At 60.4% G+C, this 97,222-nt stretch carries 90 protein-coding genes and 1 pseudogene; 40 read left to right on the plus strand and 51 right to left on the minus strand.

Annotation, left to right across the window (positions count from 1 at the left end; translation table 11 throughout):
• A partial coding sequence (locus tag PMI03_RS09625; protein ID WP_007692402.1) for an LLM class flavin-dependent oxidoreductase occupies positions 1–460 on the plus strand: 460 nt, incomplete at its 5' end.
• Between the two features lie 50 nt (positions 461–510).
• Positions 511–1,263 carry a type I methionyl aminopeptidase gene (gene map, locus PMI03_RS09630; protein WP_007692404.1) on the plus strand — a complete coding sequence of 251 codons (753 nt, stop codon included), beginning with the start codon at positions 511–513 and terminating at the stop codon, positions 1,261–1,263.
• Between the two features lie 64 nt (positions 1,264–1,327).
• Here the strand turns inward: map and PMI03_RS09635 are convergent, their stop codons facing one another.
• The gene (locus PMI03_RS09635) at positions 1,328–1,897 is read right to left on the minus strand and encodes a PadR family transcriptional regulator (protein WP_039973754.1); all 570 of its coding nucleotides are present in this window, start codon (positions 1,895–1,897) and stop codon (positions 1,328–1,330) included.
• 415 nt (positions 1,898–2,312) lie between these two features.
• Here PMI03_RS09635 and sbmA point away from each other — a divergent pair, with 415 nt between their 5' ends.
• Complete coding sequence (gene sbmA, locus PMI03_RS09640) at positions 2,313–3,578, plus strand: peptide antibiotic transporter SbmA (protein ID WP_012652007.1); 1,266 nt, start codon at positions 2,313–2,315, stop codon at positions 3,576–3,578.
• Positions 3,579–3,770: 192 nt separating this feature from the next.
• Here sbmA and PMI03_RS09645 read toward each other — a convergent pair whose 3' ends face one another.
• Entirely contained in the window at positions 3,771–4,751 is a 981-nt protein-coding gene (locus PMI03_RS09645; protein WP_039973755.1) for a polysaccharide deacetylase, read from the minus strand.
• A 178-nt stretch (positions 4,752–4,929) separates the two neighbouring features.
• Between PMI03_RS09645 and PMI03_RS09650 the strand changes: the two genes are divergently transcribed.
• From PMI03_RS09650 to der, 3 genes are all read left to right on the plus strand, one after another.
• On the plus strand, positions 4,930–5,511 hold the full coding sequence (locus tag PMI03_RS09650) for an NnrU family protein (protein ID WP_007692409.1): 582 nt from the start codon (positions 4,930–4,932) through the stop codon (positions 5,509–5,511).
• Between the two features lie 214 nt (positions 5,512–5,725).
• On the plus strand, positions 5,726–6,409 hold the full coding sequence (locus PMI03_RS09655; RefSeq protein WP_007692410.1) for a tetratricopeptide repeat protein: 684 nt from the start codon (positions 5,726–5,728) through the stop codon (positions 6,407–6,409).
• A 15-nt stretch (positions 6,410–6,424) separates the two neighbouring features.
• The gene (der, locus tag PMI03_RS09660; protein WP_007692411.1) at positions 6,425–7,852 is read left to right on the plus strand and encodes a ribosome biogenesis GTPase Der; all 1,428 of its coding nucleotides are present in this window, start codon (positions 6,425–6,427) and stop codon (positions 7,850–7,852) included.
• A gap of 12 nt (positions 7,853–7,864) precedes the next feature.
• Here the strand turns inward: der and PMI03_RS09665 are convergent, their stop codons facing one another.
• The 8 genes from PMI03_RS09665 to PMI03_RS09700 form a co-directional block, all read right to left on the minus strand.
• Positions 7,865–8,305: a MarR family winged helix-turn-helix transcriptional regulator gene (locus PMI03_RS09665; RefSeq protein WP_007692412.1), complete on the minus strand. Its 441-nt coding sequence runs from the start codon at positions 8,303–8,305 to the stop codon at positions 7,865–7,867.
• Positions 8,306–8,566: 261 nt separating this feature from the next.
• Complete coding sequence (locus PMI03_RS09670; protein WP_007692413.1) at positions 8,567–9,673, minus strand: glycosyltransferase family 1 protein; 1,107 nt, start codon at positions 9,671–9,673, stop codon at positions 8,567–8,569.
• Positions 9,674–9,795: 122 nt separating this feature from the next.
• Positions 9,796–10,713, minus strand: a complete 918-nt coding sequence (locus PMI03_RS09675) for a sugar kinase (RefSeq protein ID WP_007692414.1) — start codon at positions 10,711–10,713, stop codon at positions 9,796–9,798.
• 94 nt (positions 10,714–10,807) lie between these two features.
• Positions 10,808–11,794, minus strand: coding sequence for an ABC transporter ATP-binding protein (locus PMI03_RS09680; RefSeq protein WP_007692415.1), 987 nt, complete (start codon positions 11,792–11,794; stop codon positions 10,808–10,810).
• Complete coding sequence (locus PMI03_RS09685) at positions 11,787–12,782, minus strand: ABC transporter ATP-binding protein (protein ID WP_007692416.1); 996 nt, start codon at positions 12,780–12,782, stop codon at positions 11,787–11,789. The genes PMI03_RS09680 and PMI03_RS09685 overlap by 8 nt, the downstream gene beginning before the upstream one ends.
• Before the next feature lies 1 nt (position 12,783).
• Positions 12,784–13,701 carry an ABC transporter permease gene (locus tag PMI03_RS09690; protein WP_007692417.1) on the minus strand — a complete coding sequence of 306 codons (918 nt, stop codon included), beginning with the start codon at positions 13,699–13,701 and terminating at the stop codon, positions 12,784–12,786.
• The gene (locus tag PMI03_RS09695; RefSeq protein WP_007692419.1) at positions 13,698–14,621 is read right to left on the minus strand and encodes an ABC transporter permease subunit; all 924 of its coding nucleotides are present in this window, start codon (positions 14,619–14,621) and stop codon (positions 13,698–13,700) included. The genes PMI03_RS09690 and PMI03_RS09695 overlap by 4 nt, the downstream gene beginning before the upstream one ends.
• Before the next feature lie 48 nt (positions 14,622–14,669).
• On the minus strand, positions 14,670–16,250 hold the full coding sequence (locus PMI03_RS09700; RefSeq protein WP_007692421.1) for a peptide ABC transporter substrate-binding protein: 1,581 nt from the start codon (positions 16,248–16,250) through the stop codon (positions 14,670–14,672).
• A gap of 298 nt (positions 16,251–16,548) precedes the next feature.
• Between PMI03_RS09700 and PMI03_RS09705 the strand changes: the two genes are divergently transcribed.
• Positions 16,549–18,195: an alpha-glucosidase family protein gene (locus tag PMI03_RS09705; RefSeq protein WP_007692424.1), complete on the plus strand. Its 1,647-nt coding sequence runs from the start codon at positions 16,549–16,551 to the stop codon at positions 18,193–18,195.
• Here PMI03_RS09705 and ade read toward each other — a convergent pair whose 3' ends face one another.
• From ade to PMI03_RS09740, 7 genes and pseudogenes are all read right to left on the minus strand, one after another.
• Positions 18,196–19,893: an adenine deaminase gene (gene ade / locus PMI03_RS09710; RefSeq protein ID WP_039973757.1), complete on the minus strand. Its 1,698-nt coding sequence runs from the start codon at positions 19,891–19,893 to the stop codon at positions 18,196–18,198.
• A 95-nt stretch (positions 19,894–19,988) separates the two neighbouring features.
• Positions 19,989–21,317, minus strand: coding sequence for an aspartate aminotransferase family protein (locus PMI03_RS09715; RefSeq protein WP_007692426.1), 1,329 nt, complete (start codon positions 21,315–21,317; stop codon positions 19,989–19,991).
• A 434-nt stretch (positions 21,318–21,751) separates the two neighbouring features.
• Complete coding sequence (locus PMI03_RS09720; RefSeq protein WP_007692427.1) at positions 21,752–22,069, minus strand: helix-turn-helix transcriptional regulator; 318 nt, start codon at positions 22,067–22,069, stop codon at positions 21,752–21,754.
• Between the two features lie 114 nt (positions 22,070–22,183).
• Positions 22,184–22,932: pseudogene (locus PMI03_RS09725) on the minus strand (HugZ family protein).
• A gap of 40 nt (positions 22,933–22,972) precedes the next feature.
• Positions 22,973–24,022: a choline ABC transporter ATP-binding protein gene (gene choV / locus PMI03_RS09730; RefSeq protein WP_007692429.1), complete on the minus strand. Its 1,050-nt coding sequence runs from the start codon at positions 24,020–24,022 to the stop codon at positions 22,973–22,975.
• Positions 24,019–24,864: a choline ABC transporter permease subunit gene (gene choW, locus PMI03_RS09735; RefSeq protein WP_007692430.1), complete on the minus strand. Its 846-nt coding sequence runs from the start codon at positions 24,862–24,864 to the stop codon at positions 24,019–24,021. The genes choV and choW overlap by 4 nt, the downstream gene beginning before the upstream one ends.
• Positions 24,865–25,044: 180 nt before the next feature.
• Positions 25,045–26,001, minus strand: coding sequence for a choline ABC transporter substrate-binding protein (locus tag PMI03_RS09740; protein ID WP_007692431.1), 957 nt, complete (start codon positions 25,999–26,001; stop codon positions 25,045–25,047).
• Between the two features lie 235 nt (positions 26,002–26,236).
• Here PMI03_RS09740 and PMI03_RS09745 point away from each other — a divergent pair, with 235 nt between their 5' ends.
• The 5 genes from PMI03_RS09745 (at position 26,237) to PMI03_RS09765 (ending at position 30,175) form a co-directional block, all read left to right on the plus strand.
• Entirely contained in the window at positions 26,237–26,818 is a 582-nt protein-coding gene (locus tag PMI03_RS09745) for a thymidine kinase (RefSeq protein WP_007692432.1), read from the plus strand.
• Between the two features lie 94 nt (positions 26,819–26,912).
• On the plus strand, positions 26,913–27,299 hold the full coding sequence (locus PMI03_RS09750) for a cytochrome c family protein (protein WP_007692433.1): 387 nt from the start codon (positions 26,913–26,915) through the stop codon (positions 27,297–27,299).
• An 87-nt stretch (positions 27,300–27,386) separates the two neighbouring features.
• A complete protein-coding gene (locus PMI03_RS09755) occupies positions 27,387–27,776 on the plus strand; it encodes a VOC family protein (RefSeq protein WP_007692434.1) in 390 nt (129 codons plus the stop codon).
• 86 nt (positions 27,777–27,862) lie between these two features.
• A complete protein-coding gene (locus PMI03_RS09760) occupies positions 27,863–28,909 on the plus strand; it encodes a hypothetical protein (protein ID WP_007692437.1) in 1,047 nt (348 codons plus the stop codon).
• A gap of 126 nt (positions 28,910–29,035) precedes the next feature.
• Positions 29,036–30,175, plus strand: coding sequence for a DUF2333 family protein (locus PMI03_RS09765; protein WP_007692439.1), 1,140 nt, complete (start codon positions 29,036–29,038; stop codon positions 30,173–30,175).
• Positions 30,176–30,279: 104 nt separating this feature from the next.
• On the opposite strand, the gene PMI03_RS09770 is transcribed toward PMI03_RS09765, so the two are convergent.
• Both PMI03_RS09770 and PMI03_RS31605 read right to left on the minus strand, forming a co-directional pair.
• Positions 30,280–31,011 (minus strand): LuxR C-terminal-related transcriptional regulator, encoded by a 732-nt coding sequence (locus PMI03_RS09770; RefSeq protein ID WP_007692441.1) that lies wholly within the window; start codon positions 31,009–31,011, stop codon positions 30,280–30,282.
• A 34-nt stretch (positions 31,012–31,045) separates the two neighbouring features.
• Positions 31,046–31,450 (minus strand): hypothetical protein, encoded by a 405-nt coding sequence (locus tag PMI03_RS31605; protein ID WP_174052109.1) that lies wholly within the window; start codon positions 31,448–31,450, stop codon positions 31,046–31,048.
• 188 nt (positions 31,451–31,638) lie between these two features.
• Between PMI03_RS31605 and PMI03_RS09775 the strand changes: the two genes are divergently transcribed.
• On the plus strand, positions 31,639–32,523 hold the full coding sequence (locus PMI03_RS09775) for a hypothetical protein (protein ID WP_244515857.1): 885 nt from the start codon (positions 31,639–31,641) through the stop codon (positions 32,521–32,523).
• A gap of 15 nt (positions 32,524–32,538) precedes the next feature.
• On the opposite strand, the gene PMI03_RS09780 is transcribed toward PMI03_RS09775, so the two are convergent.
• Positions 32,539–33,051, minus strand: coding sequence for a TIGR00645 family protein (locus tag PMI03_RS09780; RefSeq protein ID WP_007692446.1), 513 nt, complete (start codon positions 33,049–33,051; stop codon positions 32,539–32,541).
• A 168-nt stretch (positions 33,052–33,219) separates the two neighbouring features.
• Here PMI03_RS09780 and PMI03_RS09785 point away from each other — a divergent pair, with 168 nt between their 5' ends.
• The gene (locus PMI03_RS09785) at positions 33,220–34,899 is read left to right on the plus strand and encodes a formate--tetrahydrofolate ligase (protein WP_007692448.1); all 1,680 of its coding nucleotides are present in this window, start codon (positions 33,220–33,222) and stop codon (positions 34,897–34,899) included.
• A gap of 44 nt (positions 34,900–34,943) precedes the next feature.
• Here PMI03_RS09785 and PMI03_RS09790 read toward each other — a convergent pair whose 3' ends face one another.
• On the minus strand, positions 34,944–35,723 hold the full coding sequence (locus tag PMI03_RS09790) for an extensin family protein (protein ID WP_007692450.1): 780 nt from the start codon (positions 35,721–35,723) through the stop codon (positions 34,944–34,946).
• A gap of 298 nt (positions 35,724–36,021) precedes the next feature.
• Between PMI03_RS09790 and PMI03_RS09795 the strand changes: the two genes are divergently transcribed.
• The 4 genes from PMI03_RS09795 to PMI03_RS09810 all read left to right on the plus strand — a co-directional run bounded on the left by PMI03_RS09795 (position 36,022) and on the right by PMI03_RS09810 (position 43,503).
• A complete protein-coding gene (locus PMI03_RS09795; RefSeq protein WP_007692452.1) occupies positions 36,022–38,244 on the plus strand; it encodes a TonB-dependent hemoglobin/transferrin/lactoferrin family receptor in 2,223 nt (740 codons plus the stop codon).
• A gap of 412 nt (positions 38,245–38,656) precedes the next feature.
• A complete protein-coding gene (locus PMI03_RS09800) occupies positions 38,657–40,180 on the plus strand; it encodes an ABC-F family ATP-binding cassette domain-containing protein (RefSeq protein WP_007692454.1) in 1,524 nt (507 codons plus the stop codon).
• 255 nt (positions 40,181–40,435) lie between these two features.
• Positions 40,436–42,625 carry an anthranilate synthase gene (locus PMI03_RS09805; protein WP_007692455.1) on the plus strand — a complete coding sequence of 730 codons (2,190 nt, stop codon included), beginning with the start codon at positions 40,436–40,438 and terminating at the stop codon, positions 42,623–42,625.
• A gap of 242 nt (positions 42,626–42,867) precedes the next feature.
• Positions 42,868–43,503, plus strand: a complete 636-nt coding sequence (locus tag PMI03_RS09810) for a glyoxalase superfamily protein (protein WP_007692456.1) — start codon at positions 42,868–42,870, stop codon at positions 43,501–43,503.
• 40 nt (positions 43,504–43,543) lie between these two features.
• Here the strand turns inward: PMI03_RS09810 and bluB are convergent, their stop codons facing one another.
• On the minus strand, positions 43,544–44,290 hold the full coding sequence (gene bluB, locus PMI03_RS09815) for a 5,6-dimethylbenzimidazole synthase (protein WP_007692457.1): 747 nt from the start codon (positions 44,288–44,290) through the stop codon (positions 43,544–43,546).
• Between the two features lie 323 nt (positions 44,291–44,613).
• Between bluB and emfA the strand changes: the two genes are divergently transcribed.
• Together emfA and queF are read left to right on the plus strand one after the other, a co-directional pair.
• On the plus strand, positions 44,614–45,528 hold the full coding sequence (gene emfA, locus PMI03_RS09820; RefSeq protein WP_007692458.1) for a CDF family cation efflux transporter EmfA: 915 nt from the start codon (positions 44,614–44,616) through the stop codon (positions 45,526–45,528).
• Position 45,529: 1 nt separating this feature from the next.
• Complete coding sequence (gene queF, locus PMI03_RS09825) at positions 45,530–45,994, plus strand: preQ(1) synthase (RefSeq protein ID WP_007692459.1); 465 nt, start codon at positions 45,530–45,532, stop codon at positions 45,992–45,994.
• A 65-nt stretch (positions 45,995–46,059) separates the two neighbouring features.
• On the opposite strand, the gene PMI03_RS09830 is transcribed toward queF, so the two are convergent.
• On the minus strand, positions 46,060–46,848 hold the full coding sequence (locus tag PMI03_RS09830) for a DUF2076 domain-containing protein (RefSeq protein WP_007692460.1): 789 nt from the start codon (positions 46,846–46,848) through the stop codon (positions 46,060–46,062).
• A gap of 234 nt (positions 46,849–47,082) precedes the next feature.
• Between PMI03_RS09830 and PMI03_RS09835 the strand changes: the two genes are divergently transcribed.
• From PMI03_RS09835 to leuA, 5 genes are all read left to right on the plus strand, one after another.
• Positions 47,083–47,670, plus strand: a complete 588-nt coding sequence (locus PMI03_RS09835) for an ATP-dependent Clp protease proteolytic subunit (protein ID WP_007692466.1) — start codon at positions 47,083–47,085, stop codon at positions 47,668–47,670.
• A 171-nt stretch (positions 47,671–47,841) separates the two neighbouring features.
• Positions 47,842–48,798, plus strand: a complete 957-nt coding sequence (locus tag PMI03_RS09840; RefSeq protein WP_007692467.1) for an MYG1 family protein — start codon at positions 47,842–47,844, stop codon at positions 48,796–48,798.
• Between the two features lie 157 nt (positions 48,799–48,955).
• Positions 48,956–49,438, plus strand: coding sequence for a transcription elongation factor GreA (gene greA, locus PMI03_RS09845; RefSeq protein ID WP_007692468.1), 483 nt, complete (start codon positions 48,956–48,958; stop codon positions 49,436–49,438).
• Between the two features lie 137 nt (positions 49,439–49,575).
• Entirely contained in the window at positions 49,576–50,760 is a 1,185-nt protein-coding gene (locus PMI03_RS09850; RefSeq protein WP_085997444.1) for a benzoate/H(+) symporter BenE family transporter, read from the plus strand.
• Positions 50,761–51,089: 329 nt separating this feature from the next.
• Positions 51,090–52,802: a 2-isopropylmalate synthase gene (gene leuA, locus PMI03_RS09855; protein WP_007692474.1), complete on the plus strand. Its 1,713-nt coding sequence runs from the start codon at positions 51,090–51,092 to the stop codon at positions 52,800–52,802.
• Between the two features lie 69 nt (positions 52,803–52,871).
• Here leuA and PMI03_RS09860 read toward each other — a convergent pair whose 3' ends face one another.
• Positions 52,872–54,719 carry an ABC transporter ATP-binding protein gene (locus PMI03_RS09860; RefSeq protein ID WP_007692475.1) on the minus strand — a complete coding sequence of 616 codons (1,848 nt, stop codon included), beginning with the start codon at positions 54,717–54,719 and terminating at the stop codon, positions 52,872–52,874.
• Between the two features lie 364 nt (positions 54,720–55,083).
• Here PMI03_RS09860 and PMI03_RS09865 point away from each other — a divergent pair, with 364 nt between their 5' ends.
• Positions 55,084–55,488, plus strand: coding sequence for a hypothetical protein (locus tag PMI03_RS09865; protein ID WP_007692476.1), 405 nt, complete (start codon positions 55,084–55,086; stop codon positions 55,486–55,488).
• A gap of 59 nt (positions 55,489–55,547) precedes the next feature.
• On the opposite strand, the gene PMI03_RS09870 is transcribed toward PMI03_RS09865, so the two are convergent.
• The 5 genes from PMI03_RS09870 to PMI03_RS09890 form a co-directional block, all read right to left on the minus strand.
• Positions 55,548–55,745 carry a hypothetical protein gene (locus PMI03_RS09870; RefSeq protein ID WP_007692482.1) on the minus strand — a complete coding sequence of 66 codons (198 nt, stop codon included), beginning with the start codon at positions 55,743–55,745 and terminating at the stop codon, positions 55,548–55,550.
• 114 nt (positions 55,746–55,859) lie between these two features.
• Complete coding sequence (locus PMI03_RS09875; protein ID WP_007692483.1) at positions 55,860–56,678, minus strand: anti-sigma factor; 819 nt, start codon at positions 56,676–56,678, stop codon at positions 55,860–55,862.
• Between the two features lie 20 nt (positions 56,679–56,698).
• A complete protein-coding gene (locus tag PMI03_RS09880; protein WP_007692485.1) occupies positions 56,699–57,214 on the minus strand; it encodes an RNA polymerase sigma factor in 516 nt (171 codons plus the stop codon).
• A gap of 213 nt (positions 57,215–57,427) precedes the next feature.
• Positions 57,428–57,961, minus strand: coding sequence for a tetratricopeptide repeat protein (locus PMI03_RS09885; RefSeq protein WP_374189890.1), 534 nt, complete (start codon positions 57,959–57,961; stop codon positions 57,428–57,430).
• Positions 57,962–58,089: 128 nt separating this feature from the next.
• A complete protein-coding gene (locus PMI03_RS09890; RefSeq protein ID WP_007692493.1) occupies positions 58,090–59,007 on the minus strand; it encodes a metallophosphoesterase in 918 nt (305 codons plus the stop codon).
• Between the two features lie 68 nt (positions 59,008–59,075).
• Here PMI03_RS09890 and PMI03_RS09895 point away from each other — a divergent pair, with 68 nt between their 5' ends.
• The gene (locus PMI03_RS09895) at positions 59,076–59,567 is read left to right on the plus strand and encodes an NUDIX domain-containing protein (RefSeq protein ID WP_007692495.1); all 492 of its coding nucleotides are present in this window, start codon (positions 59,076–59,078) and stop codon (positions 59,565–59,567) included.
• Between the two features lie 321 nt (positions 59,568–59,888).
• Here the strand turns inward: PMI03_RS09895 and PMI03_RS09900 are convergent, their stop codons facing one another.
• A complete protein-coding gene (locus tag PMI03_RS09900; RefSeq protein ID WP_039973748.1) occupies positions 59,889–60,878 on the minus strand; it encodes a glutathione S-transferase family protein in 990 nt (329 codons plus the stop codon).
• A 306-nt stretch (positions 60,879–61,184) separates the two neighbouring features.
• Between PMI03_RS09900 and PMI03_RS09905 the strand changes: the two genes are divergently transcribed.
• Positions 61,185–61,754, plus strand: coding sequence for a GNAT family N-acetyltransferase (locus PMI03_RS09905; RefSeq protein WP_007692500.1), 570 nt, complete (start codon positions 61,185–61,187; stop codon positions 61,752–61,754).
• A 142-nt stretch (positions 61,755–61,896) separates the two neighbouring features.
• Positions 61,897–63,888, plus strand: a complete 1,992-nt coding sequence (locus tag PMI03_RS09910) for a PhoX family phosphatase (RefSeq protein ID WP_007692501.1) — start codon at positions 61,897–61,899, stop codon at positions 63,886–63,888.
• Positions 63,889–63,923: 35 nt separating this feature from the next.
• Here PMI03_RS09910 and PMI03_RS09915 read toward each other — a convergent pair whose 3' ends face one another.
• The 5 genes from PMI03_RS09915 to PMI03_RS09935 are packed head-to-tail and all read right to left on the minus strand — an operon-like array spanning position 63,924 to position 71,213.
• Positions 63,924–64,349 (minus strand): GNAT family N-acetyltransferase, encoded by a 426-nt coding sequence (locus PMI03_RS09915; protein WP_007692502.1) that lies wholly within the window; start codon positions 64,347–64,349, stop codon positions 63,924–63,926.
• Positions 64,350–64,354: 5 nt separating this feature from the next.
• Entirely contained in the window at positions 64,355–66,427 is a 2,073-nt protein-coding gene (locus tag PMI03_RS09920) for a hypothetical protein (RefSeq protein ID WP_007692504.1), read from the minus strand.
• A 1-nt stretch (position 66,428) separates the two neighbouring features.
• On the minus strand, positions 66,429–69,254 hold the full coding sequence (locus PMI03_RS09925; protein ID WP_007692506.1) for a DUF4159 domain-containing protein: 2,826 nt from the start codon (positions 69,252–69,254) through the stop codon (positions 66,429–66,431).
• Positions 69,251–70,171, minus strand: coding sequence for a DUF58 domain-containing protein (locus PMI03_RS09930; protein WP_007692508.1), 921 nt, complete (start codon positions 70,169–70,171; stop codon positions 69,251–69,253). The genes PMI03_RS09925 and PMI03_RS09930 overlap by 4 nt, the downstream gene beginning before the upstream one ends.
• A gap of 28 nt (positions 70,172–70,199) precedes the next feature.
• The gene (locus PMI03_RS09935; protein ID WP_007692510.1) at positions 70,200–71,213 is read right to left on the minus strand and encodes a MoxR family ATPase; all 1,014 of its coding nucleotides are present in this window, start codon (positions 71,211–71,213) and stop codon (positions 70,200–70,202) included.
• A gap of 168 nt (positions 71,214–71,381) precedes the next feature.
• Here PMI03_RS09935 and PMI03_RS09940 point away from each other — a divergent pair, with 168 nt between their 5' ends.
• From PMI03_RS09940 to PMI03_RS09950, 3 genes are read left to right on the plus strand one after another with little or no spacing between them, the layout of a single operon-like run.
• A complete protein-coding gene (locus PMI03_RS09940; RefSeq protein WP_007692511.1) occupies positions 71,382–72,005 on the plus strand; it encodes a DUF1285 domain-containing protein in 624 nt (207 codons plus the stop codon).
• On the plus strand, positions 72,002–72,637 hold the full coding sequence (locus PMI03_RS09945) for a CoA pyrophosphatase (RefSeq protein WP_007692513.1): 636 nt from the start codon (positions 72,002–72,004) through the stop codon (positions 72,635–72,637). The genes PMI03_RS09940 and PMI03_RS09945 overlap by 4 nt, the downstream gene beginning before the upstream one ends.
• Positions 72,634–73,890, plus strand: a complete 1,257-nt coding sequence (locus PMI03_RS09950) for a CCA tRNA nucleotidyltransferase (protein ID WP_007692515.1) — start codon at positions 72,634–72,636, stop codon at positions 73,888–73,890. Before PMI03_RS09945 ends, PMI03_RS09950 begins: the two co-directional genes overlap by 4 nt.
• A gap of 16 nt (positions 73,891–73,906) precedes the next feature.
• Here PMI03_RS09950 and PMI03_RS09955 read toward each other — a convergent pair whose 3' ends face one another.
• The 3 genes from PMI03_RS09955 to hemF all read right to left on the minus strand — a co-directional run bounded on the left by PMI03_RS09955 (position 73,907) and on the right by hemF (position 75,507).
• Positions 73,907–74,092, minus strand: coding sequence for a DUF1059 domain-containing protein (locus tag PMI03_RS09955; protein ID WP_007692516.1), 186 nt, complete (start codon positions 74,090–74,092; stop codon positions 73,907–73,909).
• A 134-nt stretch (positions 74,093–74,226) separates the two neighbouring features.
• On the minus strand, positions 74,227–74,505 hold the full coding sequence (locus PMI03_RS09960) for a hypothetical protein (RefSeq protein WP_007692518.1): 279 nt from the start codon (positions 74,503–74,505) through the stop codon (positions 74,227–74,229).
• Between the two features lie 90 nt (positions 74,506–74,595).
• Positions 74,596–75,507 carry an oxygen-dependent coproporphyrinogen oxidase gene (gene hemF / locus PMI03_RS09965; protein ID WP_007692520.1) on the minus strand — a complete coding sequence of 304 codons (912 nt, stop codon included), beginning with the start codon at positions 75,505–75,507 and terminating at the stop codon, positions 74,596–74,598.
• 158 nt (positions 75,508–75,665) lie between these two features.
• Here hemF and PMI03_RS09970 point away from each other — a divergent pair, with 158 nt between their 5' ends.
• Positions 75,666–75,926 (plus strand): hypothetical protein, encoded by a 261-nt coding sequence (locus PMI03_RS09970; protein WP_012651949.1) that lies wholly within the window; start codon positions 75,666–75,668, stop codon positions 75,924–75,926.
• 28 nt (positions 75,927–75,954) lie between these two features.
• On the opposite strand, the gene PMI03_RS09975 is transcribed toward PMI03_RS09970, so the two are convergent.
• From PMI03_RS09975 to PMI03_RS09985, 3 genes are all read right to left on the minus strand, one after another.
• Positions 75,955–77,598 carry a Na/Pi cotransporter family protein gene (locus tag PMI03_RS09975; protein ID WP_039973753.1) on the minus strand — a complete coding sequence of 548 codons (1,644 nt, stop codon included), beginning with the start codon at positions 77,596–77,598 and terminating at the stop codon, positions 75,955–75,957.
• A 212-nt stretch (positions 77,599–77,810) separates the two neighbouring features.
• Complete coding sequence (locus tag PMI03_RS09980) at positions 77,811–78,941, minus strand: hypothetical protein (RefSeq protein ID WP_007692531.1); 1,131 nt, start codon at positions 78,939–78,941, stop codon at positions 77,811–77,813.
• Between the two features lie 82 nt (positions 78,942–79,023).
• The gene (locus tag PMI03_RS09985; protein ID WP_007692534.1) at positions 79,024–79,485 is read right to left on the minus strand and encodes a tRNA (cytidine(34)-2'-O)-methyltransferase; all 462 of its coding nucleotides are present in this window, start codon (positions 79,483–79,485) and stop codon (positions 79,024–79,026) included.
• 401 nt (positions 79,486–79,886) lie between these two features.
• Between PMI03_RS09985 and PMI03_RS09990 the strand changes: the two genes are divergently transcribed.
• Together PMI03_RS09990 and PMI03_RS09995 are read left to right on the plus strand one after the other, a co-directional pair.
• Positions 79,887–81,740: an ABC transporter ATP-binding protein gene (locus PMI03_RS09990; RefSeq protein WP_007692536.1), complete on the plus strand. Its 1,854-nt coding sequence runs from the start codon at positions 79,887–79,889 to the stop codon at positions 81,738–81,740.
• A 187-nt stretch (positions 81,741–81,927) separates the two neighbouring features.
• On the plus strand, positions 81,928–83,790 hold the full coding sequence (locus PMI03_RS09995) for an ABC transporter ATP-binding protein (protein WP_007692537.1): 1,863 nt from the start codon (positions 81,928–81,930) through the stop codon (positions 83,788–83,790).
• Between the two features lie 56 nt (positions 83,791–83,846).
• On the opposite strand, the gene PMI03_RS10000 is transcribed toward PMI03_RS09995, so the two are convergent.
• Positions 83,847–84,779: an endonuclease/exonuclease/phosphatase family protein gene (locus PMI03_RS10000; protein ID WP_007692542.1), complete on the minus strand. Its 933-nt coding sequence runs from the start codon at positions 84,777–84,779 to the stop codon at positions 83,847–83,849.
• Positions 84,780–85,250: 471 nt separating this feature from the next.
• On the opposite strand from PMI03_RS10000, the gene petA reads away from it, so the two are divergent.
• The 4 genes from petA (at position 85,251) to PMI03_RS10020 (ending at position 88,663) form a co-directional block, all read left to right on the plus strand.
• Positions 85,251–85,829: a ubiquinol-cytochrome c reductase iron-sulfur subunit gene (petA, locus tag PMI03_RS10005; RefSeq protein WP_007692544.1), complete on the plus strand. Its 579-nt coding sequence runs from the start codon at positions 85,251–85,253 to the stop codon at positions 85,827–85,829.
• Positions 85,830–85,843: 14 nt separating this feature from the next.
• Positions 85,844–87,118, plus strand: a complete 1,275-nt coding sequence (locus PMI03_RS10010) for a cytochrome b N-terminal domain-containing protein (protein ID WP_007692546.1) — start codon at positions 85,844–85,846, stop codon at positions 87,116–87,118.
• Between the two features lie 15 nt (positions 87,119–87,133).
• Positions 87,134–88,000 carry a cytochrome c1 gene (locus PMI03_RS10015; RefSeq protein WP_007692555.1) on the plus strand — a complete coding sequence of 289 codons (867 nt, stop codon included), beginning with the start codon at positions 87,134–87,136 and terminating at the stop codon, positions 87,998–88,000.
• A 120-nt stretch (positions 88,001–88,120) separates the two neighbouring features.
• Entirely contained in the window at positions 88,121–88,663 is a 543-nt protein-coding gene (locus PMI03_RS10020) for an adenine phosphoribosyltransferase (RefSeq protein ID WP_007692558.1), read from the plus strand.
• 33 nt (positions 88,664–88,696) lie between these two features.
• Here the strand turns inward: PMI03_RS10020 and PMI03_RS10025 are convergent, their stop codons facing one another.
• The 5 genes from PMI03_RS10025 to PMI03_RS10045 form a co-directional block, all read right to left on the minus strand.
• Entirely contained in the window at positions 88,697–89,164 is a 468-nt protein-coding gene (locus tag PMI03_RS10025; RefSeq protein ID WP_007692559.1) for a MaoC family dehydratase, read from the minus strand.
• Positions 89,161–89,625, minus strand: coding sequence for a MaoC family dehydratase (locus tag PMI03_RS10030; protein ID WP_007692561.1), 465 nt, complete (start codon positions 89,623–89,625; stop codon positions 89,161–89,163). Before PMI03_RS10030 ends, PMI03_RS10025 begins: the two co-directional genes overlap by 4 nt.
• Before the next feature lie 210 nt (positions 89,626–89,835).
• Entirely contained in the window at positions 89,836–90,939 is a 1,104-nt protein-coding gene (ychF, locus tag PMI03_RS10035; protein WP_007692563.1) for a redox-regulated ATPase YchF, read from the minus strand.
• Between the two features lie 157 nt (positions 90,940–91,096).
• On the minus strand, positions 91,097–91,714 hold the full coding sequence (gene prfH, locus PMI03_RS10040; RefSeq protein WP_007692565.1) for a peptide chain release factor H: 618 nt from the start codon (positions 91,712–91,714) through the stop codon (positions 91,097–91,099).
• Positions 91,707–92,924 carry an RNA ligase RtcB family protein gene (locus PMI03_RS10045; RefSeq protein ID WP_007692567.1) on the minus strand — a complete coding sequence of 406 codons (1,218 nt, stop codon included), beginning with the start codon at positions 92,922–92,924 and terminating at the stop codon, positions 91,707–91,709. Before PMI03_RS10045 ends, prfH begins: the two co-directional genes overlap by 8 nt.
• Positions 92,925–93,266: 342 nt before the next feature.
• On the opposite strand from PMI03_RS10045, the gene clpS reads away from it, so the two are divergent.
• Positions 93,267–93,578 (plus strand): ATP-dependent Clp protease adapter ClpS, encoded by a 312-nt coding sequence (gene clpS, locus PMI03_RS10050; RefSeq protein WP_007692569.1) that lies wholly within the window; start codon positions 93,267–93,269, stop codon positions 93,576–93,578.
• A 21-nt stretch (positions 93,579–93,599) separates the two neighbouring features.
• Here the strand turns inward: clpS and PMI03_RS10055 are convergent, their stop codons facing one another.
• The 4 genes from PMI03_RS10055 to PMI03_RS10070 all read right to left on the minus strand — a co-directional run.
• Positions 93,600–94,076, minus strand: a complete 477-nt coding sequence (locus PMI03_RS10055; protein ID WP_007692571.1) for a GNAT family N-acetyltransferase — start codon at positions 94,074–94,076, stop codon at positions 93,600–93,602.
• Between the two features lies 1 nt (position 94,077).
• Positions 94,078–94,794, minus strand: coding sequence for an aminoacyl-tRNA hydrolase (gene pth, locus PMI03_RS10060; RefSeq protein ID WP_007692573.1), 717 nt, complete (start codon positions 94,792–94,794; stop codon positions 94,078–94,080).
• Between the two features lie 75 nt (positions 94,795–94,869).
• Entirely contained in the window at positions 94,870–95,601 is a 732-nt protein-coding gene (locus PMI03_RS10065; protein ID WP_007692576.1) for an ABC transporter substrate-binding protein, read from the minus strand.
• A 14-nt stretch (positions 95,602–95,615) separates the two neighbouring features.
• On the minus strand, positions 95,616–97,222 hold a 1,607-nt coding region (locus PMI03_RS10070), incomplete at its 5' end, for a bifunctional diguanylate cyclase/phosphodiesterase (RefSeq protein WP_007692578.1).

A 97,222-nucleotide genomic window follows, 5' to 3' on the forward strand; every position in this document is an offset into this window, starting at 1 on the left:
CGGCGGGGAGCCGCGCCGATTTGCGCCGCTGGTCGATCTTTACCACGAGGCTGCCCGCCGTGCCGATCAGGATCAGGCTAAGCTGAAGACCAGCATTAACGTCCACGGTTTTGTCGCCGATACGACCGAGGCCGCCGCCGATCAGTTCTATGGCCCGCAGGCCGAGGTGATGAACCGCATTGGCCGAGAGCGTGGCTGGGGACCGACGAGCCGGACGCAGTTCGATCAGTCGCGCGGGCCGAACGGCGCTCTCTTCGTCGGTGATCCCGAAACCGTGGCCGAGAAGATCGTCGCGCATCACAAGCTGTTCAAGAATGACCGCTTCCTGCTGCAAATGGCGATCGGCTCGATGCCGCATGATCAGATCATGCGCGGCATCGAGCTCTACGGCACGAAAGTCGCGCCGCTTGTCAGAAAGGCGTTGACTGAACAGGGCGGAGAGGCGAAAGCGATTGCTTGAGCCTTCGCGTCGGGAGTTTGCGGCGCGCGCGAGCCAGCCGGAAGCCGTGAATGATCATCTCGAACGACGACGAACTGACCAAGCTGAAAGAGATCGGCCGCATCTGCGCCAATGCGCTGCAGGCGATGGCGGCGGCGCTGGAGCCGGGCATCACCACGCTGGAGCTTGACGCCATCGGCCGCAAGGTGCTGGAAGACGCCGGCGCGCGTTCCGCGCCGGAGCTTGTCTATCGGTTTCCGGGCGCCACCTGCATCAGCGTCAATGAGGAAGTGGCGCACGGCATTCCCGGCCCGCGAGTGATCCAGGCCGGTGATCTCGTCAATCTCGACGTTTCCGCCGAGAAGGATGGTTTCTTTTCCGACACCGGCTCGTCCTTCGCCGTGCCGCCGGTCAAGCCGAAGATCGAACGTCTTTGCCGCGATGGCAAGCGGGCGCTCTGGGTCGGTCTGAATCAGGTGCGCAGCGGTGCGCCTTTCTCCAAGATCGGCCACGCCGTCGGTGCTTTCGCACAGAAGAACCGCTATACGCTGGTTGCCAATCTCGCCAGCCACGGCATTGGCCGTTCGCTGCATGAGGAGCCGGCCGAGGTATCCACCTGGGCCGACCCCGACGAGACCCGGATCATGCAGGACGGCCTGGTGTTCACCGTCGAGCCATTTTTGTCGCTCGGCGCCACCTGGGCGGAAGGCGGAGACGATGCATGGACGCTTTATGGCGATCCGCGCGCGCCGACGGTTCAGTTCGAACACACCGTCGTTGCCACCCGCAATGGTCCGATGATCCTGACGTTGGCTGATAGCTGAGCGGCCGGAGTGTTTCAGCGCTCCAGCCTCTCGTGTTCGACGTGATGCCAGGAATTGTTCTGGCTCAGTCTTCCGTCTTCGTCTCGCCGCGGATGATATCGGCGGCGGCCCGCTCGAGGATCGCTGCGATGCGTGCGCCCTCAGTCTTGCTCCAAGGGTGTTTTGAGCGCAGCGCTGCGTGCAGAAGGTGGCGAGCGCGGTGAACGTCGCCGGCCTCGCGGCCGAACGGGCCGTCACGACCTTCATCGCCGTTGTTCTCGCCGTCAAACGCGCGTTTGACATGCGCCATTCTCTCGCCGATAGCGCCCAGCTTGGCGAGCGTCGCTTCGACCAGCTCGCGGTTCTCTTCGACCCGCTTCTGGCCGCTTTCGGTGATGCGGTAGAGTTTCTTCGTGCCGCTTGCCTCGACTTCGGCCAGGCCGGTTTCTTCGAGATAGGTGAGGGCAGGGTAGATGACGCCCGGGCTCGGCACATAGAAGCCGCCGGAGCGCTCTTCCAGGGTCTTGATCAGTTCATAGCCATGGCGCGGCTGTTCGGAAAGCAAAGCGAGGATGATGAGCTGCAGATCGGCGGCGTCGAACTTCCGGCCGGTGCGAAACCCGCCGCCGAACATGCCGCCCTTGAAGCCTCTCATGAACTCTCTCCCATGCCTGCCGCGGGAATCGCGGCGTTCGCCATGTCGTAGGATATATGCCTCGACGGTGTCAAAGCTATCGCCGAACATATGATCTCTAAAGCCTTTCATAGTGTGTCTCCTGTTGGGGTGATGTGATTTTGTATCGTTAGTCATGTCGTACGATATATATCGTAAGATATCTCCTTGCAAGAGGACGGCAATTTTTTTGCAGAGTGAGGTGGGTGAGGCGTGTAGCGGAGCGGGAGAGCTGCCTATGGCTGGCTGAACAATTGCGTCACGATCACGGGATAAGCGATTACATTTGCGTAAGAATTCGGCGAGGTCGGTTGCCGCTTCTTGCGAACTGCCTTAGGTTCGCCGTTAACAAACGTCATTGCGGTTCGAAACCCCAATAAAGAAAGCTGCGCTTCTCGTGTTTCACTCTTTCTTCCCTCAGCCGAAATTGTTCTTCACGTCCATGTTGGTGTGGACCGTCATTTGTCTTGCTGTCTGGTATTCGTTTGGAGCGGACCTTGCGACGACCTACGGCATCGTTCCGCTACCGGAAGGTACAGAGCCTTATGACCTGACGTTCTTCCTGGTGGCCAGCAATGTCTGGTTCTACAGCTACTTCTTGCTTTGCGTCCTGTTGTTCTGTGCGGCGTGGCATATATTGGCGAAAGATCACCCGTGGAAGAACTGGTCGATCTGGGGTTCGGCGCTGATCGTTCTCGTCACGTATTTTTTGGTTCAGGCGGCGGTCGTTCTGAACAATTGGCGTCTTCCATTCGGAAATACCCTGCAAAATGCGCTTTCCAAACAAGGGAATGTTACTGCGTGGGATTTCTATAGTCTGTTCATCCTATTTGCAGAGCTCGCATTTCTCAGAATGTTTCTTCTGGTGATGACGGACTTCTTTACCAGCCATTACATATTCCGCTGGCGCACAGCGATGAACAATTTCTATATGTCGAAATGGGAAAAGCTGCGGCATATCGAGGGTGCGGCTCAGCGTGTTCAGGAAGACACGATGCGGTTTTCGACCATCCTCGAAGGGTTGGGCAGCAGCTTGATCAATTCGGTGATGACGCTAATCGTCTTCCTTCCCATTCTCTTCCAGCTTTCAAGCTACGTGACGGAGTTGCCGATCGTCGGTCAGATTGCGCATACACTGTTCTGGTTGTCGCTTTTTTGGTCTGTCTTCGGAACGCTTCTGCTCGCTATTGTCGGCATCAAGCTGCCAGGGCTCAACTTCCGTAATCAGCGCGTCGAGGCGGCCTATCGTAAGGAGCTGGTTTACGGCGAAGATCATGCGGACCGCGCTCAGCCAGCGACGGTCAAGGAACTGTTTGCCAATGTGCGGCGGAACTATTTCCGGATGTATTTTCACTATCTTTATTTCAATATCGCCCGCTATTTTTACATACAGGCCGACGGCATCTTCCTGACCATCATGCTTGTTCCTACGATCGTGGCGGGCAAGATCACTTACGGTATCTATCAGCAGATCCTGACTGCCTTTGGACAGGTGAGCGATTCCTTCCAGTACCTCGTTAGTTCCTGGACGACGATCATCGAGCTCCTGTCGATTCACAAGCGTCTCAAATCCTTCGAGGCGGCGATCGATGATGAGCCATTGCCGTCGATCGATCAGCGCTATTTGGAGCGTGAAGCGGGCGTCATTCACACGGATGGCTGACGAAACAAGGCCCCGGAAACGGGGTCTTTGTCATATGAGACGCAACGTCATGTCGGTCACGACCTCGTCTAGCCGTCGGTAAGTGAAATAAACTCCGCGTTTGCCGCACCACCAGCCCTTCGCTTTGGCTCAGGGCGTTCGTCGCTGCAACGACCCACCGGGTCGATTGCTCCAGCTTCGCTGGATCGCTCCTCACCCCTGCTGCGGTTTGCCGCGTGCCGCAATCATCGGGATCGCCTCGGAATAGCTGACGCAGGCGACGCCGTCTCTGTGGCAGACGTCGCTGACGAAGCGGTCGAGGGCGCGCCAATAGGCGCCGTCGTTCATTTCGACGAAGTGGAAGCCGAGCTGCAGCGGGATGCGGTCGCCGTTGTACTGCTTGTTGAAGGCAGCTTCGAAGGCGGCGAAGGTGCGGTCTTCATAGGTCTTGGAATTGGCCTTATCCTCGACGCCCTTGGAATGGCGGACATAGAGGTTGTAGTCCATGCCGATCACCAGACGGTTTTCGGGACCTTCGGGGATCAGTGGCAGGCCGAAGCGATAGAGGCCGTCGACCACCTGCGGCATCGCCGGACCCTTGGTGACGAGGCTTGCGTCATATTGAAAGCCCATCGCCTTTTCCGCCGGCACCAGCCCGTCGCTGGTGGAGAGATAGGGCGCGCGAAAACCCTTGACATCATGGGTGGCGAAATCTTCCCAGCCTTGCGGCTCCTTGTCCGCCAGCCCGACATTCTTCCAGGCGTCGCGCAGCGCCACGCGGGCGCTCATGAAATCTTGTTTCCAATCGGCGGCGCTCCATGTCTTGCCGTCGAAATGGCCGCAGGCATGGCTGGAAATATCGTGGCCTTCCACATGCGCGCCCCAGATGTTGGCGATGCGGGTCCGCACGTCGTCCTCGCTCTTGGCGAAGCCGACATTGGATTTGCCGGCCCGCTGTCCCGGCGCCTGATAGGCCTTGGCCTGGGCGCGGTTCATCAGGAAGGTGCAGGAGAGAAAGTAAGTGAAATGCGCGCCGTTGCGCGAGGCGATCTCGCGGCTCTTCGTCCACAGTGCGTTGTCGTGCGCGCCGTCGAAGGAAATCATCACCAATTGCCTAGGCTTCTCATCGGCCTGTGCCGCAACGGGAAGCGCCAGGGAAAGGGCGAGGGACGCAAAGGAGACAAAACGAAACATGGGCACCGCGATTATCTGAACGAGCATGCTTTCATCCGAAAGCCGCTACATACGTTTGGGGATCATGCCCCGGTTCCGTCGCTTCCTCTGCCGGAAATGCGGCAAAGCTACGGTGGCGCTGGTAATTTTCGCCATAATCGATACTGATGTCGTTACAACGGCACAACAGGATTTCCTCATGTCATTGCTTATTCTCGGCATCGTTCTTTTCCTCGGTCTCCACCTGATCCGCGTCGTCGCGCCGGAATTCCGCCGCTCGACGATCTCCAGCGTCGGCGAGTCCGGCTGGAAGATCGGTTATTCGATTGCCAGCGTGCTCACGCTGATTCTCCTGATCTATGGTTTCGGGCAGGCGCGCGATATGACCCCGATCTGGTCGCCACCATTCTGGATGAGCCACATCACGATCCTGCTGATGCTGTTCGCAATGATCTGTCTTGTCGCCTCGCTGTTGCCGGCGGGGCATATCGCGGTCAGGACAAAGCATCCGATGGTGCTGTCGGTGAAGATCTGGGCTCTCGCACATCTGCTGTCCAACGGCGACGGCGCCGCCATGCTGCTGTTTGCCGCCTTCCTCGCCTGGGGTGTCATTCTCAGGATTTCGCTGAAGAAGCGCGAGCGCGCCGGCGAAATTGTGCTGCGCCCGTTCGTGTCGGCCAAATACGATCTCTATGCGGTCGTCATCGGTGTCGTCGCCTGGGGATTGATCATTTGGAAGCTTCACGCGTGGATTATCGGGGTTTCGCCGCTCGTTATGTGACGATTTCTGCCATTCCCCCTTACAACAGCCGCAAAATGGGGTAGAAGGCGCCAGTAGAGCGGATGATTTTAGGTCGAATAGACCTAAAATCTGAATCCGCTCTAGCATCATGAGAGTAGAGCATGATGTCGTCCGAAAACCGCACACACTTTTCGGCATCATGCTCTAACCCATAAGCTCTTTTGGAATAATTTGGCCTGGGCCGGAGACGAGAATGGCATTCAATGACGACAGCTTCATCCGCGAGGTGAACGAGGAACTGCGTTCGGACCAATTGCGGTTCGTATGGCGCCGTTTTGGCCGGGTTATCATCGGCGCTGCCGTGCTTATCGTTGTCGGCACCGCCGCTTATAGCGGCTACCGTTACTGGTCTGGTCAGCAGGCAGGCAACAGCGGCGATCAGTTCATTTCCGCACTGACTCTGGCCGATCAGAACAAGACGGACGAGGCGCTGGTAGCCCTTGCCGCCATCGAGAAGGATGGCAGCGGTTCCTATCCGCTGTTGGCGCGCATGCGCGCCGCCACGCTGCAGGCACAGAAGGGCGATACTGCCGGCGCCATTGCCGCTTTCTCGGCGATCGGCAAGGAAACGGGTCTTCCGACCGTAATCCGCGATGCAGCTCGCCTGCGCGCCGCCTATCTGCTGGTCGATACCGGCACCTATGATCAGGTTGCGGCCGAGGCGCAGGAACTGGCGGTGCCCGCCAATACGTTCCGGCACTCGGCACGCGACGTATTGGGCCTTGCCGCTTACAAGGCAGGCGATTTCGCCAAGGCGCGGCAGTGGTTCCAGGCGATCGTCGACGATCCTCAGAGCCCGCGCAATGTCGGCAATCGCGCCCAAATGCTGCTTGACCTCATCACCGCATCCGGCAAGGCTCCGGCTGCAAACGGCTGAAGGGTAAATCATTAAATGAGTTTCACGGTTGCGATCGTCGGTCGCCCGAATGTCGGCAAGTCCACCCTTTTCAACCGTCTGGTTGGCAAGAAGCTGGCGCTCGTCGATGATACGCCGGGCGTCACGCGGGACCGTCGTCCCGGCGAGGCCAAGCTGATCGATCTCCGCTTCCGCATCGTCGATACCGCCGGTCTCGAAGAAGCGGACGAAGAGACGCTCGAAGGCCGCATGCGCGCCCAGACCGAGCTGGCGATCGATGAGGCCGACCTGACGCTGTTCGTCGTCGATGCCAAGATGGGCTTGACGCATGTCGACAAGACGCTGGCGGAAATGCTGCGCAAGCGCGGCCGTCCCGTCGTGCTGGTTGCCAACAAATCCGAAGCGCGTGGCTCCGACAGCGGCTTCTACGATGCCTATACGCTCGGTCTCGGCGATCCTTGCCCGATCTCGGCCGAACATGGCCAGGGGATGATGGATCTGCGCGACGCGATCGTCGAGGCGATTGGTCACGACCAGGCCTTCCCGCCCAGGGATGACGAAGCGGAGACGAATGTCAGCATTCCGCGTTCCGCCGTCGGCGAAGACGGCGAGGAGATCGACGAAGAACCGGCTTACGACGAGACCCGGCCGTTGCGCGTTGCCATCGTTGGCCGCCCGAATGCCGGCAAGTCGACGCTGATCAATCGCTTTCTCGGCGAAGACCGGCTGCTGACCGGCCCGGAAGCCGGCATCACGCGCGATTCCATTTCGGTCGACTGGACCTGGCGTGGCCGTACCGTCAAGATGTTCGATACCGCCGGTATGCGCCGTAAGGCCAGGGTAACCGAGAAGCTGGAAAAGCTCTCCGTCGCCGATACGCTGCGCGCCATCCGTTTTGCCGAGACCGTGGTCATCATTTTCGATGCTACCATTCCCTTCGAGAAGCAGGATCTGCAGATCGTCGATCTGGTTATCCGCGAAGGTCGCGCCGCCGTGATCGCCTTCAACAAGTGGGACATGATCGAGGATCGCCAGGCCGTGCTTGCGGACCTTCGCGAAAAGACCGATCGGCTGCTGCCGCAGGCGCGCGGCATCCGCGCCGTGCCGATCGCCGGCCAGACGGGTGACGGCTTGGATCGGCTGATGCAGGCGATCGTCGACACCGACAAGGTCTGGAACAAGCGTATCGCCACCGCCAAGCTCAATCGCTGGCTGGAAACGCAGCAGGTTCAGCATCCGCCACCGGCCGTATCGGGACGGCGCATCAAGCTGAAATACATGACACAGGTAAAGGCGCGTCCGCCGGCCTTCATGATTTCCTGCACGCGTTCGGATTCGCTGCCGGAATCCTACGTGCGCTACCTCATCAACGGGCTGCGAGCGGATTTCGCCATGCCGGGCGTGCCGATCCGCATCCATTTTCGCACGTCGGAAAATCCCTACGAGACGAAGAAGAAGCGGTGACGGCCTGAAGGATCAGGCCGCGCCCTTGTTCAGTGCTTCGCGCAGCGTGACGATTTCCGCTTTCAACCGCTTCAGCTCGGCTGCCGTTGTGTTTGATGCATCAAGGATGCAGGCGGGGATGCCGGCTGCTTTCTTTTTCAGGCCTACGCCCTCGCTCGTCAGGCGGATCAGTACCTGCCGCTCGTCTTCCTTGCTGCGGGTACGCTGGATGAAGCCTGCGACTTCCAGACGCTTCAGTAGCGGCGTCAGCGTGCTTGATTCAAGAAACAGCTTCTCGCCGATGCCGCCGACCGTTTGGCCATCCTCTTCCCACAGCGTCACCATGACGAGATATTGCGGGTAGGTGAGGTTCAGCTCGTCAAGCATCGGTTTGTACAGCCGGTTCATCGCATGGTTCGCCGAATAGAGGGCGAAGCATATGAAGTTATCCAATTTCAATAGGTCGTCGGTCATCTCTAACACTCCGTCGGGAGCCTATTTAAGTCGTGCGATAAACAATCGTAATCATAAAAATGCATGACTGCCATGCATGGTTCCCGATTTCCTGAAAAATGGTTGTTGAATTTCGCGAGCGCCGTTTGCCGGGCACGCGGGAGTTGGTCGTGACGCGGACCGCGTCCCCTCGTCGTCTACCGATCGAGGACAATATCGAGCTGATAGGCGTCTTGCACGGCGCGCAACAATGGCCGGCGATCGACGGTGAATAGCAGGAACCTAGTGTTTGCGAACCAACACCCGGCCACGATGGTTGGCAACGCGGACGTTGCCAATGAATTGTGTCGTGGCGGCTTCCCAGGAATAGTTGAGCGCCAGCGCGCGAGCGGCCTCGCGGGAGGAGGAGAGTGCGGCGCGGCAAGCTTCTCCCAGATCATCATTGACGACGCCGGCTGTTTCGTCGCCGGCAAGAATGTCGGCGGGGCCGGTGACGGGATAGGCGGCGACGGGAACGCCGCTTGCCAGCGCTTCGAGGATGGCATTGCCGAATGTGTCGGTCTTCGACGGGAAGACGAAGACGTCGGCCTGCGAATAGGCGTGTGCGAGGGCCTCGCCGAACTTCGAGCCGAGGAAATGCACCTTCGGATAGAGCTTCTGCAGTTCGGCGCGCGCCGGGCCGTCGCCGACGACGACCTTTGAGCCCGGCAAGTCGAGGTCGAGGAAAGCCGGCAGGTTTTTTTCCAGCGCGACGCGACCGACGGTCATGAAAATCGGGCGGGGCAGGCCGAAGGGATTTTCCTCCAGCGGCTGCGGACGAAACAGCGTCGAGTCGATACCACGGCTCCAGGGCAGCAGATTAGAGATACCCTTCTGCTTGAGCTCGTAGGCAAGGCTCGGTGTGGCGACCATGCAGCCGAAGCCGGCATTGTGGAACCATTTGACGAAGGCATAGAGCCAATTTTGCGGGATCGGCAGCCGGGCGGCGACATATTCGGGGAAGCGGGTGTGGTAGCTGGTCGAAAACGGCATGCCGTTCTTCAGGCACCAACGCCTGGCCGTCAGTCCGAGCGGGCCTTCCGTGGCGATATGCACATAGGTCGGTTGAGCCGCTTCGATCCGGGTTGCGACCTTGCGGTAGCTTGCGATCGACAGGCGGATTTCCGGATAGGTCGGGCAGGGAATGTTGCGGAAGCCTTCCGGCGTGATCATGGTTACATCAACCCCGATGCGCGCCAGTTCGCGGTTGGTGTTTTCGATCGATCGCACAACGCCGTTCACCTGCGGATGCCAGGCATCGCTGACGATGAGCAAGCGCTCGGGCACTGCGACCGGGGTCGCAGCCTGATCCCATATCTCGTGATCGATGTCCGACAAACGTTGCAACATGTCCAAAACGTTCCATCCGCACCGCACCTCATGGTGCCGGTACAACCAAATGCGGTGCAACAAAGGTGATTCCCGCGCCTGTTCTATTGTGCGGGTTGTCCATGATGGAAATATTACAGCGCTCAGCCGGCCAGCTGGAGCTTCTCCGGGGGTACCAGGGCGCCATGTTCCTGGATGACTTTCGCGGCGATCTCGGCGGCGAAACGGGCGGCGGCGACGGGATCGTCATGCTCCAGATAATGGGCAAGGAAACCGCCGTTGAAGCTATCGCCGGCGCTGGTGGTATCGACGACCTTGGCGACTTTCACGGCCGGAACCAGAGTCTCGCCGGCGTCGGTGCCGATGGTCGCACCTTCGGGGCCGTTCTTGACGACAACCATATTGGCGCCGTGCTGGCGATAGCGGCGGATGGTGCCGGCAATCGAGTCGTCGCCGAAATGTGCAGCCTCGTCGTCGAAGCTCGGCATGACCAGCGTCGAGGCGCGGGCGCCTTCGCCGATCAGGGTGTGCATGGCGTCGAGGCTCGACCAGAGGCGCGGACGAATATTGGGGTCGAAGGCCACCAGCTTGCCGATGGCCTTGGCGCGGCGAAGTTCGGCGAGCAGCGTTTCGGCATCCTCATGCGAGAGGATCGCCAGGGTGATGCCGGAAAAATAGAGGACGTCGGACGCTTCGATCGCGGTGCGCAACTGGTCGCCATCGGCGGCGAGCTGGCGGGCGGCGGAGCTGTCGCGCCAATAGCTGAAGGAGCGTTCGCCGTCCTTCAGATTGATCATGTAGAGGCCGGGTGTCTTGCCGCGAAGGCGGCGGATATTGGCCGTGCCGATGCCGTGTGCAGTCATGAAAGCGAGCATCTCGTCGGACATGGTGTCATCGCCGAGTGCGGTGAAATAATCGATCGCCCAATCTTGCGGCAGGCAGGCGCGGGCATACCAGGCGGTGTTGAAGGTATCGCCGGCAAAGCCCTTGCGCAGGTGACCGTCCTTGGCCTGCGACAGCTCCACCATGCATTCGCCGATCGATAGAAAACGCCCGCCCAAGACTTGCCTCCCGCAGTTTGCCTGCTTGCTGCATACCCGCATGGGACCGCTTGGGCAAGGTGGACGGCGGGCTCCGCCGTCCACTTTTGCTGCCTTAGGGCAAGTCCATATGATAGCACGCCGCAGTCTGGCCGGGGCGGACCTGCTCGGTTGGCGGCGCCTTCGTCCGACAGATATCCGTCGCCTTCCAGCAGCGCGGCGAGAAGACGCAGCCGGGCGGCGGATAGAGCGGCGAGGGCGGATCGCCCTGCAGGCGGATGCGCTCGCGACCGCGCGCCAGTTTCGGATCGGGGATCGGTGCCGCCGAGAACAGCGCCTGCGTATAGGGATGTGCCGGATGGTCGAAGACGGTAGCGGCGCTGCCTGCTTCCACGACCTTGCCGAGGTAGAGCACCAGCACGTCGTCCGAGATCAGACGCACGACGGAGAGGTCGTGGCTGATGAAGATCAGCGTCAGGCCGAACTCCTTGCGCAGCTTGCGCAGAAGCGTGATCACCTGGCCCTGGATCGAGACGTCGAGCGCGGAGACCGGCTCGTCGCAGACGATCAGTTTCGGCCGTGTGATGACGGCGCGGGCGATGCCGATGCGCTGTGCCTGTCCGCCGGAGAATTCGTGCGGATAGCGATTGATCATCTCCGGCACCAGGCCGACCGCCGCCATGATCTCGCGCACGCGGTCCTGCCGCTGTGCTCTCGTGAGCTTCGGCTCGAATACGGTGAGTGGTTCGGCGATGATGTCGCCGACGGTCATGCGCGGGTCGAGTGAGGCGATCGGATCCTGAAAGATGATCTGCATGTCGCGGCGGGCGGCGCGCATTTCCTCTTCGGACAGATCCAGGAGGTTGCCGCCCTGCCACATGATCCGGCCCTTCTGCGCCTTGATCAGCCGCAGGATCGAGCGGCCGAGTGTGGACTTGCCGCAACCGGATTCGCCGACGATGCCGAGCGTGCGCCCGGTCTTCAGCTCGAAACTGACATCGTTGACCGCCGTCAGGATCAAGGGCGGCTTGAAGAAGGATTTCGAGGGAAGCTCAAATTCGGTGGTCAGGTGCTCGACCTTCAGAAGCGTTTGCTCAGCCATGGACGAGGCTCCGTTCCTGATTAGCCGAAAGGGGATGGAAACAGGCGGCGCAACGCTGTGATGCCAGCTGATTGAGCGGTGGCGCCGCGTCAAGACAGTCGTCCTGTACATGGGCGCAGCGCGGCGAGAAGGAACAGCCGCGCGGCAGGTGCATCAGGTTCGGCGGACGGCCGGGAATGACGGCGAGATCGTCGACGTCCTGATCCGGCCGTGGGATCGAGGCGTGCAGCGCTGCGGTATAGGGATGAGCCGGGTTTTCGTAGAGCTCCTCGACGGGTGCTTCCTCGACGATGCGGCCGGCATACATGACGGCGACACGATCGGCGAGGCCGGCGACGACGCCGAGATCGTGGGTGATCATCACCAGCGCTGTGTTCATCTCCGCCGTCAGCTCGTTGAAGAGATCGAGGATCTGGGCCTGGATGGTGACGTCGAGCGCGGTGGTCGGCTCGTCGGCGATCAAGAGCTTCGGCTTGGTCAGCAGTGCCATGGCGATGACGATGCGCTGCCGCATGCCGCCGGAGAGCTCGTGCGGATAGAGGTTGAAGCGCCGGGAGGGGTCGGGAATGCCGACACGCTTCAACATGTCCAGTGCGGCCGTCGAGGCAGCGCGTGCGGACAGTCCGCCATGGACCTCGAGCTGTTCGGTCAGCTGTCGCGAGATGCGCAGCGACGGATTGAGGGCTGTCATCGGGTCCTGGAAGACCATCGCCACATCCTTGCCGCGCACATGATCGAGTTCGCGCGGCTTCAGTTTTAGGATGTCCTTGCCGTCCAGCAGTGCCTGGCCGCTGGTACGGCCGTTCTTGGCGAGCAGGCCCATCAGGCCGAGGAAGGTCTGGCTCTTGCCGGAACCGGACTCGCCGACGATGGCAATGCGTTCGCCACGGCCGATCTTCAGGTTCATTTTTGAGACGGCGGCAACTTCACCCTCCGGCGTGCGGAAGGTGATGGAGTAGTCTTTGAGTTCGAGAAGTGTTTCTGTCATGTCAGCGATCCTTCGGATCGAAAGCGTCGCGCAGGCCGTCGCCGATGAAGAGCAGGCTCATCAGCAGGGCAACGAGGAAGCCGGCGGGGAAGAACAGGAGCCAGGGCGTGGTCTCCATGCCGGCCGACCCCTCGGCGATCAGCGTGCCGAGCGAAGTCAGCGGTTCCTGCACGCCAAAGCCGAGATAGGACAGGAAACTCTCCGTGGCGATGATCTCGGGGATGGTGAGCGTTGCATAGATGACAACCGGTCCGACGAGGTTCGGAACGATATGCTTGAGGATGATCTTGAACGGCCGCTGGCCGGAAGCCCGCGCCGCCTCGATGAATTCCCGCTGCTTGATGGACAGCGTTTGGCCACGCACGATGCGCGCCATGGTCAGCCATTCAAGCGCACCGATCGCCGCGAACAGCAGGTAGACGTTGCGGCCGAAGATCACCATCAGCAGGATGACGAAGAGGACGTAGGGCAGCGCGTACATGATATCGACGAAGCGCATCATGATGGCGTCGACACGGCCACCGAAATAGCCCGACACGGCGCCGTAAAGCACGCCGATGACGACCGAGACCAGGGTGGCGACGAGCGCGACGGTCAGTGAAACGCGTGTGCCGTAGAGCGTGCGCGCTAGAAGATCACGACCGTTGCCATCTGTGCCGAAATAGTGGCCGGCGGCGAAGTCCGGCGCGCCTCGGAAGGAGTTCCAATCCGGATCTTCATAGTTGAAGGGAAGCAAGCTCGGGCCGACGATGGCGATGAGGACCAAAACTGCCAGCACAATGAGCGAGAGTGCGGCTGCCTTGTTGCGCAGCAGGCGGCGCATCGCGTCGCCCGAGAGAGAACGTCCTTTCGGTGCGAGCCCCTCGGCTGCAAGCAACTCCGCTTCCAGTAGTTCTCGTTTGGCGGAATTGAGGATCATCGCATTCTCACTTTCGGGTCGAGCCAGGCGTAGGCGATGTCGACGATGAGGTTGAGGACCACGATCAGAACCATGTAGAAAATGACCGTGCCGAGGACCATGCCGTAATCGCGATTGAGCGCCGCACCGACGAAGTAGCGGCCGATGCCGGGAAGGCCGAAGATGCTTTCCACCACCAGTGAACCGGTGAGCAGATAGCTTGCCGCCGGCCCGAGATAGGAAACGACGGGCATCATCGCCGGCTTCAGTGCGTGACGCATCACTGTCAGCCGCGGGCCGATGCCCTTGGCCTTGGCTGTGCGGATGAAGTTCTGGCCCATTACCTCGATCATCGAGCCGCGCATCAGGCGTGAGATGCGCGCCGCGTGCGGCAGGGTCAGAACGATGATGGGCAGGACCAGGAACCGGATCGAGCCGTCGCCCCAGCCGCCGACCGGCAGCCAGCCAAGCGTGTTGCCGAAGATAAGCTGGAGGATCGGGGCAATCAGGAAGCTCGGCATGACGAGGCCGAGAAGCAGCCCTCCGCCCAGCCAGTAATCGGCGCTGCGGTTCTGATACAGCGCCCCAAGACAGCCGACGAAAACGCCGATGACCGTGGCGAGCACGAAGGCCGCGCCGCCGATGGTCAGCGTGTAGGGGAAGCCGGACATGATCTGCTGGGTGACGGTGAAATCCTGGTTGGCGAAGGAGGGGCCAAGATCGCCCTTCAGCACATCGCCGACATAGATCAGATATTGCTCGACCAGCGGCTTATCGAGATTGTAGTGGGCCGCGAGGTTGGCTTTGACTTCCGGCGGCAATGGCCGTTCGCCATCGAAAGGGCCGCCAGGAGCGAGGCGCAAAATGAAAAAACACACTGTCACGGCAATCCACAAGACGGGGATTGTCGACAGCAGACGACGGAGAGCGTAACGGAACATGGGTGCGTTGAGGCCCCGCCCGGCAAGAGCGGGCAGGGCCTTTTCCTATTATTGTTTGATGGACAGCCAGCGGGTACGGTGAATGTCCTGAATATTGTCCACGAAGCCTTCAACCTTCGGTGCAACGATATTCTGCGAAACATAATAGTAGATCGGGATCGCCGCGCTGTCGTCGAGCGCCAGCTGTTCGGCCTTCTTGTAGATCTCGGCACGCTTCTTCAGATCGATCTCTTCGTTGCCCTGCTTGATCAGCGCATCGTAATCCTTGTTGCTCCAGCGGCCGTAATTCATTTCGACGCCGGTCGACAGCAGGTTCAGGAAGTTGATTGGGTCGTTGTAGTCGGCGAGCCAGCCGGCACGGCCGATCTGTACTTCGCCGCGCTGCATCTCGTCGTAATGCACCTTGGTTTCGGTGTTGTAGAGCTCGATCTCCACGCCAAGCGGTTTCCACATGGCGGCGATCGCAACGGCGATACGCTTGTGGTTGTCGTTGGTGTTGTAGCGGAGTTGCGCCTTCAGCGGATGGTCGGGGCCGAAGCCTGCTTCCTTGAGCAGTTTCTTGGCCTCTTCGACCTTCTGCTTGTAGGGCTCGTCCTTCCAGCTGACATAGGCCGGTTCGCCATAATTGGCGGTGCCCGGCGGCACCCAGGAATAGGACGGCAGTTCGCCGGTGCCGAGGATCTTCGGGCCGATGACTTCGCGGTTGACGGCCATGGAGAGGGCCTGACGGACGCGCTTGTCGTTGAAGGGCGGCTTGGTGGAGTTCAGGACGTAGTAATAGGTGCCGAGGAACGGAACGACATGCGCCTGACCAGGAAGGTTCTTCTGGATCCACTCATACTGGTCGGCGGGGAACGAGGTCAGGATGTCAAACTCGCCGGCGCGGTAGCGCTTCAGCGCCGCAGCCTGGTCTTCCAGCGTATAGTAGTTGACGTTGTCGATCTTGATGTCCTTGGCGTCGTAATACTGATCGCTCTTGACCATGCTGACATGCGAACCGGGCACCCATTCGGTGGGCTTGTAGGGGCCGTTGGTGACGATGTTGCCGATCTTGACCCACTCGTCGCCCTTGGCTTCAACGACATGCTTCGGCACCGGATAGGCCGTGTAGTGCATCAATGCGTTGAGGAAGTAGGGGGTGGGGTTTTCGAGCGTGATTTCCAGCGTCTTGTCATCGATCGCCTTGACGCCGAGCTGGCTCAGATCCTTGATCTCGCCCTTGTTGATCTTCTCCGCGTTCAGGATCGTATATTGCAGGTAGGCATATTGGGCGGCGGTTTTGGGGTCCATCAGGCGCTGGAAGGAGAAGACGAAGTCGCTCGCGGTCACCGGCGTGCCGTCGGACCATTTGATGCCGTCGCGCAGCTTGAAGGTATAGACCTTCTGGTCCGGGGAAATGGTCCAGCTTGCAGCCTGGCCAGGGATGGGGTTGTCCTTGGGATCTTCGGTCACCAAGCCTTCGAAAATATCACCGTCGATGCGATTTTCCCAGTCGCCGGAAATCTTCTGTGGGTCGAGCGACGTGGGGTCGCCGCCATTGTGGATATTGAGGGTCGCCGCATGTGCGGAAACGCTCAATAAGGTGCCGACGAACGCCGACGCGATGAATTTTCGAGTGAAATAAGCCATATCTATTCCCCACCTTTCTGGAGTTACGGACCTTGTTTTTTCAAGGTTATTTTAGTTCCGCAGATGACCTGGACGTGCAGGTCAATGTCGCAAGTTATCTGAAGCAACGTCGCTTTCAAGCCCCCCAGACGAATCGCCGCTGGTGGTCGGGAGTTTTGCAGCCTGGGAGTTTTGCGAAATCAGCCTCATAAAACCTGCGCGTTCAATTCAAGTGACGCGCTTCCCCGATTGGCAGCTTGCCGCCTCAAGTTTAGTGTGCGACTTGAAGGAACCCTTATGAAATCGAGGCGGATTGTTGATGACATCAGCGGACAAGACGGCGGGAGCCGATTGGTGGCGTGGAGCGGTAATCTATCAGGTCTATCCGCGATCGTTTCAGGATACCGACGCCAATGGGCTCGGCGATATCAAGGGCATCACCCGCCGCCTGCCGCATATCGCCTCGCTCGGTGTCGACGCCATCTGGCTGGCGCCGTTCTTCACCTCGCCGATGGCGGATATGGGCTATGACGTCGCAGATTATTGCGATGTCGATCCGATCTTCGGGACGCTCGCCGATTTCGACGAGATGATGACATCGGCGCATGCGCTCGGTCTCAAGGTCATCATCGATCAGGTGATCTCACATACATCGGACCGCCATCCCTGGTTCGTGGAGAGCCGGGCAAGCCGCGACAATCCCAAGGCGGACTGGTATGTCTGGGCCGATCCGAAGCCGGACGGCACGGCGCCGAACAACTGGCTGTCGATCTTTGGCGGGCCGGGCTGGGAATGGGATGGCGTGCGCCGGCAATATTACCAGCATAATTTCCTGACCTCGCAGCCGGACCTGAATTTCCACAATAGCGAAGTCCAGGACGCCTTGCTGGCGACGGTCAAGTTCTGGCTCGACCGCGGCGTCGACGGCTTCCGGCTGGATACGGTCAACTACTATTTCTGCGACAAGCAGCTGAGGGATAATCCGCCCGCGGCGAGCGTGGTCGGCGGGCTGGATGCGCCGGAGAGCAATCCCTATGGCATGCAGAATCATCTCTACGACAAGACGCAGCCGGAAAATATCGATTTCCTGAAACGTTTCCGCGCGCTGCTCGATCAGTATGAGGGACGTACGACGGTCGGCGAAGTCGGCGATGGCGCCCGCTCGCTACAGACGGTGGCCGCCTATACCAGCGGCGGCGACAAGCTGCATATGTGCTATACCTTCGATCTGCTCGGACCGGATTTCACGCCGGCGCATTTCCGCCGTTGCGTCGGCGATTTCCAGGCCAATGTCGCCGACGGCTGGGTCTGCTGGGCTTTCTCCAACCACGACGTTAACCGCCATGTCAGCCGCTTCGCCGCAACCGAGGCCGAGCAGCCGCGTGTAGCCAAGCTGGCGATTTCGCTGCTGTCGACCTTGCGCGGCTCGATCTGCCTCTATCAGGGCGAGGAGCTGGGCCTGCCCGAGGCGGAGCTTTCTTTCGAGGATCTGCGTGATCCCTACGGCATCCGCTTCTGGCCGGCCTTCAAGGGGCGTGACGGATGCCGCACGCCGATGCCCTGGGAGGCGAGCCGCGTACATGCCGGCTTCACCACGGCGGAGAAATCATGGCTGCCAGTGCCCTATCAGCATGCCGCACTTGCCGTCGACAAGCAGGAGGCCGATCCGCAATCCGTGTTGCATCACTATCGCCAAACACTGGCTTTCCGGAAGCAGCATCCGGCACTGCTCGACGGCGACATGACCTTTCTCGATACCAAGGAAGATGTGCTCGCCTTCATGCGCAGCAAGGGCGACGAGACGTTGCTTTTCGTCTTCAATCTTTCGCGCGCGCCTGTGAAGGTTGCTCTACCGGAAGGGGTGAAGGTGGTGAAGGCTGTGCCGATGCCGGGCTTTGGAGCTGCCAACGCCGACGAGGTCATAACGCTTGCCGCATTGGACGTGTTTTGCGGGAAGGTTGACTGATCAACCGATCAGCATGAACTTGTCGACATCCACAAGACCTCGGTCCGAGATCTTCAGGTGCGGGATGACCGGCAGGGGCAGGAAGGCGAGCTGGAGGAAGGGTTCTTCCAGCGTCGCGCCGAGGGCATAGGCTGCCTGGCGCAGATGATGCAGCGTGTCGCGCACGCTTTCATAGGGCTCGAGGCTCATCAGGCCGGCAACGGGCAGGGCGATTTCGCCGGTGACGACGCCGTTTTCGACGACGACGAAGCCGCCGTTGATTTCGCTCAGACGGTTGGCGGCGCGGGCCATGTCGTCCTCGTTGACGCCGACGACGCAAATATTGTGGCTGTCATGGCCGACGGTCGAGGCGATTGCGCCTTTTTTCAATCCAAAGCCTTGAACGAAACCATTGGCATGGTTGCCATTCTTGCCGTGGCGCTCGATGACGGCGACCTTGATGATGTCGTTGCCGAGGTCGAGGTCGGTCTGGTTGCCCTTGAGCGGCAGACGGTAGCGGCGATGTTCGGTGATGATCTTGCCGGGGATAACGCCGATGACGGAGCTCTCGCCCTCTGCGACCGGCACGCCGAAATCGGCAGCATTGATCGGGCGTGCCCGGACGCTGTCGAGGCCGACCGGGGCGACCGGCTTGCGGGTGGCGAATAGCTCTGTCGTGACACGGCGACCCGCCGAGAACACCGTCTCAGCCTTGCAGCTCTCCAGGCTGTCGATGATGACCAGATCGGCGCGCCAGCCGGGCGCCACCAGGCCGCGATCGCGCAGGCCAAAGGCGCGGGCGGCGGAGATCGAGGCGGCGCGATAGATTGCCAGCGGCTCGACGCCATGGGCAATCGCCGTGCGGATCATATAATCGAGATGGCCCTGCTCGGCGATGTCGAGCGGATTGCGGTCGTCGGTGCAGAGCGCCAGATTGGGCGACAGCCGCTCGGTCAGGATCGGCATCAGGGCGTGCAGGTCCTTGGAAACCGACCCTTCGCGCACGAGAATATGCATGCCTTTGCGGATTTTTTCGAGGGCCTCCTCGGCGGTGGTCGATTCATGCTCGGTGCGGATGCCGGCTGAGAGATAGCCGTTGAGATCGTTGCCGCGCAGCAGCGGCGCATGACCGTCGATATGGCCGCCCTGGAAGGCGTCGAGCTTGGCCATGCAGATGGGGTCTTTATAGACGACACCCGGAAAATTCATGAATTCGGCAAGGCCGATGACCTTGGGATGGTTTCGAAAGGGCAGCAGCTTCTCGATCGGCAGATCGGCGCCGGAGGTTTCCAGATGCGTCGCCGGCACGCAGGAGGAGAGCTGGACGCGGATATCCATGATGGTCTCGAGCGAGCTGTCCAGGAAATACTGGATGCCCTCCGTGCCAAGCACATTGGCGATCTCATGCGGGTCGCAGATGACGGTCGTCACGCCATAGGGCAGAACGCAGCGGTCGAACTCATGCGGCGTCACCAGCGAGGATTCGATATGCAGATGCGTGTCGATGAAGCCGGGCACGACGATCCGGCCGGAAATATCGATCTCCTCGCGGCCCTGATAATCGCCGCAGGTGCCGACGATCCGGTCGCCGCAAATGGCGATGTCGGAAGCGACGAGTTCGCCCGTCACCAGATCGAAGAACCGCCCGCCCTTAAGCACGATATCCGCCGGCTCCCGGCCGACGCCCTGGTCGATATAGCGTTCGAGTTTGGCGGTCATGTTCATCCCTCGCATAAAGTTCGCCCCTCATATCCGACCATTCTGCGTTTGCAACAATGGGGACATGAGGGGCGGTGATTTCCTAAGACTAAGCCTCAGATATTATTCTGCAAGATCTCCCGGAGCTTTCCGAAGAGTTCGTCGATGTGGTGTTTTTCGATGATCAGGGGCGGGGAGAGAGCGATGATGTCGCCGGTGGTGCGGATCAGCAGGCCTTTTTCATAGGCTTTCAGGAAGGCGGTGAAGGCGCGCTTGGTGGGTTCGCCGGCAATGGGGGAGAGTTCGATTGCGCCGATCAGGCCGGTGTTGCGGATATCGATGACGTTGGGGCAATCCTTCAGCGAGTGCAGTGCGTCGGCCCAATAGTCCGAGAGTTCGGCGGCGCGGGTCAGCAGGCCTTCTTCCTTGTAGGTGTCGAGCGTGGCAAGTGCCGCGGCTGCGGCGATCGGGTTGCCGGAATAGGTATAGCCATGGAAGAACTCGATCATGTGCTCGGGTCCCTGCATGAAGGCGTCGTGGATTTCCGAGGTGACGAAGACCGCGCCCATCGGGATGACGCCGTTGGTCAGGCCCTTGGCTGTGGTGATGATGTCGGGGGTGACATCGTAATATTGGGCGGCGAAGGGCGTGCCGAGGCGGCCGAAGCCGGTGATGACCTCGTCGAAGATCAGCAGGATGCCGTGCTTGGTGCAGATTTCGCGCAGCTTCTGCAGGTAGCCCTTCGGCGGGATCAGTACGCCGGTGGAGCCGGCGACCGGCTCGACGATGACGGCGGCGATGGTGGAGGCGTCGTGCAGCGTGACGATGCGCTCCAGCTCGCTGGCGATATCGCCGCCATGCTCGGGCTCGCCGCGTGTGAAGGCATTCTTGCCGGGAACATGGGTGTGGGGCATGTGGTCGACGCCGGTCAGCAGCGTGCCGAACATTTTGCGGTTGGTGACGATACCGCCGACGGAAATGCCGCCGAAATTGACGCCGTGATAGCCGCGCTCGCGGCCGATCAGGCGGGAGCGGGAGCCGTTGCCCTTCACACGATGATAGGCAAGCGCCACTTTCAGCGCGGTCTCGACGGATTCAGAGCCGGAATTTGTATAGAGAACATGGTTCATGCCCTCGGGCGCGATATCCACCAGCCGGTTGGCCAGTTCGAAGGCCTTGGGATGGCCGAGCTGGAAAGCCGGCGCATAATCGAGCTCGCCTGCCTGCTGGCTGATGGCTTCTGTGATCTTCGGGCGACAATGTCCGGCGTTCACACACCACAGACCCGCCGTTCCATCCAGCACCTGCCGTCCGTCATGGGTGGTGTAGTACATGTCCTTGGCACTGACGAAGAGGCGCGGCTCCTTCTTGAACTGGCGATTGGCCGTAAACGGCATCCAAAAGGCGCTGAGATCGTTGGGGGTGGCGTTCAGACGGTTGGACATGCTGTTCTCCATGGCCTTTCGGGGCCATCTCCCGATCGCGGTAGAGGCCGCGTGATTATTGACTGTCTGGTCAAATTATCAGTCGGCCCCATGGCGTCAAGATGAAGCCGGGGGAGACGACGGAGGGTTCGGGGAAGGGAGGATGCGGTGATTTCGTTTTTAGTCTAGTTCTGTCTTGTCTTGTCTTGTTTGCTCAAGCCAAATCAGATCAGATCGCATCCAGTACGGAGAGAAGCGACTGGCGAACGCGATGGAGCCGTGGCGTGTGTCGCTGGTACGCAGATGGGACTAAACACGAAAAAGCTGGCAAATTGAAAATTTGCCAGCCAAATCAGATATATAATTGTGGTCATGAAAGCAGCCTGATCTTAAGGGTGGGACGTGTCCTCCCCCTGCGGATCATGCTCCGGCAGTCCTAGAGCCAGTTTTGGCTCTTAAGCAGCCGTTCTACTTTTTTCCGGTTCACAATAAATGTCTTCCAGCGTTTCCAGGACTCGGATGACCGACTCTGAAGTGCTGGAGTAGTAAATGGTTTGAGCATCGCGGCGGGTCTTTACCAGCTTCTGGGCACGAAGCTTCGAAAGATGCTGGGAAAGCGCAGATTGGCTGAGCCCCACTTGGTTGGCCAATACGCCGACCGGGACTTCACCCTTGACCAAGCTGCAAAGAATCATCAGGCGCTTGGGGTTCGCCATTGCAGATAGTAGTGCTGCCGCCACGTTGGAGTGGTCAGCCAAATTTCTTGTTTTCATCTCTTGATCTTCCTAATGCGGAGCGTACATCAGAAATTGCGTAATTTCTAAACCGGGGAGCTAACCCGATAGCTAACAATACCAAGTTGGGTGAAAGATTGTATATACCTAAATTTAAGGTATCGAGTATGCTATTTTAGATATGTGTAATTTAATGTCGTCTCCCGCCCATACGGGTAGGTCGAATTCCCCTCCGAACGTCCCATTTTCCCGAATTAGGTCGATTCCCGCCATATCCAGGTCGTAAATCCGCCACCACTCGCCCATTTTTCCCTCTGACCCACCCGTGATGGCCGAGGCTATGTTGGGCGGCGGGATACTAATTCTCGCACTATGGTGTCTGCCTCTTTCGCCAGCACTTCATTAGCCGCCGAAAGAATCATCAGATCGGAGCCCGGCAGAACAAAGGCTTTGCCGAAGCCGCCATTCAGGCTGGCGACAAGCGGGACGAGGCGAAAGAAGCAGAAATCCGGAAAATCGATGTAGAGCTTCGCCTTCGGATGGTGGGCGAGGAAACGTGAGCGGATGCGTTCATGCAGCGGATGTTCACGATCGACGCGCTCGGCATTGCATTGGACGCTGAGGCGTGGATGGGCGAGGGGATCGCCCTTGCCGGGCTCGCCGAAGAGCAAAGAGGAGCGCGGGTCCTTCGACAGCGCCTTGGTATGGGCTGAGAGGCTGGAGACGAGGATGACCGGCACGCCGTCGATATCGGTGCCGGTCAGAGCGCGGCTGACGGAGGGAAAGCCGGTCTCAGGATCGATGACGGCAAGTGCCGCGTAGCGGGCCGAATGTAAGAGGATACGCGCCTGTTTGCGCGCCTCCTCGTCGGTTTCCCGCAGCACGGACGGCTTGTCGTTCATCGTCTCTCTCCCGCAGGATAAGGAGAGCAGTCCGGGTGGACTACTCCTTTCGTCGGTGGCTGGTGAGGCCAGCCACGACATCCTGGGCGGAAATCGTCCCGATAATCACGCCGTTGTCAACGACGCCGATATTGCCCGGCTGACGCGTCAGCGCGTCGAGAATATCGATGAGCGGCGTTGTCGCCGTGGTCGTGCCGGTAACAGAGCCGCCGACCGAAGAATGGCCAATGCCCTGCTGCATGACATCGCCCGCTGTCAGCATGCTGATCGGGTTCATGTGCTGCACGAAGTCGGCGACATACTGATCGGCAGGGTTTCTGACGATTTCCTGCGGCGTACCGCACTGGATGATGTGCCCGCTCTCCATGATGGCAATGCGATTGCCGATGCGGAAGGCTTCATCGAGATCGTGGCTGACGAAGAGGATCGTTCGCTTCAGGCGGCGTTGGAATTCCAGAAGCTCATCCTGCAGGCGGGTACGGATCAACGGGTCAAGCGCCGAGAACGGCTCGTCCATGAGCAGGATCGGCGCACCGGTTGCAAAGGCGCGGGCAAGGCCGACGCGCTGCTGCATGCCGCCGGAGAGCTCGTTGACCCGGCGGTTGGCCCATTGCGTCAGGTTGACGAGTTCCAGCTGTTCGTCGACGCGTTTCTTGCGTTCAGGCTCCGGCACACCGGCAAGCTCGAGGCCGAAGCCGACATTGTCGGCAACGGTGCGCCAGGGCAGCAATGCAAACTGCTGGAACACCATGGAGACCGTGTGCATGCGCAGGTCGCGCAGCGTCTTGGGACTACAGTCATAGGGATTGACCGGCCCGGCCTTGGTATTGACGACGACATTGCCGCGCACAACCGGGGCCAGGCCGTTGACGGCGCGCAGCAGCGTCGACTTGCCGGAACCGGAAAGGCCCATGAGCACGAGGATTTCGCCTTCCTCGACCTCTAGCGAGGCATTGGCGACGCCGAGCACCAGGCCTGTTGCCTTGCCGATCTCGTCGCGGGTCTTTCCTTCGTCCGCGAGCTTGAGGGCTGCCTCGGGGCGGTCGCCGAAGATGATGCTGACATTGTTGAAGGCGACGGCAGTGGTCATGAGCGGTCTCCTTCGCCGGGGGCACGGAACATGCGGTCGAGAATGATTGCGAGAATGACGATGCAGGAGCCGGAATCGAAGCTCTTGGCGACATTGACGCTGTTCAGCGCGCGCAGCACCGGCACGCCGAGACCAGGGGCCCCGACGAGGGCGGCGATGGACACCATGGAGAGCGATAGCATGATCGTCTGCGTCAGGCCGGCCATGATCTGCGGCATGGCGAAGGGCACCTCGACCTTGCGCAGTACCTGTCGCGGCGTTGCGCCGAAGGCTTCAGCCGCTTCGACGAGAGAGGGCGGCGTCGAGATGATGCCGAGACGGGTCATGCGGATTGAAGCGGGAATGGCGAAGACGACGGTGGCGATCAGGCCCGGCACCATGCCAAGGCCAAGCAGGATCATCGCCGGCACCAGATAGACGAAGGTCGGGATGGTCTGCATCAGATCGAGGATCGGCCGCATGATCGCATAGAGCCACGGGCGGCGCGCGGCGGCGATGCCGAGGGGGACGCCGACCAGCATACAGACGAAAGTGGAGGCCAGCACCAGCGCAAGCGTCTCGGTCGTCTCTTTCCAGTAGCCCTGGTTGATGGTGACGAGCAGTCCGATGAAGGTGAGGGCGGTGACCGCAACGCTCCGGCGCATCCAGTAGGCGATGGCCGCAATAACGACGACGACGATCAGCGGATGTGGCGCCTGCAGAAGGAATAGCAGTCCTTTGATCCCATGTGACGCGACGAAGGAAAGGCCGTCGAAGAACCATATGAAATTGGTCGTCAGCCAGTCGACGACGGCTTTGGCCCAGGGGCCGATAGGGATGCGGTAATCGGTTAACCAGTTCACGTCTTTGCCCACTCTTTGGGCGGCGAACCCGGACGTCTTGGGTCGTTCCGGATGCGGCCGCCGGAGAATAACGGCCTATGGCGCCAGATGGGCGTTACCCGATGCGCAGCGCAATAGGAGGGAAGCAGTCCGTTCATGGAAGAGAAAGGGGCGGTTAAGCCGCCCCTTATCCCTTCAATGTTACAGGCCGAGCTTGGCCTTGACTGCCGCAAGCCCGTCACCGCCATCCTTGGTGGTGACGCCGGCAAGCCAGGGGGTGATTGCCGTCGGATTGGCCTTCAGCCATTCCGTTGCAGCCACTTCCGGCTCCTTGCTGTCGTTCAGGATCTTGCCCATGATCTCGTTTTCCATCGGCAACGAGAAGACGAGGTTCTTCACGAAGGCGCCGACATTCGGGCATTCCTGCAGATAACCGGCCCGGACGTTGGTGTAAACCGTCGCGCCGCCATAGTTTGCTCCGAAGACGTCGTCGCCGCCGGAGAGATAGGTCATCTTGTAGTTGGTGTTCATCGGATGCGGGGCCCAGCCGAGGAAGATGATCGGCTTGCCTTCCTTGTCCGCCCGGGACACCTGGGCAAGCATGCCCTGTTCGGAGGATTCGACCACTTCGAAGCCCTTGAGGCCGAAGGTGTTCTTGTCGACCATGTCGATGATCAGGCGGTTGCCGTCATTGCCCGGCTCGATGCCGTAGATCTTGCCGTCCAGGTCGTCCTTGTGGGTGGCAATGTCCTTGAAGTCCTTGATGCCGAGTGCCGCACCCTTTTCGTTGGTCGCGAGCGTGTATTTCGCGCCTTCCAGGTTGGCGCCGACGGTTTCGACCGACTTGTCTTCGGCAAACGGCTTGATGTTCTCGGCCATGGAGGGCATCCAGTTGCCGAGGAAGACGTCGATGTCCTTGTTTTTCAGCGACTGGTAGGTCACCGGCACGGCGAGCACCTTGACGTCGGTGTCGTAGCCGAGAGCCTTCAGAAGGATGGAGGCCGTCGCCGTGGTGGAGGTAATATCCGTCCAGCCAACATCGGCGAAATGCACGGTGCTACAGCTCGCCGGTTCGGCGGCGGAAGCTGCGGTTGCGCCCAGCGTGAGCGCGGAAAGGGTTGAAGCGAAGGCAAGTGCGGTAAATGTCATTTTTATCATTACGTGACTCCCAGTCTAACGTTCCCAAGCAAGCACCAATAACCGAGATTTACAAGCGACCTCCGCGTATTTGCGCCGGTTTGGAGGGGCTGATTGCGACGCTCCTCATTTTTCCGGTCGAGTGTTGTCGGGCTAATCCCGTATTGCGTGAATCCACGGTAAATCCTGTGGTTTTTGCAGGAGGCGTCTTTCCTTCACGCTTCAGAGCACCCATGAAGCAATCAAGGAGAACGTCATGGCCAAGCTCTATTTCCATTATTCGACGATGAATGCCGGCAAGTCGACCATGCTGCTGCAGGCGGCTTACAATTATCAGGAGCGCGGCATGCGTACCGCGGCTTTTATTGCTGCGCTGGACGATCGCGCCGGTCGCGGCAAGATTGCGTCGCGTATTGGCCTGACGATGGATGCCATACCGTTCGATGCCGCCGACGATCTCTTCACCTTGGTCGATGAAATGCATGCCGAGGAGCCTCTGGCCTGCGTCTTTGTCGACGAGGCGCAATTCCTGTCGCATGAGCAGGTCTGGCAGCTTGCTCATGTCGTCGATCGCCTTGACCTGCCGGTCATGGCCTACGGACTGCGGACGGATTTCCATGGGAAGTTATTTCCGGGCTCACAGGAGCTGCTGACGATCGCCGACGAGTTGCGCGAAGTGCGGACGATCTGCCATTGCGGGCGCAAGGCGACCATGGTGGTGCGCCTCGATTCGGCCGGCAAGGCGGCGCGCGACGGCGCGCAGATCGAGATCGGCGGCAGCGACAAATATGTTTCGCTCTGCCGCCGCCACTGGGAAGCGGCGATGGCGGACGAGTAAGACTGCCCGCGTCATTGCGTCATCCGGCACGCGGCGACAAATGTCTCTATGGTCGCGGCAACGGGATGGATCGCTTCCCGATCGGGGAGGACTAATGAAATCGCTCTGTCTGCTGGCCGCGGCCGCTGCTCTCTTCTCCAGTTCGTCCGCTTTTGCCGATGGTGACGCGGTCGCCGGCGCGACGGTCTTCAAGAAATGCGCCGTCTGCCACACGGCGACCGCGCATGAGAACCATGTCGGGCCGTCGCTGATGGGCGTGGTCGGCCGCCCCGTCGCCACTGTGCCGGATTACAATTACTCGACGGCGATGAAGGCGTTCGGCGCCGACGGCAAGGTATGGGACGAGGCGCTACTGCGGAAATACCTGCCCAGCCCGCAATTCCTGGTGAAGGGCACGAAGATGACTTTCCAGGGCTTGAAGAGCGACAAGGATATCGACAATATCATCGCCTATCTGAAGAGCCCGGCCGTTGCTCAGTAAAGGTGCAGGCTCTGCTGTCGCTCTAATCGGGCTGCCGCGTCAAAACCTCTTGCGGACGTGTTTCTCAAACTCCGTCGGTAAAAAGCAATGCGTTTTGTGAATCCCATCCCGTTTGTTCGCGACATAGATTGCTCGAAGGCGTTCTACAACGAGCGGCTCGGTCTGAAGATCATAGAAGATTTCGGAAATTTTATTCTCTTCGAGACTGGTTTTGCGATCCACGAAGGACGGTCTCTCGAAAAGACGATCTGGCGGCAAGATAGCGATCCCCCCAAGTCCTATGGGCAAAGGAACCTGCTTCTGTATTTCGAACATGAGGATATTGATGCGGCCTTCGCCAATATCGCACCGCATGTCGAATTGATCCACCCTGTCGAAACGCAGGAATGGGGGCAGCGGGTCTTCCGTTTTTATGATCCGGATGGGCATGCGATCGAGATCGGCGAGCCAGAGAATAAAGTACCCAAGGGTAATTGACGCAAAAACAGATGTGTCGCTCGGTCATTTTCTTTGCACCTATAAGCGGTTAATCTCGCCGGTAATGGCAATTGAGAGACGCTTTCATGGTCAAGGTTCATTCCTTCGACGGCGCGCTCGACAAGGCGCGCGTGACGCTCGATGATGCGATCAAGGGCTTGGTTGCGGCAAACACCATGCTTGCCAGCCACGCCAAGCGCGACACCCGTCTCGGTGCCGTCAATTTCCCGGTGGAAGAGGCGCAGGTGCGTGAGACGCTCGAGTTGCTCGACCGCTGGAAATCCCTCGCTCGGTTGCTGGTCAGGGAACTCGATGAGGTCACCGTGGCCGCGGATTTGCAGCATCGGCGACTGTTTGATGAAAAGGCCGGTGCTGAAACGTCAACCTGGTTCGGGCGCAGGATTGGCCAAGGACATGCCAAGCCGGCATCGATCGTGGCGGAACTCGATGCGGCGCTGGCGGCGTCAGCTTCACTCGAGGCCCTGTTCAGGGAGGCTCGGCCGCTGCTGGTTCAAGCCTTTCGCGATTGCGAGACGCGGCTGGAGCAGGTCATCGAGCGTCGGCAACGCGTCGATCTCGATATTGAGGATGCTCAGCGCCAGGCCGATGATCTGGCGCTGAGGATTGTGGACCGGCGTGTCAGCGTATCGTCCAAGCGCGACGTGGATCCGCAATCCGAACTTGAAGCGGAGTATCGACGGCTGCTCGCCGAGCAGGAAGATCTTCACGTACGCGAGCGCGCTTTGCAGTCCGGGCGGGTGGCATTGCAGCGGCTCATCGATATCTATGAGGGCGTGGCGACAGTTCTGAATGCGCAGGTCGCCGCCGTCAACGCGATGGCGGCCAAGCTTGCGGTCGATACCGAACAGCGGATCGCCTTGCTGAAGGCGGTGACGTCGGAGGCTGCGCCGCCTTTGCCGACCGTTGAAAGACCGGCCCCGGTCGCCGCGTTGATCAGGGCATTCGAGGCCAATGTGCTCGCCGGCCATGATCTTGCAAGACGCAAGGAGCATGCCGACAAGGTATTTGCGCGGCGGCTGGAATCTCCACTGCCGGCCGTGCCGGTGACGGAAGGGGAGCAGCCGGTCGAGCCCGAACCTGAGACCTCGTTATCGTCTGCGATTGAAAAATGATATCAGCCGGTTGCCGTCTCCTGCGGAAACACATATCTGCATGGGCGTGAATATGTTGCGCGATTTCAAAGTGTCCTTGCGTCCTTTACGTATCCGAAGGACTGCGGCTCTTTAGAGGAGACGTCCATGCTTGATTCGATTACTGCGTTCTTCAAGCGGATCGGCGCCGCCATCGCGCGCGGCCTCGGGCTTCTCGTCGTCGGGATCTTATGGCCCTTCCTCGCCGCTCACGGCTGGTATCAGCGGCGCAATTGGCTGATCAAGCTGCCGGTTGCCGCTTTCGTGACGCTGATGGCGGTGCTCTACATCTATTTCATCTGGCAGACGCAGGTCTGGAGCGGCTTCGACACCAGCTATCCCAGCGTCTACAGGTTCGACGACCGCAAGGTCGGGGCAGGGCAAGAATTGCCGGCAGCGAGCGGCCAACAGGTCGCAGCGACCACGCCGAAAGCCTGCCAGACGTCCGGGACAGTCGACGTCACCGCCGACCTCATCGACTTCAACGTCAATCAGAACGCCTGGATCTCCTCGATGCTACTTTTCAAGCTCGGGTTCTTCGGCGTCGCCTGGGACGACACGCCGTTCCTCGACAACAAGGCAGCCTTTCAGCGCGGCGTGAACCAGGCGGTGCGGCGCACGGCGGTGGAACTGGTCGATACGCTCGGCCGCGTGCGCGGTACGTCGGGCATCAACGGCGATCTGCAAAGCGCCCGTGGCAATCTGCAGTTCGACGAAGCGAGCTGGTATTTCGGCATGCGCCCCTTCGGCCCGAAAACACCGACGCCGAGCTACTATCGCGCGGCAATCACCAGCCTGCGCAAGTTCAACACCGATCTCGGCACCTGCAATGCGGTCTTCGACAGCCGGGCCGACAACCTCCTGCAATTCATCGATCGTGTCGCCAACGACCTCGGCAGCACATCGGACATCCTTGCGGAGCGATCGGAGAAGCATAATTACGGCTGGTTCGACATGCGCGCCGACGACCGCTTCTGGTTCGCCTATGGTCAGCTCTATGGCTATTACGGCATCCTGAGCGCCATCGAGGCCGATTTCCAGCAGGTTATCGCCGAACGCAATCTCGGGACGCTCTGGGGCGGCACCATGAAGCAGCTGGAGGCGGCGCTACGCATTCAGCCCTTCATCATCTCGAACGGGCGCGAGGATGGCTGGATCATGCCGAGCCATCTGGCGACGATGGGCTTCTATATTCTGCGCGTTCGCTCGAATCTGGTGGAAATGCGCTCCGTCCTTGGCGGCCGTTAAAGCGATAGGGGGCGATCGTTGTTCTGACGATCGCCAATTCTCCACCGCAATCTGCGGGGTCGATGGGCCGGAAATTTCGGAATTTTAGGGAATAGCGAAAAGGGCTAGCTGATCAGCTTCAGCCGGATCGCCTTTGCGACGAGCTGGGTGCGGTTGACGCAATCGAGCTTCTTGATCGCATTCATCATATAGGCGTTGACCGTGTGGTCGGAGAGGGAAAGGATCTGGCCGATTTCGACCGAGGTCTTGCCCTGCGCGGTCCAGCGGACGACTTCCAGCTCCCGGGCCGAAAGCATGTGCAGCACGGAGCCGTCATTGCGCTTGATGCAGTTATAGATGTCGTGCGCCTGCAGCATGATCATGTTCAGCTCGTTGAGCTCGCTTTGGCCGAGGCTGCTGCGGTTACCCATGAACCAGAAGACGAGGCGCTGCCCGTCGGAGGAATTGATGGGGATCACAATGCCCATCGGACAATTGTGGCTGAGCAGCAGCGCATGCAGTTCGCGCGGCAGCTCCATGTCCTGCGAGATGTTCTTCTCCAGGAGGTGCCAGGCGCGCGGCATCACGGAGTCCCGTACCCGCTGCAGCATCGGGCAGCGGCGGAGCAGTTGCTGACGATCAAAATCGCGCAGAAATTGCGGTTGCACCGAACCTTCGATGACGAGCGGCGTCAGCATGGAGTCTTCGGAAACCGGGGCATTGAGAAAGGCCACCTGGCTGAAGCCAAAGGCGGAGCTCGTCCGTTCCAAAGCCTGGGCAAAAGCCGTCTGAGTCCGGGCTGTGGCCAACTCGGCGGAAAGCAACAGTTGTCTCTCAGCAGTGATGAAATAGGACATGTGACTTATTGGCGCCCACAGCGTGTTGTAGCTATCAAATACTGGATTTGCAGGCGAATGCTAGACGCAAAAATACCACATATCCAGAAATAATTTCATTTCCATATATCTTAATATTGTAAATTGCTGATTTGTAATACTTTTTTAAAAATGGTGCCCACGCAAGTAAAAAAGTTGTTCGGTCAACTTCCTTCATGATGGCGCCGAGACGTGCCCTCCGGACAGCGGATAAGGGTAATGATTTCAGGCGAAACCGCTGGTAAATCTCCATGGCGCGCACATGCATGAGTTGCGGCATGTGCGGTTCCGCATTGTCGATGCCGGCAACATTCAAGTCGGCCGCAGCATAGTCTGCACGCAGCTTTTCGGCGAGTGGCTTAGAGGGTGGAAGCCCCGCCCGGTCACAACGCTTCGCGCATGAACAGGCGGTTTCCATCAAAACGGCAACGGCCGGCGACAATGCCAGCCGGTCGCGACGGATGAGCCTTGATGCCGGTGTGCCTTGCGAAGGGCCAAAGCGATTGCTATCGGTCTTGCGATAGCAATCGCTCCCAGGCTTCTTTCATGCCCTTTTGTTTTTCCCAACAGCTTGTTGCGCGCTGTTGCCGGCAGACTTCATCGTTTCTGGTGGGTCTTTTTCTTCTGGTCTTCTCCTTCACCTCCGCCGAGGCCGCCGGTTCCAGCGTTGGCCAGCCGATGGAATTCCTGCTGGTTCACGGTGATATGGCCACCTGCCGCGTGGCCGATAATTGCCCGGACTGGATTTCTGCCGAAGGGCAGATCATGGCGGATTCACCTAGGAAATTGCAAAAACTGCTGAAGCGCCTTGGTAGCAGGAAATTGCCGATCATCGTCAGCTCGCCTGGCGGCGATGTTCGGGCGGCCATGGAGATGGCCTACGTGATCCGCAAGCAGAAGCTGGCGATTGCGGTCGGCCGGACGCGCTCGCGCGATTGCCCCTATGCCGAGCCGATCTGTTTGGCGACGCGCGCAAAGGATGGGTCCATCAAGGGCGAGACATTTTCGGTCGGCGCCATCTGCTTTTCGGCCTGTCCGCTGTTTTTCGCCGGCGGCATCCAGCGCGTCTCCAGCCCCTTCGCGCTCCTCGGAGTGCATCAGATCACGACGACCTACAGCGAAGTCCGGATCCGATACCGCACCGAATACGAGACGGTGAACGGTAAGCGCAAGGTCCTCTCCAGGCAGGAGATCGGGCGTCAGTTTGTCGGGAAATACGATACGACCAAGCTTGGCAGGCAGCAGAGGTCAAGGCTTACCGGCTTCCTGAAGAAGATGGGCGTGGACGAATCGCTCTTTGATCTGATGTTGGGCACCCAACCCACCTCGATCCATCTCATTACGCAGACGGATGCGCTGAAGCTGCGGTTGACGACGGAGCTTGCCGCTGCCGATCAGCTCGTCGTCGCGAGGGACTGCAAGGACAAGCAATCGATCGCGGATTGCACGGCACCACCGCCGGACGCCGCTGCCCCTGCGACGGTCGGCGAGTAATCGCGCGCTCCGATCTCACGCGTCCTTGTTGCCCTTAGCTTTCGACATGATCATTTCGAGGTAGCCGAGCAGGACGGCCGAGACGACGAAGGCAAGATGGATGATCGTGAACCACATCAGCTTGCTATTGTCGTACTGGGTGGCGTTGAGGAAAATCTGCAACAGGTGGATCGAGGAAATCGCCACGATCGAGGAGGCGACCTTGATCTTCAGGCTGCCGGAATCGAGTTTGCCGAGGAATGAGACCTCGCCTTCGCCTTCATCGAAGCGGCTGACGAAATTCTCGTAGCCGGAAATCATCACCATGACGATCAGGCTTGCCACCAGGGCAGCGTCGATGAGACCGAGGATCGCCAGAATCATGTCCGATTCTTCATATTGGAAGACGTTGATGGCGACCTTGTAGAATTTGTAGCCGAACGAGACTGCATAGACCGCCAGCGAGGCCGCGAGACCGAGATAGAAGACGACCAGAATCCAGCGGCTGGAGAGAATGATGCGCTCGATCAGTAGTTCCAGGGACTTCATGTCTTTTCCTTTTTTGTTCGTCCGGCGCGGGACAATAGGTGGGCGGCCGCCTTGCGGCAAGGCGGGATAGTTTCACGACGGACGACAATTCGCGGCTATTCACAGTGGATATTTATTGGGTTATCCCGGTTGTGTGAATACCTCATGTCCAGGGCGGGATCGGTTATCATGGCAACGGTAAAATCCGACATAGAAATCGCGCGCGCCGCGGAGAAGCTGCCGATCATCGAGATCGGCGCGAAACTCGGCATTCCTGCTGAAGATCTTGCGCCTTACGGGCATGACAAGGCGAAGATCGGTGCCCAATTCATTGCCGCATTGAAAGACAAGCCGGATGGCAAGCTGATCCTTGTTACCGCGATCAATCCGACGCCGGCGGGTGAGGGGAAAACGACCACGACCGTCGGCCTTGGCGACGGGCTGAACCGTATCGGCAAGAAGGCGATCGTCTGCGTGCGCGAGGCGTCCCTCGGTCCCTGCTTCGGTGTCAAGGGCGGGGCTGCCGGCGGCGGCTATGCGCAGGTCATCCCGATGGAAGACATCAACCTGCACTTCACCGGCGATTTTCACGCCGTCACCTCGGCCCATAATCTGCTGGCGGCGCTAATCGACAATCACATCTACTGGGGCAACGAAGAGAATATCGATGTACGCCGCATCACCTGGCGGCGCGCCATGGATATGAACGACCGGGCACTGCGCGACATCGTCGCCTCGCTCGGCGGCGTGGCCAACGGCTATCCACGCGAGGGCGGCTTCGACATCACCGTCGCCTCCGAAGTCATGGCGATCCTCTGTTTGGCTTCGGATTTGAAGGATCTCGAAAAGCGGCTCGGCGACATCATCATCGGCTATCGCCGCGATCGCACACCGGTCTATGCCCGCGATCTCAAGGCTGACGGCGCGATGGCGGTATTGCTCAAGGACGCGATGCAGCCGAATCTGGTGCAGACGCTGGAGAACAATCCGGCGCTGGTCCATGGCGGCCCCTTCGCGAACATCGCCCATGGCTGCAATTCGGTGATCGCCACGCGCACGGCGCTGAAGCTTGCCGACTATGTCGTGACCGAAGCGGGATTCGGCGCCGATCTCGGCGCGGAGAAATTCTTCGACATCAAGTGCCGCAAGGCCGGACTTGCGCCGGATGCGGCGGTCATCGTCGCGACCGTGCGGGCGCTGAAGATGAATGGCGGCGTCAAGAAGGACGATCTCGGCCAAGAGAATGTCGAGGCCCTGGTGAAGGGCTGCGCCAATCTCGGCCGGCACCTCGCCAATGTCCGCAAGTTCGGCGTACCCGTCGTCGTTGCCATCAATCACTTCATCTCGGATACCGATGCCGAGATCGAGGCGGTGAAGAATTATGTCGCGCGGCTTGGCGCCGAGGCTATCCTCTGCCGACATTGGGCCGAGGGTTCGGCGGGGATCGAGGAGCTGGCCTACAAGGTGGTGGAGCTTGCCGAATCCGGCCAGGCGAAATTCCAGCCGCTCTATCCCGACAATCTTCCGCTGCTGGAGAAGATCGAGATCGTCGCGTCGAAGATCTACCATGCCGGCGAGGTGACCGCCGATAAGGCGGTGCGCGACCAGCTGCGCTCCTGGGAAGACCAGGGCTATGGTCATCTACCGGTCTGCATGGCGAAGACGCAATATTCCTTCTCGACCGATCCGAACGTCCGTGGCGCGCCGGAAGGGCATATCGTACAGGTCCGCGAAGTGCGTCTCTCGGCCGGCGCTGGCTTCGTCGTCGTGATCACCGGTGAGATCATGACCATGCCCGGCCTGCCGAAAGCGCCGGCGGCGGAACGGATTTTCCTCAATGATCAGGGCTATATCGAGGGATTGTTTTAAGTTCTGATTCCGGTGGAGCTGGGCTTGTGTCGAGGTGACTGCTCTTAATGGCAGTATCGGAAGCCGCCGTTCCTTTTCAGCACATCCAAATGAAAATGCGTTTCATGGGCAGCGTCGCTGTCCGGGTCGAGGACGGTTGAGAAATAGAGGCAGGCGGAGGCGCTGGCGGTGCGCTGGAACGCGCCGGTCAGCGTCGGGTCCTCGCGGCGCGGTTCGATGCCGATGGTCTTGCTGTTCTCGAAGGTGAAGCCGGCGATATCGACGGCATTGCCGCGGGCATGTTCCGAGATCTTGCCGGTAGTGGCGTTATTACGCAGGCGGCAGATATAGGTCGAGGCCTGGTTGACCGTGACGATCCGGCCATTGTCCTTCAGCGCCGTGGCGGAGGGTATCACGCTTTCCTTCATCCAATGAGCGAGCGCCAGGGCGGTCTCGCAGCGCATCGTGCCTTCCGGCTTCATCTGGATACCGGGCAGGGGCTCGGTGAGGGCGATCGGTTTGTCGATGCCACAGCCATTGCCGTCGTCGATACGGGGGATGTCCTTGAAGGTGGCGCCGATGGCGGTCAATTGCGTGAGGCAAGCTTTGTGCTCCTCCTCAGATTCCGCCGCGATGGTCAGCGGCGGTTTGGGCGGCCCCTGCATTTCCCCGGCGGCTGGCTGGGTGTCGGGAACCACCGGCTTCTCTATGGGCGTGGGCGGCTCGGCGGAAGGCTGGGCTTGCTCGCGATCGGGTTTTTGCTGTGGCATCGGGCCGGTTTGGGGGAGGGATGCTGCTGTCAGCACGGTGATGGCAGTTGTGGCGGAGATGATCCGGAATAGCATCAAGTATTTCATCCCTCTCTAATGAAGTATTTTGCCTGTTTCTAATGATGGCATGGTGGAAACGCTCGACGCAGCGATTTCGTTGCAATTCAGCAACTCTATCGATCCACTTTTAAACATGAGAATTTTATTCATGATTATCTTGGTCGGATATATTGACAATAATAGTCATGTTTTTTATGCGGCAGAAAGAAGGCGGAATTTTCCGCTTCGTGAACGGAATGAACCCAGCCAGCCCCTTGCGTGCCTTAGAAGCAGCAACCAGCCAGCCCGGTGAAGCAATTCGAAAGGAATGGTTATGGTTGTCCGGCGATCCCGCTCGGTTCTCTTGGCATGCTCCGCGCTTCTGGCCTTCGGGCTCGGCACGGCATCTTATGCGCAGACTGCAACTCAGAATGATGCGGCCACAGACGATGCGGCGCCGAAAGGCGACCGCGTCACGGCTCTGAAGCCGATCGTCGTCAAGGGCAAGGCGGCGAAAGACGTGCTTGCCGACTCGCCGACGACCACCGAGACGACGGCGCAGCAGATCGATGACAAGCAGATCACACGTATCGAGGATCTCGGCCGGAGCACCGAGGTTGGCGTCGGCTACAACCGCACCACCGGCGGCATCAACATTCGCGGCCTTGGCGATGACCGTGTATTGACCACGGTCGACGGCATCGAGATCCCCTACATGCTCGATGTCGCCCGCGGGGCGGACGGAGGCGTCAACAGCTTCGATTTCAACTCGCTTTCGAGTGTCGATGTCGTACGCGGCGCCGACTCCAGCCGCGCCGGTTCGGGCGCTCTCGGCGGCGCCTTCGTATTGCGCACGTTGGAGCCGGAAGACTTGATAACCCCCGGTTCCACTTGGGGCGGCGTCTTCAAGTTCGGCTATAACGGCGATGACCGGAGCGTCGGTGGATCGGCGGCGGTTGCCAAGCGCATCGACAACACTGCCGTTCTGTTCGAAGGTGGTTACACCCATGGTCATGAGCTTGAAAACAACGGCGACGTTGGCGGCTATTCGACCAAGCGCACCAAGGCAGATCCAGCCGATTACAATCAGAGAAGCGGTCTCTTCAAGATCCGCCAATATACCGATATCGGCACCTTCGGCATCACGGCAGAGCACTACAATAAAGACAAAGACATCGATGCGATGCACTCTCAGAGCCTGACCGGGAACCTCCGGCCGGGCAACTACGATACGAGCGACAATACCGAACGCAACCGCGTTTCCCTTGACTACAAGTATGAGGCCGAAAGCGCTGATTCCCTTCTCGATACGGCCAATGCTGTCTTCTATTGGCAAAACGTGCTGCGGGAAGAGGGCCTACAGGGTTATCGCTACACCTCCGTCATCGGCGATTATTGGCGCCGCAACGAGCTTGAGGACCGCAGTATCGGTTTTAACGGCAATGCTTCGAAATCCTTCGATACCGGCAGCTTGCATCACAAGCTTACGTTTGGTCTCGACCTCGCCTTCACCAAGGCGCATCAGTATTCGGCGGGCGGAGATAGCTGCGATCTCCCCCGTTGGCGCGCCACTTGCGCATTCCTGCATACCAACCAGTCGGACATGCCTGATGTCGACGGCAAGCGCGTTGGCGCCTTCGTCGACGACAAGATCGAGATCGGCTCCAGCGGCTTCTCGCTGACACCTGGTCTGCGCTTCGACTGGTACGATTATGCGCCGAAGAACACGGATGCCTATCGCGACAGCGCCAACTATAGCGGCCTGCCGTCCGGCCAGTCCGACAGCCGGTTCTCGCCGAAGCTGCGCGCGGCATACCAGCCGCAGGACAATGTCGAGTTTTATGCGCAATGGGCCATGGCCTTCCGCGCTCCGAACGTCAGCGAGCTTTACGTGAACTACGGCGTGCCCGGCGGTTATGTCAGCTACGGCAATCCCGACCTGAAGCCGGAGACCAGCAACGGCATCGAAATCGGCACCAACCTCGGCGACGATGATTTCGGCGGCCATATCGGCGCATTCTACAACAAATACAAGAACTTCATCGATTCCGAAACATCGGCCGATCCGACCGGCACGTATCCGCTCGGCATCACTGAATACTTCAACCGCGCCAATGTCCGCATGTTCGGCATCGAGGTCAACGCGCACAAGAAGTTCGACAACGGCATCCACGTCAAGGGTTCGCTCGCCTATGTCAACGGCAAGGACTCTGACAGCGGCGAATGGATCGACTCCGTCGCACCCGCCAAGGCGGCCTTCACCGTGGGATATGCGACCGACATCTGGGGAACCGACCTGACCTTCATCACCGCAACCAGCGAGCCGAAGAAGGATGGCGACAACTTCCGCACGCCTGGCTACGGCATCTTCGATCTGACAGGCTGGTGGGAGCCGGAACAGGTGAAGGGATTGTCGCTGCGCGCCGGTGTCTACAACATCTTCAACAAGACCTACTATGACTCGCTCAATGTTGCCTCCTCAGGCCTTACTCAGCCTTCGGCCTACTATTCGGAGCCGGGTCGGACCTTCAAGCTGACGCTGACGCAGAAGTTTTAAGCGGTCTTTATCCGCGCAGCAAACTTGGGCGGTGCTTCGGCATCGCCTTTTTTTGTTCTTTGGGCATGTCGCCGGAAGGTTGCGCAATTGAAAATCGCAATGTTCGGTGTTATTGGAAGCACGCAGTTTTTAACACTTTGAGAGAAAGAGAGAGGAGGACCGTATGAGCAAGATAGTTTGGCATATTCGCCAGTTCGGTCCGACTCTGGCCCTGCAAATGCGTTTGCAGGGCTGATCAGAGGCCGTTACTCACTCATTTCCTTCTGGTCTGCCCCTGTGGGTATCGCAGTGCCGAACGTCTGTGTTCGCGCGGCTGCGTCATGATGATTTACCGAACAACATCCGCTTGCGTGGCGACAAGGCGTCTCTGATCGACGCCGATGTCCTGTTCGGGTCAGACCGGAAGAAGACCATGACTCTGATCAATCTCCGCAATTACGGCATCACCCTGGGTGTGCCGCTGATCTCCAATCTCAATTTCACCGTCACGGCCGGCGACCGCATCGGCATCGTTGCGGCCAACGGGCGGGGCAAGTCGACGCTGCTCAATTGCATTGCCGGCAGGCTGGAGCCGACGGTGGGGGATATCACCCGTTCGCGCGGCCTCACGGTCGGTTATGTCGAGCAGAATGTCCCGGCCGATCTCGCGAATGTATCCTTCTATGATGCGGTTCTTCGTGCTCTGCCGGCCGAGCAGGCCGAGAGCGAGGGTTGGCGCGTCGATGTCACGCTCGATTCGCTCGACGTGCCGGAGGTGCTGCGGGAGAGGACGCTCTCTCAGCTTAGCGGTGGCTGGCAGCGGCTTGCCATGCTCGCCCGTGTCTGGGTGACCGAGCCCGATGTTCTGCTCTTGGACGAGCCGACCAACCATCTCGATCTCGCCAAGATCGCCCTATTGGAGGTGTGGCTGAACGCTCTGCCCCGTGATGTGCCGGTGCTGATCGCAAGCCATGACCGCGCCTTTCTCGATGCAGTGACCAACCGCACCCTGTTCTTACGGCAGGAGCAATCGCAGACCTATGCCTTGCCCTACGGCCGGGCGAGGGCGGCGCTGGATGAGACCGACGCCTCGGACGAACGGCGTTTCCAGAAGGACATGAAGGTGGCGCAGCAACTGCGTAAGCAGGCGGCCAAGCTCAATAATCTCGGCATCAATTCCGGCAGCGACCTGCTGACGGTGAAGACGAAGCAGCTCAAGGCGCGGGCCGAACGACTGGAAGATGCGGCCCGGCCGGGCTATCTGGAGCGTTCGGCGGGCGCGATCAAGCTTAGCAATCGCGGCACTCAGGCGAAGATACTGGTGACGCTCGACGACGCCTCCGTCGAGACGCCGGACGGGACGCTGCTGTTCAAGACGGGCAAGAACTGGATCTGCCAGGGCGACCGCGTCGTCCTGCTTGGGCCTAACGGTGCCGGCAAGACCCGGCTTGTCGAGATGATCCGCAGGGCCATTGCCGATCAGGTTTCCTTGGGAGCGGTCAAGGTGACGCCATCGCTGGTGCTCGGCTATAGCGACCAGGCCCTCTCCAATCTCGGTCAGGGCGATACGCCGCTTGGCGTCATCACGCGGCTGTTCGAACTTGGCGAGCAACGAGCCCGCACGCTGCTTGCCGGTGCCGGCATGGGCATCGACATGCAGGACCGTGCCATCGGCAGGCTTTCGGGCGGGCAAAAGGCCCGGCTGGCGATGCTGGTGCTGAGGCTCACCAATCCCAACTTCTACCTGCTCGACGAGCCGACCAACCATCTCGATATCGACGGGCAGGAGGCGCTGGAGGGCGAGTTGATGGCGCAGGAGGCAAGCTGCCTGCTCGTCTCCCACGACCGCAGCTTCGTCCGTAACATTGGCAACCGCTTCTGGCTGATCGACAGGAAGCGGTTGGTCGAGGTGGAAGGGCCGGAGGCGTTTTTCGCGGAGGCGGGCCGGCGGGATTAAAAAGAGTGCGGGCAGAGGCAGAATATCGTTTCTGCCCGTTCTCTGAGATTGCGGCTTGCGCATCACGTCATCTCACGCTAACAATTCGCACCATGAACACGTCCTTGAACAACATTGCAGTTTGGTGGTGGGCTCGCTAAGGCGGCCTCGACCAATCGTGTTCAAAGACGACGAGTGAGCCGCCCGAGATTTCGAGGCGGCTTTTTTGTTATATTGGCCGTCTGTCATCCGGGCCTGATAACGGAGTGAGGAACAATGGTAACGATCCTTCGGGATGATGGTGCGGAAATCTACGAGACCAAGGGCGGGATCACCGTCACCCGGCAACGTAGACCGACGCCTTATGCGGATGCGGTTTCGTCCTATATCGACAAGCTCGACGAGCGCCGCGGTGCGGTGTTTTCGTCGAACTACGAATATCCCGGCCGTTATACCCGTTGGGACACAGCCATCGTCGATCCGCCGCTCGGCCTGTCCTGCAATGGGCGCGATGTCTGGATTGATGCCTATAACGAGCGCGGCGAGGTCATTCTCGGTTTCATCACGGAAAAGCTGAAGACGGTTTCCGAAGTGACGCTCGGCGCCTCGGCGCCGCGCCGCCTCGACCTGACGGTAAAGACGCCGGACCGGGTCTTTACCGAGGAAGAACGCTCGAAGATGCCGACGGTGTTCACCGTGCTGCGCGCCGTGACCGATCTCTTCTATTCGCAGGCCGACGCCAGCATCGGTTTCTATGGCGCCTTCGGCTACGATCTGGCTTTCCAGTTCGATGCCATCAACCTGAAGCTCAAGCGTCCGGATGATCAGCGCGACATGGTGCTTTACCTGCCGGATGAAATCCTGGTGGTCGACAACTATTCCGCCAAGGCGTGGATCGATCGCTACGATTTCGCCAAGGGCGGCGTTTCGACCGAGGACAAGGCCGGCGAAATCGCTCCCGAGCCGTTCCATCATACGGACGCCATTCCGCCGAAGAGCGATCATCGTCCCGGCGAATATGCGGAACTGGTGACGAAGGCGAAGGAAAGCTTCCGCAAGGGCGATCTTTTCGAAGTCGTGCCCGGCCAGAAGTTCATGGAACGTTGCGACAGCAAGCCGTCGGATATTTCCAAGCGGCTGAAGGCGATCAATCCATCGCCCTATTCCTTCTTCATCAATCTCGGCAATCAGGAATATCTGGTTGGCGCCTCGCCGGAAATGTTCGTGCGTGTCTCCGGCCGCCGCATCGAGACCTGCCCGATTTCGGGCACGATCAAGCGCGGCGACGATCCGATCGCCGATAGCGAGCAGATCCTGAAGCTCCTGAATTCCAAGAAGGACGAGTCCGAGCTGACCATGTGCTCCGACGTCGACCGCAACGACAAGAGCCGCGTCTGCGAGCCGGGCTCGGTCAAGGTCATCGGTCGCCGGCAGATCGAGATGTATTCGCGCCTCATCCACACGGTCGACCATATCGAAGGCCGTCTGCGCGACGACATGGATGCCTTCGACGGTTTCCTCAGTCATGCCTGGGCCGTCACCGTCACTGGGGCGCCAAAGCTCTGGGCCATGCGCTTCATCGAGAGCCATGAGAAGAGCCCGCGTGCGTGGTATGGTGGGGCGATCGGCATGGTCGGCTTCAACGGCGACATGAACACCGGCCTGACGCTGCGCACCGTGCGTATCAAGGACGGCATTGCCGAAGTGCGTGCCGGCGCGACACTGCTCAACGACTCGAACCCCGAGGAAGAAGAAGCAGAAACCGAATTGAAGGCCTCCGCCATGCTATCCGCCATCCGTGATGCCAAGACCGGCAATTCCGGCAAGCAGCAGCGCGACGTCGCTTCCGTCGGCAAGGGCGTGAAGATCCTGTTGATCGACCACGAAGACAGCTTCGTGCACACGCTGGCAAACTATTTCCGCCAGACGGGGGCTACGGTTTCGACCGTGCGTACGCCGGTGCCGGAAGAGGTCTTCGACCGGCTGGATCCGGATCTGGTGGTGCTGTCGCCCGGTCCTGGCAATCCGAAGGATTTCGATTGCAAGGCGACCATCAAGAAGGCGAGGGCGCGCAATCTGCCGATCTTCGGCGTTTGCCTCGGTCTGCAGGCGCTGGCCGAAGCCTATGGTGGCGAGCTTCGCCATCTGGCGCTGCCGATGCACGGCAAGCCGTCGCGCATCCGCGTGTTGGAGCCGGGTCTTGTTTTCTCCGGCCTCGGCCGGGAAGTCACCGTTGGCCGCTATCACTCGATCTTCGCCGATCCCTCGACCCTGCCGCGTGATTTCATGATCACGGCGGAAAGCGAGGACGGCACGATTATGGGTATCGAGCATGTCAAGGAGCCGATCGCTGCGGTACAGTTCCACCCGGAATCGATCATGACACTCGGCGGCGACGCCGGCATGCGGATGATCGAGAATGTGGTGGCGCATCTGGCGCGCCGGGCGAAGACCAAGGCTGCTTGACGCCAAGAGCCGTCAGCCTCGAAATTTGGACACGCACCCCCATGCACTCTGAAATGTGCATGGGGGTGTTTTTGCTTTGGCAGAGTCATGTTGCTGCAAATCTCGCGCACGCAGCTATGCCGTAGGGCGGTTTGACTTGCCGTGGGTTGTAAATTAATCTTTCCGCGTTCCTGTGGGGCACATCGGCATTAAGGCCGAAAGGGCTAGGCCCGCCCGCTGATATTCTCAGCAGGAGTCCGTCCATGCCAACCCTCGATACCTATCGCAAACAAGCCAAGCTGCTGATGCGCTGGCACCGTGATCGTGACTATTCGATTGGTGGAAGAGTTCGAACGCTCGACCGTTTCAGCGCGTTGACGGATCGTGAGATCCTGGCGATGAAATTCCCTTTGGCGCTGGCGCAAGAGATCGTTGCGGTCGAAGCAGGTCACAAAAATTGGGCCGAGTTGAAGGCGGTTGCCGCTGACGCGCCGAAGACGCCGGCCCCATCGACCGAACCGCCGGCTTTCAAGAGCGTCGTGCCGATCCTTTTCGTTCGCGACGTGACGGCCAGCGCGGCCTTCTTCAGGGACAGGCTGGGCTTCGTGGCAGAATTCCTGCATGGCGCACCGCCGTTCTATGGAGCGGTGTCGCGCGACGGCATCTGGATTCATTTGCGGCTCGTCTACGAGCCCTATTTTGCAGCGGCTGCGGCCAAGGAGACGTCGCTCATTCTGGCTTCGATCGAGGTTTCGAATGTCCAGGGATTGTTCGAGGAGTTCAAGGCCAGGGGTGCGGAGTTCGCGCAGCCGCTTACCAAGCAGGCATGGGGAGGCACCGATTTTCATGTGCGCGATCCGGACGGCAACGTGATCTCGTTTGTCGCGTTCAGATCGTGACGCTTGAATCCGTTTGGGGTTGCCGGAGAGCGGCGGCCCCTTACATGTCCTCGCAGTCCTGCCAGCCTTCTTCAAAGACAAGCTTGTCGAGCGGCAGGCGGTCGCGCCAGCCCTTCACGGCGAGCTCGGGCATGTCATAGAGTTCGTCGACATAGCCGACGCAGAGCCAGGCGACGATTTTGACATGCTCCGGTATGTTGAGGATCGTCTTGATGGCGTCCTCATGGAAGATGCTGACCCAGCCGACGCCAACGCCTTCGGCGCGGGCCGCCAGCCATAGATTCTGAACGGCGCAGACGGTAGAGTAGACGTCCGTTGCGGGATTGTGCGTGCGCCCGAGCACGACAGGTCCGCCGCGCTGGGTATCGCAGGTAATGCAGATGCTGAGCGGCGCCTTGCGGATGCCTTCGAGCTTTAGCCGCTGATATTGCGCGCGGCGATCGCCCTCGAACATCAAGCAGGCTTCCTCATTCGCCTGGCTGAAGGCCTGCCACACGCGTTCCCGCGTCTCGGCCTGCCGGATCATGATAAAATTCCACGGCTGCATGAAGCCCACGGAAGGCGCATGATGGGCCGCCTCGAGCAAACGGCGGACGAGGTCTTCGGGCAGGGGATCCGAGCGGAACTGATCGCGCACATCGCGGCGGGTTTCAATGGCGTGGTAGACCGCAGTGCGTTCTGCTTCCGAAAAGGCGCATGCCGCAATCAGATGATCCAGCTCCTTTGGCGACGCGTCGGCGGCCAGAGGAGGGGTGTTCGGATCGATGCGATCATCAAGAGCGGGCATGTTCAACCATGGTTTTACCGAGGGCGGCGATGTGTTGGGCTAGTATATAGCTTAGTGCGCGATCACGCGGGAAACTACCAGCATGATTTTCACTGGCGAGCTTGCGAGCGGTTTGGCGACTTGGCCCCGTTTAACCGGTGTATTGGGGATAAATTGTGGTGTGCGAGGCACAGGTCATCCTTTGACAAATGGCGCGTTCTGCACCATATGAGCCCCCAATGAGCCGCCTGCGCGATTTTCGCGCGGGCGGTTTTGCATTTCAATGGCACTGTTTTTGCAATTCATTCGCATATGCATGGGCCGCATCCGCATTGGAGACACGCATGAACGAACAGGGCAATCAGACGATACGGCGACTGGCCTTCTGGGGCATGCCGCTATCCCTGGGCGTCATGGGGCTGAAGATGGCCGCCTGGTGGGTGACGGGTTCCGTTGCGCTGCTGTCGGACGGCCTCGAATCCACCGTCAATGTCGTTGCCGCCTTCATCGCCTTCTTCGTCATCCGCTATGCGCAAAAGCCGGCCGATCACGATCATCCCTTCGGCCACCACAAAGCGGAATATCTCTCCGCCGTCACCGAGGGCGTGATGATCGTCGTCGCGGCGCTGATGATCGTGCAGGAGGCGGTGGGGCATCTCGGCGATCCGCAGCCGATGCAGGCGCCGGTCCTCGGCCTTGCCATCAACCTCGTCGCCGGTGTTATCAATGCCGTGTGGGCGGTGATCTTGATCCGCGCCGGCCGGGAGCATCGTTCTCCGGCGCTGACGGCGGATGGGCAGCACATCATGTCGGATGTCTATACCTCGGTCGGCGTGCTCATCGGCCTGCTCCTGGCGCTCGGCACCGGCTATCCGATTTTCGACCCGGTGCTTGCCATTCTCGTCGCGATCAACATTCTCTATCAGGGCTGGAAGGTCATCTCCATGTCCATCGACGGACTGATGGACAAGGCCGTCCTGCCGGAGGAGGAAGCGGTGATCAAGGAGGCGATCGCGACGCATGCGGATGGGTCGCTTGGCGTGCACGATCTGAAGACGCGCCGGGCAGGGGCCGTGACTTTCGTCGATTTCCACCTTGTCGTGCCTGCCGCCATGCCGGTACGTGACGCACATCGTATCTGCGACCGCCTTGAAGACGCCATAAGGGCGATCCATGCGGGCGCGGAAATAACCATTCATGTGGAACCGGAGGGCGAAAAGGCTCACGGCATCCGCGTCAAAGTGATCAAGGAGACCTGATATGCCCAAGACCGATGTTTCCGGCCTGTCGATGCTCGGCAACCAGACGGAAACGGCCGCGAACCCCGAGGTGGCCGTTCTCGAGAAGGTGCCGGCCGGCCATGCCGGCACGGATTATGTCGTGCGCTTCACCGCGCCGGAATTCACCTCGCTCTGCCCGATGACCGGCCAGCCCGATTTCGCCCATATTGTCATCGACTATGTGCCGAACGAATGGCTGGTGGAATCGAAGTCGCTGAAGCTCTTCCTGCATTCCTTCCGCAACCATGGTGCCTTCCACGAGGATTGCTCGATCTACATCGCCAAGCGGCTGGTGGAACTGCTGGAGCCCAAGTGGTTGCGCATCGGTGCCTACTGGTATCCACGCGGCGGCATTCCGATTGATGTGTTCTGGCAGACGGGCAAGCCGCCGGAAGGCGTGTGGTTGCCGGATCAGGGCGTGCAGCCTTATCGTGGACGGGGCTGAGTTAAAAAAAAGGCTGCCATCCCGAGGGAGGCAGCCTTCTCTTATGGGGTCAAAGACGATTAGCCTCAGGCAAACGAGCTGTCGTCGCCGCTGTTGTCAGACGAATCGTCATTGGCGTCGTCCTGAGCGTCCTGAGCGTCCTGAGCAGCATCCTGGGCGTAGTCGGCTGCGCTCTGATCATTCTGATCGTCGTTGCCGTAATAGTTGTTGATGACTGTCTCCTGGGCCGGCTGTGCGGCAGTGCCGTTGCCGCCGAAGAGGCCGCCAAGACCGCCAGCCGCGGAACCACCGAGATGGGGGCTGAAGAGGCTGGAGAGCGATTCGGCGAGCATCACGCCGCCGGCGACGCCGGCTGCCGTGCCAAGTGCTCCGCGCAGGAAACCGCCGCCGGCTGAGGCTGGTGCGGCCTGTTGGCTCCAGGGGCCGGACGGCTGTTGCTGGCCGCCCCAAGGACCCGGCTGCGGCTGGGCATTTCGCGCGTAATCGTCATAGGGACGACCTTGCTGTTGCGGATAGCCGGTCTGAGGGGCTGGACCGCGCTGTTGCTGCTGGCCACCGCCGAAGAGCGAGCCGAGGCCACCGAGGAAGCCGCCGCTCTGGCCCTGCTGATGGTTGTCGGCTCCCTGCTGCTCCAGCTCGTGCACGCGGGCTTCGAGTTGCTGGATGCGGTCGGCCGCAGCCTTCATGCCCTGTTCCTGCATGATGACGGCCTGCGCCAGAAAATAGGGGGCATAGGGCTGGTCGTGAACCGACTGGTTGATGAAGGTTTCCGCATCGGCATCCCGCTGGGTGCCGGCTGCGGAGCGGACGCGATCGAAGAGAGACGCGAGCAATTGACGTTCTTCAGGCGACATGATGGCCTCCTTGGCTATCTGTTGCTGCAAATTCGGGGCGCGATTCCTTTCGCGCTGACCTGACGTAGGATGCAATTTCGGTTTTTCAAAGCCGCGGCAAGTTACATTTCGGTAACCCGCAACCATAACGCCATGCTTTCGTGGTCTATTCGCGCCTTGTCTTTTTCCAGCATTGTTTTACGCATTGAGTCGCACTATGTGCGGTGAACGACGCATCATGCTGGAGACTTGCGAATGAACGACGAAGACGAACAGGAAGACAAGAAGAACGAAGCGCCGTTGGGCAAGGACGCGGAGGCGAATCTTTTCAAGTCGCGCTCGATCTTCATTTACGGCGGCATCACGCAGGAATTGGCTCAGAAGGTGTGCTCGCAGCTCGTCGCGCTTTCTTCCGCCAGCGATGACGATATCCGCATCTACGTGAATTCGCCCGGCGGCCATGTCGAATCCGGCGATTCCATTCACGACATGATCAAGTTCATCAAGCCGAAGGTCTGGATCATCGGCACCGGTTGGGTCGCTTCCGCCGGCGCGCTGATCTACGTTTCGGTTCCCAAGGAGCGTCGCATTTGCCTGCCGAACACGCGCTTCCTGCTGCACCAACCGTCCGGCGGCACGCGCGGAATGGCCTCCGATATCGAGATCCAGGCACGCGAGATCATCAAGATGAACGAGCGCCTGAACCGGATATTCTCGGAAGCCACCGGCCAGCCGATCGAAAAGATCGCCAAGGACACGGACCGCGACTACTGGCTGTCCGCCGAAGAAGCCAAGGCTTATGGCCTGGTTTCGCGGATCGTCACGTCTCAGGCCGAGATTTGATCTAGCGATATCGATTATAGGCGCCCTCGCTTGCCGGAAGGCAGGCGAGGGCGTTTTTCGTGCAGCGGCAGCTGTTTTAAGAGCGAATGACGGGTTGAGCTGTCCTCCGGCAACGGCTATCTGGAGCCAACCCCAAGCGGGCCTTCCGCGAACAACAAGGCGCATATCGGCATGACCCCAGATTTCCTCGTCACCCATTCCGGTGGCTTCCATGCCGACGAACTGCTGTCCAGCGTCATCCTGACCCGGCTTTTCCCGCAGGCTCGTATCATTCGCAGCAGGGCGCCGGAATGGATCACGCCCGGCGCCGACCGGATCATCTACGATGTCGGCGGACAATATGATGCCGCAGAGCGGATCTACGATCATCATCAGCGCGGCGCACCGTTGCGCGACGATGGTCAACCGTACAGCTCGTTCGGATTGATCTGGAAGCATTATGGCCGCGATTATCTCAGCGCCTCAGGCCTGCCGGAAGCGCATATCGAGGCGCTACACACTTCTTTCGATAACGGTTTCGTGCTGCCGGTCGACCTGGTCGACAATGGTGCGCTGAGCCCCTCCGTCGCCGGGCAGTTGGCTGGGCTTACGCTGCCGGCCCTGCTGGAAACTCTGAAACCCGTTTTCGATGAGACCGACCCGGAGGCCGAAGATCGCGGCTTCCAAAATGCGCTCGGCATTGCCCGCAGTTTCGTCGAGGCAAGGATTGGCCAGAGCGCTGCGAAATTGCGTGCCGAGGCGCTGGTGCATCAGGCGATAGTGGATACCGGCGAAGGCCGTATTCTGGAACTCCCGATGGGCATGCCCTTCCGCCCCGCCATCGTGAAGGCGGGCGCCGATCACCTGCTGTTTGTCGTTCACCCGCGCGACAAGGATTGGTGCCTGACCGGCATCCGCCGCGCGGACCAGGGGTTTGAGTTGCGGGCCGATCTGCCTGCAGCCTGGGCCGGCCTGACCAATGGCGATCTGGAGGCGGCTTCCGGCGTGGAAGGGGCGAGTTTTTGCCACAATGGGCGCTTTATCGCTGCTGCCAAGACCCGCGAAGCCGCTCTCGCCATGGCAGAGTTGGCGGTAACGGAAGCTGTCGCCATCGAGCAAACGTTAGCCGCCGACGCGACCCTCGTCTGAAGTAGCACCATTCTCGTCACCCGTGACGAGCGGATAGGTGTCGGCCCGGCCCCGGATTGGCGGTTTGTCCATTCCTGCCGTATACATGGTTCCGATAAACGCGTGGGGCAATCGCCCCGCACGGTCGGAACACACCACGCCTAAACGGAGTTCGAGATTGGCCGTTGCCTTCACCAAGGAAGAGAGTTTCGAAACTGCTTCGGAAACGCTGCTGCCTGACCGCCCGATTTCGCAGCATCCGAATCTTGTGACGGAAGCGGGATTGAAGGCTCTGGAGCTGCAGCTTCAGCAGGCGCGCGCGGCCTATGCTGCTGCGAGTACGATCGAAGACGTGAACGAACGACGGCGCCAGGCTGCCGGCCCCTTGCGTGATCTGCGCTACCTGGCGGAAAGAGTTCGCACGGCTCAGCCTATCCCTGCACCTGCTTCGATCGACACGGTTGCCTTTGGAAGCACGGTAACCTTCAGCCGTGACGACGGGCGTGTGCAGACCTATCGTATCGTCGGAGAAGACGAAGCGGACCCCAAGGCCGGCTCGATTTCCTTCGTGTCGCCGGTGGCAAAGCTGCTGATGGGCAAGGCGGTCGGGGATGTCGCAAGCGTAGGCGATCAGGAACTCGAGATCGTTGCCATCTCGTAGAATGAGCATTTGGCGACGAGGCTAAAGACGATCGTCTTCAGCCTTGCGCCACGCTTCCCCCAAAACAGCACTTGCATGACCACCTCCTAAGATGCTCCATGCGTTTCCCCCGCATCCACGAGTCTCCTGCCGCCGCCATGTTCAAAGATTTCTCCCTTCAAAGCGTGTTCATGGGCTGTCTCATCGCCTTTGTCGGTTTTGCCAGTTCCTTTGCGGTCATCGTGCATGGGTTGCAGGCGGTCGGGGCGACGGATGCGCAGGCGGCGTCCGGTTTGATGGCGTTGTCGGTTTCGATGGGTATTTGCGCCATTGTGGTCAGTGGCGTTACGAAGATGCCGATCAGCATTGCCTGGTCGACGCCGGGGGCGGCGTTGTTGGCCAGCAGCGGCGCGATTGAGGGTGGTTTTCCGGTGGCGGTGGGCGCGTTTTTGGTCTGCGCGGTGCTGATCGTGATTGCGGGCCTGTTTCGGCCGCTAGGGCGTGCCGTTGCCGCCATCCCGGCGCCGCTGGCGAATGCCATGCTGGCCGGTGTGCTGATCGGGCTCTGCTTTGCGCCGGTCAACGCGATCGCCTTCAATCCGTTGCTCGGCCTGCCCATCGTCCTTGCCTGGATCGTGGTCGGCGCGGTCAAGCGGCTCTGGGCGGTGCCGGCGGCGGTGGTCGCCTTTGCGCTGGTGCTGACGTTCGGAGTGAACATACCGGATGGAGCGCTGATGTCGCTGGAGCATTCGCTGCTGCCAAGCGTCGAACTGGTCAAGCCGGTCTTCACGCTCGCCGGGCTTGTCTCCATTGCGCTGCCGCTGTTCATCGTCACCATGGCGTCGCAGAATATTCCGGGGATCGCGGTGCTGAAGGTGCATCACTATGATCCGAAGCCCGGTCCGCTCTTTGCCGTCACCGGCCTGTTCTCGTTGCTGAGTGCGCCCTTCGGCGGTAATGCCGTCAATCTTGCCGCCGTCACCGCTGCCATGTGCGCCGGGCAGGACGCGCATGCCGATCCCAAGAGGCGTTATTGGGCGGCGATCATTGCGGGCGTCGTCTATATCGTCCTCGGATTGCTTGCGAGCGCCGTCATCGCCTTCGTGACGCTGGCGCCGCCCGTCCTGATCGAGGCGGTCGCCGGTCTGGCTCTGATCGGCGCTCTATCCAACTCTGCCATGAACGCTTTTCAAAGGGTGGAATCGCGCGAGGCGGCGGCGGTAACCTTTCTCGTTACGGCATCCGGCGTTTCCTTCGCCGGGATTTCCGGCGCCTTCTGGGGCCTGATTGCCGGCTTGTTGATGATGGCGCTCTCGCATTTGGTGCAAGTGCTGAAAAGATAAGCAGGGGGTTGCTTCCTTTCCGCCGCGCGGTTATAAGCGCGGTCATGAAGACGACTGGCGCAAAGATTTCCGAGCAGATTGTACGTGGGCGTATTGCCCTGCGTGACAATATGCGCGCCCTCACTTCGCTTCTTCTTCTCGGCCTTACGCGCGGTTGCCGGGTCCTTTGAGGAGCGCTCGGCGGCCGTAAAGCCCGCCCGGCCATCGCTCCTCGAGACATATCCCCAAAATCGACAGCATACCCCTAGCGGGTCCGTATTTGTCATCGCCAAGCCGCCTATGATCGGTTAATACGCGAGGCAAATGACGGGAAAGGAAGAGACGAAACCATGGACGCGAACAGCCATTCCCCCAAAGGCATGCCCGAAGCGGCGGTAAAATACCGCTCTTACCCGCAGATCAACATTCCCGACCGTACCTGGCCCTCCAAGGTCATCACCAAGGCGCCGATCTGGTGTTCCGTGGATCTGCGCGACGGCAACCAGGCGCTGGTCGACCCGATGGGTCACGACCGCAAGGCCCGCATGTTCCAGCTGCTGCTGGACATGGGCTTCAAGGAAATCGAGATCGGTTTCCCCTCGGCCTCGCAGACCGACTTCGATTTCGCCCGCTGGTGCATCGAGCAGGGCAACGTGCCGGCTGACGTGTCGCTGCAGGTTCTGGTGCAGTGCCGGCCCGAGCTGATCACCCGCACCTTCGAATCGCTGGAAGGCGCCAACAAGCCGATCGTGCATTTCTACAATTCCACCAGCGAATTGCAGCGCCGCGTGGTGTTCGCCAAGGATGTGCAAGGTATCAAGCAGATCGCCGTCGATGCGGCCAAGATGATCACCGACATGGCGGCCAAGGCCGGCGGTGGCTACCGGTTCGAATATTCGCCAGAAAGCTTTACCGGCACCGAGCTGGAAGTGGCGCTGGAAATCTGCAACGCCGTCATCGAGGTGGTGAAGCCGACGCCGGACAACAAGCTGATCATCAACCTGCCGTCCACCGTCGAAATGGCGACGCCGAACATCTATGCCGACCAGATCGAATGGATGTGCCGCAATCTCGACAATCGCGAAAACCTGCTGATTTCCCTGCATCCACACAATGACCGAGGCACCGGCATCGCTGCCGCAGAGCTGGCCCTGCTGGCCGGCGCCGACCGGGTCGAAGGTACGCTGTTCGGCAATGGCGAGCGCACCGGCAATGTCGATGTCGTCACCATGGCGCTGAACATGTTCACGCAAGGCGTCGATCCGGAGCTGGATTGCTCCAACATCGAACGCATGAAGGATGTCTTCGAATATTCCAACCAGATGGCGATCGGCGAACGTCACCCTTATGTCGGCGAACTGGTCTACACCGCCTTTTCCGGCTCGCATCAGGATGCGATCAACAAGGGCATGAAGGCGTCGAAAGTCGCCAACCATCCGGTCTGGGAAGTTCCTTATCTGCCGATCGACCCGCAGGATGTCGGCCGCTCCTACGAGGCGATCATTCGCATCAACTCGCAGTCGGGCAAGGGCGGCATCGCCTACATCATGCAGCAGGATTACGGTCTCAACCTGCCGCGCAACCTGCAGGTGGAATATCGCGAGGAGATCCAGCGGATCACCGATGAAGAAGGCAAGGAATTGCCTGCGAAGCGGATCTACGAGCATTTCATCGAGCGCTACGTGACGCAGCCTAATGGTCGCATCCGCTTCGTCGATCACCACACCTTTGCCGATCCCGAGCACAAGGGCCAGCGCATCGTCGCAGCCGAGATCACCGACAATGGCGAAGTGAAGCGCATCGAAGGCCGTGGCAACGGTCCGATCGACGGCTTCATCAATGCTCTCTCGATCTATCTCGGTATTCAGATGACGGTCGAGGACTATTCCGAGCATTCGCTGCACCACGGCTCGAACGCCGCAGCGATCTCCTATGTCGAGACCTCCTATCCGGGTGGCAAGCTCTTCGGTGCCGGCATCAACACCAACATCGTCGCCGCTTCCCTCGAGGCCATCGTCTCGGCGGCGAACCGCGTGCTCGATATCAAGGCGAAGAAGGCCTGAATTTCAGCCGCTAAAGTCTAGCGAAGACAAAATCCCCTCGAGATGATCGAGGGGATTTTTTGTTTCTGCTTATTCGGCCAAAGCGGGATCGTCGTCGCCGATGAAGCCGCCGGACTGGCGTGCCCAGAGAGCGGCGTAAATGCCGTTTCGACTGAGCAGTTCGCCATGCGTGCCATTCTCGACGATCCTCCCTTGGTCGAGAACGACGATGCGATCCATACGGGCGATGGTCGAGAGGCGGTGGGCGATGGCAATCACCGTCTTGCCCTCCATGACGCGATAGAGCGTATCCTGGATGACAGCCTCCACCTCCGAATCCAGAGCGGATGTAGCCTCGTCGAGCACGAGGATCGGCGCGTCCTTCAGGATGGCGCGGGCAAGCGCGATGCGCTGCCTCTGTCCGCCGGAAAGCTGGACGCCGCGCTCGCCGACATGTGCATCGTAGCCGGTGCGGCCTTCGTGGTCTCGCAGGGTGGCGACGAATCCGCTCGCGGCCGCCTTGTCGAGTGCCGCTGCAATCGCGCTCTCCGAAAAGCGCGGGTCTCCATGGGCGATGTTGTCTCGAACGGAGCGGTGGAGCAGGGCGGCATCCTGGCTGACCATGGCGATCTGCCGGCGCAGGCTTTCCTGGGCGATCCTGCTGATATCCTGGCCGTCGATCTCGATGGCGCCAGCTTCGGGATCGAAGAACCGCAGCAGCAGATTGACGAGTGTCGACTTGCCAGTGCCGGAGCGACCGACAAGGCCGATTTTTTCGCCCGGCGCTATCTGCAGCGAGACACCGTTCAGGCCGCCATTGCCCTTGCCGTAGTGGTGCGTCACGTCTCGGAAGGCGATCTCGCCGCTGTTGATGACAAGCTCGCGCGCATCGGGTTCATCCGCAATGACGAGCGGTTGCGCTACGGTCAGCAGCGATTGCCGCATGGCGCCGAAATGGCTGAACAGCGACGATACCGCATCGAGCATCCATTCGGCCATGCCGGTGATGCGAAAGCTCAAGGCGAGGGAGGCGGCGATGAGGCCAAGCGGCGCGCTGCCGCTCTGCCACAGGATGACGGCATAACCGACCAGCCCGACGATCAGAAAGCTGCCAAGGAACAGCATGCTAGAATTGACCATGACCTCGAGCTTCTGGACCCGTACGAACGTCTCGCGGGCTGCCGCGAAACGCTCCCGTCCTTCACGATCTTCCTCGGCCGCATTGGCGAAGAGCTTGATGATGTCGATATTGGCATAGGTATCGACCAGCATGCCGGTCAGGGAAGCATAGGCGCCTTGGAATTCCTCCGATGCCTTGCGCAGCTTGGGGATGACGACGGCCATCAGACCGAGATAGCAGCCGACCCAGATCAGCAGCGGCCAGATAAGACGCAGATCGATCGAGGCCATAAGCCAGAGCGAGCCGGCGACATAAATGATGACGAAGGACAGCGTATGCAGCACCGCATAGGCTGCTCCGGTGGCGGAGTTGCCGATATCGCGCACTTGGGCAGCGATACGTCCGGAAAAATCCTGGCGGAACCAACCCACCGATTGTCTGAGCACATGGCGATGGGCTCGCCAACGGACCAATGTCTCGGCGTTCGGGCGGAATGCGATGTCGTCGAGGCTTTCCCGGAGATAGCCGGCAATCGGCCGCCCGATGAGAATGAGCGCGGCAGCGGCAAGTAAGCCGGGGCCGTGGGATGCCCATAGCTGATCCGGGCGGGCGGCTGCCAGAATATCGACGAGCTGGCTGGTATAGCCGATCAGCCAGACTTCAATCGCCGCGCCGATAACGGTGAGCGCAAGGCTCATGGTCATGACGAAACGGAAGGGATGCAGATTGCTTTTGAGATACAGCCAGGCGTCCGACTGCGGGGTCAGGTCGTCATAGTGCTGGAATGGATCGACGAGCTTTTCGAAGCGACGAAACATGAGTGCCCTCCAGGGGCGAGAGATGGCAATTTGACGGATGGGCTGAGCAAACAGCCTTTCACGGCACTGCTTTTCAGCGGTGGTTTCCTGTACCGTGGGGTCTCATCAAAGTGCTCTCCTCTGAAAGTCGCTTGGTGGTTGTATAGCGCATGACGGCGGCGATGTCAGTAGGGTTTTCTGGCTCGTGCCATCGGCGCGGGTGCTCTCATCCAGTATTGACGTCAGTACTGCTCGTTAACTCAGAAGTACATGTAAAGATTGGAATTTGTAAAGAAAACACCCCTGATGGTGATCTTTAAATCTGTATTTTCGGAAATGCGTACGTGTGATATTTTTGAGACCCAACAAACTCATGGGGGAAATCATGCCACGCATTGCCAATCTATACTTCAAGACGGCGATTATATTCCTGATCATCGGAATCGGGATGGGTCTCAATATGGCGATCACCGAGGATCACAGCGTCATTGGCGCCCATGCACATGCGAATCTTCTCGGCTGGGTGACCATGGCGATATTCGGCGGTTATCATGCGCTGAACCCACGAAAGGCGGAAAGGCGGCTGGCGATGATCCAATATTACATCTACACGGCGGGCGTCGCGGTGATGGTGCCGTCGCTCTATTTCATGCTGCTCGGCAATATGGCCATGGAGCCGGTGGTGGCCGTGGCGTCGATCGTCACTTTCATCGGCGTACTGCTGTTCGCTGTCATCATCTTTACCGGCGAGCAAACTGCGACGACGGCTTTGCCTGCGCCGTCTCACTGATCCTGCAACGAGAGACGCGAATGGGTAGTCTGTTACTCCCGTCTCTCCGTGTTCAGGATTTAAGTCTTGGAAAGCTCGTCGCGACGCTTGATCAGGCGTTCGAGCTCTTCTTCCTGATCGGCGATGCGTTCCGATGCCCGTTCCTCGTCCGCTGCGCCGGAATAGGCGGCGGCTTGCTCGATCAATTCACGCAGGTTGCCCCTGATGACCGCAATACGCTCGTCAATCTCCGGGATAGTCAGAAAGATGTCGGACATGGTCGATCTCCAGGGAGGCATCCGTTGGGTGATCCCTACGGGTGCGATTGGCTGACAAACAGTATCCTCCCACCGGGGCAAGGCCGCAAGCCAGGACTTCGGCCAGCCGCCAGCTCAGATTTCCGTCGAGACGCGGTTGGCGATCTCGTCGAGCATTGCGTCGGAGGAGGGGCCGACGACGGCATAGGCGGTGCCGTTGCGATGCCAGGATACGATGCTCACATCGTCCTTGATCGTTTCATCGAGATTGCCGTTGTCCGCGACGCCGTCATCTTTCGTGAAACAGATGGCGATGATGTCACCATCGAGGTTCTTGTAGATCAACTGGCCGGCGGGCTTGCCGTCGGCAATGAACATGCGCGCGCCCTGGAAGACCAGCCCGTCGGCGGCAAGATCCGGCACGTTGAACTTCACGCCGACCGTGCTTGTCAGCCATTTGCTGATCTCGTCGGCTTCGGTCGCCTGCACTTCGACGACATGGTGCGGCTGGCGCGAATAGATGCGGTGGTAGGCGGCGATGTCGTCGAGCCAGGTGCGGCTCTGTGCCGAGGAGACCGGGGGAGCTGGGGGCGCGCTGGGCGGCAGGACACCAAGAAGATAGCCAATGCCGCCGCCGACGACGAAGAGGATGAGGGCGGTGGCGAGCGCTTGGCGTCCGGTCGGAGCAAGCTTGAGGGACGGTCGGGAAAGCCGGGGAGCGGGCTCACGCGCCTTCGGGGCCTGCGCGCTCTTGATGGAGCGCACCAGCGCCAGCGGCACGGGCTCCTTCAGCACTTCCTCGAAAGCCTTGCGGCCGACATCGGAGCCATGCCTCAGCTCGTCGAAAATCCGTCGCGCTTCCGGATCCGAGGCGATGAGCCGCTCCAGCTCGTCCTTCTCCTCACGGCTCGTCTCGCCGTCCATAAAGGCGGACAGGCGGGCTTCGAGCGGCATTTTCTTCATGTCCTGCAATGCTAAAACCTTCGCGGCGAACGACTGTGTCCCTGGGCGGCAAGGTGAAGGCGGGCGCTGGAAAGCCGCGACGTCACCGTCGACAGGGGGATGCCGAGAATATCGGCCGTCTGCTTGTAGCTGTGCCCTTCGATATCGACGAGCAGGAAGACACTGGCAAGTCCTTCGGGCAAAGATGTGACCATCCGGTGCGCTTCGCTCGCCTCGACCGGATTAACATGTATGCCCGGTGCCGCGAGTTCGCCTTGTTCCAGGGCGCCGCCCTTGGTGACGGAACGCAGGCGGTGGCGCCGTGCCTCGTCGACCCATTGATGGCGGGCCATGGTGTACAGCCAGCTTTCCAGCCGGCCGTCATTGTTCCAGAGATGGAATTTGGCAATACCGCGCTGACAGACGCTCTGCACTAGCTCATCCGCCTCGCTCAGATCGCCGGTCAATGTCACGGCGAAGCGCCGGAGCTTCGGGAGAAGGCCGACCAGATCGCGTCTGATATCGATGGCTGCTACCGGCGTCGGCATTGTCTTTCCAGGGAGCTGTCGAGGTTTGTCGTGTTGTGGGCGCCTTGCTGCAAAAGACAGCTTTTCTTAGTGAAAAAGCTGTGTGAGCCGAAGGATCGTTCCGTGTTGGTATGAACCATTTTCCTGCCGTTTCGCAAGTCTTCAAAAAGCGGTTGAACACTTCCTCTTCACGGTCTCACACGATCTTGAGAAAGACGATGCCCCATCGCCATCTCAATAGGTGATCTGACCTTTCAGCGATTGCTGCAGCGAGCGATAGGCCCAGCTGTTTTCGCCACCACGATCGCGAATTTCGACGAGCTGCACGCGTGCTGCCTGGACGTCGCCCTGTTCAAGCAAAGCCTGACCCATGTAGGAGCGCGCGAGGATATAGTTCTCGTCCCGCTGCAAGGCTTTTCGGTAGTAGCTCATGCCGAGCTCCATGCGACCGGCCTTGCGGTTGGAATAGCCGAGATAGTTGAGAATGCGGGGATCGTCCTGGTTTCTGGCGAGCTTCAGGACAGTGATGGCGTTGTCATATTGGCCGGCATAGGCGAACTCGCGCGCGGCCTGGAAAAGCTTGTCGTCGTTGAAGCCGCTTTTCTGCGGTTTCACGCACTTCTTCTTGTCCTTGTCCCAGACTTCGCCGTCCTTGCATTGGGTGGTCGTCTTGGTCTTCGGCGGCGGCGCGGTCTCGTCGCTCTCCGAGCCGGCGGCGAAGGCTTGCAGGCTGGTGCCGAGCAGAAACACAGCGGCAAGCGCCGTCATGGCGGAATTCTTCGTCGCGACGCGAAAGCCCATATCATCCTCCCGAAATCACCTGGATGGATTGTAGCTCCGGATATTCGAAAACGCTACCGAAACGATAGCTTCGCTTTCATAAAATACCACCTTTATCACGCCAGGATGTCGACGCCCTGGGTCTCCACGCCATCGCCATGGGCATTGAGGCTGAAGCGTTCGGCCTTGAGCTCCCACGCGCCCGGATGGCCGGCGATGGTGAAGAGATTATAGGCGGCGGCCGGCTTCAACCCGCCGGGGCCTTGCGAAGCGGACGCGATGCCGACGACGGGCACCGGGCCGATCGGGCCATTCAACCAATGCAGCGTATTCAGATGGGTATGGCCGTGCAGGACCAGCTCGGCGCCGCCGGTGGAGATCACGGCGGCAAAGCGGCGGATGCCGATCATGCGCTTGTAGAAGCTGGTGGCGCCGCGGATCGGCGGATGGTGGATCATCACCACGCGAAAGAGGCCGGCCTCGCCGGCGGCGCGCAGCATGTTCACCGTCTCGCGCGCCTGCCGGGCGGAAAAAAAGCCGCTTGCTGCAAAGGGGGGCGTGGCGACCGCCGTCGAGCAGCCGATCAGGGCGACGCGGTCGCGGATGCGAAGATAGGGAAAGACGTGCTGATCTTCCGGCCACTCCGGCGGGGCAAGATCTCCCTGAACATAGGGATACCAGGCGCGCATGGCCTTCTCGTAGGCGCCGGGCACATAGGCATCGTGGTTGCCGGGAACGACGGAGGTGAAGGCGGGGTCGCCAACGGTCTTCAGCCATTCGGCGGCGGTGCGGATCTCAATGCCGCTGCCGAGATTGACGAGATCGCCGGTTACGGCGAGATGGTCGGCCTGCTTCGCCCTGATATCGTCCAGAAGAAGATCGAGGGTGCCGCCGAAAAGATGCTTGCGCCGGTTTCGGTGCCAGTTCACAAATCCGGTAATGCGTTTGGAGGCGAGTTCTCTGATCGAAAGCCGGGGCAAGGGACCCAGATGAACGTCGGAAATATGCGCGAGTTTGAACATGGGTTGAGACATAGCCCAGTCCATTGTCAAAACAAATACATCCATTTGCCGCTAGCCGATCACATCGGCGGGGTCGCGGCATGAGCGACGGCGCTGCTCCCGACGAATCCCGCAGCTGGCGGGCACGGTTGCTTGGTTGGATGCTCCACAGCTATTTTGCGCTCACCCGCAGCATGACCCTGGGCGTGCGGGCTGCCTGTTTCGATGAGGAGGGGCGGATATTCCTGGTGCGGCATTCTTATATCGCCGGCTGGCACATGCCCGGCGGCGGCGTCGAGCGTCATGAGACGGTGGAGCACGCGCTGGCGAAGGAATTGCGGGAAGAAGGCAATCTGGCGATATCGGGCAGGCCGCAGCTCTTCCACGTCTATCTCAACAACCGCACCAGCAAGCGCGACCATGTCGTCTTCTTCCGCGTGCAAGTCGAGCAGACCGCGCCGCGCAAGCCGGATCTCGAGATCGTCGAAAGCGGCTTCTTTCCGCTCGACGCCCTGCCGATGGGGACGACCAAGGCGACGTATCGGCGGCTGAAGGAGCTGGAAGGGCGTGAAACGCCGTCGAACTATTGGTGACGGCTTTCGTGCCGAATATCATGACGCAGTTCGACGTGGAAAGCCAAACGGGCAGTATATGTGGAGCCTATCTCGCCCTTGGCGGGCGAGAAAGCAATTTCACTGGTTTAGGAATTGCGAAACCGGAGGCTCTACATGCTCAAAGCTCAGCGCAATTTCTAAGCCATTGAAATTGCAAGAGCGGGGGTCATGTTCTTGAGCGAAGTAGTTCAGGATTCAGTGCGTCCCTGCCTACTCCCTCTCTTGCAAAATCTAGCACTTAGCTGACGCTAAATGCTAGATTTTGCTTTCTCGCCCGCAAGGGGAGAGATTGATCGTACCTCAAGCCGCCTTCGCCAATCCTTCGCGCCCATGCGGGCGGTCAAAATCGAGATCGGGACCGACGGGGACGATGCCGGTCGGATTGATCGTTCGGTGGCTGCGGTAGTAGTGATCCTTGATATGCGTAAGGTTGGTCGTCTCGGCGACCCCAGGGACCTGATAGAGGTCACGCAGGTAGGCTGGCAGGTTGCGATAATCCTCGATGCGGCGGATGTTGCATTTGAAATGGCCAACATAGACGGCGTCGAAGCGGACGAGCGTGGTGAAGAGCCGCCAGTCGGCCTCGGTCAGCCGGTCGCCCAGGAGATAGCGGTTTGACTCCAGACGTGTATCGAGCATGTCGAGGGTTTCGAACAGGCGCAGCACATTCTGCTGGTAAGCTTCCTGTGTGCCGGCGAAGCCGGATTTGTAGACGCCGTTGTTGACCGTGTCGTAGACGACCTTGTTCAGGGCATCGATTCCGGCTCTGAGGTCCGTCGGGTAGAAATCGTCCTTCGAACCGGTCAGGCCATCGAAGGCGCTGTTGAACATGCGGATGATCTCGGCGGACTCATTGTTGACGATCGTACCAGTCTGCTTATCCCAGAGGACGGGAACGGTGACGCGGCCGGAATAGTGCGGATCTGCCTTGACGTAGATTTCCCAGAGCGCCTTTGCACCGAAGAGATGATCGACCGTGCCGCTATCCTTGTCTTTGAATTCCCAGCCATTTTCCAACATCAGCGGATCGACGACGGAAACGGAGATCAGGTCCTCGAGCTTCTTCAGTTTGCGGAAGATCAATGTGCGGTGCGCCCAGGGGCAGGCGAGCGAGACATAGAGATGGTAGCGTCCGGCCTCGGCCTTGAAGCCGCCCGTACCGCTCGGACCTGGTGTGCCATCGGCGGTGACCCAGTTGCGGAACTGCGAGGCGGCGCGCTTGAAATGGCCCTTGGTTTCCTTCGTATCGTACCAGACGTCATGCCAGACGCCGTCAACCAACATGCCCATTGCTCCATCCTTTCGGGGATACTGTCGAAAACTTGATCCGGAAGATACGGCATGCGTGCGGAATTTCGAGGCGATAAACGATGAACACTGCGTCACGTCATCATCCCGACACGATCATCCACCAACAAACCGTCGCCTACATTTTGCATTGGACGAACCGAAAATTTCCTGCTATCCGGCTTGTCACACTTTGAGGACCGCTTGTCATGAAAGCAACCAGAAGCCTGCGACGACGCCGATGATCCCGAACGCTCGAAAAGCGTTTTCGAGAACCATCCCGTCTGTCTATCTGGTTTCTTTGGTCTAATGTACAAGCACGATCTGGTCTACCTCACTGAGGATGCGTCGCACGACGCTGTCATCGAACTCATCAACGAAGAAGCATTCGGTCCCGGCCGGTTCGCCCGCGCTGCCGCGCGGATTCGCGAGCAGGGGCCGCATGACCGCTCGCTTTCCTTCATCTGCGCCGACGACGGCGAGACGATCGCCTCCGTCCGGATGACGCCGGTGCTTGCCGGCTCGGTCAAGGGGCATCTGCTCGGACCGCTCGCCGTCCGCCCGTCGCACAAGAACCGGGGCATCGGCCGGGAACTGGTGCGGATCGCGATCGAGGCCGCCAGGCGCAAGGGGTCGGAAGCCGTCATCCTGGTCGGCGATCCGCCCTATTACGGCCCGCTCGGCTTCGAAAAGGTCGCCTATAATGCGCTGGCATTTCCGGGGCCGGTCGATCCGGGCCGGGTGCTCGTCGTGCCGCTTGCTGTTGATACGCATGAGCGGCTGAAGGGCACGATTGCCTGGCATGATGACGCCGTATCGGCCGTCATTGCCGAGGACATTGACGACGAAGATCTGCCGCCGGTGGCGATCGCGGTCTAACCGCAACGATTTCCACAGAACCGGCCAAGTACTGCCCGCGCGCTCCTTCACGCGGGTATTTTTCATCTACCTGTCATACGGCCAACCTAGAGTTTTGCCTGTTCTGATGAAGAGCGATTGCGAAACTTTTGGGGGTAGTGCAATGACTGAAAATCTCACGCAAAAAGATATATTTCCGACCAGTCAGCTGGAAGACGCTGACGGGGAAGGCCATAACTGTACCGACAATCCGACGATGGGGGAAATCATCGGACGTCGCTTTTCCCGCCGCGGCTTCCTGCAAGGGTCGCTCGCTGTTTCCGCTATCGCTGCGACGGTGGGGCCGCTCGCATTGGTAAGCGCGGAAAAGGCACGCGCGGCCGGCGGCTCGGCCTTCGCCTTCAAGGAAGTCGAAGCCGGCGTCGATGCCGATCACCATGTCGCCGAAGGCTATGACGCCAATGTGCTGTTGCGCTGGGGCGATGCGCTCTTTGCCGATTCACCGGTCTTCGATCCGAAGAACCAGAGCGCCGAGGCACAGCGCCGCCAGTTCGGCTACAACAACGATTATGTCGGCTATATCCCGCTGGAGGGTTCCTCCGAACATGGGCTGCTGGTGGTCAATCACGAATATACCAACCCGCATCTGATGTTTCCGGGCCTGGTGACGATCGCCGACGGCAAGATCAAGCAAGCGCCGCTCAGCAAGGAGCAGGTCGATATCGAGATGGCCGCCCATGGCGGCACCATCGTCGAGATCCGCAAGGTCGACGGCAAGTGGCAGGTCGTTCCGGGCGGCAAATACAATCGCCGTATCACCGCGACGACCGAGATGCAGTTGACCGGTCCGGCTGCCGGCAATGATCGGTTGAAGACCTCGGCCGACGCGACCGGCGCCAAGATTTTCGGTACGCTCAACAATTGCGCCGGCGGCGTTACGCCCTGGGGCACCTACATCATGGCCGAGGAGAACTTCCACGGCTATTTCTCCGGCAAGCTGCCCGAAGGCCACAAGGAAGCGGCCAACTACAAGCGCTACGGCGTGCCGGAAGGCGGCTATGAATGGGCGAATTTCTACGACCGGTTCGATCTCTCCAAGGAGCCGCATGAGCCGAACCGCTATGGCTGGGTCGTCGAAGTCGACGTTTTCGATCCGCAATCCGTGCCGAAGAAGCGCACCGCACTCGGTCGCACCAAGCATGAGGGTGCTGCCAATATCGTTTCCAAGGATGGCCGCGTGGTCCTCTATCTCGGCGACGACGAACGGTTCGACTATGTCTACAAGTTCGTGACGGCCGGTACCTTTAATGCCGCCGACCGAGCCGCCAATCTCGATCTGCTCGACAATGGCACGCTCTATGTCGCCAAGTTCTCCGAGGATGGTACGCTCGCGTGGCTGCCGCTGACGTTCGGACAGGGGCCGCTGACGGCGGAACACGGCTTTGCCAGCCAGGCCGACGTGCTGATCGAAACGCGCCGTGCCGCCGATCTGCTCGGCGCGACCAAGATGGACCGGCCGGAAGACATCGAACCCAATGCCGTCAATGGCAAGGTCTATGTCATGCTGACCAACAACAGCAAGCGCAAGGCCGATCAAATCGACGCCGCCAATCCGCGCGCCGACAACGCCTTCGGCCACATCATCGAGATCAGCGAAGAGGATGGCGTGTTTTCGGCGACCAAGGGCAAGTGGGAAGTGCTGCTGAAATGCGGCGATCCCTCCGTTGCCGCCGTCGGGGCTTCCTTCTCGACCGAGACGACGAAGAATGGCTGGTTCGGCATGCCGGATAACTGTTCCATCGATGCCGCCGGCCGTCTCTGGGTGGCGACCGACGGCAACAGCAACAAGGTGACCGGCCGTACCGATGGCCTCTGGGCCGTCGATACGGAAGGCGATGCGCGGGCGACCTCGAAACTGTTCTATCGCGTTCCCGTCGGCGCCGAGCTTTGCGGTCCGCTGTTCCTGCCCGATGATCAAACGGCTTTCGTCGCTGTGCAGCATCCGGGCGATGGCGGCGATGACTGGTCTGGTCACGGCCGTCCGTCCTATTACGAGGATCTGTCGACACGCTGGCCGGACTTCAAGCCGGACATGCCGGTGCGTCCCGCCGTGGTGGCTATCACCAAGACCGGCGGCGGCAAGATCGCCGTCTAAAGCATTGTAAAGAGCAGCCTATCGCCCCGTCTGCCTTAGCGGGGCGATAGTTTTTTCTGCAGGAAATAACGGCTGCGACCTGCAGGGAAGTCCGGCAACTCGCCGAAGATGGCGTAGCCCTGCCGCTGATAGGCGCGCAGTGCCTGCGGATTGAAGGTATCGATCCAGGCGCCGAAACAACCTCGCGCCAACGCTTCCGCCTCCGCCGCTTCCAGCAGCTTGCCGGCCGTGCCCTGGCCACGCAATGTTTCCGGCACGAACAGCCATGCCGTGAACAGCCAGCCCCAGGCCGTGTAGCCCGAGGCGCCGCCGATGGTTTTGCCGCTTTCATCGCGGATCAGGACGGCGAGCGCGCGGCGCTCGGACGGACCGACATCGGCAGCATTGAAGGCGGTCAGGCCTTCGCTGATCGCCGCGAGGTCGCTTTCGGAAGGAGTGTCCGTTACATCAAGTCGCGACATGGTGCTCACCGTCCTTCACGCCACCACATGGCGGAAAAGCCAAAGAGGAGGGCGGCAAGACCGGCAAAGCCCGCAAAGAGCGGCAGGTTGTTGATGCCCTTCAGGATGGTTTCGTCGGTCATGCGAATGGTCAGGCGCTGATCGTCGGCGACACGCACGGCACCGCGCACCGGCAGGATCGGCGGGACGGTGACGCCACCGCCTGCGGTCGCAACCCGGGCAACGAGACCCTTGGTCTTTTCCGCCAAAGGCTTCAGCGTCTCCGTCGTCGAGATCATCGCCTTGAACTCCGGCGCATCGACGGCGCCGACATGCACCAGCGTCGAGAGATTGCCGTTGGCGATCTGGTAGAGCCCGATCTCGTCCATGCGCTTGTCAGCCTGGTAGAGCCCCGGCTCGGTCTGCTTCAGCGGCAATGTCTGTGTCTTGCCGGAGGGAGACTTGATCGTGGCGGGGCCGGGGTCGTCGCCGATCGTCTGGCGGGTCACCTCCAGCGTGCGGCCGGCGGCGCGCGCCGTCAGCGCCTCTTCCTCGAGCGCCGGCTCCTTCAGCAGCCAGTGGGCGATGCGGCGATAGAGCGACACATGCGGGCCACCACCTTCGAAGCCGCGTGCCCAGAGCCAGCCTTCATCGGACAGCAGCATGGCGACACGGCCCTGGCCGACGCGGTTCAGCACCAGCAGCGGATTGCTGTCGGCGCCGACCATCACGGTCTGGCCCTGCGGCTTCTCGACATCGACGCTGCGGAACCAACGGCCCCAATGCGGCGGTTCGGTATCCGATCCGTCGAGGCCGCGCGTGACCGGATGCTTGCGGCCCTGATCCGACAGGCGCGGATAGAAGGGCTTCTCGATCATCTGCCCGGTCGGCTCGGCCGGGAGCACCGCGGAAAGCGGTGTCAGCGCGATCGAATTGCCGGCCGCGTGTTCAGGGCCGGCGGCCACCAGCAGCGCGCCGCCGTTTTCGACATATTGGGCCATGTAGTCGTAATAGATCGTCGGCAGGACGTTGGGACGGTCCTGGTAACGGTCGAAAATGATCAGGTCGAACGAGTTGATCTTGTCGACGAAGAGTTCGCGTGTCGGGAAAGCGATCAACGACAACTCATTGATTGGCGTACCATCCTGCTTGTCCGGTGGGCGCAGGATGGTGAAGTGGACGAGATCGACGGAGGCGTCCGATTTCAGCAGATTGCGCCAGGCGCGTTCGCCGGCATGCGGCTCGCCGGAAACCAGCAGCACGCGCATGTTCTGGCGGATGCCTTCGATCATCTGGACGGTGCGGTTGTTGATGGGCGTCACTTCGCCTGGCACTTCGGCAACGGCGAATTCGAGCACGTTGTTGCCGGCGCGCGGCACCTTGAAGCTGAAGGGTGTATCCTGACCGGGTGTCGCCTGCAGCGTCGCAATCTCATCGCCGTTCATCTTGACGGTGACGTCTGCCGTACCGCCGGGGCTCTTGCCGTCGTCGATGACACGCAGCACGAGTTGTTGCTCGTCATTGACGATGCCGAAGCGCGGCGCGCGCACCACTTCGATGCGACGGTCGAACTCATCCGGCTTGCCGGTGATCAGCCCGTGGATCGGTGCGTCGAAGCCAAGCGCCTGGTTGACGCCTGGAATATCGTGGATCTGACCGTCCGTCAGGAAGATCGCGCCGCCCACGCGGGCGGGCGGGACATCGGCGATTGCCGAGGAGAGTGCGGAGAAGAGCCGTGTCGAGGGAGACTCGGATTCGGCGGGTTCTCGCACTTCGACGATGCGCGGCTCGATGCGCGGGAATTGCGCCAGCCGGTCCTTCAGCGCGTCCAGCGCTTCGTCGGTCATCTTGATGCGCTCCGGCGTCTGCTGGCTCAGGCTGCGGTCGACGATGACGGGGACGATGGTGGAGAGCTGGTCGCGATCCTCCTGCATCAACACGGGATTGGCGAGTGCGGCCAAGAGGGCGAAGGCAGCCAGCGCGCGGACCCAGCCGCCACGCATGCGCCGGAAGACCGCGAGCGCGGCAATGGCAAGCGTGATCACCGCGAGGGCGGCGAGAACGGGCCAGGGCAGGAAGGGGGCGAAACCGATATTCATTCTATTGCCCCAACCGTTCCAGGATATCAGGGATATGCACCTGGTCGGCCTTATAGTTGCCGGTCAGCATGTACATCATGATGTTGACGCCGGTGCGATAGGCATATTCGCGCTGCGTCTCGTCAGGCGGCACTGTCGGTAGCAGCGGCGCGCCATTGTCGCCGATCGCCCAGGCGCCGGCGAAATCATTGCCGGTGATCATGATCGGGGTCACGCCATCCGCCGAAGTCACGGCATTGCCGTCGCCGCGCGTATCCTGTCGTGCTTCGATCCACAACGGACTGTCGGCGTAACGGCCGGGAAAGCTGGAGAGCAGATAGAAAGACTTCGTCAGCACATGGCCTTTCGGCACAGGCTCCAGCGCGGGAATATCGAGATTGGCGAGGATTTCCTGCAGCCGCTGGCCGTTCGGGCTCGGCGTGGTGTTGTCGCCCATGGTGTCGATGGCGTCGCGCGTGTCGAAGAGCACGGTGCCGCCGTTGCGCATATAGGCGTCGATGCGGTTGATGGCATCGTTAGATGGCATCGGCGCGGTGGCGGAAATCGGCCAGTAGATGATCGGATAGAAGGCGAGCTCGTCTTTGGCGGGATCCAGCGCGACCGGAGGACCGGGCTCCAGCGTCGTGCGATAGGTCAGAAAATCGGAAAGGCCGGCAAGGCCACGCTCGGAAATACGGTCGACCTCGGACTCGCCGGTGACGACATAGGCAAGATGCGTCTTGTCGAGCCGCGAGAAGATGGTGTCGTCGCCGGGTTTGGAATCGTCGGCCGAGGCGCTGCCCGGATGCAGGAAGGTGGCAACCGAAACTGCGAGCAGCAACATCGCGGCACCGGTTGCGGCCGTCTTCGTCGACTTGCGAAGGCGTGGGAAAGCGCCGTTCATGAAGAGCACGATCAGGCTGTCTGCAAGCAGGACCAGGAAGGCGATGGTGAAAAGGATTGGTTTGGCCGACCAGGCTTCACCGCCGATGAGGCCTTCTTGCGCGACCGAGAGGCCCGTTGCGGAGGCATCCAGGGGCCTCAGTTGCGCGCCGTCCGGCAGAACATTGAGTGCCGCAAAGCCTTCTTCCGAACCGTAGAGGCCGGGTGGATTGTCGAAATTAGCGGTGATGGTGCCTTTGTTGTTCTGTTCGAGCGGACGGGCAGCGCCGGTTTCGCTGATCAGCGCACCCTTGGCGGTCAGCAGCCGGTAGGGCGGCATGGCTTCGCTGGTCTTCGGCGCGCTATTGCCCGAGTTAACGCCGCCGGACCGGGAGAGCTGCACGATACGGCGCAGCATTTCGACGAAGTCACCCGAGATCGGCAGATCGGACCATTGCGGTTCGGCGCTGACATGGAAGAGGACGATGCGTCCGGCCTTCATCTGCTTTTCGGTCACCAGCGGCGTGCCGTCGGCAAGGCTTGCCCAGGTGCGTTCCGCAAGATCAGGCGTCGGCTCGGCCAGCACTTGCCGCTTGATAAGCACGTTGGCGGGCTTCGGCATGCCGGCGAAAGGGCCGAAGGTGGGGAAATCGGCGAGCGGTTGCGGTTCGGCCCAGGAGAGTGCGCCGCCGAAGGTGCGTTCGCCCTGGCGCAGCGTTACCGGAACCAGCGGGTCGTCGGCGGGAGCGGCGGCGAGGCGCGGTCCGGCGAAGCGCACCAGCGTGCCGCCATTCTGGATCCATTGCTGCAGCGGGCCATAGCTTTCCTGCGGCAGGCGACCGACATCGGCCATGATGATCACGGATGGATTGCCGGCGAGCAGTTCAGGGATCGACTTTGCCAGATCGGCGCTGTTCGGCTGGACCAGGTCGGCATAGGGCTGCAGGGCGCGCTGGATATAATAAAGCGGCGACAGGATCGGCTGGAATTCGTCGGCGGCCTGCCCGGACAGCAGCGCAACGCGCCGGCGCTTGAAGCCGTCGTCGAGCAGATGCACGGTGCCGGCGCTCGCATGCCGGTCGATGCTGATGCGCGCGAAATCGTTGCGCATCTCGAAGGGAGCAGCGATGGAGCCGGTCGCAACCGTCTGACCGCCGGCGAAGTTCAGCGAACCCGCCGCGATCGGCCGTCCCTGGTTGTCGAGGGCGGATAGCCCCAGCCGGAGCGGGTTGGTGGCGTTCAGCCGCGTCGCGGTAACCGTCATGTCATTGGCGGCATTGGTGGCGCCGGTGATCGCCAGCACATCGCCGCCGTCGCCCTGGATCAGGCGCAGCTCGCTCGGCTTCAAGGCGGCGAGCTGGGTGAGGATATCGTCCTTGTCCTTGCTTTCGACGCCGTCGGAGAGGAAGGCGATCGTGCCCGGCTCGGTGCCGTTGAGGGCGGACTTGATGGCCTGGGCCGCGCGCTGACGATCGGGCACCAGCGGTCTCGGATTGATCGCATGCAGCCTGTCGCGGGCAGTTGTCGCAGCGCCGGGCGTGCTGTCGTTGCTCTGTTCGGCGGTAAACGCGATGGACACGGGTATGCCCTTGGCGTCGGCATCGTCGATCAGTGCATCGGCCGTCTGCACGCGGCGCTCCCAGTCGGAGGCTGTCGCCCAGCTATTGTCGATGAGCAGCACCAGCGGACCGCTGCTCGACAGCGTATTGGTGCGCGGATTGAACATCGGATTGGCGATGGCAAGGATGACGAGGGCGGCGAGTGCCATGCGCAGCAGCGTCAACCACCAGGGGCTGCGCGCCGGCGTTTCCTCACGCTTCAGAATTTTTGCCAGGATGCGCAGAGGCGGAAAGACCTCCGCCCTTGGATGCGGCGGGGTGAGACGCAGCAGCCACCAGATCGCCGGAAGCAGGATCAGGGCGCCAAGGATTGCGGGGGAGGCGAATGCGAAGGAGAGACCGCTCATGGCTGCCCTCCAGATATCGCCCGGGCCGGCATGCCGGAAAGATACATATGCACGGCGACCAGCGCCTCCGATGCCAGCCGGTCGGTGCGGTGGCTTACGAAGGTCCAGCCGAGATGGCGGAGCGATCGGCCGAGACTGTCGCGACGGGCGAGATAGGCGCGCTGATAATCCTCGCGCAGGTTTTCCGCCCGTCCGGCTACCAGCTTCGTGCCGGTTTCCGGGTCGCTGAACTCGGTGCGGCCGCTATAGGGAAAGATTTCCTCCGCCGGGTCGGCGATCTCGACCACATGGCCGCGCAGTCCCCGGCGGCCAAGCGGCCCGATCCGGCTCATGACATCGTCGGCATCATCCAGAAAATCGCCTATCAGTACGATATCGCTCCAGCCGCGGATCATGCTTGTCTGCGGCAGTCCGCCTTCGAGCGGCGTGTGCATCAGCGCCGCCGCCAGCCGTTCGGCGGCATTGCGGGTGGAGACCGGCTCCATGATACCGGGGCAACCGACACGCTCGCCGGAACGGGCGAGAATTTCGGCAAGCGCCAGCATCAGCACCAGCGCGCGGCTTTCCTTGGAGACATGGCCGTAGGTCGATTTGTACATCATCGACGGCGACATGTCGGCCCAGAGCCAGATTGTGTGCGCAGCTTCCCATTCATGGTCGCGGATATAGGTATGATCGTCGCGGGCCGAGCGGCGCCAGTCGATGCGCGACAGGCTTTCACCCTCGCTATAGGGGCGGAACTGCCAGAAATTCTCGCCGATGCCGCGCTTGCGCCGGCCATGCCAGCCGGCAATGACGGTGTTGGCGATGCGCTTGGCTTCGACGAGGCAATCCGGCACGAGGGCGGCACGGCTGCGAGCGCGGGAGAGGGCATCATTGCCTGAGGTCGGGCTGACGATCTGTCCGATGGATGCCACGCGCTTATACTCTCCTCGATATCCCGAGTTACGTTCTTGACTGTTTGACCAGCCCTGCAATCACGTCTCGCACCGACATGCCTTCGGCGCGGGCGGAAAAGGTCAGTGCCATGCGGTGTTGCAGCACCGGCTCGGCCAGCGCGTGCACATCGTCGAGCGAAGGCGCAAGCCGGCCTTCATAGAGCGCGCGGGCACGGGCGCAGAGCATCATCGCCTGGCCGGCGCGCGGGCCGGGACCCCAGGCGACATGCTTGTCGGTCGAAGCATTGCCCTGGCCGGGGCGGGCGGAGCGCACAAGCGAGAGGATGGCGTCAACGACGCCGTCGCTGACCGGCATCTGGCGGATCAGCGTCTGGATCTCGATCAATCGTTCGGCATCGATCACCGCATGCGGAGTCGCTTCGTTGAGACCTGTGGTTTCGAGCAGGATTCGGCGTTCGTCGGCAAGCTCCGGATAGTCGACGTCGACCTGCAGCAGGAAACGGTCGAGCTGGGCTTCCGGCAGCGGATAGGTGCCTTCCTGCTCCAGCGGGTTCTGCGTTGCCAGAACATGGAACGGCGCCGGGAGGTCGTAGCGCTGGCCGGCGATGGTGACGTGATATTCCTGCATCGATTGCAGCAGCGCCGATTGCGTGCGCGGCGAGGCGCGGTTGATTTCGTCGGCCATCAGCAATTGCGCGAAGACCGGGCCTTTGACAAAGCGGAAGGAGCGGCGGCCGCTTTCATCCTGGTCCATGACTTCGGAGCCGAGAATATCCGACGGCATCAGGTCCGGCGTGAACTGCACGCGGTTGGCGGCAAGGCCGAGGACGGCGCCGAGCGTGGTCACCAGCTTGGTCTTGGCAAGGCCCGGTACGCCGACAAGCAAAGCGTGGCCACCGGCAAGCACGGCGAGAAGCGTGTTTTCAACAACGCTTTCCTGGCCGAAGATGACCTTCGAAACCTCGTCGCGGATGGTGGCGATATCGCCCAGTGCCCGCTCGGCCGATGCGATCATGGCCTGGTCATCGAGGCTCGTTTCGGTCGATTTGATCATGCCCATTTGCATCTCCAACGGCTGAAAAACGGTACGCGCGATTCGCAGACCTTACACATTTGCCTCATACTCAATACAACTTACCGCCATGAAGATAGCTGACAAGCGCGTTTCGAATGACTATCTCGTGAGAAACGGCTGTATTCAGGACTAAGTGCAAACCGGGACGGAACAATGGCAAGCGAAGAAATCAGGGCGACGAGCGATGCGGCAAGTCTGGCTGCGCTGATTTCGCGCGCGGCTGGCGACAATGGCGGACGCAAGAAAGGCCTGCCGCCCGTCGATCGCTGGAATCCGCCGTTTTGCGGCGATATCGACATGGAAATCCGGGCCGACGGCACCTGGTTCTACATGGGCACGCCGATCGGCCGCGCACCGCTGGTGCGGCTGTTTTCCACCGTTCTGCGCAAGGATGCGGATGAAAAGACCTATCTGGTCACGCCTGTGGAAAAGGTCGGCATCCGTGTCGTCGATGCGCCCTTTGTCGCCGTCGAGATGAGCGTGACCGAACGTGACGGCAATCGGCTGCTGACGTTCCGCACCAATGTCGGCGATGTTGTCGAGGCGGGCAGGGAACATCCGATACGCTTCGTCATCCGCGGCGACAACGACGAACTGAAACCCTACCTGCATATTCGCGGCCGGCTGGAAGCGCTGGTGACACGCGCGGTGATGTATGATCTCGTTGAACTGGGCGAGACGGTGGTGATTGCCGGGCGGGAGATCTTCTGCGTGCGCTCCGGCACCTCTATCTTTCCCGTCATGCCGGTTGCCGAATTGGATGCGCTGACGCGATGAGCGAATTCCCCCTTTATTCCGCCGGTGAATTCCGGCGTCGTGCGCTCAATCAGAGTGGCGGCCCGATCGAACTTGCCTGGCGCGACCATGGCGACCATGTGCTCAATCCCGAAACGATCCTGCAGGTCGAGGGCCTGTCGCTGCGCGATGCGGCGGTGCTGGTGCCGGTGGTGGATGATGGCGAGGACGCCAAGGTCATCTTCACGCTGCGGACTTCGACCCTGCGCAAGCACTCCGGCCAGATCGCCTTTCCCGGCGGGGCCATCGATCCGGAGGATGCATCGCCGGAAATGGCGGCGATGCGTGAGGCCGCCGAAGAGATCGGCCTGGCGGATATTTTCGTAGAGCCGGTGGCCCGCTTGCCTTATTATTTGGCGGCGACCGGCTTTCGCATCACGCCGATCCTTGCGGTGGTCAAGCCCGGTTTCGAACTGACGCTCAATCCGACCGAGGTGGAGGACGCGTTTGAAGTGCCGCTCTCCTTCCTGATGGACCCGGACCATCACGTCACCGACAGCATGGTCTGGCAGGGGATCGAGCGTCAGTTCTATCGTATGCCCTATGGATCGCACATGATCTGGGGCATTACAGCGGGCATTGTCCGCACGCTTTATGAAAGGCTTTATTCATGACTTCCGTTGCCGGTCAGACCTGGTTCAAGGACGAGGCCCTGCAGCGCGTGCTGTCCCTGTTGAACGCCGATGGTGGCGAGGGGCGTGTCGTCGGTGGGGCGGTGCGTAACAGCCTGCTGGGGCTGCCGGTCGCCGATATTGATATCGCCACGACCTTGTTGCCGGAGGCGGTCATCGAAAGGGCTGCTGCCGCCGGTGTCAAGGCGGTGCCGACAGGCATCGCGCATGGGACGGTGACGCTGGTCATCGATGGGAAACCGTTTGAGATCACCACCTTGCGCCGCGATGTTGAGACGGATGGCCGGCGCGCCCAGGTGGCCTTCAGCAATGACTGGGAGGCGGATGCCGAGCGGCGCGACCTGACGATCAACGCGCTCTATGCCTCTGACAATGGCGAGGTCATCGATATGGTCGGCGGACTCGCCGATCTTGAGCGCCGCAATATCCGTTTCATCGGGGATGCTGCTACGCGGATCGCCGAAGACCATCTGCGTATCCTGCGTTTCTTTCGATTCTTCGCCTATTACGGCAGCGGCCGGCCGGATGCCGACGGGTTGCGTGCCTGCGCGGCGGCGCGCTCCAAGATCGCATCGCTGTCGGCGGAGCGCGTCTGGTCGGAGATGAAGAAGCTGCTTGCGGCCAAGGATCCGGGCCGGGCTTTACTCTGGATGCGGCAGGTCGGGATCCTGACCGAGGTGCTGCCGGAAACCGAAAAATGGGGCATCGACGCCATTCCGGCGCTGATCGCCACGGAACAGGCGCTCGGCTGGACGTCAGATCCGTTGCTGCGGCTTGCGGCCATCGTGCCGCCGGACGCCGCGAGACTGGCAAAGCTTGCCGAGCGGTTGCGGTTGTCGAAGGCAGAGGCCGCCTATTTGCAGGGCTGGGCGAATGCGCCAGGTATCAAGGACGACATGTCTGAAGCGGCCTTTGACCGCTTGCTTTACCGCTATGATACGCCCGGCGTCGCCGCTCGGTTGAAGCTGGCGCTTGCCGTTGCGCGGGGCAAGGCGGAGGGTGATTTCGAGGAGATGGCGCGCACGGCCCGGCTGGGCAAGCTGCTGGAGCGGACGGCAGGCTGGAAGAAGCCGGCCTTTCCGGTCAGCGGCGCGGATGCGCTGGCCGCTGGCGTCAGCGCCGGGCCTCGGGTCGGCGAAATTCTCGGCAAGCTCGAGCAGCAATGGCTCGACGGCAATTTCGCCATGGACCGGGCGGCTCTGCTCGCCCGGCTGAAGGAATTGATCGATTCTTGATGCCTATGGGCTGGGACTAGGCGGCGTTCGCTTCGTCGCGAATGCGTGCCTTGATGTTATCGACCATGCCTTCCCGGATGGTCGTCTCGCCATGGGCGTTACGCATGTGCTCCACGGCGCGACGAACCACTTCGGCATCGTCGTTGGCGCGGGTGTGCCAGTCGCAGCCGGGCACGAGCGTACCACATTCGAACAGTCGCATATCTGCCTCCTGATATTTCAACGTGATGTCATCTCTTCATGCCGTAGGGGCATGAAGGTCGAAACGCGAAAGGTGGAGAAAGGTTTCGTGCGTCCGGCAAGGCTTTCACCCCGCCGGACGATGCTTTCCAGACATCAGTCCGGCATGGCCCATGCCTTGAAGCAATCCGAAGATTGATATTTCGGAGCCGGCGTTTGTCGTGCCGGACGATCCGCCGCCATGCTGGCGATCTCGCCTGGTGACTTACCGGCGAGCTGCATCCTGACCTGCTCGATGAAGCAGGAGAGGGGCAGATCCGATCCGCTTCGGACCCGCATATCCTCGGCCAGCCGAACGATGAACTCCGGCGTGTCGACGCTACGCGAGAGCTTCTGTTCATTCGCAGTCTCTGCAACTTGATTCTGTACTGCCATTACAATCTCCTCCGATTGAAACGCGCATTACCTAACCTAGGTACTCCTCCGAGTGATTTCAGGGTGCTCCTGATGTTTTAATGTTGGCGCTTACGGCCAACGCACCACGGGCGGCAAGGACGATAGGATCGACTCAACATTGCCGCCGGTCTTCAGCCCGAAGATTGTACCCCGGTCGTAGAGCAAATTGAACTCCACATAGCGCCCGCGACGGATCAATTGTTCGTCACGATCCTCTTCGGTCCATGTTTCGTTGAAGTTCGAGCGGACGATCCGAGGATAGACCATGGAGAATGCGCGGCCGACGTCGCGGGTGAAGGCGAAATCGGCATCCCAGCTGCCTGCCTCTTCTGTGGAGTGCAGCCAGTCAAAGAAGATGCCGCCGATGCCGCGCGATTCATTGCGGTGCTTCAGATAGAAATATTCGTCGCACCATGCCTTGTAGCGCTGGTAATCCGCTACCTTGTGGCGATCGCAGACGATCTGCATCGCGCGGTGGAAGAGGACGCTGTCGGTGTCTTCCTGCGTGCGCCGCCGGTTAAGCATCGGCGTTAGATCGCAGCCGCCGCCGAACCATTGGCTTGTCGTCACCACCATGCGGGTGTTCATGTGCACGGTCGGCACATTCGGATTGACGGGATGAGCGATCAGCGACAGGCCGGAGGCCCAGAAGCGCGGATCTTCTTCGGCACCTGGGATCTGGCTACGGAAGTCGGGCGAGAATTCACCGTAGACGGTGGAGGTATGGATGCCGACCTTCTCGAAGACGCGACCTTCCATCATCGACATGCGCCCGCCGCCGCCTTCGCCGTTCTCCCGCTGCCAGTCCTTGGCGACGAAGCGACCCGGTGTCTGATCGGAAAGCGGACCGGCAAGCTCGTCTTCCAGCTGTTCGAACTCGGCGCAGAGTGCATCGCGCAGGCTCTGAAACCAGCCTTGTGCCGCTTCCTTCTTGTCTTCGATGTCCTCGGGTAGTTCCTTGGGGAGGTTCGGTCGTTCCATATGTGCTCTCCGGATGCGGGCGGCCAGAGGCCCGCGATTCGATTTGTCGCCTTGAATATCAGCAACATCGTGGCGGAACCAGCGCGCTTGCCTCGCAGGAGAATCGACTCGCAAATTGTCAAATGCGGTATTATGTTCCCTGTTAAAGGCGAGGTTTCATGATGAAGATACCCGGACCGCCGCCCCTCGATGGGTTGAAACGTAGACTATTCCGGTACCGGCAGGAAAACCCGACCGGTAGAAAAAGCGAGTTCGTTCGCGAGACCTTTTGTCTCAGCCGTCCGGAAGCCCGCGCCAAGGCGCGCGAATGGTTCGATACTTTCCCGAAAGCCGCTTACTGGACCGAAGTCGAAAGCTGGCGACAGGTCGACGGCGATCGTATTGAGTTCACCATGCGGCGCCTTCCATCGGCGGATTGATGGGAATGTTGCCGGCGGTGTGAAGCGGCTATTGCGTGTTCCGCAGCCGGCTCTCGATCAACAGCCCGCTTTCATCCAGGATCGGATGCGCCACGGAGACGATGTGGGCGTTGATGCGCTTCAGGTCGCGCAGCATGTCGAGATGCAGCGAGCTGGTCTGCAGGCTGTCGACGCGGCCGTCGCGCAGGCGTTCGAGATGGCGCTCGGAGGATTGCTTCTCCAGCCGGCGGACATCGACCTTCACCTCCATGAGCTGGCGGGCGAGATTGAAATCGCGGGTGACGAAGATAGTCTGGGCGATGCGCAAATTGTCGATCGTCATGCCGAAGAGCTTATGCAGCTCCTGATAACCGTCGTCCGAGAAGGTCAGGCCCTTGCCGATCTTCTTTGCCACCTGTTCGGCCAGGCCCTTTTCGATGATGTCGCCGATATGCTCGAGGTTGATGGCATAGTCGATGATGACGATCGAGCGGCGGCCGTTATCGTCGTCCAGCCCTTCACGGCCGAGCTTGGAGAGATAGATCTTCACCTCCTGCTGGATGCGGTCGACCCGCTTTTCCAGAACCGCGATTTCCTTCAGCGGCGCCAGGTCGTTGTGATTGAAGGCATTTTCCGTGCGGATCAACATGCGCTCGATGAGATCGCCGACGCCCAGCACTTCGCGCGTCGCGCTGGCGAGCGCCACGACCGGTGTGCTGAGTGCGTTATGATCGAGGAACTTCGGCCCGTCATCGGTCTGCGGATCGTCAGCCACCATCCGCAGCATCGTCTTCGACAGAAAAGACGAGAACGGCCAGGCAACGATCGCAAGGGTGATGTTGAAAAGCAGGTGCACGTCGACCGGCAGCTTGGCCGGTGAAAGATGCAGGCCCTGCATCCAAGCGCCGATATAGCCCGCAAAGGGCAGGACGATGAGACAGCCGATCGTGCGCACGATCAGGTTGCCAAGCGTCACCCGCCGGGCGGTGGCGGGGCCGGAGAGGGTGGCGACGACTGGCGGGATCGCGCCGCCGAGATTGGCGCCGAGCACGAGAACAACCGTCAGGGCCGGAGAAAGGATGCCGGCCGAGGCAAGCGACAGGATCAGCACGACCACGGCGAGGCTGGACGACGAGACGAAGGCGAGCACGGCTGAAAAGATCAGCGCCACCGGCAGTGCGCCGTCGAGCAGGCCGATGAAGGCAGCAAGTGCTGGAGACTGCCGCATCGGCTCGGTGGCGAGGCTCAGGAGCTGCAGCGACAGCAGCATCAGGCCGATGCCGATCAGGGCTGTGCCCGCGCCTTGCTGCGTGGTCGACGAGCGGCGGTAGAGCACGATGCCGATGAGAATGATCAGCGGCGACAGCCATTCGATGCCAGTCGCGACGATCCAGGCCGTCACGGCGGTGCCGACATTGGCGCCGAGCAGCACGATCTGGGCCATGCTGGGCAGGACGAGATCGCGTTCGACGAAGGAGGCGATCATCAGCGCGGTTGCGGTCGAGCTTTGCAGCGCCACGGTTGCGACGAAGCCGGAGACGAAGGAGCGAAGGCTGCCACGCGTGCCGCTGGCAAGACCGGTTCTAAGCCGGGCGCCGAAGGCACGCGATACACCATCCTTTACCTGTGCGAGGCCGAACAGCAGTAAAGCCACGGCTCCGAACAGATTGATCATCACGACGGTGGATTCCATGTCGTCTTTTTATATCTTTCTCATGCCGTGATGCTATTGCCGATGAAATGGGAATTTGACGTATATCACTGAAAAGGCATGTATTTCAGTGATTTTTTCCCTGTCTGGAATCGCGGCAATTTTACTCGCCGGCTAAGGATTATACGCTCGTAGCGCCAGTGCTCCAACACCATGCGCGACATATCGGAGTAATATTTGCGCAGTGCCCGATTTTAGTGCGGCTTCGGCGGCGGTGCCTCGTCGGAAGGGCTGGTTTCTTTCGGCGGAATCTTGAGTAAGGTCTTGTTCGAGAATGCTTTTTTCACCTTCTCGATCGGCACGGGCCGCCGCGCCGGTCGTATTGAAGGTGAGGTGGCGGCGGGTTCGGTCATCGACGTTTCAGCTTTGGTTTCGACCTGCAGCGACGGTGTGGCGGCCAGGATCTCTTTCAACACTGATGTCACCGGCAGATGGCTGTGCAAATCGGTATTGGTATGATGCCCGGCATGCGGAACGCGATGGTCGGCGGCAATGAACGGCCGGGAATTCATTTCGCCGAACCAGTCCCACTCGCCGATGACGTCGACCACATCGGAAAAAGCCGGCGGCATGGCGATGCGGGTGCCGATGGTGACGATCTTCGTGCCCTCCGCCAGTTTCGCGGCTCGGGTCTCGTCCTGCCGACCGAGGTCGTGAAGGGCTGCCGAGAGCACCAGATTGCCCTTGGAGTGGCCGACGAGCAGGCGGAAGGAGAAGCGGGGATCGGCCAGAAGCGCGCGCACGGTGCGGGTGTCGAGGCTGGTACGCGAGGTCGTCTCGCTGCCGCTCGCGTCGGCGGCGCCGAATCTCGGTCGTCCGGCAAGGTCGTCCAGCATTTCAAGGACGGGGCGCAGGCCTTTGAGATGTCCGAAGAAGAAATGTCCGCCGAGCGTCTCGGTGATAACATCGGCGAGGCCATAGCCGGAAACGACGACCGCGGCCGGTGCACCGATCGCATCGGCAACATTGCGGGCAAAGGCGGCCGCGCCGAGAGCGGAGCCGCCGATGCCGGCGACAGCCAGTGCTTGCACATTATGGCCGCCGCGCAGCGCGAACTCCTCCAACGTCTCGCAGAGAATGATCGCGCGGCTGCCGCTTGGCGGCACGATCATGATCGTGCCTTCGGCGGCCAGCGAGTCGCTGATGTAGAAAGCTTCGTCGGGAGTGATGACCTTGATGTCGTAGAACAGTGCATCGAGCGTCGTGTTGCGCTGGCGAAGGGCTTCCAGGGCGAGATTGCGCATCGGCGAGCGTTGCAGCCGTTCGGGCAGGCTAAGGGTGCGCGCGAACTGAGTAAGAGTGAGGGTGAATGCCGTCTGGAACATGGGTCACCTCGCCAAGGCTGCCGTAAGTTAGAGCATTCCGATGGAAAGCTTCTCACACTTTATTCAGCATGCCAACGGCAATTCACGACCACGTCGTCTGCCGCAAAGCCTCACCCGATATCATCGCGACGGACATAGCCAGATTGATCGAGCGCTGGCCTTCGAGCATGGGTATGAGGATGCGGCCATCGGCCGTTTCGTGGACGTGATCGGGCACGCCGGCGCTCTCGCGGCCGAAGAGCAAGATATCGTCTTCCCGGAAGGCAAAGTCCGTGTAGCGCTCGGCCGCCTTGGTGGAGGCGAGCACCAGCCGCCGCCCGGTTGCCGCGCGCCAGGTCTCGAAGCGCTCCCAATTGACATGCCGTGTCAGCGCAACGGCGGAGAGGTAATCCATGCCGGCGCGCTTCAGGTTGCGGTCCGAAATATCGAAGCCGGCGGGCTCGATGATATCGACGCCAAGGCCGAGGCAGGCGGCAAGCCGAAGGATCGTGCCGGTGTTGCCGGGAATGTCGGGCTGATAGAGGGCGATGCGCAGCGAAGTCATGGTTTGCAACTAGCGAAAACACCTGAGCCTGTCTTCAGATAATCGTCGAATAGCTCTGTTTTTGTGATGGCGTCCATCAGCAAAATTGAAGATTTCGGCGCGTTTTTAGGCATATTCCGCTTTTCAAAGCAAAAAATGCACGGTAAAAGGGAACCGCTCTACAACTTGCGACACAGGGAGGCTTAGATGAATATATCGTTCGTGATGATGCGCCTCCTGGCCATTCGACCATGGCTATGATTCAGGCGCTATAAAGCGCACTTTCGCGAGTTCCCCCTTTTTTCGATTCGATACGCGGCTGATAGGGCCTCGTTCTTTTATCACCCGGCCATCATGTCAGCCTGTGATCCTTTGAGATGCAGCAGCCGTGGCCAAAGGGTCGAGTCTTTGGAGCATATTTCATGTTTGGCTGGTTCGAACAGCGACTAAATCCCTTTCCGAGCGAAGTGCCGGACGTTCCGCCGCGCGGGCTGTTTGCCTTTTGCTGGCACTATACCAAGCCGGCAGCACCCTGGCTGCTCGCCATGGCTTTTCTCGCCATGTTGATTGCTGCCGGCGAAGTAGCGCTGTTCCAGTTCCTCGGCAATATCGTCGATTGGCTGTCGCATGCCGACCGGGCGACGTTCCTGCAGATGGAATGGAAAAAGCTCTTCTGGATGGGCGCCATGGTGGTGGTCGGCCTGCCGCTGGCTGCCGTCATTCATTCCGTCATCATGCATCAGGTCCTGCTCGGCAACTATCCGATGATTGCCCGCTGGCAGATGCATCGCTTCCTGCTGCGCCACAGCATGACCTTCTTCGCCAACGAGTTTGCGGGACGCGTCGCCACCAAGGTGATGCAGACCTCGCTTGCCGTGCGCGAAGCGGTCATCAAGATCCTCGATGTCTTCGTCTATGTCGTCACCTATTTCCTGTCGATGATTCTGGTCATCGCGGTGGCGGACTGGCGGCTGATGTTGCCGATCCTGGCTTGGCTGGCGGCCTACATCGCCATCGTCGGCTATTTCGTGCCGCGGCTGCGCAAGATCGCCGCCGCCCAGGCCGATGCGCGCTCGACGATGACGGGCCGGGTGGTCGACAGCTATACGAATATCGCAACTGTGAAGCTGTTTTCGCATGCGGGTCGTGAGGAGAGCTATGCCAAGGCTGGCATGGATGGCTTCCTGCAGACCGTCCACGGACAGATGCGTAAGGTGACGCTGTTCTACATCGCGGTTTACGTCAACAATTGCGTGGCGCTCTTCGTCGTCTCGGCACTGTCGATCTGGTTCTGGCTCAGCGGCTCGATCTCGATCGGCGCCATCGCCATCGCCATCGGCCTTGCGATGCGCGTTAACGGCATGTCGCAATGGATCATGTGGGAAGTCTCGGCATTGTTCGAGAATATCGGCACGATCTATGACGGCATCGAGATGCTGACGAAGCCGCACGATATCGTTGATGTGCCGGCGGCTCCGGCGATCACGGCCAAACAGGGCGCGATCCACTTCGATCACGTCCGCTTCCACTATGGCAAGGCCAAGGGCGTCATCGACAACCTGACCTTCGATATCCGTGCCGGCGAGAAGGTCGGTCTTGTCGGCCGCTCCGGCGCCGGCAAGACGACGCTGATGAACCTGCTGCTTCGGTTCTACGACCTCGAAAGCGGGCGCATCACCATCGACGGCCAGGATATTTCCAAGGTGACGCAGGACAGCCTGCGCTCGCTGATCGGGGTGGTGACGCAGGATACGTCGCTGCTGCATCGCTCGATCCGCGACAACATCGCCTATGGTCATCCGGAGGCGACCGACGCCGACATTATCCAGGCGACCAAGCGCGCCAATGCCTGGGAGTTCGTCGAGGGTCTGGTCGACATGCAAGGCCGCCAGGGGCTCGACGCACAGGTCGGCGAGCGCGGCGTCAAGCTCTCCGGCGGCCAGCGGCAGCGCATCGCGATCGCCCGCGTCTTCCTGAAGGACGCGCCGATCCTGGTGCTGGACGAGGCAACCTCGGCGCTCGATTCCGAAGTGGAAGCGGCGATCCAGGAAAATCTCTTCGCACTGATGCAGGGCAAGACGGTGATCGCGATCGCCCACCGTCTGTCGACACTGACCGAGATGGACCGCCTGATCGTGCTCGACAAGGGCCACATCATCGAGACAGGCACGCATCACGACCTCGTCCAGTCCGGCGGCATCTACGCCGACCTCTGGAACCGCCAGTCCGGTGGCTTCCTGGCGGACCATGAAGAGGCCGAGGCGGCGGCGCAGTAGGGATCAAGGGAAGGGCGGGCTTTGGAGCTCGCCCTTTTCATTTGGGATGGCGGGGCATTTTGTCATCCTCGAGTTCATTCGAAACTTGTTTGACGGTTTGCAATCACCTCAAACATGACAAAAATATAATGTTTTCCACCCGCGACATTCCTTTGCGCCGTCGGCGAAACCTCCTATATCGCATGGGATGTTGATCCGCTCCGTCTACCGGCTGTTCGAGACCTGGATTGATCCCTACTACCGCGCCGGCGATCTTCGGCCGCCGCGGTCGCTCTGGGCGTTCATCTGGTATTATGTCGGGCAGGCGAAAGGCCCATTCCTGGCTATGGCGGCGCTGGGCGGCGCCGTGGCGATGCTCGAGGCGGCGCTGTTCTGGTTCGTCGGGCATCTCGTCGATATCCTGGACAAGGTCAAGCCGGGCGAGGGCTGGACGGGACTGCTTGCCGGCCATGGCGGCACGCTGCTCGGCATGGTCTTCGTCGTGCTGGTCGTGCGGTTCGTGGTAGTGAGCCTCGGGGCACTGGTCGAGGAGCAAGTAGTCGTTCCCGGCTTCCTCAATCTGGTGCGCTGGCAGGCCTATGCACATGTCGCGCGTCAATCGATAAGCTTCTTCCAGAATGATTTTTCCGGCCGCATCGTCACCAAGGTCTGGTCGGCGGGGCAGTCGACGGGCGATCTCGTCGTATCGCTGCTGCAGGTGGTCTGGTTCATCATCATCTATGCGGCCTCGACCATAGCGCTGGTCGGCGGGCTGGACTGGCGCCTGGCGCTGGTGATCACCATCTGGATCGGCGTCTTCTTGCTGCTCGCCCGCTATTTCGTGCCGCGCATCCGCCGTCATGCCCGCAATTCCGCCGAAGCGGCATCGGTGCTGAACGGGCGCATGGTCGACGCCTATGCCAATATCCAGACGCTGAAGCTCTTCGGCCGCGAAGAGCAGAACGACGATTATATCCGCAACGGCTTCGACCGCTTCCAGGCGGCCGTCATGCCGTTCACGCGGCTTCTGACCGGCGTGCGCTCGTCGCTGGCGCTTCTGTCGGGCGTGATGATCACGACGATCGCGGCCCTTGCCATCCATCTGTGGCTCGCCGGCGAGATCTCGACCGGCGGCGTGGCCTTCACGCTCAGCATGGTGCTACGGCTCAACATGCTCTTCGGCCGGATGATGTCGCAGTTCAATGCGATCATGCGCAATCTCGGGACGATCCAGAATTCGGCGGAAATGATCTCGGAGCCGATCGGGCTGGTCGACCGACCGGGCGCCAGAGATCTACAGATCGTCCGTCCGGACATCCGCTTCGAGCACATAACCTTCCACTATGGTCGCGGCAGCGGCATCATCGAGGATTTCTCGCTGACTGTCCGCGCCGGCGAGAAGGTCGGCATTGTTGGCCGTTCCGGCGCAGGCAAGACGACACTCGTCAATCTGCTCCTGCGCTTCTACGATCTCGAAGGCGGCCGCATCCTGATCGACGGACAGAATATCGCCATGGTTCGGCAGGAGTCGCTGCGTGCCGAAATCGGTATGGTCACCCAGGATACCGCACTTCTCAACCGGTCCGTCCGCGACAACATCCTCTTCGGCCGTCCGCAGGCGAGTGAGGAGCAGATGGCACAGGCGACGCGGCGGGCGGAAGCGGACAGGTTTATCGCGACGCTGGAGGACCAGAAGGGCCGAAAGGGCTATGCCGCCCATGTCGGCGAGCGCGGCGTCAAGCTCTCCGGCGGCCAGCGCCAGCGCATCGCCATAGCCCGCGTCATGCTGAAGGACGCGCCGATCCTGGTGCTGGACGAGGCGACCTCGGCGCTGGATTCCGAAGCCGAGGCGGCGCTGCAGTCCAATCTCGAAACGCTGATGGAAGGCAAGACGGTGCTGGCCATTGCGCATCGCCTGTCGACCATCGCCAAGCTCGACCGGCTGATCGTTATCGACAAGGGCAGGATCATCGAGGATGGCACGCATGACGAGCTGATTGCCCGCGGCGGCCTCTATTCCGAGCTCTGGGCACGTCAATCCGGCGGCTTTATAGCAGAGGATGCCGAGTAACCTCGTCATCGCAAGCGTCGTACGATTTTCCGGGAAGCTCGCGCAAAATCAAAAGGCTACTTTGAAACGCTGAACTCGGTCATCAGACCAAAATGGTTCGAACCCATGGCATCCGGTATCTGTCGGACGGATATCAACTGCAACGGCGCGCGGGCGAAGACATGGTCGATGGCGATGCCGTAAGCACCGGCCGCGATCGGCCAGGTGGCCGGCTCCGGAAAGGTGTGGCTGAGTCCGGTGTCGTTGAGGAAATCCCGCATATCCGGGGCAATAACCGACGCATTGAAATCACCGGCAAGGATCAGCGGCCCTTGAATACCCTTGAGGATCGGGCCGAGGATGCTCAACTCGTCGGCATGAAATTCGTCGAAGTAAGGCTTGCTGAGATGCGCCGAAACAAAGTTCACAGGCTGACCGTCCATGTCGATGGTCGCGAGAATGAAACGATTGCGCCAGAGGCTGCCGAGGCTGCGCATATCCTGTGCCTGAAACGGACGTTTCGACAGCAAAAGTGAATCGCATTCGATGCTCATGTCGCTGCAGCCGATGCGATAGGGATAGGCGCCACTGATACGCTGCAACTCGGCTTTGATCGGCTCGGCCTCGAAAATCTCCACGACATCGGCGTTGGAGCCCACGATGAGGTCGGCGATGCGAGTGCCGTTTTCGAAATTGCTGTTTTCGATGTTGAAGGAGAGGAGTTTGAAGCTCTTGCCTGTGCCGGGTGCTAGCGGGGAGGCGGCATATTCCCGCAGCATCAGGACCGAATGGACCGCAAGCCCGACGCCGAAAACGATGAGGAGAACCGCATACCAGTGTCGCCGGAAAACAAGCGCGAGCAGGGCAAGCGCAATGCCGAAAAGGCTGAAATGGGTTTGTAGGCTTTCGAAGAAGGCGAGCAGCCAGATGTCGATGACATAGCGCGCCGACAGTGTGACCAGCAATAAGGTCGCGAGCACGCATAAAACACAGTAAATCGTCTGCCTCATAAACATATCCTTGGCATTGCTAAAACGCAGTTCAAAAGCGGGCGGCAGAGCGTGAAATGGTGCGTGATGCGGTCATGAAATCCATAGCGCTTAAAGACGAGGAAAGACTATCGTCTTAGAGATCAATGATCGGCGTGTCATCGAATTTGTTGCGATGCAGCATTGAAATCATTGTTTATTTTGCTCTGCAATGAGAAATTTTATTATGCGAATCTTACGGTTTTTCATGCTCTTACGCCGATTTGACTGACGGCCGTGATTTTAAGCTCGGTGCTCGCAGCCAAATAGCGCGCTTTTCCCGCGACATTGTGCCTCCACCCCTTGCCAAGACTGGACATAATTTGCGATCAAGCTTAGAACGCGGCGGGATACGGAGGAATCTATGGCGGAATTATGGTCGCGTTGATTCGCCGTTAGTGAGGGGGTACCGCAGCGCCTAGCTGCGGTTTTGCGGAAGAGGATGGTCCGGCTTTGAGCGAGCATACAACGACAAGTGAAACCACGGGCGAGCCAACTCGCCGAGATTTCCTTTATCTGACGACGGGCATGGCCGGCGCGGTCGGTGCCGTGGCTGTTGCTTGGCCGTTTATCGACCAGATGCGGCCGGATGCCTCGACCCTTGCCCTTGCTTCCATCGAAGTTGACGTGTCCAGCCTGGAGCCGGGCATGTCTCTGACGGTGAAATGGCGCGGTAAGCCGGTCTTCATCCGCAACCGCACGCAAAAGGAAATCGACGACGGCAAGGGCGCACAGATTTCCGATCTGAAGGACCCGGTTGCCCGTAACGCCAATCTGCCGGCGGATGCGCAGGCGACCGATGTCGCGCGTTCGGCCGGTGACGGGAAGGAAAACTGGCTGGTCATGATCGGCGTCTGCACCCATCTCGGTTGCATACCGCTCGGTCAGGCAGGGGAATATGGCGGGTGGTTCTGTCCCTGTCACGGTTCGGTCTATGATACTGCCGGTCGCATCCGCCATGGGCCGGCGCCGCAGAACCTCGCCATTCCGCTATATGCGTTTACCGCAGAAAAAAAGATCAAGGTCGGTTGAGGGGGAACTGAATCATGAGTGGTCATTCGTCTTACGAGCCATCGACAGGGCTCGAAAAATGGGTCGACGCGCGGTTGCCGCTGCCGCGCATGGTCTATGACAGTTTCATTGCCTATCCGGTCCCGCGCAATCTGAACTATGCCTATACGTTCGGCGCCATGCTGGCCGTGATGCTCATTCTGCAAATCCTGACCGGCGTCGTTCTTGCCATGCATTATGCGGCGGACACGACCGTCGCCTTCAACTCCGTCGAAAAGATCGTGCGCGACGTCAACCACGGTTGGCTGCTGCGCTATATGCACGCCAATGGCGCTTCCTTCTTCTTCGTCGCGGTCTATCTCCACATCGCTCGTGGCCTCTATTACGGCTCCTACAAGGCGCCGCGCGAGATCCTCTGGATCCTCGGCGTGATCATCTATCTGCTGATGATGGCAACGGCCTTTATGGGCTACGTTCTGCCCTGGGGCCAGATGTCCTTCTGGGGGGCGACCGTCATCACCGGCTTCTTCTCGGCCTTTCCCTGGGTCGGCGACTGGATCCAGACCTTCCTGCTCGGCGGCTTCGCCGTCGACGATCCGACGCTCAATCGCTTCTTCTCGTTGCACTATCTGCTGCCGTTCATGATCGCCGGTGTCGTTATCCTGCACATCTGGGCGCTGCATGTGACCGGCCAGACGAACCCGACCGGCGTTGAGGTCAAGTTGAAGACCGATACCGTACCCTTCACGCCCTATGCGACGCTGAAGGATGCGCTCGGCGTTTCCATCTTCCTGCTGGTATTCGCTTATTTCGTCTTCTATCTGCCGAACTTCCTTGGCCACGCCGACAACTACATTCCGGCCAATCCGCTGAAGACGCCGGCTCACATCGTTCCGGAATGGTACTTCCTGCCGTTCTACGCGATGCTGCGCTCTATCACCTTCAACATCGGCCCGATCGACTCCAAGCTCGGCGGCGTTCTGACGATGTTCGGCGCGATCATCGTGCTGTTCTTCCTGCCCTGGCTGGATACGTCGAAGATCCGCTCGGCGGTCTATCGTCCCTGGTACAAGCTGTTCTTCTGGCTGTTCGTCGCCGATGCCGTTCTGCTCGGCTGGCTCGGTTCGCAGCCGGCGGAAGGCAGTTTCGTCGTGATCTCGCAGTTCGCGACGCTGTTCTACTTCCTGTTCTTCCTCGTCGCCATGCCGGTTCTCGGTCTGGTCGAAACACCGAGGCGCATTCCAAATTCGATTACGGAGGCGGTCCTTGAGAAGCAGAACGGCAAGACAGCCGTTCCGGCTCAAGCGTAACCGGGGAAGAGAACAATGAAAAAGCTTGTTGCCGGCCTTTTGTCGCTCGCACTTATCGGTGGCTTCGCCACGGTTGCCGCCGTTGCCGCGGAAACCAAGCCCGCCGCCGAAGAAGCGACACCGCACTACCCGCTCAAGGAGCCAAGGACCCAGCACTGGACTTTCTCCGGCCCCTTCGGCTATTACGACAAGGCGCAGCTTCAGCGTGGCCTCAAGGTCTACACGGAAGTCTGTTCCGCCTGCCATTCGATGAAGCTGGTGGCCTTCCGCACGCTGGGCGAGCTCGGCTATTCGGAAGCGCAGGTGAAGACCTTCGCGGCGAACTACGAAGTGCAGGACGGTCCGAACCCCCAGGGTGAGATGTTCACGCGCAAGGCGCTTCCGTCTGACCATTTCCCGTCGCCGTTCCCGAACGACGAAGCGGCAGCCGCCTCGAACAACGGGGCCGTGCCGCCGGACATGTCGCTGCTTGCCAAGGCGCGTGAAATCGAGCGCGGCTTCCCGCAGTTCATCTTCGACATCTTCACGCAGTATCAGGAAGGCGGCCCGGATTATATCTACTCGCTGCTGACCGGCTACGAGGAGCCGCCGGCTGGCTTCCAGGTTGCGCAGAATTCGCACTATAATCCGTATTTCGATGCGGCCGCGACCTTCGCCATGCCGAAGCCGCTCTCCGACGGTCAGGTCACCTATGACGACGGCTCGCCGCAGACGGTCGATCAGTATTCGCACGATGTTTCCGCCTTCCTGATGTGGGCTGCGGAGCCGCATCTGGAGGAGCGCAAGCACCTTGGCTTCATGGTCATCATATTCCTGCTGATCTTCTCGACGCTGATCTATCTCACCAAGCGGTCGGTCTACGCCAAGGCTGGCGCTCACTAGGCAGTTCGGCCCTGCAATCAACAAGAGGCGGCCCGTTGTGGTCGCCTTTTTTGTTGGTATCGCGCACGCGTCTTGCTAGGGTGCGGCCGGCCCTATCTTAGCCTGAGAGTACATATTTCCATGAAGACCATTGCTTCGGAGCTTGCCGCCAGCATCCGCTCCATCCCGGACTATCCCAAGCCCGGTATCATCTTCCGCGACATCACCACGATGCTTGGCGATGCCAAGGCGTTTCGCCGTGCCGTTGATGCGCTAGTGCAGCCCTATGCCGGCACCAAGATCGACAAGGTCGCCGGCATGGAGGCCCGTGGCTTCATTCTGGGCGGCGCAGTGGCGCATCAGCTGTCGGCCGGTTTCGTCCCGATCCGCAAGAAGGGCAAGCTGCCGCATGATATCGTGCGTATCGCCTACAGCCTCGAATATGGTGTCGACGAGATGGAGATGCACCGTGACGCGGTGAATCCCGGCGAAAAGGTGATCCTGGTCGACGACCTGATCGCAACGGGCGGCACCGCAGTTGGCGCCACCCAGTTGCTGCGCCAGATCGGCGCGGAAGTCGTCGCCGCCTGCTTCGTCATCGACCTGCCGGATCTCGGCGGCCGCAAGAAGCTGGAAGCACTCGATGTGCCGGTCCACACACTGGTGGAATTCAGCGGGCATTGATGGAAAGACCTTCTCCCCAATGGAGAGAAGGCATCACTCAAACTCCAGAACAGTGCTCTCGAAGCGTATCACCGGCACGCCATGCTGGTTGGTTCCGTCGCAGAGGATGGTGTTGAGCGTCCAGCCTGGGCGTGACGCCAGGGGGCGGCTGGAAAGCAGGGTGACGCCGTAGGTGACGGTGTCACCGGCAAAGACGGGGCGAAGCCATTGCAGCTTCTGGAAACCGGCCGAGGGACCGAGTTTGGGCGGCTTTCCGCCCTCGGCAATCAGGCGGGCGGTTTCGCCTTTCCAATAGTCGATGAAAGTCCTCATCCAGGCTGCACAGGTGTGCCAACCGGAAGCGCAGAGGCCGCCGAATAGCGTCTCCTTGGCTGCTTCCGCGTCCATATGGAAAATCTGCGGGTCGAAGCGCGAGGCGAAGTGGACGATGTTTTCAGCCGTAAACGTATGGCTGCCGATCTCGGCCCGTTCGCCGGTGGGATAGAGCTCCATCATCTTCATGGCGAGACCTCCACAGGCGAGCGCATGCGGATCATGGTGGCGTTTTCGCCGAGGCAGACGAGTTCGTCATGCTGGTTTTTCACTTCATGCCGGAACTTGACGATGCCGATGCCAGGGCGCGAGCGCATGGCGCGGGATTCGAGCACGATGGAGCGGCCGGAAAGTGTGTCGCCCGCGAGAACCGGCTTCTTCCAGTCCATGAAGTCGATGCCCGGCGCGCCCTCGGATTCGGTGTCGAGTAGATAGCTGTCGCACATCATCCGCATGAACATTGCCGATGTGTGCCAGCCGGAGGCGGCAAGCCCACCGAGGATACTGGCCCGGCCGGCGGCTTCATCGAGATGCATCGGCTGCGGGTCGAACTCGCTTGCGAATTCAATGATTTCCTCGGCCGTCACATGCTTCGGCCCAAGCGGAAACATCTGTCCCGGCTGAAAATCCTCATAGGTCAGTTTCGCCATATCCGTCAGCAGCCTCCTCATTCCTCCCGAGCGCAATCGCATGGCGGGCGGGAGTGGCGCAAGTATTTTCGTGACGGGGAAGGACGTGCGGCCCTTGGCTGCGCCTTGGTGATCGGTGCTGGCTGGTCGCATCTGCACCGCGCAACCGTCCGACGGCCACGCAGGGAAGACTGCCGGCGCTCAGGTGAGGGCCGGCAATCTCTTTATGTCTTAGGCATTGAAGAGGAAGTTGAGGACGTCGCCGTCCTGGACGACATATTCCTTGCCTTCGGAGCGCATCTTGCCGTTTTCCTTGGCGCCGACTTCGCCCTTGAAGGCGATGTAATCGCTATAGGCGATGGTTTGGGCGCGGATGAAGCCGCGTTCGAAATCGGAATGGATGACGCCGGCCGCCTGTGGGGCCTTGGTGCCTTCCTCGATCGTCCAGGCGCGCGTTTCCTTCGGGCCGACGGTGAAATAGGTGATGAGATGCAGCAGCTTGTAGCCGGCGCGGATCAGCTGGTCGAGGCCGGCTTCCTTGAGACCGAGTTCGGAGAGGAACTCCATGGCTTCGTCTGCGGGCAGCTGCGCCACCTCCGCTTCGATGGCGGCGGAGATGATCACCACTTCGGAATTCTGCTCCTTCGCCATGGCGGCGACGGCGGCTGTATGCTCATTGCCGGCAACGGCATCGGCTTCGGCGACGTTGCAGACATAGAGCACGGGATGCGAGGTCAGAAGGTTCAGGCTCTTGAGGATACGGAGTTCCTCGTCGTCGAGCTTCGACAGCAAGGTGCGAACCGGCTTGCCTTCGTTCAACAGCTTGAGCGAGGCTTCCATCAGCGGCAGCATCGCCATGGATTCCTTGTCCTTGCCGGTGGCGCGCTTGCGCGTCTGCTCGGTGCGGCGCTCCAGGCTCTCGAGATCGGAGAGCATCAGCTCGGTCTCGATGGTCTCGGCGTCGGCAACCGGATTGATGCGACCTTCGACATGGGTGATGTCGCTGTCTTCGAAGCAGCGCAGCACATGCACGATGGCATCGACTTCGCGAATGTTGGCAAGGAACTGGTTGCCCAGGCCTTCACCCTTCGACGCGCCGCGCACCAGGCCGGCAATATCGACGAAGGAGATGCGCGTCGGGATCAGTTCTTTCGACTTGGCGATTTGGGCAAGCTGCTCCATACGCGGATCGGGAACCGCCACTTCACCCGTGTTCGGCTCGATCGTGCAGAACGGATAATTCGCCGCCTGCGCCGCCGCCGTCTTGGTCAGCGCGTTGAACAGAGTGGACTTGCCGACGTTCGGCAGCCCGACGATACCGCATTTGAAACCCATGGCACCTTGTCCATATCTTGAAAATCTTTGCAGTGCGTATGGGGGAAGGTCGGTTGCGGGTCAAGTCTTGTGCAAAGAACGAGCCGATTTTGCGGCGAAAAGGGTCGCTTTGGGCTATGGAGAGGCCCGCCCGAAATCAGCCGGGCGGGCCGTCATGTCAAAGGCGGAACACTTTTACTTCGTTGCCGCGCTCCAGTTCCTTATTGGCAAGGAAGAGCGCGGTTTTCGCATTCTGGCTCTCCCTCTCGGCCAGCAGCCGCAACATAGCCTGTAGCCGGCGCACGGAGAGCGCCTTGTTGCGGTGTTGGGAGCGTTCATCACGACAGGTCACGGTGATGCCGGTGGGGATATGGATTGCCCTGACCGCGCTGTCGGTGGTGTTCTGGTGCTGCCCGCCCGGACCTCCGGCGCGTAGCGTTTCGAAGCGAATATCATTCATATGAATGGTAGCCGTTTCGTTCGACGTGTCGGCGAGTTCCACCCGCCTGACGCCGACAAACCAATTTTGCCGCTTGTGTCCCGGCCTGATCTTGCTCTTGAAGATGAAACGGATCGAACCGCAATACTCTTCCACTAGGCTTTCAGCGCCCACGCCGCGCAGCGTGACGATCGCCGAAACCGGGCCATGCTGGTCCGGTGCCTGTGATGCCGTCACCTCGATTTCGCAGCCTCTGCCCTGTGCCTCTTTTTCAAGAATGGATAGCAGGGATTTCAGCGCGACACGGCATTCTGCTGGACCGTTGCCGGAGGTGGTGAGAAGATGGATGTCAGCCATTTTCACGCCTCCTTATCGCTTTGCGGTCACGCATGCGCTCTTGCTTTGGCTCTTCGTGATCGACACTGATCTTCTTGTAGGTAATCAGCGGCTTCATCGATGCGAGCGGCCGAACGAGACCGTGGGCCACCAGGTCCTCCAATACTTGCCCTGCATTCTTGTAGGCGCCGGCTGCCTCCTCGATTGCAAGTTTGCGATCCTCGCAGATGGTGATGCCGCCCCAGGGATTGCGCAGCAGTGCCTCCCGCTCCGAACGCGTGGTGCCGATGCGACCGTGCATATTGCGGCGATCGTATTTCCGGCCGGCTCCGTGCGAGATCGCCCAATGCGATTTAGCCGCTGTGTCAAGCGGTTCAACGACATAGCTCAGGCTTGCCCTGGAGCCGGCAATGGGCGCGATACCGCCGCTTTGGATGGCGGCAGCACCCTTGCAGTGGACATAGCCATCCGCTTGCGTACGCACAAGATTATGCGGGACATCCGCAATCAAGCGCACATCTGTGCGAAGTGCCAAGGCAGCTCGCTGCGCAATCATGCGTCGATTGAGTGCTGCCCATTCGACACAGAGACCGTGGAGAGCCAGCCACCTTGCACCAGCCTTGGAAGCCGGGTCCAGGCCGCCTGTCATTGCGCCGTTTTCATCGATGGTTTGGTTGAACACACTGGCGCCGAGATTACGCGAGCCGGTATGGATGAGCAGATAAAGCTTCTGCCTGTCCAAGAGTTCAACCGCATCGGGTTGAAACAGCTCCTCGACGGCCTGGATCTCACAAAAGTGATTGCCGCCACCGATCGTACCAAGCGCTTCGGTGTTTGCTCCAAGCTCAAACAACGGCGCAAATTTCGCGACATCGGGTGCGTCGAACGCAATGTTTTCAAGCTCGCGCAGCGCGTTGGCTGCCTTGTCGATCCTGAACTTGCGCTGTGGTAGGGCAAGTTCGAAGAGCGCCATGCCGCAGCCGATATCGTTGCCGATCAGTTGCGGATAGAGCCGCGATGCCAGCGCAGCCATACCGACCGGGCCGTATTTTCCCGGATGCAGGTCGGGGAAACCGGCGATGGAGCGCATGCCGGGAAGCTTGGCCAGTTCCGCAAGCTGTTCCAGCGCCGATCCTTCGATCCAGGATTTTGATGTAAAGTAATGTGCGACCGCGGCAGGCTGACCGCAGCGCACGACGATGGGACCGGAGGTCCCTATGGAATTGCCCATGAATATAATCCCAGGACAGGGTAAGTCGTTCGGCGTTGAGGCCGATCAAAGAAGCCCGCAACAGCGCATCGACGCTGGCTTAGGCTTTTGCCCCTAAGGGGCGCGATGAAACGAAGCTAATCATTTGCTGCTCCCGATCCTGAAGAATTGATGGCGGTTGTATAAGCGAAATAAAAACGATTGCAAGTGTTGTGTTGATGGTCGGGATTGCCTCCTGCTCACGGTCGATTGATCCGAACGGCTATCGCGAGGCCATCGTCTTGCTTGAATGGCCGGTTGCGGTGCGGTATAAACCTGTTATCAGCGACAAGCCCTTTTCCCCTGTCATCAACGGTGACTCCGATGAGTGACAATGATGTTGTCCTAAAACCGAAGACCAAGACGAAGCCCAAGGTCGAGCGGCAGAAGCTCTATAAGATTATTCTCGTCAACGACGATTACACGCCGCGCGAATTCGTCATCATGGTGCTGCAAGCCGTCTTCCGCATGAGCGAGGAGGCCGGTTATCGTGTGATGATGACTGCGCATAAGCTTGGCAGCTGTGTGGTGATGGTCTGTGCGCGGGACATTGCCGAGACCAAGGCGCAGGAAGCCATCGATCTGGCGAAAAGCGCCGATTTCCCGTTGATGTTCACCACCGAGCCAGAAGAATAGAATTTCGGAGGAGGACGACGGTCAGCCTGCAATAGGACGGCGGATCTGGAAGCCGGTCTTGTCCTGCGAGAAGCCGCAATTGGCATAGAAGCGCAATGTTGCGGGTGTCTTCGAGCCGGTGAGCAGCATCACCTTGTAGCAATTCTTCTCCCAGGCCGTTGCGATGGCCTTATGGATCAACGCCCGGGCGTGACCGCGCTGGCGATGGTCGGCATGGGTGACGACATTCTCGATCAGCGCATAGGGTGCGCCGCCGCGTGTCAGGTTGGGGGTGATGACCAGGGTGACGGAGGAGATGGCAAGGTCGCCGACGAAGGCAGCGAAGATCGTCATTCCAGGGTGTTGAAGGATCTCGGCAAAGCGGCTTTCGGCCAACGCCGGTTCCAGCTCCGGATCGCCGGGATTGAGATGCCGGTAGAGCGCGAGAAGGGTGGGGAGATCGCCGGCGGCGGCCGGGCGGATCACCACCGTGTCGCTGTCGTCTACAGCCTCCGCCATATCAATCGTCCTTCTTGCCGAACATTCTCTTCAGCATCTCAGCCATCGGACCGCTCTCGGGCATGCGCGGCTGATTGTGGTTGCGGGCCTGATGAATGTGCGATTTGGCGACAGTCTTTTTTTCCGGCTTCGGCGCTGGTTCCTCCGCCTTGCCGCCCAGCGCTAGCGCAATCTTGTTCATCAGCTGCGAATCCTCGCCGCGCACCAGCATGTCGGCATTGTCGGCGAGTGCGTCGAACAGCGGCTCCAGCCAATCGCGATCAACCTTGGCGAAGTCGCCGAGCACATGGTTCTGCACCAGCTCCTTGACGCCGGGATGGCCGATGCCGAGGCGCAGCCGCCGGTATTCGCGGCCGCAATGGGCATCGATCGACTTGATGCCGTTGTGGCCGCCATGGCCGCCGCCGGTCTTCAGCCGCGCCTTGGCGGCCGGCAGGTCGAGTTCGTCATAGATGACGACGAGGTCGGACGGCTCGAGCTTGTAGAAGCGCATGGCCTCGCCGACGGATTCGCCGGAGAGGTTCATGAAGGTCTGCGGCTTGATCAGCAGGACTTTCTGGCCGCCGAGTTCGCCTTCGGAAATCTCCGCCCTGAATTTCTTCGTCCAGGGTGAAAAGCTGTGGCGACGGTGGATCGCGTCCACGGCCATGAAGCCGATATTGTGACGGTTGCCCTGATATTTGGCGCCGGGATTGCCGAGGCCCACGATGAGAAGCATGCGCTTCGCCCTTTGGAAAATGCCGATGCCCTTCACGACAAGGAATTGACGGCAAAGTCAAGGCGGGACCTCTCGTCAGTCTCCGAGGTGCAGGCCGTATTTCAGGAATATCCGTTTCTGCGTGCCGTCGGCAATCAAGCTGTCGAGCGCTGTCTGCATCCTCTTCAGCAGATCGTCCGGAAAATCCTTCTGGCAGGCGATGCCCATGGGCTGCGCGGAGAGCACGGTTACCTTTTCGACGGCGTTGCCTTCTTTCCTCAATTTGTCGAAATAGCTTTCAGAGATCGGCATCAGGTCGATGCGGTCGCTCATCAGCTTCTTCAGCGTCGCTCTGAAGTCGCTGGCGACATCGATCCGTGGGAAATTGGCCTGCCGCAAGGCGGCCTCGGTGTAGTCCTCCCGCCATGTGCCGACGGTATACTTCCGTGCCTCATCGAGCGTGGCGGCGACGACGCTGGATCCAGTGTGTTTGATCAGGATGTTGCGGTCGACCAGCAGCGGCTGGACCCATTTGAATAGCTTGTCGCGTTCTTCATTGTGGGCAGTGGCGAAGACGCAGGTCATCGGTACTGTCTGCGCCTGGGAATAGGCTCGCGCCCACGGCATGACCTCGATCGAATAATCGACGCCGATATCGGCCATCACCTCGCGCACCTGCTCGACGGTCGCGCCCACGGCAATCTTGCCATCGCGGTAATTGAAGGGCGGATATTCTTCCGTGGTGAAGGCGACCGTTTCTGCTCGGGCCACGGAGAGAAGGCTATAGGAGGAGAGGCTGAGAAGGACGAGGAGAAGCAGTTTCCGCATGTGGTTTCCCGCCTCTACGATGCTTGCGCCACGGAGAGACGGCTGTCTGCTTGCGATCCCGCCAGTGTTTTCATCAGATCATTCGGATGCTGCGGCCGGTGGAACAGATAGCCCTGGCCGTAATCCAGTCCCATGGTGCGCAGCGTCGCGCACTCCTCTTCGGTCTCGATGCCTTCGGCAATGACCGTGCAGTTCATCTTGTGCGACAGCGTCGTGATGCTTTCGACCAGCATGCGGCTCTTGGCGCTGACATCCGAGGCGGTGTCGTTGATCGCGCGAATGAAGGATTGGTCGATCTTGATGATATCAACCGGGAAACGGTTGATATAGCTCAGCGACGAATAGCCCGTGCCAAAGTCATCGAGCGCGATGCGGCAGCCGTAGCGGCATATCTCGTTGATGACCATGCGGGTTTCCGGGTTGTCGTCCATCAATACCGCTTCGGTGATTTCGACGACGATCCGCTTCGGGGAGATATCGTGGCGGGAGAGCAGGGCGGCGATGCGGACGGGTAGCTCCGGCTCAAACTGCAGCGGCGAAAAATTGATGGCGAGATAGGTGTCCTGCATGCCGTCGAGGCGCGAGAGACGCGCAAAATTGGAGACGGCCTTCTCCATGATGCGATTGCCGATGCGAATGATCGAGCCCGTCTCCTCGGCGACCTCGATGATCCGGGCCGGCGGCAGAATGCCCTTCTGCGGATGATGCAGCCGCATCAGCGCCTCGAAGCCGGCGATGGAGCGATCATCGATATTGACGATCGGCTGCAGGTGGGCCTCGAACCAGTCTTCACTGAGGCCGTTCTCGATATGGTTCTCGAGTTCGGCGCGGCGGCGGGATGCGTCCAGCATGCCGTTGTCGAAGATCTGCGCGCCGTTCTTGCCGTCGTGCTTCTTGGCATACATGGCGATATCGGACTTCAGCAGCAGTTCGGCCGCATTGGCGGCATGGCGGGGATAGATGGCGATGCCAATGCTGGCGCTGAGGCGGGCATCGCCACCAAAGGGGGCCTCGAATACATCGGCGATGCGGGTTGCCATGTCGATCGCCCTCGCTTCGGCGTCCTCGGCAAGCAGCAGGATAGCAAACTCATCGCCACCAAGGCGGGCGGCGATGTCGCCGGGCTCCAGCCGTGCCTGCAAGCGGGCAACCAGTTCGCGTAGGGCCGCGTCGCCGGCGGCATGGCCCTTGTTGTCGTTGATCCACTTGAAGCGGTCAAGATCGATGAACAGGCAGGCAAGCTCGCGTTTGCGCTTGTCCGCCTCGTTGATCTTGGCATCCAGCGCTGTTTCGAAACCCTGGCGGTTCAGCAGGCCGGTGAGATGATCGGTGATCGCCTGGCGTAGGTTTCGGTCTTCGGATTGCTTGAGATCGGTGACATCGGTCATGACCGAAAGCGAAAGACCATCCTGGATTGCCGTCGTCTCAAGGATCAGCACATCCATGACCCGTTCATCCCGGCAATGGAATTTTACCGTGACGTCGAAGCGGGCGGCGCTGTCGGGATGGCTGCGCTTGCGCTCGATGTATTTCGCGCGCGATTCCGGCAGGACCAGGCTTGCGAACTTGCGTCCGACCACGTTTGCGCGGGCGTAGCCGGTGGCGGCCAGCCAATAGTCGC

Source organism: Rhizobium sp. AP16, from assembly GCF_000281735.1.
Taxonomy (GTDB): domain Bacteria; phylum Pseudomonadota; class Alphaproteobacteria; order Rhizobiales; family Rhizobiaceae; genus Rhizobium; species Rhizobium rhizogenes.

Bases quoted from the DNA above. Each gene is read 5' to 3' on its own strand.
- map (WP_007692404.1), top strand. From the start codon at position 511: ATGATCATCTCGAACGACGACGAACTGACCAAGCTGAAAGAGATCGGC.
- PMI03_RS09635 (WP_039973754.1), bottom strand. From the start codon at position 1,897: ATGAGAGGCTTCAAGGGCGGCATGTTCGGCGGCGGGTTTCGCACCGGC.
- PMI03_RS09645 (WP_039973755.1), bottom strand. From the start codon at position 4,751: ATGTTTCGTTTTGTCTCCTTTGCGTCCCTCGCCCTTTCCCTGGCGCTT.
- PMI03_RS09650 (WP_007692409.1), top strand. From the start codon at position 4,930: ATGTCATTGCTTATTCTCGGCATCGTTCTTTTCCTCGGTCTCCACCTG.
- PMI03_RS09655 (WP_007692410.1), top strand. From the start codon at position 5,726: ATGGCATTCAATGACGACAGCTTCATCCGCGAGGTGAACGAGGAACTG.
- der (WP_007692411.1), top strand. From the start codon at position 6,425: ATGAGTTTCACGGTTGCGATCGTCGGTCGCCCGAATGTCGGCAAGTCC.
- PMI03_RS09665 (WP_007692412.1), bottom strand. From the start codon at position 8,305: ATGACCGACGACCTATTGAAATTGGATAACTTCATATGCTTCGCCCTC.
- PMI03_RS09670 (WP_007692413.1), bottom strand. From the start codon at position 9,673: ATGTTGCAACGTTTGTCGGACATCGATCACGAGATATGGGATCAGGCT.
- PMI03_RS09680 (WP_007692415.1), bottom strand. From the start codon at position 11,794: ATGGCTGAGCAAACGCTTCTGAAGGTCGAGCACCTGACCACCGAATTT.
- PMI03_RS09685 (WP_007692416.1), bottom strand. From the start codon at position 12,782: ATGACAGAAACACTTCTCGAACTCAAAGACTACTCCATCACCTTCCGC.
- PMI03_RS09690 (WP_007692417.1), bottom strand. From the start codon at position 13,701: ATGATCCTCAATTCCGCCAAACGAGAACTACTGGAAGCGGAGTTGCTT.
- PMI03_RS09695 (WP_007692419.1), bottom strand. From the start codon at position 14,621: ATGTTCCGTTACGCTCTCCGTCGTCTGCTGTCGACAATCCCCGTCTTG.
- PMI03_RS09700 (WP_007692421.1), bottom strand. From the start codon at position 16,250: ATGGCTTATTTCACTCGAAAATTCATCGCGTCGGCGTTCGTCGGCACC.
- PMI03_RS09705 (WP_007692424.1), top strand. From the start codon at position 16,549: ATGACATCAGCGGACAAGACGGCGGGAGCCGATTGGTGGCGTGGAGCG.
- ade (WP_039973757.1), bottom strand. From the start codon at position 19,893: ATGACCGCCAAACTCGAACGCTATATCGACCAGGGCGTCGGCCGGGAG.
- PMI03_RS09715 (WP_007692426.1), bottom strand. From the start codon at position 21,317: ATGTCCAACCGTCTGAACGCCACCCCCAACGATCTCAGCGCCTTTTGG.
- PMI03_RS09720 (WP_007692427.1), bottom strand. From the start codon at position 22,069: ATGAAAACAAGAAATTTGGCTGACCACTCCAACGTGGCGGCAGCACTA.
- choV (WP_007692429.1), bottom strand. From the start codon at position 24,022: ATGACCACTGCCGTCGCCTTCAACAATGTCAGCATCATCTTCGGCGAC.
- PMI03_RS09740 (WP_007692431.1), bottom strand. From the start codon at position 26,001: ATGATAAAAATGACATTTACCGCACTTGCCTTCGCTTCAACCCTTTCC.
- PMI03_RS09745 (WP_007692432.1), top strand. From the start codon at position 26,237: ATGGCCAAGCTCTATTTCCATTATTCGACGATGAATGCCGGCAAGTCG.
- PMI03_RS09750 (WP_007692433.1), top strand. From the start codon at position 26,913: ATGAAATCGCTCTGTCTGCTGGCCGCGGCCGCTGCTCTCTTCTCCAGT.
- PMI03_RS09755 (WP_007692434.1), top strand. From the start codon at position 27,387: ATGCGTTTTGTGAATCCCATCCCGTTTGTTCGCGACATAGATTGCTCG.
- PMI03_RS09760 (WP_007692437.1), top strand. From the start codon at position 27,863: ATGGTCAAGGTTCATTCCTTCGACGGCGCGCTCGACAAGGCGCGCGTG.
- PMI03_RS09765 (WP_007692439.1), top strand. From the start codon at position 29,036: ATGCTTGATTCGATTACTGCGTTCTTCAAGCGGATCGGCGCCGCCATC.
- PMI03_RS09770 (WP_007692441.1), bottom strand. From the start codon at position 31,011: ATGTCCTATTTCATCACTGCTGAGAGACAACTGTTGCTTTCCGCCGAG.
- PMI03_RS09780 (WP_007692446.1), bottom strand. From the start codon at position 33,051: ATGAAGTCCCTGGAACTACTGATCGAGCGCATCATTCTCTCCAGCCGC.
- PMI03_RS09785 (WP_007692448.1), top strand. From the start codon at position 33,220: ATGGCAACGGTAAAATCCGACATAGAAATCGCGCGCGCCGCGGAGAAG.
- PMI03_RS09790 (WP_007692450.1), bottom strand. From the start codon at position 35,723: ATGCTATTCCGGATCATCTCCGCCACAACTGCCATCACCGTGCTGACA.
- PMI03_RS09795 (WP_007692452.1), top strand. From the start codon at position 36,022: ATGGTTGTCCGGCGATCCCGCTCGGTTCTCTTGGCATGCTCCGCGCTT.
- PMI03_RS09800 (WP_007692454.1), top strand. From the start codon at position 38,657: ATGACTCTGATCAATCTCCGCAATTACGGCATCACCCTGGGTGTGCCG.
- PMI03_RS09805 (WP_007692455.1), top strand. From the start codon at position 40,436: ATGGTAACGATCCTTCGGGATGATGGTGCGGAAATCTACGAGACCAAG.
- PMI03_RS09810 (WP_007692456.1), top strand. From the start codon at position 42,868: ATGCCAACCCTCGATACCTATCGCAAACAAGCCAAGCTGCTGATGCGC.
- bluB (WP_007692457.1), bottom strand. From the start codon at position 44,290: ATGCCCGCTCTTGATGATCGCATCGATCCGAACACCCCTCCTCTGGCC.
- emfA (WP_007692458.1), top strand. From the start codon at position 44,614: ATGAACGAACAGGGCAATCAGACGATACGGCGACTGGCCTTCTGGGGC.
- queF (WP_007692459.1), top strand. From the start codon at position 45,530: ATGCCCAAGACCGATGTTTCCGGCCTGTCGATGCTCGGCAACCAGACG.
- PMI03_RS09830 (WP_007692460.1), bottom strand. From the start codon at position 46,848: ATGTCGCCTGAAGAACGTCAATTGCTCGCGTCTCTCTTCGATCGCGTC.
- PMI03_RS09835 (WP_007692466.1), top strand. From the start codon at position 47,083: ATGAACGACGAAGACGAACAGGAAGACAAGAAGAACGAAGCGCCGTTG.
- PMI03_RS09840 (WP_007692467.1), top strand. From the start codon at position 47,842: ATGACCCCAGATTTCCTCGTCACCCATTCCGGTGGCTTCCATGCCGAC.
- PMI03_RS09850 (WP_085997444.1), top strand. From the start codon at position 49,576: ATGTTCAAAGATTTCTCCCTTCAAAGCGTGTTCATGGGCTGTCTCATC.
- leuA (WP_007692474.1), top strand. From the start codon at position 51,090: ATGGACGCGAACAGCCATTCCCCCAAAGGCATGCCCGAAGCGGCGGTA.
- PMI03_RS09860 (WP_007692475.1), bottom strand. From the start codon at position 54,719: ATGTTTCGTCGCTTCGAAAAGCTCGTCGATCCATTCCAGCACTATGAC.
- PMI03_RS09865 (WP_007692476.1), top strand. From the start codon at position 55,084: ATGCCACGCATTGCCAATCTATACTTCAAGACGGCGATTATATTCCTG.
- PMI03_RS09870 (WP_007692482.1), bottom strand. From the start codon at position 55,745: ATGTCCGACATCTTTCTGACTATCCCGGAGATTGACGAGCGTATTGCG.
- PMI03_RS09875 (WP_007692483.1), bottom strand. From the start codon at position 56,678: ATGCCGCTCGAAGCCCGCCTGTCCGCCTTTATGGACGGCGAGACGAGC.
- PMI03_RS09880 (WP_007692485.1), bottom strand. From the start codon at position 57,214: ATGCCGACGCCGGTAGCAGCCATCGATATCAGACGCGATCTGGTCGGC.
- PMI03_RS09885 (WP_374189890.1), bottom strand. From the start codon at position 57,961: ATGACGGCGCTTGCCGCTGTGTTTCTGCTCGGCACCAGCCTGCAAGCC.
- PMI03_RS09890 (WP_007692493.1), bottom strand. From the start codon at position 59,007: ATGTCTCAACCCATGTTCAAACTCGCGCATATTTCCGACGTTCATCTG.
- PMI03_RS09895 (WP_007692495.1), top strand. From the start codon at position 59,076: ATGAGCGACGGCGCTGCTCCCGACGAATCCCGCAGCTGGCGGGCACGG.
- PMI03_RS09900 (WP_039973748.1), bottom strand. From the start codon at position 60,878: ATGGGCATGTTGGTTGACGGCGTCTGGCATGACGTCTGGTACGATACG.
- PMI03_RS09905 (WP_007692500.1), top strand. From the start codon at position 61,185: ATGTACAAGCACGATCTGGTCTACCTCACTGAGGATGCGTCGCACGAC.
- PMI03_RS09910 (WP_007692501.1), top strand. From the start codon at position 61,897: ATGACTGAAAATCTCACGCAAAAAGATATATTTCCGACCAGTCAGCTG.
- PMI03_RS09915 (WP_007692502.1), bottom strand. From the start codon at position 64,349: ATGTCGCGACTTGATGTAACGGACACTCCTTCCGAAAGCGACCTCGCG.
- PMI03_RS09920 (WP_007692504.1), bottom strand. From the start codon at position 66,427: ATGAATATCGGTTTCGCCCCCTTCCTGCCCTGGCCCGTTCTCGCCGCC.
- PMI03_RS09925 (WP_007692506.1), bottom strand. From the start codon at position 69,254: ATGAGCGGTCTCTCCTTCGCATTCGCCTCCCCCGCAATCCTTGGCGCC.
- PMI03_RS09935 (WP_007692510.1), bottom strand. From the start codon at position 71,213: ATGGGCATGATCAAATCGACCGAAACGAGCCTCGATGACCAGGCCATG.
- PMI03_RS09940 (WP_007692511.1), top strand. From the start codon at position 71,382: ATGGCAAGCGAAGAAATCAGGGCGACGAGCGATGCGGCAAGTCTGGCT.
- PMI03_RS09945 (WP_007692513.1), top strand. From the start codon at position 72,002: ATGAGCGAATTCCCCCTTTATTCCGCCGGTGAATTCCGGCGTCGTGCG.
- PMI03_RS09950 (WP_007692515.1), top strand. From the start codon at position 72,634: ATGACTTCCGTTGCCGGTCAGACCTGGTTCAAGGACGAGGCCCTGCAG.
- PMI03_RS09955 (WP_007692516.1), bottom strand. From the start codon at position 74,092: ATGCGACTGTTCGAATGTGGTACGCTCGTGCCCGGCTGCGACTGGCAC.
- PMI03_RS09960 (WP_007692518.1), bottom strand. From the start codon at position 74,505: ATGGCAGTACAGAATCAAGTTGCAGAGACTGCGAATGAACAGAAGCTC.
- hemF (WP_007692520.1), bottom strand. From the start codon at position 75,507: ATGGAACGACCGAACCTCCCCAAGGAACTACCCGAGGACATCGAAGAC.
- PMI03_RS09970 (WP_012651949.1), top strand. From the start codon at position 75,666: ATGATGAAGATACCCGGACCGCCGCCCCTCGATGGGTTGAAACGTAGA.
- PMI03_RS09975 (WP_039973753.1), bottom strand. From the start codon at position 77,598: ATGGAATCCACCGTCGTGATGATCAATCTGTTCGGAGCCGTGGCTTTA.
- PMI03_RS09980 (WP_007692531.1), bottom strand. From the start codon at position 78,941: ATGTTCCAGACGGCATTCACCCTCACTCTTACTCAGTTCGCGCGCACC.
- PMI03_RS09985 (WP_007692534.1), bottom strand. From the start codon at position 79,485: ATGACTTCGCTGCGCATCGCCCTCTATCAGCCCGACATTCCCGGCAAC.
- PMI03_RS09990 (WP_007692536.1), top strand. From the start codon at position 79,887: ATGTTTGGCTGGTTCGAACAGCGACTAAATCCCTTTCCGAGCGAAGTG.
- PMI03_RS09995 (WP_007692537.1), top strand. From the start codon at position 81,928: ATGTTGATCCGCTCCGTCTACCGGCTGTTCGAGACCTGGATTGATCCC.
- PMI03_RS10000 (WP_007692542.1), bottom strand. From the start codon at position 84,779: ATGAGGCAGACGATTTACTGTGTTTTATGCGTGCTCGCGACCTTATTG.
- PMI03_RS10010 (WP_007692546.1), top strand. From the start codon at position 85,844: ATGAGTGGTCATTCGTCTTACGAGCCATCGACAGGGCTCGAAAAATGG.
- PMI03_RS10015 (WP_007692555.1), top strand. From the start codon at position 87,134: ATGAAAAAGCTTGTTGCCGGCCTTTTGTCGCTCGCACTTATCGGTGGC.
- PMI03_RS10020 (WP_007692558.1), top strand. From the start codon at position 88,121: ATGAAGACCATTGCTTCGGAGCTTGCCGCCAGCATCCGCTCCATCCCG.
- PMI03_RS10025 (WP_007692559.1), bottom strand. From the start codon at position 89,164: ATGAAGATGATGGAGCTCTATCCCACCGGCGAACGGGCCGAGATCGGC.
- PMI03_RS10030 (WP_007692561.1), bottom strand. From the start codon at position 89,625: ATGGCGAAACTGACCTATGAGGATTTTCAGCCGGGACAGATGTTTCCG.
- ychF (WP_007692563.1), bottom strand. From the start codon at position 90,939: ATGGGTTTCAAATGCGGTATCGTCGGGCTGCCGAACGTCGGCAAGTCC.
- prfH (WP_007692565.1), bottom strand. From the start codon at position 91,714: ATGGCTGACATCCATCTTCTCACCACCTCCGGCAACGGTCCAGCAGAA.
- PMI03_RS10045 (WP_007692567.1), bottom strand. From the start codon at position 92,924: ATGGGCAATTCCATAGGGACCTCCGGTCCCATCGTCGTGCGCTGCGGT.
- clpS (WP_007692569.1), top strand. From the start codon at position 93,267: ATGAGTGACAATGATGTTGTCCTAAAACCGAAGACCAAGACGAAGCCC.
- PMI03_RS10055 (WP_007692571.1), bottom strand. From the start codon at position 94,076: ATGGCGGAGGCTGTAGACGACAGCGACACGGTGGTGATCCGCCCGGCC.
- pth (WP_007692573.1), bottom strand. From the start codon at position 94,794: ATGCTTCTCATCGTGGGCCTCGGCAATCCCGGCGCCAAATATCAGGGC.
- PMI03_RS10065 (WP_007692576.1), bottom strand. From the start codon at position 95,601: ATGCGGAAACTGCTTCTCCTCGTCCTTCTCAGCCTCTCCTCCTATAGC.